General features: G+C 60.9%; 99 protein-coding genes, 1 tRNA gene, 1 other RNA gene and 1 pseudogene (2 of these 102 cut by a window edge). 61 read left to right on the top strand and 41 right to left on the bottom strand.

The features are described 5' to 3' along the window. Positions 1-905: the final stretch of a Ti-type conjugative transfer relaxase TraA gene (traA, locus tag ACQKP1_RS12510; RefSeq protein ID WP_427275473.1), read on the top strand. It extends 2548 nt beyond the left edge of the window; only the last 905 of its 3453 coding nucleotides appear in the window; the start codon falls outside the window, past its left edge; it ends in the stop codon at positions 903-905. Positions 906-1059: 154 nt separating this feature from the next. Here traA and ACQKP1_RS12505 read toward each other — a convergent pair whose 3' ends face one another. The 5 genes from ACQKP1_RS12505 to ACQKP1_RS12485 are packed head-to-tail and all read right to left on the bottom strand — an operon-like array spanning position 1060 to position 7057. Next, positions 1060-1896: a sulfite exporter TauE/SafE family protein gene (locus tag ACQKP1_RS12505; RefSeq protein WP_427275472.1), complete on the bottom strand. Its 837-nt coding sequence runs from the start codon at positions 1894-1896 to the stop codon at positions 1060-1062. A gap of 10 nt (positions 1897-1906) precedes the next feature. Next, positions 1907-3517, bottom strand: coding sequence for an ABC transporter ATP-binding protein (locus tag ACQKP1_RS12500; RefSeq protein ID WP_427275471.1), 1611 nt, complete (start codon positions 3515-3517; stop codon positions 1907-1909). Positions 3518-3519: 2 nt separating this feature from the next. Then, positions 3520-5124, bottom strand: coding sequence for a gamma-glutamyltransferase (ggt, locus tag ACQKP1_RS12495; RefSeq protein WP_427275470.1), 1605 nt, complete (start codon positions 5122-5124; stop codon positions 3520-3522). Continuing rightward, the gene (locus tag ACQKP1_RS12490) at positions 5121-5879 is read right to left on the bottom strand and encodes a glucosamine-6-phosphate deaminase (protein WP_427275469.1); all 759 of its coding nucleotides are present in this window, start codon (positions 5877-5879) and stop codon (positions 5121-5123) included. Before ACQKP1_RS12490 ends, ggt begins: the two co-directional genes overlap by 4 nt. Next, positions 5879-7057: an ROK family transcriptional regulator gene (locus ACQKP1_RS12485; RefSeq protein ID WP_427275468.1), complete on the bottom strand. Its 1179-nt coding sequence runs from the start codon at positions 7055-7057 to the stop codon at positions 5879-5881. The genes ACQKP1_RS12490 and ACQKP1_RS12485 overlap by 1 nt, the downstream gene beginning before the upstream one ends. Before the next feature lie 185 nt (positions 7058-7242). Here ACQKP1_RS12485 and ACQKP1_RS12480 point away from each other — a divergent pair, with 185 nt between their 5' ends. Genes ACQKP1_RS12480 through ACQKP1_RS12470 form a run of 3 tightly spaced genes read left to right on the top strand, consistent with a single transcriptional unit; the run spans position 7243 to position 10618 of the window. Next, positions 7243-8748, top strand: coding sequence for an ABC transporter substrate-binding protein (locus ACQKP1_RS12480; RefSeq protein ID WP_427275467.1), 1506 nt, complete (start codon positions 7243-7245; stop codon positions 8746-8748). 56 nt (positions 8749-8804) lie between these two features. Next, complete coding sequence (locus ACQKP1_RS12475) at positions 8805-9752, top strand: ABC transporter permease (protein ID WP_427275466.1); 948 nt, start codon at positions 8805-8807, stop codon at positions 9750-9752. Further along, positions 9749-10618, top strand: a complete 870-nt coding sequence (locus tag ACQKP1_RS12470) for an ABC transporter permease (protein WP_427275465.1) — start codon at positions 9749-9751, stop codon at positions 10616-10618. The genes ACQKP1_RS12475 and ACQKP1_RS12470 overlap by 4 nt, the downstream gene beginning before the upstream one ends. 164 nt (positions 10619-10782) lie before the next feature. Here ACQKP1_RS12470 and ACQKP1_RS12465 read toward each other — a convergent pair whose 3' ends face one another. Further along, on the bottom strand, positions 10783-11529 hold the full coding sequence (locus tag ACQKP1_RS12465) for a hypothetical protein (protein WP_427275464.1): 747 nt from the start codon (positions 11527-11529) through the stop codon (positions 10783-10785). 492 nt (positions 11530-12021) lie between these two features. Between ACQKP1_RS12465 and ACQKP1_RS12460 the strand changes: the two genes are divergently transcribed. Further along, the gene (locus ACQKP1_RS12460) at positions 12022-12717 is read left to right on the top strand and encodes a hypothetical protein (RefSeq protein WP_427275463.1); all 696 of its coding nucleotides are present in this window, start codon (positions 12022-12024) and stop codon (positions 12715-12717) included. A 23-nt stretch (positions 12718-12740) separates the two neighbouring features. Here ACQKP1_RS12460 and ACQKP1_RS12455 read toward each other — a convergent pair whose 3' ends face one another. The 3 genes from ACQKP1_RS12455 to ACQKP1_RS12445 all read right to left on the bottom strand — a co-directional run bounded on the left by ACQKP1_RS12455 (position 12741) and on the right by ACQKP1_RS12445 (position 15505). After that, positions 12741-13709: a hypothetical protein gene (locus ACQKP1_RS12455; protein WP_427275462.1), complete on the bottom strand. Its 969-nt coding sequence runs from the start codon at positions 13707-13709 to the stop codon at positions 12741-12743. Positions 13710-13806: 97 nt separating this feature from the next. Next, positions 13807-14781, bottom strand: coding sequence for a hypothetical protein (locus ACQKP1_RS12450; RefSeq protein ID WP_427275461.1), 975 nt, complete (start codon positions 14779-14781; stop codon positions 13807-13809). Then, positions 14771-15505: a hypothetical protein gene (locus ACQKP1_RS12445; protein WP_427275460.1), complete on the bottom strand. Its 735-nt coding sequence runs from the start codon at positions 15503-15505 to the stop codon at positions 14771-14773. Before ACQKP1_RS12445 ends, ACQKP1_RS12450 begins: the two co-directional genes overlap by 11 nt. Positions 15506-15728: 223 nt before the next feature. Here ACQKP1_RS12445 and ACQKP1_RS12440 point away from each other — a divergent pair, with 223 nt between their 5' ends. From ACQKP1_RS12440 to ACQKP1_RS12430, 3 genes and pseudogenes are all read left to right on the top strand, one after another. Beyond that, complete coding sequence (locus ACQKP1_RS12440; RefSeq protein ID WP_427275459.1) at positions 15729-16106, top strand: hypothetical protein; 378 nt, start codon at positions 15729-15731, stop codon at positions 16104-16106. Positions 16107-16702: 596 nt separating this feature from the next. Next, on the top strand, positions 16703-16972 hold the full coding sequence (locus tag ACQKP1_RS12435; RefSeq protein WP_427275458.1) for a helix-turn-helix transcriptional regulator: 270 nt from the start codon (positions 16703-16705) through the stop codon (positions 16970-16972). Next, positions 16935-17915, top strand: a pseudogene (locus tag ACQKP1_RS12430) (site-specific integrase); the annotation flags it as partial. The gene ACQKP1_RS12435 and the pseudogene ACQKP1_RS12430, both read left to right, overlap by 38 nt. 200 nt (positions 17916-18115) lie before the next feature. Here the strand turns inward: ACQKP1_RS12430 and ACQKP1_RS12425 are convergent. Continuing rightward, positions 18116-18191 (bottom strand) — tRNA-Ile (locus ACQKP1_RS12425). Positions 18192-18382: 191 nt separating this feature from the next. Between ACQKP1_RS12425 and ACQKP1_RS12420 the strand changes: the two genes are divergently transcribed. Then, positions 18383-19126 carry an SIMPL domain-containing protein gene (locus ACQKP1_RS12420; RefSeq protein WP_427275457.1) on the top strand — a complete coding sequence of 248 codons (744 nt, stop codon included), beginning with the start codon at positions 18383-18385 and terminating at the stop codon, positions 19124-19126. A 74-nt stretch (positions 19127-19200) separates the two neighbouring features. On the opposite strand, the gene ACQKP1_RS12415 is transcribed toward ACQKP1_RS12420, so the two are convergent. Continuing rightward, complete coding sequence (locus ACQKP1_RS12415) at positions 19201-20457, bottom strand: AGE family epimerase/isomerase (protein WP_427275456.1); 1257 nt, start codon at positions 20455-20457, stop codon at positions 19201-19203. Between the two features lie 157 nt (positions 20458-20614). On the opposite strand from ACQKP1_RS12415, the gene metH reads away from it, so the two are divergent. Continuing rightward, positions 20615-24376 (top strand): methionine synthase, encoded by a 3762-nt coding sequence (gene metH, locus ACQKP1_RS12410; protein ID WP_427275455.1) that lies wholly within the window; start codon positions 20615-20617, stop codon positions 24374-24376. 225 nt (positions 24377-24601) lie between these two features. On the opposite strand, the gene ACQKP1_RS12405 is transcribed toward metH, so the two are convergent. From ACQKP1_RS12405 to ACQKP1_RS12370, 8 genes are all read right to left on the bottom strand, one after another. After that, positions 24602-25471 (bottom strand): hypothetical protein, encoded by an 870-nt coding sequence (locus ACQKP1_RS12405; RefSeq protein WP_427275454.1) that lies wholly within the window; start codon positions 25469-25471, stop codon positions 24602-24604. Positions 25472-25546: 75 nt separating this feature from the next. Next, complete coding sequence (locus ACQKP1_RS12400; RefSeq protein ID WP_427275453.1) at positions 25547-26704, bottom strand: ABC transporter substrate-binding protein; 1158 nt, start codon at positions 26702-26704, stop codon at positions 25547-25549. Between the two features lie 101 nt (positions 26705-26805). Then, positions 26806-27849 carry a zinc-dependent alcohol dehydrogenase family protein gene (locus ACQKP1_RS12395; protein ID WP_427275452.1) on the bottom strand — a complete coding sequence of 348 codons (1044 nt, stop codon included), beginning with the start codon at positions 27847-27849 and terminating at the stop codon, positions 26806-26808. Positions 27850-27923: 74 nt separating this feature from the next. Continuing rightward, positions 27924-28976 (bottom strand): ABC transporter ATP-binding protein, encoded by a 1053-nt coding sequence (locus tag ACQKP1_RS12390; protein WP_203016693.1) that lies wholly within the window; start codon positions 28974-28976, stop codon positions 27924-27926. A gap of 12 nt (positions 28977-28988) precedes the next feature. After that, the gene (locus ACQKP1_RS12385; RefSeq protein WP_427275451.1) at positions 28989-29771 is read right to left on the bottom strand and encodes an ABC transporter permease; all 783 of its coding nucleotides are present in this window, start codon (positions 29769-29771) and stop codon (positions 28989-28991) included. Continuing rightward, on the bottom strand, positions 29768-30658 hold the full coding sequence (locus ACQKP1_RS12380) for an ABC transporter permease (protein WP_427275450.1): 891 nt from the start codon (positions 30656-30658) through the stop codon (positions 29768-29770). Before ACQKP1_RS12380 ends, ACQKP1_RS12385 begins: the two co-directional genes overlap by 4 nt. A 98-nt stretch (positions 30659-30756) precedes the next feature. Further along, positions 30757-31815, bottom strand: a complete 1059-nt coding sequence (locus tag ACQKP1_RS12375) for an ABC transporter substrate-binding protein (protein WP_425959326.1) — start codon at positions 31813-31815, stop codon at positions 30757-30759. A 181-nt stretch (positions 31816-31996) separates the two neighbouring features. Continuing rightward, positions 31997-32872: a MurR/RpiR family transcriptional regulator gene (locus ACQKP1_RS12370; protein WP_427276448.1), complete on the bottom strand. Its 876-nt coding sequence runs from the start codon at positions 32870-32872 to the stop codon at positions 31997-31999. A gap of 184 nt (positions 32873-33056) precedes the next feature. Between ACQKP1_RS12370 and ACQKP1_RS12365 the strand changes: the two genes are divergently transcribed. The 8 genes from ACQKP1_RS12365 to ACQKP1_RS12330 all read left to right on the top strand — a co-directional run bounded on the left by ACQKP1_RS12365 (position 33057) and on the right by ACQKP1_RS12330 (position 42006). After that, positions 33057-33827, top strand: a complete 771-nt coding sequence (locus tag ACQKP1_RS12365; protein ID WP_427275449.1) for an N-formylglutamate amidohydrolase — start codon at positions 33057-33059, stop codon at positions 33825-33827. 105 nt (positions 33828-33932) lie between these two features. Further along, positions 33933-34442: a TRAP transporter small permease subunit gene (locus tag ACQKP1_RS12360; RefSeq protein ID WP_427275448.1), complete on the top strand. Its 510-nt coding sequence runs from the start codon at positions 33933-33935 to the stop codon at positions 34440-34442. Positions 34443-34450: 8 nt separating this feature from the next. After that, the gene (locus ACQKP1_RS12355) at positions 34451-35788 is read left to right on the top strand and encodes a TRAP transporter large permease (RefSeq protein WP_427276447.1); all 1338 of its coding nucleotides are present in this window, start codon (positions 34451-34453) and stop codon (positions 35786-35788) included. Between the two features lie 105 nt (positions 35789-35893). Then, a complete protein-coding gene (locus tag ACQKP1_RS12350) occupies positions 35894-36934 on the top strand; it encodes a TRAP transporter substrate-binding protein (protein WP_006728337.1) in 1041 nt (346 codons plus the stop codon). An 86-nt stretch (positions 36935-37020) separates the two neighbouring features. Next, the gene (locus ACQKP1_RS12345; protein WP_427275447.1) at positions 37021-38388 is read left to right on the top strand and encodes a glutamine synthetase family protein; all 1368 of its coding nucleotides are present in this window, start codon (positions 37021-37023) and stop codon (positions 38386-38388) included. A 104-nt stretch (positions 38389-38492) separates the two neighbouring features. After that, a complete protein-coding gene (locus ACQKP1_RS12340) occupies positions 38493-39878 on the top strand; it encodes an aldehyde dehydrogenase family protein (protein WP_427275446.1) in 1386 nt (461 codons plus the stop codon). Then, positions 39875-41020 carry an iron-containing alcohol dehydrogenase gene (locus tag ACQKP1_RS12335; RefSeq protein ID WP_427275445.1) on the top strand — a complete coding sequence of 382 codons (1146 nt, stop codon included), beginning with the start codon at positions 39875-39877 and terminating at the stop codon, positions 41018-41020. Before ACQKP1_RS12340 ends, ACQKP1_RS12335 begins: the two co-directional genes overlap by 4 nt. A gap of 266 nt (positions 41021-41286) precedes the next feature. After that, entirely contained in the window at positions 41287-42006 is a 720-nt protein-coding gene (locus ACQKP1_RS12330) for an AAA family ATPase (protein WP_427275444.1), read from the top strand. 113 nt (positions 42007-42119) lie between these two features. Here ACQKP1_RS12330 and ACQKP1_RS12325 read toward each other — a convergent pair whose 3' ends face one another. Next, the gene (locus ACQKP1_RS12325) at positions 42120-43445 is read right to left on the bottom strand and encodes a L,D-transpeptidase (protein ID WP_425959288.1); all 1326 of its coding nucleotides are present in this window, start codon (positions 43443-43445) and stop codon (positions 42120-42122) included. Positions 43446-43626: 181 nt separating this feature from the next. Between ACQKP1_RS12325 and ACQKP1_RS12320 the strand changes: the two genes are divergently transcribed. The 4 genes from ACQKP1_RS12320 (at position 43627) to ACQKP1_RS12305 (ending at position 45782) form a co-directional block, all read left to right on the top strand. Further along, positions 43627-44109: a MarR family winged helix-turn-helix transcriptional regulator gene (locus ACQKP1_RS12320; protein ID WP_427275443.1), complete on the top strand. Its 483-nt coding sequence runs from the start codon at positions 43627-43629 to the stop codon at positions 44107-44109. Beyond that, positions 44106-44933 carry a DUF4432 family protein gene (locus tag ACQKP1_RS12315; protein ID WP_427275442.1) on the top strand — a complete coding sequence of 276 codons (828 nt, stop codon included), beginning with the start codon at positions 44106-44108 and terminating at the stop codon, positions 44931-44933. Before ACQKP1_RS12320 ends, ACQKP1_RS12315 begins: the two co-directional genes overlap by 4 nt. Positions 44934-45019: 86 nt before the next feature. Then, on the top strand, positions 45020-45358 hold the full coding sequence (locus tag ACQKP1_RS12310) for a TIGR01244 family sulfur transferase (protein ID WP_203016670.1): 339 nt from the start codon (positions 45020-45022) through the stop codon (positions 45356-45358). A gap of 82 nt (positions 45359-45440) precedes the next feature. Next, entirely contained in the window at positions 45441-45782 is a 342-nt protein-coding gene (locus ACQKP1_RS12305) for a RidA family protein (protein ID WP_006728347.1), read from the top strand. An 81-nt stretch (positions 45783-45863) separates the two neighbouring features. Here ACQKP1_RS12305 and ACQKP1_RS12300 read toward each other — a convergent pair whose 3' ends face one another. Continuing rightward, entirely contained in the window at positions 45864-46808 is a 945-nt protein-coding gene (locus ACQKP1_RS12300) for a DMT family transporter (protein WP_427275441.1), read from the bottom strand. 115 nt (positions 46809-46923) lie between these two features. On the opposite strand from ACQKP1_RS12300, the gene ACQKP1_RS12295 reads away from it, so the two are divergent. Continuing rightward, positions 46924-47508: a bifunctional transcriptional activator/DNA repair enzyme AdaA gene (locus ACQKP1_RS12295; RefSeq protein WP_427275440.1), complete on the top strand. Its 585-nt coding sequence runs from the start codon at positions 46924-46926 to the stop codon at positions 47506-47508. Between the two features lie 85 nt (positions 47509-47593). On the opposite strand, the gene ACQKP1_RS12290 is transcribed toward ACQKP1_RS12295, so the two are convergent. The 3 genes from ACQKP1_RS12290 to ACQKP1_RS12280 form a co-directional block, all read right to left on the bottom strand. Further along, a complete protein-coding gene (locus ACQKP1_RS12290) occupies positions 47594-49246 on the bottom strand; it encodes a thiamine pyrophosphate-binding protein (protein WP_427275439.1) in 1653 nt (550 codons plus the stop codon). Beyond that, the gene (locus ACQKP1_RS12285) at positions 49243-50442 is read right to left on the bottom strand and encodes a CaiB/BaiF CoA transferase family protein (protein WP_427275438.1); all 1200 of its coding nucleotides are present in this window, start codon (positions 50440-50442) and stop codon (positions 49243-49245) included. Before ACQKP1_RS12285 ends, ACQKP1_RS12290 begins: the two co-directional genes overlap by 4 nt. Positions 50443-50602: 160 nt before the next feature. Beyond that, positions 50603-51529, bottom strand: a complete 927-nt coding sequence (locus tag ACQKP1_RS12280) for a lysophospholipase (protein WP_427275437.1) — start codon at positions 51527-51529, stop codon at positions 50603-50605. A 248-nt stretch (positions 51530-51777) separates the two neighbouring features. Between ACQKP1_RS12280 and ettA the strand changes: the two genes are divergently transcribed. From ettA to metF, 4 genes are all read left to right on the top strand, one after another. Next, positions 51778-53427, top strand: coding sequence for an energy-dependent translational throttle protein EttA (ettA, locus tag ACQKP1_RS12275; protein WP_203016662.1), 1650 nt, complete (start codon positions 51778-51780; stop codon positions 53425-53427). A 290-nt stretch (positions 53428-53717) separates the two neighbouring features. Beyond that, positions 53718-55955 carry a methyl-accepting chemotaxis protein gene (locus ACQKP1_RS12270; protein WP_427276446.1) on the top strand — a complete coding sequence of 746 codons (2238 nt, stop codon included), beginning with the start codon at positions 53718-53720 and terminating at the stop codon, positions 55953-55955. Positions 55956-56123: 168 nt separating this feature from the next. Further along, positions 56124-57131, top strand: coding sequence for an ArsR/SmtB family transcription factor (locus tag ACQKP1_RS12265; protein WP_203016660.1), 1008 nt, complete (start codon positions 56124-56126; stop codon positions 57129-57131). After that, complete coding sequence (gene metF, locus ACQKP1_RS12260; RefSeq protein WP_203016658.1) at positions 57132-58040, top strand: methylenetetrahydrofolate reductase [NAD(P)H]; 909 nt, start codon at positions 57132-57134, stop codon at positions 58038-58040. It abuts the gene before it with no gap. Between the two features lie 508 nt (positions 58041-58548). Here the strand turns inward: metF and ACQKP1_RS12255 are convergent. From ACQKP1_RS12255 to ACQKP1_RS12240, 4 genes are all read right to left on the bottom strand, one after another. Continuing rightward, positions 58549-59736, bottom strand: a complete 1188-nt coding sequence (locus tag ACQKP1_RS12255; RefSeq protein WP_427275436.1) for a lytic murein transglycosylase — start codon at positions 59734-59736, stop codon at positions 58549-58551. A 98-nt stretch (positions 59737-59834) separates the two neighbouring features. Continuing rightward, entirely contained in the window at positions 59835-60614 is a 780-nt protein-coding gene (locus tag ACQKP1_RS12250; protein ID WP_427275435.1) for a glycoside hydrolase family 25 protein, read from the bottom strand. A 130-nt stretch (positions 60615-60744) separates the two neighbouring features. Further along, positions 60745-61413 (bottom strand): class I SAM-dependent methyltransferase, encoded by a 669-nt coding sequence (locus ACQKP1_RS12245; protein WP_427275434.1) that lies wholly within the window; start codon positions 61411-61413, stop codon positions 60745-60747. Further along, the gene (locus tag ACQKP1_RS12240; protein WP_427275433.1) at positions 61410-62660 is read right to left on the bottom strand and encodes a DUF3419 family protein; all 1251 of its coding nucleotides are present in this window, start codon (positions 62658-62660) and stop codon (positions 61410-61412) included. The genes ACQKP1_RS12245 and ACQKP1_RS12240 overlap by 4 nt, the downstream gene beginning before the upstream one ends. A gap of 140 nt (positions 62661-62800) precedes the next feature. Here ACQKP1_RS12240 and ACQKP1_RS12235 point away from each other — a divergent pair, with 140 nt between their 5' ends. After that, positions 62801-64369 (top strand): putative bifunctional diguanylate cyclase/phosphodiesterase, encoded by a 1569-nt coding sequence (locus ACQKP1_RS12235; RefSeq protein ID WP_427275432.1) that lies wholly within the window; start codon positions 62801-62803, stop codon positions 64367-64369. Between the two features lie 90 nt (positions 64370-64459). Continuing rightward, positions 64460-65827 (top strand): serine hydrolase domain-containing protein, encoded by a 1368-nt coding sequence (locus ACQKP1_RS12230; protein ID WP_427275431.1) that lies wholly within the window; start codon positions 64460-64462, stop codon positions 65825-65827. Positions 65828-65836: 9 nt separating this feature from the next. Here ACQKP1_RS12230 and ACQKP1_RS12225 read toward each other — a convergent pair whose 3' ends face one another. The 3 genes from ACQKP1_RS12225 to ACQKP1_RS12215 all read right to left on the bottom strand — a co-directional run bounded on the left by ACQKP1_RS12225 (position 65837) and on the right by ACQKP1_RS12215 (position 68831). Continuing rightward, positions 65837-66802: a lytic transglycosylase domain-containing protein gene (locus ACQKP1_RS12225; RefSeq protein ID WP_427275430.1), complete on the bottom strand. Its 966-nt coding sequence runs from the start codon at positions 66800-66802 to the stop codon at positions 65837-65839. 133 nt (positions 66803-66935) lie between these two features. Beyond that, positions 66936-67571, bottom strand: coding sequence for a LysE family translocator (locus ACQKP1_RS12220; RefSeq protein WP_427275429.1), 636 nt, complete (start codon positions 67569-67571; stop codon positions 66936-66938). Positions 67572-67616: 45 nt separating this feature from the next. Next, entirely contained in the window at positions 67617-68831 is a 1215-nt protein-coding gene (locus ACQKP1_RS12215) for a pyrophosphate--fructose-6-phosphate 1-phosphotransferase (protein WP_427275428.1), read from the bottom strand. A 319-nt stretch (positions 68832-69150) separates the two neighbouring features. Here ACQKP1_RS12215 and ACQKP1_RS12210 point away from each other — a divergent pair, with 319 nt between their 5' ends. The 28 genes from ACQKP1_RS12210 to ligA all read left to right on the top strand — a co-directional run bounded on the left by ACQKP1_RS12210 (position 69151) and on the right by ligA (position 102110). Further along, positions 69151-69888, top strand: a complete 738-nt coding sequence (locus ACQKP1_RS12210) for a J domain-containing protein (protein WP_203016642.1) — start codon at positions 69151-69153, stop codon at positions 69886-69888. Further along, positions 69885-70646, top strand: a complete 762-nt coding sequence (locus tag ACQKP1_RS12205) for an N-acetylmuramoyl-L-alanine amidase (protein WP_427275427.1) — start codon at positions 69885-69887, stop codon at positions 70644-70646. The genes ACQKP1_RS12210 and ACQKP1_RS12205 overlap by 4 nt, the downstream gene beginning before the upstream one ends. A 257-nt stretch (positions 70647-70903) precedes the next feature. Beyond that, positions 70904-71428, top strand: a complete 525-nt coding sequence (locus ACQKP1_RS12200) for a lytic transglycosylase domain-containing protein (protein ID WP_427275426.1) — start codon at positions 70904-70906, stop codon at positions 71426-71428. 85 nt (positions 71429-71513) lie between these two features. Next, positions 71514-72704, top strand: coding sequence for an NAD(P)/FAD-dependent oxidoreductase (locus ACQKP1_RS12195; protein WP_427275425.1), 1191 nt, complete (start codon positions 71514-71516; stop codon positions 72702-72704). Positions 72705-72783: 79 nt separating this feature from the next. After that, an RNA gene (gene rnpB / locus ACQKP1_RS12190) (RNase P RNA component class A) lies at positions 72784-73182 on the top strand. 382 nt (positions 73183-73564) lie between these two features. Continuing rightward, the gene (gene mraZ, locus ACQKP1_RS12185; RefSeq protein WP_006725930.1) at positions 73565-74002 is read left to right on the top strand and encodes a division/cell wall cluster transcriptional repressor MraZ; all 438 of its coding nucleotides are present in this window, start codon (positions 73565-73567) and stop codon (positions 74000-74002) included. Between the two features lie 17 nt (positions 74003-74019). Beyond that, positions 74020-75045 (top strand): 16S rRNA (cytosine(1402)-N(4))-methyltransferase RsmH, encoded by a 1026-nt coding sequence (rsmH, locus tag ACQKP1_RS12180; protein ID WP_427275424.1) that lies wholly within the window; start codon positions 74020-74022, stop codon positions 75043-75045. Between the two features lie 2 nt (positions 75046-75047). Continuing rightward, complete coding sequence (gene ftsL, locus ACQKP1_RS12175) at positions 75048-75434, top strand: cell division protein FtsL (RefSeq protein WP_006725932.1); 387 nt, start codon at positions 75048-75050, stop codon at positions 75432-75434. Further along, positions 75434-77179 (top strand): peptidoglycan D,D-transpeptidase FtsI family protein, encoded by a 1746-nt coding sequence (locus tag ACQKP1_RS12170; RefSeq protein ID WP_427275423.1) that lies wholly within the window; start codon positions 75434-75436, stop codon positions 77177-77179. Before ftsL ends, ACQKP1_RS12170 begins: the two co-directional genes overlap by 1 nt. A 59-nt stretch (positions 77180-77238) precedes the next feature. Continuing rightward, positions 77239-78693 (top strand): UDP-N-acetylmuramoyl-L-alanyl-D-glutamate--2,6-diaminopimelate ligase, encoded by a 1455-nt coding sequence (locus ACQKP1_RS12165; RefSeq protein WP_427275422.1) that lies wholly within the window; start codon positions 77239-77241, stop codon positions 78691-78693. After that, positions 78690-80123 (top strand): UDP-N-acetylmuramoylalanyl-D-glutamyl-2,6-diaminopimelate--D-alanyl-D-alanine ligase, encoded by a 1434-nt coding sequence (locus ACQKP1_RS12160; protein WP_427275421.1) that lies wholly within the window; start codon positions 78690-78692, stop codon positions 80121-80123. Before ACQKP1_RS12165 ends, ACQKP1_RS12160 begins: the two co-directional genes overlap by 4 nt. 24 nt (positions 80124-80147) lie before the next feature. Continuing rightward, positions 80148-81248, top strand: coding sequence for a phospho-N-acetylmuramoyl-pentapeptide-transferase (gene mraY / locus ACQKP1_RS12155; protein WP_427275420.1), 1101 nt, complete (start codon positions 80148-80150; stop codon positions 81246-81248). 7 nt (positions 81249-81255) lie between these two features. Further along, the gene (gene murD / locus ACQKP1_RS12150) at positions 81256-82665 is read left to right on the top strand and encodes a UDP-N-acetylmuramoyl-L-alanine--D-glutamate ligase (protein ID WP_427275419.1); all 1410 of its coding nucleotides are present in this window, start codon (positions 81256-81258) and stop codon (positions 82663-82665) included. A 1-nt stretch (position 82666) separates the two neighbouring features. Beyond that, on the top strand, positions 82667-83821 hold the full coding sequence (ftsW, locus tag ACQKP1_RS12145) for a putative lipid II flippase FtsW (protein ID WP_203016628.1): 1155 nt from the start codon (positions 82667-82669) through the stop codon (positions 83819-83821). A 6-nt stretch (positions 83822-83827) separates the two neighbouring features. After that, on the top strand, positions 83828-84949 hold the full coding sequence (gene murG, locus ACQKP1_RS12140; RefSeq protein WP_427275418.1) for an undecaprenyldiphospho-muramoylpentapeptide beta-N-acetylglucosaminyltransferase: 1122 nt from the start codon (positions 83828-83830) through the stop codon (positions 84947-84949). Further along, positions 84946-86358, top strand: coding sequence for a UDP-N-acetylmuramate--L-alanine ligase (murC, locus tag ACQKP1_RS12135; protein WP_427275417.1), 1413 nt, complete (start codon positions 84946-84948; stop codon positions 86356-86358). The genes murG and murC overlap by 4 nt, the downstream gene beginning before the upstream one ends. After that, entirely contained in the window at positions 86359-87333 is a 975-nt protein-coding gene (gene murB, locus ACQKP1_RS12130; RefSeq protein ID WP_427275416.1) for a UDP-N-acetylmuramate dehydrogenase, read from the top strand. A 158-nt stretch (positions 87334-87491) separates the two neighbouring features. Continuing rightward, positions 87492-88256: a GGDEF domain-containing protein gene (locus tag ACQKP1_RS12125; RefSeq protein WP_427275415.1), complete on the top strand. Its 765-nt coding sequence runs from the start codon at positions 87492-87494 to the stop codon at positions 88254-88256. 205 nt (positions 88257-88461) lie between these two features. Continuing rightward, positions 88462-89388: a D-alanine--D-alanine ligase gene (locus ACQKP1_RS12120; protein WP_427275414.1), complete on the top strand. Its 927-nt coding sequence runs from the start codon at positions 88462-88464 to the stop codon at positions 89386-89388. Beyond that, positions 89376-90308, top strand: coding sequence for a cell division protein FtsQ/DivIB (locus ACQKP1_RS12115; protein WP_427275413.1), 933 nt, complete (start codon positions 89376-89378; stop codon positions 90306-90308). The genes ACQKP1_RS12120 and ACQKP1_RS12115 overlap by 13 nt, the downstream gene beginning before the upstream one ends. After that, positions 90305-91636: a cell division protein FtsA gene (gene ftsA, locus ACQKP1_RS12110; RefSeq protein ID WP_054151683.1), complete on the top strand. Its 1332-nt coding sequence runs from the start codon at positions 90305-90307 to the stop codon at positions 91634-91636. Before ACQKP1_RS12115 ends, ftsA begins: the two co-directional genes overlap by 4 nt. 96 nt (positions 91637-91732) lie before the next feature. Then, positions 91733-93484 (top strand): cell division protein FtsZ, encoded by a 1752-nt coding sequence (gene ftsZ / locus ACQKP1_RS12105; RefSeq protein ID WP_203016614.1) that lies wholly within the window; start codon positions 91733-91735, stop codon positions 93482-93484. Between the two features lie 260 nt (positions 93485-93744). Beyond that, entirely contained in the window at positions 93745-94701 is a 957-nt protein-coding gene (gene lpxC / locus ACQKP1_RS12100; RefSeq protein WP_203016612.1) for a UDP-3-O-acyl-N-acetylglucosamine deacetylase, read from the top strand. A gap of 279 nt (positions 94702-94980) precedes the next feature. After that, the gene (locus ACQKP1_RS12095) at positions 94981-95787 is read left to right on the top strand and encodes an outer membrane protein assembly factor BamD (RefSeq protein ID WP_425959331.1); all 807 of its coding nucleotides are present in this window, start codon (positions 94981-94983) and stop codon (positions 95785-95787) included. Between the two features lie 33 nt (positions 95788-95820). Beyond that, positions 95821-97494: a DNA repair protein RecN gene (gene recN / locus ACQKP1_RS12090; RefSeq protein ID WP_427275412.1), complete on the top strand. Its 1674-nt coding sequence runs from the start codon at positions 95821-95823 to the stop codon at positions 97492-97494. Between the two features lie 58 nt (positions 97495-97552). Continuing rightward, positions 97553-99001 (top strand): cardiolipin synthase, encoded by a 1449-nt coding sequence (gene cls, locus ACQKP1_RS12085; RefSeq protein ID WP_427275411.1) that lies wholly within the window; start codon positions 97553-97555, stop codon positions 98999-99001. 76 nt (positions 99002-99077) lie between these two features. Next, positions 99078-99890: an endonuclease/exonuclease/phosphatase family protein gene (locus ACQKP1_RS12080; RefSeq protein ID WP_427275410.1), complete on the top strand. Its 813-nt coding sequence runs from the start codon at positions 99078-99080 to the stop codon at positions 99888-99890. Between the two features lie 63 nt (positions 99891-99953). Beyond that, the gene (gene ligA / locus ACQKP1_RS12075; RefSeq protein ID WP_427275409.1) at positions 99954-102110 is read left to right on the top strand and encodes an NAD-dependent DNA ligase LigA; all 2157 of its coding nucleotides are present in this window, start codon (positions 99954-99956) and stop codon (positions 102108-102110) included. A 2-nt stretch (positions 102111-102112) separates the two neighbouring features. On the opposite strand, the gene ACQKP1_RS12070 is transcribed toward ligA, so the two are convergent. The 5 genes from ACQKP1_RS12070 to ACQKP1_RS12050 all read right to left on the bottom strand — a co-directional run bounded on the left by ACQKP1_RS12070 (position 102113) and on the right by ACQKP1_RS12050 (position 107452). Continuing rightward, positions 102113-102961, bottom strand: a complete 849-nt coding sequence (locus ACQKP1_RS12070) for a GGDEF domain-containing protein (RefSeq protein ID WP_427275408.1) — start codon at positions 102959-102961, stop codon at positions 102113-102115. A 249-nt stretch (positions 102962-103210) separates the two neighbouring features. Next, positions 103211-103621 (bottom strand): hypothetical protein, encoded by a 411-nt coding sequence (locus tag ACQKP1_RS12065; protein ID WP_427275407.1) that lies wholly within the window; start codon positions 103619-103621, stop codon positions 103211-103213. Between the two features lie 11 nt (positions 103622-103632). Beyond that, the gene (locus ACQKP1_RS12060; protein WP_427275406.1) at positions 103633-104496 is read right to left on the bottom strand and encodes a TIGR02587 family membrane protein; all 864 of its coding nucleotides are present in this window, start codon (positions 104494-104496) and stop codon (positions 103633-103635) included. 141 nt (positions 104497-104637) lie between these two features. Then, positions 104638-106749: a DEAD/DEAH box helicase gene (locus ACQKP1_RS12055; protein ID WP_427275405.1), complete on the bottom strand. Its 2112-nt coding sequence runs from the start codon at positions 106747-106749 to the stop codon at positions 104638-104640. A gap of 166 nt (positions 106750-106915) precedes the next feature. Beyond that, positions 106916-107452, bottom strand: a complete 537-nt coding sequence (locus tag ACQKP1_RS12050; protein ID WP_427275404.1) for a GNAT family N-acetyltransferase — start codon at positions 107450-107452, stop codon at positions 106916-106918. Positions 107453-107699: 247 nt separating this feature from the next. Between ACQKP1_RS12050 and ACQKP1_RS12045 the strand changes: the two genes are divergently transcribed. Together ACQKP1_RS12045 and ACQKP1_RS12040 are read left to right on the top strand one after the other, a co-directional pair. After that, entirely contained in the window at positions 107700-108341 is a 642-nt protein-coding gene (locus ACQKP1_RS12045) for a 3'-5' exonuclease (RefSeq protein ID WP_427275403.1), read from the top strand. A gap of 43 nt (positions 108342-108384) precedes the next feature. Then, complete coding sequence (locus tag ACQKP1_RS12040) at positions 108385-108873, top strand: CreA family protein (RefSeq protein WP_427275402.1); 489 nt, start codon at positions 108385-108387, stop codon at positions 108871-108873. 208 nt (positions 108874-109081) lie between these two features. On the opposite strand, the gene ACQKP1_RS12035 is transcribed toward ACQKP1_RS12040, so the two are convergent. The 4 genes from ACQKP1_RS12035 to ACQKP1_RS12020 all read right to left on the bottom strand — a co-directional run bounded on the left by ACQKP1_RS12035 (position 109082) and on the right by ACQKP1_RS12020 (position 113100). Next, positions 109082-109444, bottom strand: a complete 363-nt coding sequence (locus tag ACQKP1_RS12035; RefSeq protein ID WP_203016597.1) for a hypothetical protein — start codon at positions 109442-109444, stop codon at positions 109082-109084. Positions 109445-109682: 238 nt separating this feature from the next. Further along, positions 109683-110147 (bottom strand): chemotaxis protein CheW, encoded by a 465-nt coding sequence (locus ACQKP1_RS12030; protein ID WP_203016596.1) that lies wholly within the window; start codon positions 110145-110147, stop codon positions 109683-109685. 2 nt (positions 110148-110149) lie between these two features. Beyond that, a complete protein-coding gene (locus ACQKP1_RS12025) occupies positions 110150-112117 on the bottom strand; it encodes a methyl-accepting chemotaxis protein (RefSeq protein WP_427275401.1) in 1968 nt (655 codons plus the stop codon). Between the two features lie 194 nt (positions 112118-112311). Beyond that, the gene (locus ACQKP1_RS12020) at positions 112312-113100 is read right to left on the bottom strand and encodes a DUF2189 domain-containing protein (protein WP_427275400.1); all 789 of its coding nucleotides are present in this window, start codon (positions 113098-113100) and stop codon (positions 112312-112314) included. Positions 113101-113513: 413 nt separating this feature from the next. Here ACQKP1_RS12020 and ACQKP1_RS12015 point away from each other — a divergent pair, with 413 nt between their 5' ends. Together ACQKP1_RS12015 and ACQKP1_RS12010 are read left to right on the top strand one after the other, a co-directional pair. Then, entirely contained in the window at positions 113514-114113 is a 600-nt protein-coding gene (locus ACQKP1_RS12015; RefSeq protein ID WP_427275399.1) for an SCO family protein, read from the top strand. Positions 114114-114201: 88 nt separating this feature from the next. Continuing rightward, the gene (locus ACQKP1_RS12010; protein WP_427275398.1) at positions 114202-115086 is read left to right on the top strand and encodes a 50S ribosomal protein L11 methyltransferase; all 885 of its coding nucleotides are present in this window, start codon (positions 114202-114204) and stop codon (positions 115084-115086) included. A 150-nt stretch (positions 115087-115236) separates the two neighbouring features. Here ACQKP1_RS12010 and ACQKP1_RS12005 read toward each other — a convergent pair whose 3' ends face one another. After that, positions 115237-115343 carry the 3' portion of a hypothetical protein gene (locus ACQKP1_RS12005; RefSeq protein WP_006725966.1) on the bottom strand. 67 nt of this gene lie beyond the right edge of the window, so 107 of the gene's 174 nt are visible here — the last part of the coding sequence; its start codon lies off the right edge, out of view — the gene reads right to left on this strand; it ends in the stop codon at positions 115237-115239.

Raw genomic sequence — 115343 nt, 5'->3', positions numbered from 1 at the left:
CCGATCGCCCGGCGGCTCACTACGGCGCTTCGGGTGAGCGCGTTCGCTCCCCGTCCGATCGGCAGCCCTTGGAGGAGACTGCTCGGGCAGAGATTGGGCGTGGGCAGGGGACTGAGAATGGTCCAGCAGCCGAGGCGCAAGGCGTCAAGGTCCCGCCGCTGGTGCCGGTGATCACCCGCTACGCGCATACGGTCGAGGAAGTGGCGCTGGCAGAGGCGTCGCGGCATCTCGGCCAGGCGCTCGATGGGGTGCGTTCCGTTGGGCCCCGGGTGTTCGTTGATTCCCAACCATTTGCAGCGCTGGTCGCAAAGATGATCATTGAGCGCAAGGGTGATGTCGCTGCATTGGCGAAGGCCGTGGCCGAGCGCCCGGAGGCATTCGGTGAACTCCGTGGTCGGGCTGGGCTCCTAGGCGAGAACCGGGATCGCAAGCACGCTCGACGTGTGGCAGACGCGCTCAGTGCTCACGTTGAATATGCGGCGCAACACTGGACGAAGCGATATGAGCAGACGGTGAAATCGGAAGAATGGAGGCGCAAGAAGGAGGATGTGATCGAGGTGCCAGGGTTAAGTCCGCAGACGGAAACAATACTCAGGCAGTTGGACGGCCTGGAGCGTGAGGAGAGGGATGCGTTTCTGGAGAAGCTCCTCGGGACGCTTGAGGGTAAGCGGGCGCTTGAAGAGGCGGAGGCAGTCACCCATGCGATGAGGCAGCGGTTTGGGACTGATGATCTACGCAACAAGAACCTGGCGGCATTGACGAGGGAGCTTGCGGACAGAGTGGATTTAGAGCGATTGGCCGAGGTTGCGCGGATCACTTATCGCGCGAAGACGGCGGAGATGTTCAGGCAGGAGGAACTGGTAAGGAAGGAGAGGCAGAGGCTTGGGTTGGGGTTGCGTCTTTAGACGCTGACAATGGGTGGCTTTGTGTGGAGCATTTGTCTTGGCGGGAAGCTCGCACAGTCAAGCGAGCTTTCAGTGGCACTGTGGAGGCGAATAGATACGCATGACTGACGCAGCCGGTGCACGCACGAGTGTCCGTGGATCAGGCCGTTCACTTTTAGGGTAGGTATTGGTAGAGGTCGACAAGCATGCGTGCCGATGTCAGCGCCAGAAAGGCTGCAAACGAGTAGCTCAGCACTGGTTTGGGAATGATGTGAGCCACCTTTGCGCCCAGCGGCGCGATGCCCATGGTCAAAGGGATGAGGGCCAGAAGCGCGATAAGGTTGACGAAACCTAATGAGCCCGTCGGCAAACCGTCGACATCCCAGCCCGCAATTGCATAGCCTATCATGCCGGGGATCGCGATGACGAAACCTACGGCGGCAGCTGTCCCCACTGCCCTTCGAATATCGTAACCGAACGCCGTCTGGATAGGCACGCTCAACGTTCCACCTCCGATACCCATCATTGCGGAGATGAGACCGACGGTGAAGCCCGAGGCTGCCTTCACACCGGCGTTGGGAAATCCATCTCTGATTGGTTCGCTTTTCGCCCTGAGTGTCATATTGATTGCGACCAGAAATGCCACCACAGCAAACACTGCGGTCAGCACGATGCCTGACACATATGCTGCCAGAGCGGTTCCTGCCACGACGCCAAGGAATACAGGCACGGCCCAGCTTTTAAGCAGGCCGAAGTCAATGGACCCCTTGCGATAATGTGCGCCCGCTGACGAGAGCGATGTGAACAGTATTGTTGAAAGTGACGTCGCCACCGCGATTTTCATGCGGATGCTATCATCTACGCCCAATCCGCCCAACACGAAGTACAGCACCGGCACAATCACGATGCCGCCACCGACGCCCAGTAGTCCGGCGATAAAACCGCCCATTGCACCAGCAAAGATCATGGCGCCAGCAAACAGCGCGTAATCCGTCATCAGATCCGAAGGCATGGTAGATTTCCTAATGCGAGAGACGTGATCCCGGTATGGCCGAAAGCAGGGCCCGGGTATATTCGTGCTCGGGATTGGAGAAGAGCTCGGCCGTCGGCCCTATCTCGACAATCTGTCCCCGCAGCATGACCGCGAGCCGGTCGCAGACCTGAGCCGCAACGTGCAGGTCGTGCGTTATGAACAGCATGGCGAGATTGAGTTCTGTTTTGAGCTCAGAAAGCTTTTGCAGCACCTGTGCCTGCACGGTCACGTCGAGCGCTGAAACAGCTTCGTCCGCAATAAGCACATCCGGGTCAAGTGCAAGGGCGCGGGCAATCCCGATCCGCTGTCTTTGTCCGCCCGAAAATTCGTGCGGCATACGGTCGACGGCATCGGGAGAAAGCCCCACCATCTCCATGAGGTCTCGCGCTCGGCTTAGGGCTGCAGAGCGGGAAACGCCCCGTGCGATCGGGCCGTCGGCAATCGAAAGTCCGACGGATCGTCGTGGATTGAGCGATGCGAACGGATCCTGGAATACCATCTGGATGCGGCTTCGGCTTTCCCTCAGGGCTTCTCCCTTTTTCTCGAGCAAGTCCTCGCCATCTAGCAGGATGGTGCCACTGTCGGGCTCACTGATCCGCGTAACCAGTTTGGCTATGCTCGACTTGCCCGAGCCTGATTCACCGACCAGACCGAGGGTCTCCCCGCGCTCTATGGAAAAGCTCACTCCATTGACGGCCGCCACTTCCCGGATCGGGCCAAGCATGCCGGAGCGCGTGCGGTATGTCTTCCGCAGATCGTTGACTTCCAGGACTGCCGGACGGCTGCGAGCAGCATCGGCCACCATCGGTGTGCCATGCGGAACCGCAGCCAGGAGTGCTTTGGTGTACTCATGTTGAGGTGCCTGCAGGACAGCATCCACGGTCCCTTGTTCAACAACCACTCCCCGCTTCAAGACCAACACACGATCAGCGATTTCGGCAACGACACCGAAATCGTGGGTGATGAACATGACAGCGGTGCCTCGGCGCTGCTGAATCTCTCTTATCAGCTTGAGAACCTGGGCCTGGGTCGTGACATCAAGCGCCGTGGTCGGTTCGTCGGCGATGATAAGGTCCGGCTCGAGCGCGAGCGCCATAGCGATCATGGCCCTCTGCCGCTGTCCCCCGGAAAGTTCATGAGGATAGGCGCGAAGGAGTTTCTCTGGGTCGGGGAGCCTGACCTCCCGGGCGAGTTCAAGCACGCGAGATTGTCGCTCGGTCGCGGTATAGAGGTTATGCGCTTCGAAGACTTCAGCAATCTGCTCGCCGACACGCATCGATGGGTTCAGCGCTGTCATCGGCTCCTGAAAGATCATCGATATACGGGCACCGCGAATGCTTCTCAGCTCGGCCTGACTAGCTGCCAGAAGATCGACAGTTCCGAAGGTGGCCCTGCCGCTCTCGATATGTATCTCCTTCGACAGGAGGCCCATCAGCGCTTGGGCACAGAGCGACTTGCCGGATCCTGATTCCCCGACGACACAGACGATCTCATTTGCACGCAGGTCGAGGTTCATGTCCTTCAAAGCGTATTCACGGTCCGCGCCAGGCGGCAGGCGAAGGCTCAAGCCTTCGATCGAAACAACAACATGCTTGTCCATGGTCAAAAGCCCAGTGCCACACCGTCTTTGCGATGATCAGATGCTCCCCAGAGCACCCCGCGTTCGTCATCAATCCAGATCGCCTGGCAACCACCGAGGGGTTCGTCGGCCCAGCGCGTCCGGTGACCGCGTCGCTCGAGCTCGGCCTTCACCTCTATGGCAATCGTGGGCTCTAGCGAGATTGCACCGTCAGTAAAGAAGGATCGCGGTTGATCGCTTGCCATCTGTACGTCGAGCCCTTGGTCGACGATCTTTGAGAGGATATGGACATGTCCGAGTGCCTGATACTGGCCGCCCATTACGCCAAACGACATGACTGCTCGTCCATCCTTGAAGACCATGGCAGGGATGATCGTGTGGAAGGGAAGCTTGCCGGGGCCGATGGCATTGGGATGTCCTTCGGTCAGCGAGAAACCCGCCCCACGATTTTGCAGAAGTACACCCGCGCCGGGGGCATAGATGCCGCTTCCGAAGGCGAAGAAGATCGAGTTGATCAGAGAGATTGCATTGCCATCCGTATCCACGACCGTCACATAGACCGTGTCGCGGTGCACCGGCATTTCAAAATCTTCGATCGCGCCGGCCTTCTGCATGTCGATACTCGCCCTCAAAGCTGCGATGAACTCGTCGGACAAAAGATCTTCCACTGAATGCTTCATGTGCTCAGGATCGGCGATGTAAAGATCGCGCTGAAGATAGGCCGCCTTTGTCACTTCCGCGAAAAGATGGATGCGATCCGCCTCGCTTAATTCGGTGGAAGTGAGGTCGAACCCGTCTAGAAGGCGTGCCATGATCAGCGCGGCCAGACCCTGCCCATTCGGCGGGCATTCCACCAGTTCGTACCCTCGATAGCGCGCCGAAATCGGATCGGTCTCGAATGCGCGATGGTTGGCAAAATCCTCGAGCGTGTGCACGCCACCCAGTTCCCGCAAGGTAGAAACCATGTCTTCGGCGACATCGCCCTCATAAAATGCGGATCGTCCTTCCTCTGCGATACGCTGCAGTGTCTTTCCAAGCGCTGGATTGGCAATGCGATCGCCGATACCGGGTGCCTTGCCGTTGGGCAGAAACTGCTCGACCGCCGCCGGGTAGGGGCGTAAGCGATCGGCGTAGCGAGCCCAATCGAGTGCCACGCGTGGGGTAATGACGAATCCTTCGTTGGTGGCATCGATTGCCGGCTTCAGAACGGCACCAAGCGGAGTTCTGCCGTAGCGTTCGCTCAGAAGACACCATGCGTCCACGGCGCCAGGAATGGTGACGGCATGAACAGAATTGTCCGGGATCTTATCCAGGCCAAGCGCGGTAATATGCCCAAGAGTTGCCGCTTTCGGCGCTCGGCCAGACCCGTTGATCGCGACAGGCTTCTTGCCGCTTTCCGCGTAGAGTGCGAAGCAATCGCCGCCGATTCCCGTCATGTGCGGATCGATAACGGACTGGAGAGCAACGGCAGCGAGGGCCGCGTCCACTGCATTGCCGCCGGCTTCCAGGACCTTCAGGCCTGCCATCGTAGCCTGAGGATGCGAGGTTGCGATCATTGCTTTACCGGCAAGCGCCACGGATTTGCCTGGCCGCATGAAGTCTCGTTCGTTGATTGTTTGACTGATCATGTTTCATCTCCCAGAAATTGTGCGGCGTCGCGGTCACAGATGACGGTGACGTCATCATGCAGTTGCAGATATGAAGCTGGGCACTGCGGGTCGACGGGGCCGCGCAAGGCCCGCCAGACGGCCCCGGCCTTGCCGGAACCTGTCGCCAGAAGCACCATCCGCCGACCATCAAGGATGGTGGCGACGCCCATGGTCACAGCCTTTACCGGAATTGTCTGTCCCGCAGGGAAGTCGGCCGCATTCGCTTCGCGCGTCGCCTCTGCAAGTGTTACGATCCGTGTGCGATCTTCGCGTCGCGCACCCGGCTCGTTGAAGCCAATGTGCCCATTTCCGCCAATTCCAAGGAGTTGCAGATCGATGCCGCCTTCTGCCGCGATCTCCAAATCGAATTGCTCCGGCGCGTCCTCAGCGGGAAAGTGGATGTTTTCCTCGGCCATATCGACATGGTCGAACAGATGACTGCGCATGTAGTGTGCAAAGCTTGCCGGCTCATCCGGCGAGACGCCACAATATTCGTCGAGGTTGAAACTTCTGGCGTTGGAGAAGGATAGCGCCCCTTCGCTGTGCCATTGGCGCAACTTGGCGTAGACATTCACCATAGTTCGCCCGGTGGCGAGGCCCAGAACCTGCTTTGCATTCGTTTGCAGATGATCGCGGATCATCCCTGCTGCTTCCTGTTCTGCCTCTGCAATCGTGTCGCAGATCACGACTCTGGCTGGGCCGTGCTGTCGGCGAACCCGTTCGTGCATCGTCATCAACGTCCCACCTTCGCAAGATCTCCGGTCTGCAGGATGTTGAGAAGGAGGTCGCGGCTCTGGCTAATCGTGCCGAGCAGCCCAGCTCGCCGCCCAAGCGTGCTGACGACGCATTCAGGTGGAGTTGGGGTGCAGAGCGGAATGAACTGCCTAATCCGATCGACCAGCTCTTCGCGCGCGCCGATACTCCCGCCCATGACAATCCGCTGAGGATCGAGGACCGCACAAATTGCAACGATGCCGACAGCCAGCTGACGCGCCACCTCTGTCAATGTGGCGCTGGCAATTGCGTCGCCTCGGTCGATCGCGTCGAAGATGTCGCGGACAGTGAGCCCCTGGACGCCACCGGCCCCTTCGTAGCGTTCACGAATTGCGATGCTTCCAACACTGCGCTCCAGGGAACCTGCATGGAAGTTGCGCGCATCGAACGGGTCTCCGCCGATCGGCAGCGTGGAAATCTCTCCTGCCGCCCCGCGCGATCCGGACAGGACTCTGCCCTCGTTGATGATGCCCATCCCGACGCCCGTGCCGAGCGCGATGAACGCGAAACAGGGAATATTCTGACCCTCGCCGCGCCACATCTCGCCCTTGGCGGCCATGTTGACATCGTTTTCGACCCTAACCGGAAAGCCCAGGCGCTTGGTCAGATCGTCCTCGATCGGATAATCGTTCAAGCCGGCGATGTTTGGAACCATGAACAGCTTGCGGCGCACAGGGTCGAAGGCTCCCGGAATACCCACAGTCCCGGCAACAATGCGCTCAATGGGCTCTCCCGCCTCTTCCGCCAGTGTGCGGCAACATGCCAGGATCTGCTCGCAAAAGGCCACTCCACCGTCTTGCGTTGTCGGCTCTTCTCGCTCGGCCAATACGTTACCATGCACATCGGTGATGGCCGCATGCACTTTCGTGCCTCCGACATCCGCTCCGAACAGAAGCGCCCGCTTGGGCGCGAGTTTGTAGACGGCCGCAGCGCGACCGACAGTGCCGGTCGTCCGGCCTACCACTTCAAGCCAGCCATCCTCTTCGAGATCCCGGAAAACGTCGGACATCGTTTGCTTGGAGAGCCCCGAGACGCGTGCCAGCTCGGCACGTGACACTTGGTCATTGCCGAAGGCTTCGAGAATGACAGCGCGCTGGATCTGCTGTCGTGACGAGAAAGACTGCGCAAGAAAGTTCATGACGACCCGTAATTAGTTTGATTAGTGGACAAATTATCCGATTGAAGCGGTGCGTCAACCTGTTTCGGCGGCATTTTTGCCGATAGAGACGCGTTATGTGAAAAAATTAGTCCACCATGTTTACAAATCATTTTTGCTGTGGTTCGCTGCCTGGAGTTGCTTCAAAGACAAAAAAGGGGAATGCCATGAGAATTGCGCGCAAGCTTTCCGTTACCGGTGCGGCCTTAATGGTTGCGATGTCGTCGGCCAGTGCCGCCAGCCTGAGCGTTGGCTTGCAGGACGACCCGGATGCCTTGGATCCGGCGCAGGGCGGCACCTATGCCGGACGCATCGTGTTTGAAGCCATGTGCGACAAGCTCGTTGACCTCAACAAGGATCTTCAAATCGTTCCCAAGTTGGCGACCGAATGGTCCTGGAACGAAGACAGCACCCAATTGACGTTCAAGCTTCGCGAAGGCGTCGTCTACCATGATGGCAGCAAGTTCGACGCGGCTTCAGTCAAGGCCAACATCGAGCGAATGCAGTCACTGGAGGACTCGAAGCGGAAGGGCGAGCTTTCCCCGATCAAGGAGGTCGAGGTCGTAGATTCCCAGACCGTCGTCTTCAAGCTTGAAGCCCCTTTCGCTCCGCTGCTCTCCGTCTTGACTGACCGCGCTGGCATGATGGTCTCGACCTCTGCTGCCGAAGCTGCAGGCGATGGCTTTGCGGCTTCGCCGGTTTGCTCGGGCCCGTTCAAGTTCGTCGAACGAATTGCCCGCGATTCCATCAAGCTTGAAAAATTTGCCGATTACTGGAACGCGGATGCCATTGGCTACGACAGCATTCAATATTTGATCCTCCCGGATTCGACTGTCCGTTTGTCACGCCTTCAGGCCGGCGATCTCGATATTGCTGAGCGTATTGCGCCCACTGACCTGCAGACGCTCAAAGACGACGACCGGTTGGCTCTGCATGAATCGCCCGGCCTTGGCGTTTCTCATCTCTTCATCAACGTGCGAGAAGACTCCGGGAGCGCTCTGGCAACACAGCCGCAGCTGCGCAAGGCGCTGGAGCTATCGCTTGATCGAAATGCCATCAATCAAGTTGCGTTCAATGGCGCGTTCACAGCTGACAATCAGATGCTGACGCCGCTCAGTCCTTTCCATAGCAAGGATATGGCGATGCCTGTGCGCGACGTCGAACAGGCGAAGGAGCTGATTGTGCAGTCAGGCGTCGAGGCGCCGACCATCGAAATCACTTACGAGAACTCCCTCACCGACGGCCGAGTGGCTCAGATGATCCAAGCGATGGCCGGCGAGGCCGGGTTCAAGGTCGAGCTTCTCCCGCTCGAGACGTCTTCCGCAATCGAGCGTTATCTGGCGGGCAACTTCCAACTTTACATCGGTAACTGGAGCGGTCGTGCGGATCCTGACCCAACGCTCAATACATTCTTCGGATCCAAGGGCAGCCAAAACCTCAACGGATACAGCAATCCGGAATTGGACAAGCTGCTAGCGGATGCGCGTACCGAAGTGAGGCAGGAGGAGCGTGTCGCGCTTTACAGCAAGATCAACGAGATCCTGCTGGGCGACTTGCCGACGATTCCGCTTTACCATCCTTCGTGGATCTACGGTGCCCGAGCCAATGTGGACGGCATTGAGATCTATCCAGACGGATTGCTTCGCGTAACTGGGCTCAAGCCTTCAAACTGATACTGTGATGACCGGGCGGACTGCTGTCCGCCCGGCATCCGTGAAGGGCCTTCAACATGGCATTGCTCAACTTCATCCTTCGGCGGGCGCTTTCAGCAATCCCGACGCTTTTGATCCTCTCCATCTTCGTCTTCCTGCTGCTCAAACTTCTGCCTGGGGACCCCGCTATCGCTCTCGCTGGAGAGGATCCGAGCCCGGCGGCCATTGAAAGCATCAGGGTCAAGTATGGCCTGGATCAGCCTTTGCCGGTCCAGTATGTCAAATGGCTCGGTGGCGTGCTGCAGGGCGATTTCGGGGTGTCGATCCGCACCAAGTTGCCAATTGGTGAAATGCTGGCGCAACGCCTCCCTGTAACGCTGCAGCTTTCCCTGCAGGCTATGCTCATTGCAATCATCATCGGCGTGCCCGCCGGGATCCTGGCTGCTATCCGGCGCGGGAGCTATATTGATGTCACCGTGACCACGCTCGGACTTGCGGGCCTGTCGGTACCAAGTTTCTGGTTCGGCATCATCTTGATCATGATCTTTGCCGTGACCCTCGGATGGCTACCCAGTGGTGGCTTCGTTAATTTCACCGTGTCTCCTTTAGAGAACCTGCGCTACACATTTTTGCCAAGTCTGGTCCTCGGCACGGCTGCTGCGGCAATTATCATGCGCCATACCCGCAATTCGATGCTGACCGTTCTGAAGCAAGATTACGTCCGGACCGCGCGCGCCAAGGGTCTGAACGAGCGCATTGTCATTGTTAGACACGCGTTGCGTAACGGTCTTATTCCTATCGTCACAACCGGAACCCTGCACCTTGGCGAGTTGCTTTCGGGTGCCGTGCTCACCGAACAAGTCTTCGGGATCCCCGGCTTTGGGAAAATGATCGTCGATGGCGTGTTCAGCCGGGACTACGCGGTCGTCCAGGCTGTGATCCTGGCGTCCGCTGCGATCTTTCTTCTGCTGAGCCTTATCGCAGATATCCTTTACGTAAAACTGAGCCCGAGGTTGCAAGCATGAGCACGGTTATGACAGTTCCGGCAGCGACCGGCGCGCAGAAGCGGAGTTTCGTCTCGCGTGTTCTTGCTCAGCGCAGCGCAGTGATCGGATTGGCGATCGTCCTGCTCTTCGTCGTGCTGGCGGTCTTTGCTCCGTGGATCGCCCCTTATGATCCAGTCGCCTCGGACTGGCTGAATGTGCGCAAGGCGCCATCAGCCATGCACTGGATGGGCACCGATGATCTTGGACGCGATGTGCTCTCACGCGTGGTGTATGGTGCGCAGGCCTCACTTCTCGCAGGGTTGATCGCAGTCAGTATCGCTATTTTGGCAGGTCTGCCGCTTGGGCTCATCGCTGGCTACTTCGGCGGCTGGCTAGACAGCGTTATCTCCCGTTGTACCGATGCGCTGCTAGCATGCCCGTTTCTGGTCCTGGCGATCGCGCTCGCCGCTTTTCTCGGTGCAAGTCTGCAAAATGCGATGATCGCCATCGGTATTTCTGCAATGCCAATCTTCATCAGGCTGGTGCGCGGCCAGGTGCTGTCGATCAAGAACGAAGACTTCGTGACCGCAGCACGCGGGCAGGGCATGCGAGATGGTTCGATCATCATCTCGCATATTTTGCCCAATGTCGTGACCCCCGTGGTGGTCCAGGCAACAATCACCATGGCGGTTGCGATCCTCGCAGAGGCAAGCCTCGCCTTCTTGGGGCTTGGCCAGCGCCCCCCAGCGGCTTCGTGGGGCAGCATGCTCGACGTCGCCCGTCAGTTCATGATCGACGCGCCGTGGATGTCGATCTGGCCAGGCTTGGCCATCGTCGTGATCGTGCTCGGCTTCAATTTGCTTGGTGACGGGCTGAATGACGCGCTCAACCAGTCCCGGGATTAGCGTTACGCTCATCCGGGGGCGTGCTCATTCGGCCAGTTCTCAGTCAGCCGAGGAGGACGCGTTTAGGCGGTCAGTGGCTGCCGATGAAGCGCAAGCAATATTTGACTCTTGATGTGTGATGCAGGTTTGTAATCCAAAGTGTTGGGCAAATCGCCTGCTCTGGACTAATCCCCCAAGCTGACGAATTTCAGGGTGGCGTTGCCATTGTTCTTGTAGCCGATTATCTTGCAGCCGTTCTTCTCGCGAACGGGGGCGGGACCTTTTAGTATCAGCGTATGCCAACCTTCGTGGCGCCCTGAAACGCGATAAGGGGCAGGTTCGCATCCCTTCTTGAACACATAGGCTGTGCCTTCCACCACCGACTGTTCGTCGTAAACGTCCCAGGGGCGGTCTGCCTTGAACAGCAGGGTTCGTGGTTTGACGGTGCCCGATATGGCCGGCTTTGGTGCCCTGTAAAGGATTGTGCCGGCCTCAGGATCGACGTCCATCTCTGAGCCGTTGTGGTCAAAGACAGATCGATACTCGATCAGATGCTGCACGTCGGATGTGTAGTGCTGGTCAAGCGGCTGAGGGCCGCAGATTTGTATCATGGTGCCAGACGAATAAAGGCGTCCGTCGTCAAGGACAGCCAGGTAGAAGCCGTAGTTACCATAGGGGTCCATGGCGACCGGTCCGCCCAAACTCTTGTCGTAGACCGCATCAACGGACCAACTGCAATTCTGTCCGTTGCCCTCGATCGAAAACTTGATCTCGACTGTCTTACGCGACTTCATGTCGTCGATATCCAATCGGCAGGTTTGACCCTCGCCGCACGGTCGCGACCATCCGCCTCTGAATTCCTCTCGTGTCGCGGCATTTGCGGCCGGGATAAGCAGAGAAAAAGCGATCAGGGAAGAGTATGCGAGCTTCATGAAATCAGGTTCTCTATGGTGCGGTGACGTAAAGACTGGATCTCGTGCCGAGCCAGCAGTCTATGGCCTCGGCGCGTTGAGTATTCTTGATGATGCAACCTCGTTGTTTCGTTTCGTTTAAGTTGCTCGCTAAAAAACCGTGGGTTCAGCTGAAGGCCCCGCCATGGTCAGGTTCTCCGCTGCGCTTGATGACCAACGACTGCGAGTTGGCAGGAAGGAGTTGAGCGAATTTCCGATGCGCCAGCATATGTCGATCAGCTGCCCGCCAGTAGCGGTACGCTGTCAGCTGGAGCAGCTTGGGCTTCTGATCTGAAGTGAGAGTGTTCGGGTGAATTGACCTGACGCGGCCTTGGGGAAATCTGCGGTAGATCTGATCTCAGAGCGCGCGTGATGTCCGGGCGATGGTGGGTGTGGACGAGTAAATCGCGCCGGGACTTAACCCTAGGTTATCAAACGCTTGATAATGCTGTGACGTAATCTAGGAGCTCGCTTATGACGTTTTTCTCCAAGTTGTTCGCCTCTGCAGCACTCTGCTCTTTGTCGATTTCCAGCCCGGTCTTTGCGGATGCGACTGTCCGCTATGGTGAACTCCAGGCAGTCATTGATGCTATCAACGATCCCGATCCGGTGATGAGGTTGGCCCAGCTGGATGAGATCCTCAAAAAGGGCGACGCCACCGAGGTTCAGCTTGCAATCCGCACTGCATTTTCAGTCGAAGATCCGAATGTTCGCTCGCTGGCGCTTCGTGCGCATTTTGCTGGTTTCAAGACATTTGTCATCACCGCACAACTGCCGGAGGATTGGCAGAAAGCTACTGAAAGTACAGATAAGGATATGGTCGAGAGGGTAAGCAACAATTATCTTATGAGGCTTTTCCGTGATCTTGGATATCAGTTCAGTTTTGAGGCGGAATATCCGAGTAGTGAAAATCTCGAATTTCGTGTCAAAATGCTAAACAATCCACGAGTTTCGGACGAGTATATCGGATCGGGAAATATTCGTGGAGGCATGATAACCGTTGCTACGCCGTTTTATTTCAGTTCCGGCGATAAAGCATGTAGCTTCGAATTCACACGGTATGAAGGTTTCGCGTTAAAGGGCTTTGGCAGCTGCAATGTGGATGGGGGATTTTTGTTCCCTGCAACGCTGCAGCTCTTTGATGACGAGAAACCTGCAGGGAAAAACTAGCACGTGGACTAGATATCTTGCGGTTATAGTTCGTCCGCAAAGGGCTCAATGCTATTAATCACATAATCTGTTGTTTGTGGGCCGGTGAGAGTCAGGCGAAGACGTGACACGCGTCTGGGGGACATGTTGCATGTGGTTTCGTTCGAAAGCTCGCAGCGTGCTCCCGGAACGAACCCTTGTCCGTCTGTATCAGTCTCGATGACCAGCGCGCCTTGCCCTGACAACCCGCTCCCGTTCAAGCGAATGCCGCTGATGTTGGAAAGCTGCTCCATTTCGACGACAAGCGTCACGCGATCTCCTGACGGCGACAGATAAAGAGGAGAAGTCTCGGCGAGGAACGCGCCGATGCTGCTATCGCGTTTCGATATGCGTCCCTTGGCAAGCATAAGGCTTTGAAAAGGCAGGTTATGCTGTATCTGGGGCTTCGATACGCCCGAAACTTTTTGCAGTTCGACGGCAATCTGGTCGTAACGCAAGGCGACACCGATGCCTTCGTCCGGATCGACCTCGTACAACATGGCGATCGGTCTGCCGTTGTACATGATCGTGCCGCCGCTCATCCCCTTTTGCAGCGAGGCCCTAGCATCGGTCGCTGACAGTGCTATGATCTTGCCGCCTTCGCTGTCTCGTGACAAAGCGCGAAAGGCAACGGTGATCGATTGCCGCTCTGTCGGGGTTGTGATTTCCAGTGTTGCTTGCTTGATGCGATCGATGATTGGCTGAAGCGGCGTCGCCTGGACCCGGTCTCTGCTGCACGGCTCCTGCGTGATCGGGCCGCCGACCGTCAGAAACGCCAGGTCTAGATCTGCATCTGCAGCAGGCACAGGATTTGCCGTTGGATGAAGACGGCCGAAACTGTCGAGCAAGTCCGGGGTCGTCAGCGTTCCATCCGCCGCTTCAATCACATGCCTGGGGGTTGCTATGCGGCACTTTCCCGAGCCATCCAGGAATAGCCATCCTTGGCCGAAAGTGTCATCTCCTCGGGACAGCATTACCGTTTCCGCAGTCGCTGGAACTTGCGATAGGCAGAGTGCCAAGCCTACCAAGGCGGTGGTGCAGAATTGGCGGGAGTTGGTTGTCATTTTGCTTTCAGCCTTCGCCGATGGGTTGCTCGGCGGTTCCCTTGCTCTCAACGTGGGGCTTGCTGAGCGCCGTTGTTGCTGACCTAATTAGCTCAATAGCGAACGGCCAAAGAGCGAACATGAAGATGAAGAACAGCTGGATTTTCAGGAAGCCGGGGTCGTTCAGCGCCTGCACGAATAAGCCGAGGTCAATTCTGCTGCTGTCAGCGCGTGCGCCGGGCGGTGTCAGGCGTAGTTCTCTTGACTCAGTGGACACAGATACGGAAAACCCCGGATCAGTGTCACTGACTTCTATGAAGCCGAACATTGCGGCTTCGGCACCGTCATTCCCTGGGGCGCCTTCTCTGACGTTTGTTTCAATCAAACTGCCTGGCGGTACAGCCATCCCCTCGATGGCCGCATAAAGAGAGCCGCCATCGCCAAGCAGGGGGAGGTTCAGGGTGCGACCAAAAACGTCGAGCGATCCGGAAACAAGTATTGGTCCTGGTCCGTCGCCACGCATCGAGAAGGGCGATCCAATCCGACCTGGCCCCCATACGGGAAAGCGCTCCGCCTGCAGTGTGCCACACTCGTCGTTGTCTCGAAAAAGCAGCAACTCGCCTTCAAACGGTACAACGCTGCCCTGTGGGCTGCGAAGCTCGCCCTTGCCCTCAATAATGATTTGTAGGGGGCCGTCTTCGGTGCGCAGATATGTGACCTGCGCACCGACGCCAGGTAGAAACGCGCCTTCGAAGCACCGATTTTCCCGGTTCTCATCACCAGACCAGGTGCTGACCTTAAGACCTTTCGCGTAAATGATCGCCAGTTCTGGGTTGAATACGCTGAATGAGACGATTTCAGAGTTGGCCTTGATCGATGTCAGCGTTGTCGAGTTGGCCGAGAACCAGAACAATGCGGAGGTGGCCGCCGTTGCGAGCAATGCCGCCACGCCGAACGATGCAGCAATCGGATTGCCGCCGATGCTCTTGAGCCTAGTCAACATGAATTGCGTAGCGTTGCTCGGTTGCCTGTCCGGTTAGTCCCCTCACGCCGATGACGAGATCGACTTGCTTGCCTCTGACCGCGGCTGGAATCGCAACCTGGCAGATGTGCGAGTAGGTTACACGCGGACCGCCGGAAGGCTTCTTGCAGCTTCCAGATTGCAGGATGCTGTGGTCCTCGGCCTCAAGCCTCGCTAGCACCTTGCTCTGGCTGACATTGACATGCGCCAGGAGCAACTGCTCCTCGTCGCTTTCACCGATAATTCCCGGAACATAGATCTTCTCGGCCGTCTCCCCGCAGTCGGTTGCAACGGTTGCCAGCATCAGCAGACTGTTTGCGCCATACAGATCCAGCTGTTCTTGATATTTGGTTGGGATTGGCACCCTTGGCGGCACGTTGAACAATCCTGTCGCACGATACACGTTGGCCGCCCAGTATCGCCCGTCGTCAGACGTCAAACGGACGCAAAGTGTTTGTGGTGCCGCGTCATCTCTTCGAACAAATGCGAGCTTGAGATCCTTGAAAGCCCCGCTTGGTCGGCCACTGACATAAGACAGCCCAGAGAGAAACTGGCCGTTAACTTGTGTGTTGCCGGCATAGCGCTCTGTGAAGCCGGGCGCATTGGCCAACTCCAGGACTGGCGTGGGTTCGCTTGCATGGGAGATCCCGGTACAGGCGAGAAGCGCTGAGACGAGAACTGAAGGAAGGCTGGGCGATAAGTGCATCTGAAACTCCGGCGAGGAGTGCAGCCTCACTTATCAGGCGCTAATTTTCGCTTAAGGACCCTTATCGGTTGTGATCTATTCGCAAACATTTCAGGGTCTTGGCGATTTCGTCCGTTTGTAGGCGTGAGATTATGCCGTCGCCGCCCGCAGGTCAGGAAGACCAAGTTAAGGAACTGGGTGGTATCCGTCCTGCCGATCGAAGCTTTGTCGAGGAGCGCGCTTTTTGAACGCCGCAGAAGAAGAGGCCAAACGGCTTCGTGCTATGAATATCAGTGTGCCTGACATTTCGCGTCAGACGGGGCTTTCCGTTTTCAAGGTCTATGAAGTGACGGAGAGCCGCGACGTAGCAGTGAGGAAAATGGCTCGCCTCCATTTCCTGCGTGGGACTGGATGGCCTTGGGATCAGAATGCATGTGATCCGAACATCCAAGCCGCTCCCTCGGGCGACAAACCGCTGGATGCTGCGCGAGCGATAGTCGATCTCTTTCGCGGTACATCCCTCGACAATCCCATGCGCATTGCATTGGATCAACTCGGCGAGGATGATCGCACGCAATTGCTGGAGATCATGCGCTATCTCATTGCGGAAGCTGTGAGTTAGTTGAGCGCCCACTTAGAGGACCTGTTGGGTCTAAACAGCCTGTTCCCACCGGTGGTACGGCGCCTGTGGCGCGCCTTCAACCGCAGCAGTGGATAGGTGCAACCTCGTCTTTCAGCCTAACTTCCGAACTGCCCCGCCTTAGAAGAACTGACGTCGCTTGGCGTCTGCTCAGGCAAATATTCAAACCCACGCGCCAAATGCTGCTTCGATCACGCCGCAAATTTGTCTGGCTCGCAGGAAGTGTGATTGGACGCGCCACCTTTCATGGTTGTCAGCCGTACAGATTGGCAAACTTGCCTTGGATTCCAATGGGTCATCAGACTGTCACCTAGGCAATCGGCGACGCTCCAATCCATAGGAGAAGCGAATCCGCGTGCCGAAATTGACCGGTTGACCAAGCAATGCCGACCAGTCAAGCGCTATCCGGATTTCAATCACTACAAATCTGTCGGTTTACGAGCCGAGCAATAACGCTGATTATTGCCGTTTGGGACCGCTCAAAAGCGCTCTCGCCAATTATTGGCGCCTCCAACATGAGTGGCGGGTGCTTTCGATCTAGTTGCCGTGTTCGAATCGAACAAAGCTGGGGACTTAGTATGAAGCCGGATGTTTCTCGTAGCGTGGAGCCGCCTCTGGTTCGTTTCGCAGTTGGTCGTCTCGAGGCGGCGAGACTTCTTGATGTTTCGCCGAGTACCTTCGACACTTGGGTCAGGCAGGGATTGATGCCCAAAGGGATCAAGATCGGAAATTTGCGCCGCTGGGATGCTGGTCAGCTTCGGGCGTGCTGGTACGATCTCGTTGAGGCGAACCAGGAAGGAGATGTAGACGATGACATCGAAAACCCCTTCGACAAGACGGTTGGGTAGAGCCAGCACGCCGTTTCGCTATTGCAGTCGCGATGTCGACCGGTTTGGCAACGCGCGTTATTACATCCGTATTCCTGGCTTGCCGAAATATCGGATGACGTCGCCATATGTCGACGATCAAGGCAATATCACCGCAGCCTTTGCTGAAGAGTATCATCGCGTCATTGCCGGGGATCGTGGCAGCAAGCCATTGCCGCCGTTGCGTGTCCAAGAGGGGACAGTCCGGTGGCTTGTGGAGACCTACTACCGGTCAAAGCTTTTCCAGACCTATTCGGCGGCGACGAAGAACGACAAGAAGAGTGTCCTCAATCGCTATTGCGAGCTTGTTGGCAACCTGCCGTTCAAGAAAATGCGGAAGTCGGACGTTGAGGCAAGCCAGATGAAGCGCAGTCACACGCCTGGAGCCGCCGACAAACTCGTCAAGTATCTGAAGGCTCTATTCAATTGGGCGATCAGGGAAGGCATTGCAACCTTCAACCCTGCAGAGGGCGTGACAAAAATTCACAAGTCAGACGGCTTTCATTCTTGGAGCGAGATCGAGCTAGATCGGTTTCGAACTGTCTATCCGCTCGGAACGATGGCGAGACTGGCATTCGAGCTGATGTTGAACCTCGGTGTGAGGCGATCGGACTTGGTCAAGCTCGGCTGGCGCAACCTGATCGGCGAGCGCATCGAGTTCGTGCCGCAAAAGGGCGCGGGCAAATATGCGCAGTTCTTGAGCTTGCCGGTCACCGCAGAGCTCAACGACGCTTTGAACGCCATCACTCATGACAAACCGACCTTCCTGGTGACGGAATACGGCAAGCCGTTCATGTCCAACGGTTTCGGCAACAAGATGCGGCAATGGTGTGATGAAGCCGGGCTACCGGAATGTTCGTCACACGGACTTCGAAAGGCCTCCGCCACGATCCTTGCAGAAGCGGGCGCCACAGAACATCAGCTCATGGCCATTTTCGGCTGGTCCGATTCGAAGATGGCTCAGCACTATACGAAAACGGCCCAATCGAAGCGCGTTATCGATGCCGGTTTTGAGCGGCGTAGAAGCTACGTGGCCCGGCGAAATGTCCCACTTTCGGCGGGTCGGGAATTCAGTGAGACAATAAACGGAGAAAACGATGCAAAAACAATGGTGGAAAGCAGAAGTGGTGGGCCCGGAGGGACTCGAACCCCCAACCAAGCGGTTATGAGCCGCCGGCTCTAACCATTGAGCTACAGGCCCAGCCCGGCGTGATGCCGTCGGGCGGGTTATGGTCACCCCGCACCGGTCACGGGCTCTAACGCAATTTCCGGTATGCGACAAGCCTCTGCCGCATTGGCTTCACAATCACGCGTCATCACAGGTGCCGGAAGGGCATTGTGCCGGGTGAGACGAAGAGGTCCGCCGGCATTGCGGGACAAAGGACATATTCCATGCTGAAATTTACACGCGCGCTCGTCATGGCCACGGCTTTGTCGGGTTCGGTTCTCTCGACCGGTTTTGTTGCGCAAGCCGTGGCGGCTGAAGGCCAGCTTCGCGAAGCGACGATCATGGTCTCGGGCGAGGGGGAGGCGGCGATCGCGCCCGATATGGCGGTCATTTCGCTCTCCGTCGTTCGCGATGCAGAGACTGCTGGCGAGGCGCTGTCGGCCAACAGTGCCGCCATGCGTGAAGTGCTTGCCGCCCTCAAGGAGCAGGGCATCGCCGAGAAGGACGTGCAGACCACGGATTTTTCGATCCAGCCGAAATACAAGCAGGAAAACAGAACCGATGGCACCTATGAGGCGCCTGTGATCGTCGGCTACACGGTCAGCAACGGCTTGACCGTTCGGGTTCGCGACCTTGCCAAGCTGGGTGAGATCATCGATCGGTCGGTGACGCTCGGCGTCAACCAGGGCGGTGGCATCACGTTCACCAATGACGATCCGGATACGGCTATCGAAGCTGCGCGCAAGCAGGCGGTCGAGAAGGCTGCCGCCAAGGCAAAGACGCTGACGGAGGCCGCCGGCGTGAGGATCGGTCGTATCGTCGAGATCTCGGAAAACTTCGCCCGGCCGATGCCGCAAATGTATGCCGCAGCGCCGATGGCAAAGATGGCGGACGAGTCGGTGCCGATCGCATCCGGCGAAAACCGCTATTCGGTGACCGTCAACATCACCTACGCCATCGAACAGTAAGCGCGCCCACCGTTGCGAGTATGAGAAAGGGCCGGTTTTCCGGCCCTTTTTGTGTTCAGTTATCTCGACGACGTTCAAACGTCGAGCGGATGCTCGGCGATCATCTTCGTCAGGCTTCCGTCTGCCGGGAAGAGCGGGATCAGGCAGGCCTGAAGCGCGTGGTAGATGTCGCCCTTGCCGGGGAAGAGGATGTTGGACGGGATGCCGTCTTCGGTCAGTTCCTCGTGCCAGCCGCCGAACTCGCGGTCGAGATTGTTGTTCGCGATGTAGTTCCAGATCTTGCGGTAGCTCTCTTCGTGGAAGTCGCTTTCCTGGTGCTGGCTGAGAAAATGCGCGGCAGCGGCACCCTCGCAAAGCGGCCACCAGAGTTTGGCGCGCTTGTCGGGGGCGTTTTCCCAGTCGAGCGTGTAGAAGAAGCCGCCCTTCTCTTTGTCCCAGCCGAGCGCCATGGACTGGAAGAAGAGGCCGCGTGCCGCCTCCGGCATCCAGGCCTGGCGCTTGCCGCCGAGCACCCAGAGCTGCAAGAGAAGCCTTGCCCATTCCAGCCAGTGGCCCGGTGTGGTGCCGGCCGGGCGGAACATTTCGTTCGGGTGATAGTATTTGCGGTCGACCACCCAGTTTTCATCGAAATGCTCGGCGACGCGGAAGGCTTCCTCGCGGGCGCGGCGGTTGATGATCAGGTCGGCGATGCGCTCGGCCTTTGTGAGATAGTGCCGTTCGCCGGTCGCCTCATAAGCGGCCATCAGGCTTTCGGTCAGGTGCATGTTGGAATTCTGGCCGCGATAGCCTGGGACCGGCTGCCAGTCGGCGGAGAATTCCTCGGCGATTGCGCCGTGCTCTTCCTCCCAGAATTTCTGCTCGATCACCTCGGTGATATCGGCGAGCATGGCGTCGGCGAGCGGGTGGCCGGCGCATTTGGCCGAGGAGGCCGCGAGCAGGACGAAGGCGTGGCCGTAGCCCTGTTTCGAGTCGTCGGCAGGACCTGTGTTATCAGCCTGCCAGAAATAACCGCCGTTCTTCTCATCGCGGTGGCGATCCCAGAGATAACGCATGCCGTGATCGACGATGTCGGCAGAACCTGGCCGGCCGAGCAGGTGGCCGATGGCGTAGCAATGCACCATGCGGGCGCTGGCATGGATGCCACGCGCGGGGTTGTCGGTCGACAGCGGCTTGCCATCGCGCGACAGGTCGTAGAAGCCGCCCTTCGGGTTGATGGCCGGGCCGGAGAAGAAATCGAAGAGTTCGTCGGCGCGTGCCAGCAGCCATTTGCGATGATAGGGGCGGGCGCTCCAGGGGGGGGATGGCAGCAGCTGTGATTGATTTTCCGACATTTCTTCCTCCCTGGACGCATCGTAGCCGTTTCTATAGCCGATCGCCGACGTCGCTTCCACCGCCTGACCTTTGTCACGCACAGATGGATCAAATGTTGACATAAAGATATCTTTATGTGATTTGGGCGTGTCGCATACGCAATAGGAGAGTTCGCAGATGCTCGATCAACTGTTCGGCCGCGAGGGCGCAAACCGTGACGGGGCGGAGATCCTGAAGGCGCTGCAAGAGGCGGCGCGCGAACGCATCCTGATCCTCGATGGCGCCATGGGTACGGAAATCCAAGGCCTCGGCCTGACGGAAGACGATTTTCGCGGCGAACGTTTCCTTGGCTGCGCCTGTCACCAGCAGGGCAATAACGACCTGCTGATCCTGACGCAGCCTGATGCCATCGAGGACATCCATTTCCGCTATGCGATGGCGGGGGCCGACATTCTCGAGACCAACACCTTTTCGTCGACACGCATTGCGCAAGCCGATTACGAGATGGAAGGGGCGGTCTATGACCTCAATCGCCATGGCGCCGAACTCGTGCGCCGGGCGGCCTTCCGGGCCGAACGCGAGGACGGCAAGCGACGTTTCGTCGCCGGAGCCATCGGGCCGACAAACCGCACGGCGTCGATTTCGCCTGACGTCAACAATCCGGGGTACCGCGCTGTTTCCTTCGATGACTTGCGCGCCGCCTATGGCGAGCAGATCGACGGGTTGATCGACGGCGGTGCCGATCTCATCCTGATCGAGACGATCTTCGATACGCTGAATGCCAAGGCGGCGATCTTTGCCTGTGAGGAGCGTTTCCTTGCCAAGGGCATTCGCCTGCCGGTGATGATTTCGGGAACGATCACAGACCTTTCGGGCCGCACGCTGTCCGGCCAGACGCCGACGGCCTTCTGGAATTCGATCCGCCATGCCAAGCCGTTTGCCGTCGGTTTGAACTGCGCGCTCGGGGCAGACGCCATGCGCCCGCATTTGCAGGAGCTGTCGGGTGTCGCCGACACATTCATTTCCGCTTATCCGAATGCCGGGTTGCCGAATGAATTCGGCCAGTATGACCAGAGCCCGGAGGAGATGGCGGAGCTCGTTGCCGGTTTTGCCGAAGAGGGTATCGTCAATGTCGTTGGCGGTTGCTGCGGCTCGACGCCCGCGCATATCGCGGCCATTGCCGAGGCCGTGAAGGGCAGGGCGCCGCGGCTGCCCGCCGAACACCGCCCGTTCATGTCCCTCTCCGGCCTCGAGCCCTTTGAGCTCACCAAGGACATTCCCTTCGTCAATGTTGGCGAGCGCACCAATGTCACGGGCTCGGCCAAGTTCCGCAAGCTGATCACCGCTGGCGACTATTCCGCAGCGCTTGTCGTTGCGCGCGACCAGGTGGAGAACGGCGCGCAGATCATCGACATCAACATGGACGAGGGCCTCATCGATTCCGAGAAGGCCATGGTCGAATTCCTGAACCTGATCGCCGCCGAGCCCGACATCGCCCGCGTGCCCGTGATGATCGACTCGTCGAAGTTCCCGATCATCGAAGCGGGCCTCAAATGCTTGCAGGGCAAAGCGGTGGTGAATTCCATCTCGCTCAAGGAGGGCGAGGAGAATTTCGTCGCCCAGGCGAAGCTCATCCGCAATTATGGTGCTGCCGTCGTCGTCATGGCCTTCGACGAGAAGGGCCAGGCCGATACCTATGAGCGAAAGGTCGAGATCTGCCGCCGCGCTTATCGCATCCTGACGGAAGAGGCGGGCTTTGCGCCCGAAGACATCATCTTCGATCCGAACGTCTTTGCGGTCGCGACCGGCATCGAGGAGCACGACAATTACGGTGTCGACTTCATCGAGGCGACGCGGACGATCCGGCAGGAAATGCCGCTGGTGCATATCTCGGGCGGTGTTTCGAACCTCTCATTCTCCTTCCGTGGCAATGAGCCGGTGCGGGAGGCCATGCATGCGGTTTTCCTTTATCACGCCATCCAGGCGGGCATGGATATGGGCATCGTCAATGCCGGCCAGCTGGCGGTCTATGAAAGCATCGATCCTGACCTGCGCGAGGCCTGCGAAGACGTCGTGCTGAACCGGCGCCGCGACGGCACCGAGCTGCTGCTGGAGATTGCTGAGCGCTATCGTGGCACTGGCGAGGCGAAGACCCGCACGCAGGACATGACGTGGCGCGAATGGCCGGTCGAAAAGCGGCTGGAGCATGCGCTGGTCAACGGCATCACCGAGTTCATCGATATCGATACGGAAGAGGCGCGCCAAAAGGCCGACCGTCCGCTTCACGTCATCGAGGGGCCGCTGATGGCGGGCATGAATGTCGTCGGCGACCTCTTCGGCGCCGGCAAGATGTTCCTGCCGCAGGTGGTGAAATCGGCCCGCGTGATGAAGCAGGCGGTGGCCGTGCTTCTTCCTTACATGGAAGAAGAGAAGCGGCTGAATGGCGGTACCGGCGATCGCCAGGCGGCCGGCAAGGTACTGATGGCGACGGTGAAGGGCGATGTGCACGACATCGGCAAGAACATCGTCGGTGTCGTGCTTGCCTGCAACAATTACGAGATCATCGATCTCGGCGTCATGGTGCCGGCCACCAAGATCCTCGAAGTGGCGAAAGCAGAGAATGTCGATGTCATCGGGCTCTCCGGCCTGATCACGCCGTCGCTGGACGAGATGGTGCATGTGGCCTCCGAAATGCAGCGACAGGGCTTTAGCATACCACTCCTGATCGGCGGGGCGACAACGAGCCGGGTACACACGGCCGTCAAGATCCATCCGCAATACAAGGCGGGGCAGGCGATCTATGTGACCGATGCCAGCCGTGCCGTCGGCGTCGTTTCCGCATTGCTGGCCGAAGATGGCAACGAGACCTATGTCGAGGGCATCAAGGGCGAATATGCCAAGGTGGCAGAGGCCCATGCGCGGGCGGAAGCCGAAAAGCAGCGCCAGCCGCTGGCATCCGCCCGGGAGAATGCGGTCAAGCTCGACTGGAGCACCTACAAGCCGACCAAGCCGAGCTTTACCGGCACGAAGGTGTTCGAGACCTATGATCTTGCCGAGCTTGCCCGCTATATCGACTGGACGCCCTTCTTCCAGACCTGGGAGCTGAAGGGTCGCTATCCGGCGATCCTGGAAGACGAGAAGCAGGGCGAGGCGGCGCGACAGCTGTTTGCCGATGCGCAGGCGATGCTCAAGAAGATCATCGAGGAGAACTGGTTCCGGCCGCGTGCGGTCATCGGCTTCTGGCCGGCCAATGCTGTGGGTGATGACATCCGGCTGTTCAAGGATGACAGCCGGAAGGAGGAACTCGCAACCTTCTTCACGCTGCGTCAGCAGATCGCCAAGCGCGAGGGACGGGCGAATGTCGCCTTGTCGGATTTCGTAGCACCTCTGGAGACGGGCCTTCCGGATTATGTCGGCGGATTCGTTGTCACGGCCGGTATCGAGGAGGTGGCGATCGCCGAACGCTTCGAGCGGGCGAATGACGATTACTCTTCGATCCTGGTGAAGGCTTTGGCTGACCGTTTCGCCGAGGCCTTTGCCGAGCGCATGCATGAACAGGTACGCAAGGAGTTCTGGGGCTATGCTTCGGATGAGGCCCTAACGCCCGAGGAGCTGATCTCGGAAACCTATGCCGGCATCCGGCCGGCGCCTGGCTATCCGGCGCAGCCCGACCATACGGAAAAGGTGACGCTGTTCTCGCTGCTCGACGCGACCAAGGCGACCGGTGTGACGCTGACGGAGAGCTATGCCATGTGGCCGGGCTCGTCCGTCTCCGGTCTCTATATCGGCCATCCCGACAGCTATTACTTCGGCGTCGCCAAGGTCGAGCGTGACCAGGTCGAGGACTATGCGGCGCGCAAGGGTATGGATGTGCGCGAAGTGGAACGTTGGCTTGGGCCGGTGTTGAATTATGTGCCGAAGGCGGTGGCCGCGGAGTAATCGGCTGGCGGGCAATTGCCCCTCATCCCCCTGCCGGGACCTTCTCCCCGTGAACGGGGAGAAGGCGGCAAAACGCCAGCCACACGGCCTTCTCCCCGCTTGCGGGGAGAAGGTGCCCGAAGGGCGGATGAGGGGCCCAACTGGGCGTTCCACCTTTCCATTAGGCCGCTCACAAATCGATTCCGAATTCGCTAGTAAGCTATTGAGGCAGATTCCTAATTGCCTTCACGCCTCCAGCCTCAGCAGGATCGCCGTCGTGTCGTCGCTCTGCTTGTAGCGCGGATATTTCAAGCCATCCGGATCGACCTCCCGCTCCATGTGGCGAAGCTCTGAGACCAGTGACTTCAGCCCCGTCGTCGCAGCGCGCTGGATCAGCGTGGCGGGGGTGTAGAGCTTGTAGAGCGCGACCAGATCGGCGAGGCCGTCGGAGCAGAGGAGGGCTGTGGCGCCGCCGCCGTAGACGGGGACGTCCACCATGGCGAGGTGATCGGCGGCTTCGGGGACCACGCCGAAGGTCCAGGTCGAGCCACCTGATGTGTTCTGCAAGGCGCGGCCACGACGTAGGTCTTCCAGCGTCTGCGGATCGTCATTGGCGACGCCTGCCGCGCCGATGCCGCCAACGCGAACGATATGCTCTGCCGCCCGATGCTGCTCCCATTCATAGGCACCGGGGATCGGGATGACGAAGTCGGACTGGCCGTCGTCATGCAGGATATACATGCAGCTGTCGCCAAGGCCGAACCAGCGGAAACCGGTGCTGGTCGCCTGCAGGGCGGTCAGGCTGCAGAGCGGCCAGGTGTAGCGCGGCTGTTCGCCCGCCGTCGCGAGGAAGGCGTCGCGCGCTTCTTCGGACACGGCTCTCAGTACCGCTTTCGGATCTGCGCTCCGGTCGAGGTGCTCGGCGAAACGCAGCGCTGCGAATTCCGCGATCCATGCGGCGTCCGAGCCGAAGCCATCCATGAACTGGCGGTCGCCAAGGCCGGTTGCGCCGTCGATGACGAAAGCGGCGTGGCTGTTGTAGCCGAGGCGATCCTCGTTTGGTCTCGTGTCTTTGCCGGGGTCTGAAATGGTGTCGATGATGGAAATCTGCGGCATGGCAATCCCGTGCTTGATCGATCGTGCCGGAGCCTCCCGTGCACGTGCCTTGCCTATCACGCGGGAAGAGCGACGTCAGCCGCGGGCGGCGCGAAAGCGGTTCATGATCTCGGCGCGGGTCGGGTCCGTCATTGCGACGGCCAATCCGAACTCCAGCGGTGTCAGCTTTGCTTCGTCGGGATAAATGATTTCGTCCGCGAGGATCTCTTCGGGCAGAAGCGCGCGGACGCGGCTGTCGGTGACCGTGCCGCCATGGACGATGTGCTCGCGGGCGGCGATCTCGGGTTCGAGCAGGTGGTTGATCAGGGCATGGGCGCCCGGTTTGTTATGGGCCTTGGCAGGGATCGCGTAATAATCCGTCCAGATCTCTCCGCCATCGGTCGCAATGGCATAGGCGATCTCGGGCACGTCGCGGTGCATTTGCGAGGCGTCATTGCTCCAGCACATGGTCATCCAGGCTTCCCCGGTGCGCATTGCAGGCTGGTAGTCGCTGTCGACGGCCAAGAGGTGCGGCCTGACCCGCATGAGCAGGTCTTCGGCGTGTTGCAGTTCCGTCGGGTCCAGGGAGTTGAAGTCGTGGCCAAGCGCCACCAGAGCGCCGCCGATGGCGGTCAGCTGGTAGTCATGCACGATGGTCCGGCCCGTCGCCTTCGTCATGGCGACATCGAAGAAGTCGCGCCAGGTCTCGACTGGCTTCAGTTGGCGGCTGTTGTATGCGATGCCGGTCGTGCCGGCGTTTTTCGGCACGGCAAAGATCGCGCCTGCCCGGACGCCGGGCTTCAGGAAGCGGTCGGCATGGGCGGCAAGATCGAAATTCGGCAGGCGTCGGAGTTCGAGGGGCTCGAGCATGTCGCGCTTCACATAGGGCGCGATCGCATACTGGGTGGGGATGATGATGTCCCAGACCCTGCCTCGTTCAAGGGCGAGCAAAGTGCCCTCGTTGGAACCGATGATCGAGACGTCGACCTCTACGCCATAGCGGGCGGTGAAGTCCTCGAAGGTCTTGGGATCATGATAGTTCGGCCAGGTTGCGAGCGAGACCTTCTTGCCGAGCGGCGAACCTTCCGAAGTCGCCACGCTTGTCCTGCTGCTTCCTCCGATGACGAGGGCTGCCATTCCGAGCCCGGTGACAGAGAGAAAATGACGACGCGTGACGGAGCCGCGTTTCAGCCGCATGAATTCGGCCATGAAACCCTTGGCGTCAATCTCCGTCGATGTCTTCTTCCTGACCATGGCTGCTCTCGATCCGTTGCCGGTTTCGTGCAGCCGAAGTTCACCACAAACGGGTTAACGCTATCACACCATAGGGCGAAACGTGATTGCGCGGGCAGTCCTCAAACCATCCGGTCGATGATGCTGATGCCGTTTTCGCGGAAGCTGTCCATGGTAGCGAGCGCCGGTGCTGCCTCGGTCAGGGTGATGCGGCGGCCGATCAAGCGGTCCGGTGAGAGCTTGCCCGACAGGATCATGCGGAGCATGGAATCGTAACGCCAGGACTGCATGCCGTGGCTGCCATAGATCTCGAGTTCGTGGGCAATGACCCGCGCCATCGGGATCGCCGGCGTCGCGTGATCGGCAAGCATCAGGCCGACCTGCACATGGCGGCCGCGCCGGCGAAGGTTGAGGATCGAGTTGCAGCAGGTCTGGGGATGGCCGAGCGCATCGACCGAGACATGCGCACCGCCACCGGTCACGTCACGCACTGCTTCGGAGACATCGGCGACCGAACGGCTGTCGATGGCAACGGATGCGCCCAGCGCCTTGGCCAGCGCCAGCTTGTCCTCGGCTATGTCGATCGCCACCACATTAGCGCCGAGCGCAGCACCGATCATGATCGCCGAGAGGCCCACACCGCCGCAACCATGGACTGCCAGCCATTCACCGCCCTGCAGACGTCCCTGGTCGACCACCGCCCGGAAGGAGGTGGCAAAGCGGCAGCCAAGGCTGGCCGCCGTCTCGTAGCTGATCTCAGTCGGCAGATGCACGAGGTTCTGGTCGGCATAGTCGATGGCCACATATTCGGCGAACGAGCCCCAATGGGTAAAGCCGGGCTGGAATTGCTCTTCGCAAACCTGCTGGTTGCCGGAGCGGCATTCCATGCAGTGGCCGCAGCCTGAGACGAAGGGCACCGTTACACGATCGCCGACCTTGAAGCGGCGCACGTCACGGCCGACAGCCGCGATCGTGCCGGCCAGTTCATGGCCGGGGACGTGGGGAAGTCGGATATCGGGATCGTGGCCCATCCAGCCGTGCCAGTCGCTGCGGCAGAGGCCCGTTGCCTTCACGGAGATGACGACGCCGGCATTGGTCGGCGTCGGATCGGGTAGCGTGCGGATCTCCGGTGTTGCACCGAATGCTTCAAAATACATCGCCCGCATGGGATATCCTCCAGATGCGAATGCCGCCCTTGCGGACGGCATTCCGACACGTTTGCCTTTGGACGTGGTTTGCCTCAGTCGGCGAGCACGATCAAGGCGGAGGGGTCGATTTTCACGCCGACGGTATCGCCGACAACAGGCGGTTTAATGCCGGGGTCGTTGAAGGTGTCGAAGGAGAGCGTCTTTCCGGCGACATCGATGCGTGTGCGGATGACGGAGCCGAGGAACTGGCTCGATGTCACCTGCCCATGCACCGTGGCTTCATCCGCGCCTGAGAGCGTGCCGGCTTCCGGTCGCATGGCGAGCTGGATTGTCTGGCCGTTCGCGGACGAAATCGCCTCCTTGATGGTGAGCATCTTGTCGCCGATCTTGACCAAGCCGGCGCCCTGATCTGCAACGACGGCGTCGAGCACGTTGAGCGTGCCGACGAAGGAGGCGACGAAGCGGGTCGTGGGACGGTTGTAGATCTCGAAGGGCGTGCCGATCTGGTCGGCCTTGCCTGCATTCATGACGACGATCCGGTCAGAGATCGACAGCGCCTCTTCCTGGTCATGGGTAACGAAGACGGTGGTGATGCCGAGCTTCTGCTGGATCTGGCGGATCTCTTCGCGCAGTGAAACACGGATCTTGGCGTCGAGCGCCGAAAGCGGTTCGTCGAGGAGCAGGACCTGGGGTTTGGGGGCAAGCGCGCGGGCGAGTGCGACGCGCTGCTGCTGTCCGCCCGACAGCTGGTAGGGATAGCGCTCAGCGAGATGTTCGAGGTGAATGAGGGAGAGCATCTCCTTCACGCGTGTTTCGATATCGGCTTTCGACATGCCGGCAATCTTCAGGCCAAAGGCGACGTTGTCGAAGACATTCATGTTGGGAAACAGCGCATAGGCCTGAAAGACCATGCCAATATTGCGCTGGTTCGGCTTCAAGTTGGTCTGGTCCTTGCCATCAACGACGATGGAGCCGGCCGACGGGGTCTCGAAACCGGCCACCATGCGCAGCACGGTGGTCTTGCCGCAGCCGGAGGGCCCAAGGAAGGAGATGAACTCGCCCTTGTCGATCGCCATGTTGAAGTCGTGCACGACCTGGGTTGCGCCGAAGGATTTCTTGAGGTGGTTCAGGGTTAGAAAGCTCATGAATTGATGTCCTCAAGCCTGGCGGGGGGCTGTTTTCTGGAGGCGGGAGACGAGCTGCATCAGGCCGAGGCATGCCCAGGTGATGCCGAAGGCGATCACGGCGAGGGCGGCCGGCTCATAGGCGCGGTTGGCGCCGAGCAGCTGCATGTAGGGTCCGAAGGCCGGCTTGTTCAGAAGGGCGGCCATCGTGAATTCGCCCATGACGATGGCGAAGGTGACGAAGGCGCCCGACATGACGGCGACCGAGACATTCGGCAGGATGATACGGCCGATGATCGTGGCCCAGCCCGCGCCGAGGCTTTGGGCTGCCTCCGTCAGGGTGGCGACGTCGATGGTTCTCAAGCCCGTATCAACTGCCCGGTACATGTAGGGCAGACCGAGCGTGGCATAACCGAACATCAGCAGCATGTTCGTGCCCATCGAGGAGCCGGTCAGCGGTAGCCAGCTTGAGGTGTTGTAGAGCCTGATATAGCCGAAGACGACGACGATCGCCGGGATGACGAGCGGCAGCAACGTGACGAATTCGATATAGGGGCGGAGGCCCGGCATCTTGAGGCGCACCCAATAGGCTGACGGTACGATCAGGAATACCCCGAAGATGATGGTCGTCAGTGCCATCGTCACGGAATAGCTGAAGGTTTCCTGGAAACGCGGATCGGCCAGAACCTTGGCATAGGCATCGAAGGAATACTCGCCGCGGCGCATCTTCAGCGAGAAGTTGGTCATGCCGATCAGCGGCAGGATGAAATAGAGAAGGCCGAAGATCAGTGCGGCCCAAGCCCAGAGACGTTTCATTTCATCCACCTTTCGCTGCGGGCGCGCAGCCAGATGTAGAGGCCATTGGCAATTCCGGTGACGACGATCATGCCAAAGGCGAGCGCGTAGCCGAGATGGGGGTCGCCCAGCACGTCGCCGCGGATCTGGGCGAAGAGCAGGATCGGCACGATATTCAGCGAAGAGCCGGTCAGTGCGATCGCGGTTGCGACGGCGCCGAACGCATTTGCGAAAAGCAGGGCCATAGTGCCAAGGATCGAGGGCAAAAGGATCGGGAAGGCCACGAGCCGCCAGTATTGCGCATTCGTCGCGCCGAGGATTGAGGCTGCTTCACGCCATTCGCGCTTCAGGCCGTCGAGTGCGGGTGTGATGATCAGGATCATGAGGGGAATCTGGAAGAAGAGATAGGTGATCGTCAGTCCCCAGAAGGACAGAAGATTGAAGCCGAGAAGGCGCAGATCGATGCCGAGTTGGGTCTTGAGGAAGACGGTCAACATGCCGACGGGGCCAAGCGTCGCGAGGAAGGCGAAGGCGAGCGGCACGCCGGCGAAGTTCGAGGCAACACCGGAAAATGTCAGTAGCGGGCTGCGGATCCAGGCAGGCAGTCCGCCGAGAATAACCGCGGCGGCCACGCCGAAGCCGATCAGGCAGCCGAGAATGGCCGAGGCTAGACTGATCTTGATGGAGATCCAGTAGGCGGCCATGATCGACGGGGTGAATAGGCCAAGCACGTTGTCGAAGGTGAACGAGCCGTCCGGACGCTGAAAGGCGCCGATGACGATCTTCATCGTCGGCATGATCAGGAAGAGAATCACGAAGGCTGCAAAGGGCAAGACCCCGAGCCAGTGAAGTGGAAGTTTCGTTCGTGGCCGTGCCTGATGGCCCGGGCTCACCGCCTCTGTCGACATTCGATCTGCCCCTCTGTCCGCGTTTCGACGGATCTTCTTAAAATGCGAGCGCCGCCCCGACCTTAGAAAAGATCGGGGCGGCACATCAAGGTCTCAACTTACTGAACGTTGGCGCCGACGACGCTGTCCCAGCCAGCCGTGACGGCAGCCTTGTTTGCGTCGACTTCTTCGAGCGTCGGGAAGTAGGCCTTTTCGTAGGATTCAGCCGGCGGCAGGGCGTCGAGCAGGTCCTGCGGAACCTTGCCGGCCTTGACCATGGCGTTGAAGCGGGCCGGGTGGCAGTAACCCTTCAGCCAGCCGAGCTGACCTTCGTCGGAGTACAGGTGCTCCATCCAGAGCTTCGCTGCATTTGGATGCGGTGCATAGGCCGAGATGCCCTGAACGTAGACGCCAGCGAGAACGCCCTTGTCCGGAACGACGACTTCGACCGGCGGGTTGCCGGCGAGCGTGTCACGAGCGGCGAGCGCGTTGTAGTCCCACATGACGACGATCGGGGTCGCGCCCTGAGCGAGCGTGCCGGACTTGCCGATAACAGGCACGAAGTTGCCGGCCTTGTTCATTTCGGCGAAGTAGTTGAGGCCAGCTTCTCCGGCGTCCTTGCCAGCAGCTGCGCCCGTTGCCATGCCGGCCGCGAGAACGCCGAGGATGGCCTGGTTGGAGGCGCGCGGGTCACCGGCGAGAGCGACCTGACCGGCATATTCCGGCTTCAGGAGGTCAGCCCAGTCCTTCGGGGTGTTTTCGACGAGGTCCTTGTTCACCAGGAAGGACATGACGCCGTAGTAGTCGCCGTACCAGTAGCCTTCGGCGTCCTTGATGTTGTCCGGGATTTCGTCCCAGGTGGAGACCTTGTAGGGCTGCAGAAGGCCTTCAGCCTTCATCTGCGGGCCGAAGGCGAGACCGACGTCGACGACGTCAGGAGCCTGCGGGCCCTTGTTGTCCTTGTTGGCCTTGATGGCTTCAACTTCGTCGGCTGAGCCGGCATCCGGGTTCAATTCGTTGACGGTGATTTCCGGATACTTCGCCTTGAAGGCGGCGATGACTTCGCCGTAGCCGCACCAGTCGTGGGGCAGGGCGATGGTGGTCAGCATGCCTTCCTTCTTGGCGGCTTCGATCAGCTCGGCGCTCGGCTCGGCATAGGCAACGGCCGAGCTTGTCATGACCAGCGCGGTCGTGAGCGACAGGAATTTGCGAAGATTGGTGGTCACTGTAGTTCTCCTCTTGTGTTGGAAGCGATGCGGTTCACTTATGTGGCCTTTGTTATGGTTATGTGACGGATATCGGCCTTGCGCGGTCTATCGATGATGGCCTGTATCCTGAATGATCCTCCGGTTTCTTCTCTCACCCATGTCGGGGCTTTCGGAACAGGCGTGCCTGTTCAAAAAGTCCTTCGAGTGTGTTCATGCGCTCGCGCGTCTCGTCCCAGGACGAGCTCTGCACGGCCTCGATCAGGGCTTCGACGACGAACAGCGTCACGACGGAGCTGTCCCATGCCGACGGTGCCTCGATATGGAGCTTGAAACAGTGGCGCGCATGCTGTGCCACCGGCGACATCCACTGGTCCGTAAAGACAATAATCTGTACGCCGTTGGCGCGCGCGACCTCCGCGAGCGTCGTCAGATCCGCCTCGTAGCGCCTGATGTCGAAGATCACGAGCACGTCGCCATCCTGCATATTGAGGACGTGCTGCGGCCATGAACTGGCATTCGAGGACATCAAGGTCGTCCGGGGACGGATGACCTGCATATGGGTGAAGAAGTATTCGGCAAGCGCACCCGTGATGCGTCCGCCGACGAAATAAATGCTGCGATGGCGGTCCCCGATCAGACGAGCGGCTTCATCGAAGGTCGCCGTGCGCAGTTCTCCCAGCGAGTTGCGCAGATTGGCCATGACGGCTTCAGCAAACCGGTTGAGGATGTGCCGGTTGGGAGCGTTGGCGGCCCATCGGTCGTGCTTGGCGATCGGGTTTGAGATCGTCGCCTCAAGTTCCTGGTGGAGATGCGCCTGGAACTCGGGATAGCCCTTGTAGCCGAGCTTCTGCACCATGCGGGCGACTGTCGGTGTCGACACCCGGGCATTTTCGGCAACGGTGGTGATGCTGCCCAGTCCTGAGACGGGGTAGTTCTGCAGCAGGCTTTCTGCCAGCTGCCGTTCGGCACGCGTCAGCCCATCAAAATGGGCATGGATCACGTCCGACACCGTGGTCGACGCATTCATCAAGAACCGATTGACTCCCCTCAAGCCAGTCTGTCGCCGGCTTTTTCAGGATTAAGCCTCGCTGTCACAATTGAGTCAACTGCCCTTTGAAGAGAATTTTTCAGTAGCGGATTGACAGACGCTTAACCGTGAAGAATTCTCTTCGAAAATAAATTGGGCCAACGAGCCCAGGGGAACAATCAGCATGCTCTTGAGGTCGGGGATCCTGACAGCGTTGGACGGTGAGGTGGTTGCAGTCGACAATGCGGCAGCGGCGAGCGGTCTCGTCTTCGTCTGCGAGCACGCATCTGCCGTGTTGCCGCCATCGGCAGGTGACCTGGGTCTTTCGCCGGATGCTCTATCCAGCCATATCGCCTGGGATCCGGGTGCTCTTGAGATCGCCCGCCGCCTTTCAACTGCACTCGACGGACTGCTCGTCCATCAGCGTTTTTCAAGACTGGTCTATGACTGCAATCGTCCGCCGGAGTCGCCGGCCGCCATGCCGGAAAAGAGCGAGATCTACACGATCCCGGGCAATTTGAACCTCAGTCCGGCTGAGCGTTATGCGCGGACTGCGGCACTTTACGTTCCCTTCCACGACCGGATTGCTGCCGAGATTGCGCGGATCGCCGGGGACGGCGGCAAGCCCGTCATCGTCACTGTGCATACCTTTACGCCGGTCTATTTTGGCAAGGCGCGCGAGGTCGAGATCGGAATTCTGCACGATACGGACAGTCGTCTGGCGGATGCCATGCTTGAGGCCGCAGCCGGTGGTCCTTACCGTGTTGAGCGCAACTCGCCGTATGGGCCAGAAGACGGCGTCACCCATACGCTGCGTCTGCATGCGCTGCCGCAAGGCTTCGCCAATGTCATGATCGAGGTGCGCAACGACCTGGTTCGCGACGAGGCAGGCCTTAAGGCTATCTCCGCCTATCTCGCGGACTTGATTTCAGGAGCGCTCGAAAGGGTCGCATAACTATCCGAAACGCTGGGCAAACCACATATCAAAGAGGGAACGGATGCCGGCATACGAGATGATGAGACGAGGACCGCTCAAGCGTTCCGGGCTGGCGGTAAACTGATGCCGCAAGCCCTGCAAACCTATGTGCGTATCGTGGATGCTTTCAATCGCCGCGTTGGCCGGATCGTCATGTATGGCGTCTTCGTCATGATGGGCATCCTGCTGTATTCGTCCATCTCGAAAGGCCTGTTCCTGCCGGCGCACTGGACGCTTGAAATGGCGCAGTTCGTCATGGCCGGCTACTATCTGCTCGGCGGCGCCTACTCGCTCCAGCTCGACAGTCACGTGCGCATGGATCTGCTCTATGGTCGCTGGTCGCCGAAGACCAAGGCCGTCGTCGATGTGATCACGATCATGATGCTCTTCGTTTACCTGTTCTTCCTGATGTGGGGCGGGGTGTCGAGCACCTCCTATGCGCTGCAATATGGTGAAACCAGCTACTCTTCCTGGTCGCCCTACATGGCCCCCGTGAAGATCGTCATGGTCATCGGTATCTTCCTGACCTTCCTGCAGGCGACGTCGATCTTCATCAAGGACCTCGCGGTCGCCATGGGGAGGCCGATCGCATGAGCGATTTCTTGAGCTATGAAATGATAGCGCTCCTGATGTTCTCGTCGATGATGATGTCGATGCTCACAGGGCAGCGCGTGTTTGCGACCATCGGCTTCGTCGGCGTCGTGGCGGCGGCCGTGCTCTGGGGCAATGGTGGCTTCGAGATGGGCTTTTCGGCCGGCATGAAGCTGATGAAGTGGTATCCGCTGCTGACGCTGCCGCTCTTCATCTACATGGGCTACATGCTGTCGGAATCCGGCATCGCAGAGGACCTCTACAAGGCCTTCCATGTCTGGTTCGGTGGCATGCCGGGCGGTCTGGCGGTCGGCACGATCGGGTTGATGGTCGTGATTTCCGCGATGAATGGTCTGTCGGTCGCCGGCATGGCCATCGGGGCGTCGATTGCGCTGCCGGAACTTTTGCGCCGTGGCTACGACAAGATCATGGTCTCCGGCGTCATCCAGGCCGGCAGTTCGCTCGGGATCCTGATCCCGCCGAGCGTCGTGCTGGTGCTCTATGGCATGATCGCGCGCCAGCCGGTGAGCCAGCTTTGGCTTGCGGGCGTCTTCCCTGGGCTGATGCTTGCGACGATGTTCTGCCTCTACATCATCATCCGCTGCCGTCTCAATCCAGCTCTCGGTCCGGCCCTTCCCAAAGAAGAGCGCGACATGCCGATGATCGAGAAGCTCAAACTCTTGCAGGCGGGCATCCTGCCGTTCCTCATCTTCTTCCTGATGATGGGCCTGTTCCTGATGGGCATCACCAGCCTCGTGGAAAGCTCGGCGGTCGGTGCTCTCGGCGCCCTGTTTGCTGCGTGGTACAAGGGACGCCTTTCCAAGGCAGTCTGGAACCGGGTGCTCGAGCAGACGCTCGGCATCTCCTGCATGTTCATGTGGATCATCCTGGCCGCACTCTGCTTCGGCGCCGTCTTCGATGGGCTGGGAGCCGTCAGGGCCATCGAGACTTTGCTGGTGCGTGATATCGGTCTCACGCCTTGGGAGATCCTGATCATCATGCAGCTGTCGTTCCTGGTGATGGGGGCATTTCTCGACGATACGGCGATGCTGGTCATCGTCGCGCCGCTCTACATTCCGCTCGTCGGCAAGCTCGATCTCGGCGTCGATAACGCGCTCATCTGGTACGGCGTACTCTACACGATCACCTGCCAGATCGCCTACATGACACCGCCCTTCGGCTACAATCTCTTCCTGATGAAGGCGATGGCGCCACCCGACATCCGGCTGATCGATATCTATCGGTCGGTGATCCCGTTCGTCCTGATCATGATGCTCGGCATGGTAATCATCATGATCTTTCCGCAGATCGCGACTTGGCTGCCCAGCCAGATCTATCTCAGAGGTTAGCGTTCGAATGACAAGAGGCTCGGCAAACGGGCCCGGCACCAGGACTACCCGCCGGACCTTAGGTCCTGCGGGCTTCAAAAGAAACGAAGAACAGAGGGAAACAACATGACCAACAGCAGACGTTCATTCCTGAAGACGGCCGCCATGGCCACCCCTGCCGTTCTGGCAGCCCCTTACGTCAAGGCCCAGAACGCGAAGATCACCTGGCGCCTGCAGACCTATGCCGGTGCAGCACTCGCCGAATTTGTCATCCGTCCGGCCGTCGACGCCTTCAACAAGGCGGCCAACGGTGAGATGGAGATCCAGCTCTTCACTGCAGACCAGCTCGTGCCCACAGGCGAACTGTTCCGCGCGATGCAGGCCGGCACGATCGACGCCGTCCAGTCGGACGACGACTCGATGAACTCGCCTGTTGATATCAAGGTCTTCGGCGGCTACTTCCCGTTCGCCTCGCGCTACAGCCTCGATGTGCCGACGCTGTTTTACGAATACGGCCTCGCCGAAATCTGGGATCAGGCCTATTCGGAAGTGGGCGTGAAGTGGCTCTCCGCCGGCGCCTGGGACCCGTGCAACTTCGCCACCAACAAGCCGATCACCAAACTCGATGACCTGAAGGGCCTGCGCGTCTTCACTTTCCCGACGGCCGGTCAGTTCCTGTCGCAATTCGGCGTCGTGCCGGTCACCATTCCGTTCGAAGACGTGCCGGTTGCCATGCAGACGGGTGAAATCGACGCGATCGCCTGGTCCGGCATCACCGAAGTCTTCACCTCGGGCTGGGTCGACGTGACCAAGTACTTCCTGACCAACAATGTGTCGGGCGGCTGGTGCGGTTCGTTCTTCGCAAATGCCGATCGCTGGAACGAGGTCCCGCCACACCTGCAGACCCTGTGGCAGATGTGCATGGATTCCTCCCACTACAAGCGTCTGCACTGGTACTGGGGTGGCGAAGCCCGGCTCCGCGCCGAGGGTGGCCGCCTGGAACTCACCAGCATCCCGGATGCCGAATGGAAGTCGGTCGAAGATGCGGCCCTCGTCTTCTGGGACGAAGTCGCCAAGCAGACCGAGCGCACCGGCAAGGTCGTCGAGATCCTCAAGAAGTACAATTCCGACATGGAAAAGGCCGGCAAGCCCTATCGTTACGGCTGATCACACGCAATGGCGATCCGGCTTCTGCCGGGTCGCCTTCACAAAACAAGACGGCATGAGCCAATCGCTGCCCTGGGAACACCGAGATGACCACGTACACATTCGAAGAGTTGAAAAAAGACGTCGCAGAAGGGCGCATCGACACGGTTCTGGCGTGTCAGGTGGACATGCAGGGCCGATTGATGGGCAAGCGGTTCCAGGCGGAGTTCTTCGTCGAGAGCGCTTACAAGGAAACCCATAGCTGCAACTACCTGCTCGCCACCGACATGGAGATGGAAACTGTCTCCGGCTACAAGGCGACCAGCTGGGAAAAGGGTTACGGCGACTACACGATGAAGCCGGATCTTTCGACCCTTCGCCGCATTCCCTGGCTCGAAGGCACAGCGCTGGTTCTCTGCGACATGCTCGACCACGCCACCCATGCGGAAGTGCCGCATTCGCCGCGCGCGATCCTGAAGAGGCAGGTCGCCCGGCTTGAGGCCATGGGCATGAAGGCCTTCATGGCGACCGAACTCGAATTCTTCCTCTTCGATCAGACCTATGACGAGGCGCGGCTCTCCGGCTATCGCGACCTGAAAACGGTCTCGGGCTACAACGAGGACTACCACATCTTCCAGACGACCAAGGAAGAGGACGTGATGCGGGCGATCCGAAAGGGCCTGCAGGGGGCGGGTATCCCGGTTGAGAATTCCAAGGGCGAGGCGTCTGCCGGTCAGGAAGAGATCAATGTCCGCTATGCCGACGTGCTGACCATGGCGGACCGGCACGTGATCATCAAGAATGGCTGCAAGGAGATTGCCTGGTCGAAGGGCAAGGCCATCACCTTCCTCGCCAAGTGGCATTACAATGCTGCCGGGTCTTCCTCGCATATCCACCAGTCTCTCTGGTCTGCCGATGGCAAGACGCCGCTGTTCTTCGATAAGAATGGCGAATACGGCATGTCCGAGACCATGAAGCACTACATGGCCGGGTTGCTTGCCCATGCCAGCGATTTCACCTATTTCCTGGCTCCTTACATCAACTCCTACAAGCGCTTCGTCGCCGGCACGTTTGCGCCGACCAAGGCGATCTGGTCGAAGGACAATCGCACCGCCGGCTACCGCTTGTGCGGCGAGCAGAGCAAGGGCATCCGCGTCGAATGCCGCGTGGGTGGTTCCGATCTCAACCCGTATCTCGCCATGGCAGCACTGCTCGCCGCCGGGATCGACGGCATCGAGAAAAAGATGGCGCTCGAGCCGGAATTCTCGGGCGATGCCTATGGCGCAAAGGAGGCTCGCGAGATTCCTCGTACTTTGCGGGCGGCTGCGGAAACGCTTCGCGGGTCGCAGATGCTGCGGGCTGCTTTCGGCGACGACGTCGTGGATCACTACGTTCGCGCCGCAGAGTGGGAGCAGGAAGAATATGATCGCCGGATCACGGACTGGGAGGTGGCGCGCGGCTTCGAGCGCGCGTGACCAAAGGCGGCCTTGAGCCCGCCACGATCCCCGGCGTAAGGGTGGAAACAAGGACAGCGGCTGCGGCCGCTGTCATCTCGTTCTAGAACAACAGGAAGACGATCATGACCATGATCCAATGCATTTCGCCGATCGATGGATCGGTTTACGCGGAGCGACCGGCGATGTCGCTGGAAGCGGCAAGCGAGGCCGTGGCTCGTGCGCGCAAGGCGCAGAAGGCCTGGGCGCGCCGGCCGCTTGAGGACCGCGTTCAGCTGGTGCTGAAGGGCGTTGCCCGCCTCAACGAGATGGCGGACGAAGTGGTGCCGGAACTGGCCCATATGATGGGCCGTCCGGTGCGCTACGGCGGCGAATACAAGGGCTTCAACGAGCGCTCCAACTATGTCGCGGCGATTGCTGCCGACTCGCTTGCGCCACTGGTCGTGGAAGCAAGTGACACGTTCGAGCGTCGCATCGAGCGCGAGCCGCATGGCGTCGTCTTCGTCATCGCGCCGTGGAACTATCCTTACATGACCGCGATCAACACGATCGCGCCGGCGCTGATGGCGGGCAACACCGTCGTCCTCAAGCATGCGACCCAGACGCTTCTCGTCGGCGAGCGCATGGTGCGGGCTTTCGTTGAGGCGGGTGTTCCGGATGATGTCTTCATCAACCTCTTCCTCGACCATGCCACGACGTCCGCCCTGATCGCAGCGGGCAATTTCAACTTCATCAATTTCACCGGTTCGGTCGAAGGCGGGCGTTCCATCGAACGGGCCGCTGCCGGTACCTTTGCCGGTCTCGGCCTGGAGCTCGGCGGCAAGGACCCCGGTTACGTCATGGAAGACGCGGATCTCGATGCTGCCGTCGATACGTTGATGGATGGCGCAACCTATAATTCCGGCCAGTGCTGCTGCGGCATCGAGCGCATCTATGTGCATGAGAGCCTCTACGACGCCTTCGTCGAGAAGTCGGTCGCCTGGGTGTCGAACTACAAGCTCGGCAATCCGCTGGATGCCGAAACGACGCTCGGGCCGATGGCCAACAAGCGTTTCGCCAAGGTGGTGCGCGAGCAGATCGCCGATGCCGTGTCGAAGGGTGCGAAGGCGCTGGTCGATCCGAAGCTTTTCCCGGCCGATGACGGCGGCGCCTATATCATGCCGCAGGTCCTGGTGAACGTAGATCATTCCATGGCCTTTATGAAGGACGAGACCTTTGGTCCGGCCGTCGGTATCATGAAGGTGAAGAGCGACGACGAGGCGCTCGGTCTGATGAACGACAGCCCCTATGGCCTCACTGCCTCGCTCTGGACGCAAGACCCCGAACGCGCTGCCCGCATCGGCCGCGATATCGAGACCGGCACCGTGTTCATGAACCGCGCCGATTACCTCGACCCGGCGCTTTGCTGGACCGGCGTCAAGGAAACCGGCAAGGGCGGCTCGCTGTCAGTCCTCGGCTTCCAGAATCTTACCCGTCCCAAATCCTATCACCTGAAGAAAGTCACCAAATGAACATCGTCGCCAATTGGAGCTATCCCACCGCCATCAAGATGGGACGTGGCCGCATCAAGGAACTGGCGGACGCTTGCAAGTCGCTCGGCATGAAGAAGCCGCTCCTGATCACCGACCGGGGGCTTGCCCCGATGGCGATCACCCAGACGGCGCTCGATGTGCTGGAAGAGGCAGGCCTTGGTCGAGCGCTCTTTGCCGATGTCGATCCGAACCCGAATGAGAAGAACCTCGAAGCCGGTATCAAGGCCTACAAGGATGGTGGCCATGATGGCGTGGTTGCCTTCGGCGGCGGCTCGGGCCTCGACCTTGGCAAGTGCGTGGCGTTCATGGCCGGCCAGACCCGGCCGGTCTGGGACTTCGAGGATATCGGCGACTGGTGGACGCGGGCCAATTCCGATGCGATCGCGCCGATAGTTGCCGTGCCGACCACCGCGGGTACCGGATCGGAAGTCGGTCGCGCTTCGGTCATCACCAATTCCGAAACCCATGTGAAGAAGATCATCTTCCATCCAAAGTTCCTGCCCGGCGTCGTCATTTGCGACCCTGAACTGACCGTCGGCATGCCGAAGATGATCACCGCCGGAACGGGCATGGATGCCTTCGCGCACTGCCTCGAAGCCTATTCCTCGCCTTTCTATCACCCGATGAGCCAAGGCATCGCGCTCGAAGGCATGCGGCTGGTCAAGGAATTCCTGCCGCGCGCCTACAAGGACGGCACCGACATCGAAGCCCGCACCAACATGATGTCGGCGGCTGCCATGGGCGCTGTTGCCTTCCAGAAGGGGCTCGGTGCCATCCACGCGCTGTCGCATCCGATCGGCGCCGTCTACAATACCCATCACGGCATGACGAACGCGGTTGTGATGCCTCCGGTGCTGAAGTTCAACCGTCACGTCATCGAGGATCGCATCGAGCGGGCTGCCGCCTATCTCGGCATCGCGGGTGGCTTCGACGGCTTCTATGACTACGTGCTTTCACTCCGTGCGGAGCTGCATGTGCCGGAAAACCTCACGGCCATGGGCATCGCCAATGACCGGATCGACGAACTCTCCGCCATGGCGATCGAGGATCCCAGCGCCGGCGGCAATCCGGTGAAGATGACTCTCGAAAACACCAAGCAGCTCTTTGCCGACTGCTTCTGATCTCAAGCGTCGCTCGCTGAAAGGCCCCGGCATGTCGTGCCGGGGCCTTTCGAGTCATTCTGTCGGGCCGAGCTTCTGCCTGCCCATTCCTATCTGCGAATATACTAGGGTTTTCCGTCGCTTCTCCCCATTAAGGGGGAGGGGGAGCTGGTGCTCGTTTCCAGTTTGTTAACCATGTTTGGGCCATGATGACTGCATGTGGCGCCGATGACGCAGGTTGCCAAAGAGCGATGAGCCGCTCGGATCCGACCTCCCAAGGAAACAGCATGCCAGTCATTTCTTTTGCCAATGCCAAGGGTGGTGCCGGCAAGACCACCGCAGCCCTTCTACTCGCCACCGAGCTGGCCCATCAAGGATATCGCGTCGCCATCCTTGATGCCGATCCGCAGCGCTGGATCACCCAGTGGCACGAGATCTCGGGTCCGCAGCGCAACATCCAGGTGGTCTCCGAGGTTACGGTCGCTTCCGTCCAGGGCCATATCCGCGAGCTTTCGCGCAGCAACGACTACATCATCATGGATCTGGCCGGTGCGCGTGATGCCATGGTAACAACCGCGATCGGTCTCTCCGATCACGTGATGATCCCGGTCCAGGGCTGCGCCATGGATGCCAAGGGTGGCGCCCAGATCCTCGACCTGATCAAGCTGATGGAAGATGCGGGCAACCTCGTCATTCCGCATTCGGTCGTTCTCACACGCGTCACCTCCATGGTGACGACGCGCGCGCTTCTGACCATCAAGGGGCTGCTGGCTGCCCGCGGCGTCAATGTCATCAACACGCCGATTGCCGAGCGCAGCGCCTATCGCGAGATCTTCGACTGTGGTGGCACGCTGTATTCGATGGATATGGCGAAAATCAGCAATCTCGACAAGGCTCAGGACAATGCCAAGGCCTTTGCCACCGAGGTCATGCGCCTGCTGCCGGTCAAGGTGATCCGCTCCAACGAGCCGCGCCGCCTGTTCCGTCTGGTTCGATCAGCCGCCTGAGCCGCTCGCGTCCAAAATTCCAAAAACGAAGAGACCGCCGGTGCTGCCGGCGGTCTCTTCGTATTCAGATCTGAGTCTGTTATTGCGCAAGCGCGTCTCGAAGGCTTTGCGTCTTACTCGACAAATTCCACCGTTACGCCCGGCTTCACCATCTTGGCCAGTTCCGTGGCGTCCCAGTTGGTCAGGCGAATACAGCCATGGCTCTGGGTGCGGCCGATCTTGGAAGGCTCGGGGGTGCCGTGGATGCCGTAGGTGGGCTTGGACAGCGCCAGCCAGACCGTTCCGACAGGGCCGTTCGGGCCAGGCGGGATCTGCAGGATCTGGGTGTTGTTGCCCTGCTGGAAATTGATCTTCGGATTGTAGGTGTAGCCTGGATTGAGAGCGATGCGTTCGATCGTGACCGTGCCGGACGGGGAAGGGGTGTCTGCGGAGCCGATGCTGGCCGGATAGGCGGCAATGAGGCCGCCATCTTCGCCATAGGCGAAGACCTGCTTCAGACCCTTGTTGGCGACGATGCGTGTCACGTTGCCTTTCTTGTACGGGCCGGGCTCGACCACCTTGATCGTCGTGCCCGGGATCGAAAAATCGACGCCGGGGTTGAGTTCGCGCAGATAGCCCTCGTCCATGTGGAAGCGCTCGGCGAGCATCTCGGCCGTCGAGGTGTAGGACATGGCCGGAAGCTGTGCCTTGTGAGCGTAGTCGTCGGGGATCGACGCAACGAACGGGCCGGCCGCATCGCCGGCAGTGATCGTATAGCTCTTGATCGCCAGGCCGCCGGAGAGGCGCAGGCGTTCCAGGATGTCATCGGCATTGTTCGGGTCGAGTGTCTCGCCGGTCATCTGCTCCCAGGCGACGATCGCCTTGTTGACGTTCTGGCCCATCTTGCCGTCGATGACGCCGGGCGAAATGCCTTCGCGGTCGAGGAACACCTGCAGGGCGGTGATCTCCAGGCGGGACAGATTGCTCTTGACCGGGATTTCCGGCGTCACCGTGCGTGCCGGGGCTGTGTCGGCGGGTGCGGGAAGGTCCGGGCCGCCATACGGCATGTCCTGGGGCATGCCCTCGAGTGGCAGACTGTCACGCGGGTCGATGTCGGGAATGGAGGCGGTCGTGACGTCGTCGTCCCAGCCTCGCGGCGCCGGCTCGGCATAGGGATCGTAGACGCCGGGCAGGCCACGGTTTCCACCCCGCTGGCGGGGAGGATAATAGCTTTCAGCCGGGATCTCAGTCGCGACGAGATTGCCTCTGCGGTCAATCAGCACAGTGCGGCCCATCCGGTCGCGGCTGATCATGACTTCGCCGACCTCCGGGACATAGTCGAGGATATCGCCTTCCGGCGAGACGAGCAGCATCTGGGAGTGGCGATCGTCATACACCGATTGTGCCGATGCAGTGCTCACCGAGGTGAGGGAGGCGGCGGCCAAAACCGCAAGTATCAAGCTAGATTTCCTGAAGTCGAACACGATTCGGTTTCCTCGTCTGAGCCGGCGACAAACGCGATAAATTTGACACTAATGTGGAAAAGGTGAATTCATAATGAATTGAGAGTTAACTCGCTGTGGGGGCGGAAGAGATAACCGGGCTGGATGCAGGGTCGCAGTGCCGGGTTGAGGGGGGACAATGCAGGATAGACTGAGGATGGAGGCATTCATGCCCTTCCGGCTTTTGCGCGTGGCCGAAAGCGTTGACCACGGCTTCACGCAATTCTGCGGCCCGGAAGACGAGCTGTCCTGGTCCGAATGGCAGGTTCTCTGGTCGCTGGGTGAACACACGCCGACGACGGCGAAGGCCATCTCCTCCCATTCGGGTCTGTCCAAGACCAAAATCAGCCGTGCTGTGAAAGTGCTGGAGGACAAGGGTTATCTCATTCGCAAGAAGGATCGATCGGACCGGCGCTTTGAACTTCTGTCTCTAACGCAGAAGGGGCAGCACAGGTTCGAGCGCCTTGCCGACGAAGCGGGTGCCTTCCAGCGGTGGCTTGAGCGCAGCGTCAACATCGCCTATCTCTCCTCGCTCGACAGCGGGCTCGTCGGCTTGGAGGATCTCATTTCCACCGGTCACCTCAGGGCTCCGCATCGGCAGGCCGAGGAACCTCTTGCATGATCACTTTTTCCGGTCCCAAGGGACCGCGTCTGGCGCTCGACGAGAGCTCGGTATTCGATATCGGCTCCTGCGTCGTCGAGGGCGTCGATCTGTCACCCGGCCGGGCGATCCCCGATGACGGCGATCCGCGAATCGATCATTCCCTGGAAGGGTTCCTGTTCACCTGCGGTCCCGACCATATCCGTCATCGAGAGCCGATCGCGGGCACGGACCGGCACTTTCCTCTGCACGGCTCATTCTCCGCCAGCCAGGCGCATTCGATCGAGATGACGGTCGAGGGGGAGGATCTCGTTGCGCGGGCCGTGGTCGATGTGACGCTTGCGGCTGGCGGCCATGCGCATTTGCGGCGGCAATGGCGGCTGAAAGCGGAGAGCGGCGAGGTGCAGCTTTCCGATACAGTCGTGAATGTCGGCGAAACCGCCTTTCCGACCTTTCTGATGTATCACATAAACCTGGGCGCCAAGCACTTCGACGACGAAACGCAGCTCGAAGGGGCGATGCTTGACGGCGGCGGCTTTCCTTGGACCTTCGGCGAAGCGGAGGGTGGCATCTTCTGCGTGCCCGCGGGCCATGGCGGCTGGGCGGAACTGCGTCTGGGACCGATCGCCGCGATTGGCGGCAAGCGGCTGAATGTCCGCTTTCGAACCGATACGCTGCCGCATCTGCAGGTGTGGCGAAACCAGAAGGCGCCTGCGCATGTGCTCGGCATCGAGCCCGTGTCGCATCGCTGGGTCGGGCGTGCCGAGCTCGAGGCCGCCGGCGAATTCAACATCCTGCAGCCGGGCGAAAGCCGCGACTATGGGTTTGCATTTTCCTTCGTCTGAATACCGATCGGTTATCCCCCCGCGATTGACGCTCAGGAACGCCCGTCGTAGATGTTTGGCCCCAAGGAAACTGACGAGGAGCCCCGATGAACATCCGTGAGATCAACGAGGAATATTCGGTCAGCGGCCAGATCACGGTCGACGAGGTCGACGAGATCAAGGCGCTCGGCTTCAAGTCCATCGTCTGCCATCGCCCCGATGGCGAGGAGTTCGGCCAGCCGGAATTCGCAGCGGTTGCCAAACGCGCCGAAGAACTGGGCCTCAAGATCAAGCATGTGCCGGTCGGACCGATGGGCGTCACACCTGACGCGGTCGCCGACATGGTCGATGCGCTGGAAGAATTCGAGCGCCCGATGCTCGGCTACTGCCGTTCCGGCGCCCGCTCGACGGCGACCTACGAACACGCACAGCGCCAGCGCGGCTGATTTCCCATTTCCGATTTTGCGGCCGGACCATCTCGTTCCGGCCGTCTGTCTTCGTTCACCAGTCTCAAGCAGGAGTATCCCCATGAGCATCAAGCGTATCGAGCCCGGCAAGCGCATGAGCGGCGCCGTCGTCCACGGCAACACCGTCTACCTCGCAGGCCAGGTTGGCGAAGGCTCGACCGTGACCGAGCAGTCGAAGTCGGCACTCGCCGAAGTCGACCGCCTGCTGGCTGCCGCCGGTTCGGACAAGTCGAAGATCCTGCAGACGATCATCTACCTCTCGGACATGTCGACCTTCGGCGAAATGAACGCCGTCTGGGAAGCCTGGATCGACCCGGCCAACCCGCCGGCCCGCGCAACAAGCGGCGCGCCGCTTGCGACCCCTGACTATCTGGTCGAATTCATTGTCACGGCTGCTGTCTGATCTTTCAGGGCAATGTCTGAAATGCAAAAGGCCGGGAGCGATCCCGGCTTTTTGTTGTTTTTACAAATGCTTGCTCAGGGTTCACAGTTTCGCGGTCGCACCGGACTTGCGTCGCTGGCCAAGAAGCCAGCGATACAGGCGTCCGTCTATGGAGAGTAGTCCAAGCGCTATCAGGCTCATGCCAACGAAATGGTTGGATGCCAATCGTTCGCCGAGGAACAGATAGCCAAGTAGGATGGCGCTGACGGGGATCAGCAGGGTTACGAGAGAACTGTTGATCGCGCCGCCGACCGCCAGGATGTGGAAGAAGATGATATAGGCGAGTGCCGTGGACAGCAGACCGAGGCCGATAAGCGCGGCGATTGTCGTCACTCCCGGCATCGGCAGATGCCAGGGCGTGTCGACCAGCGTAACCATGGGTATCATCAGCAGCGTTGTCGCCGACACCTGTCCGAATGCACTGGTGGCCGGCGAGATGCCCATGCGCCGGAAGCGCCTGCCGAAGACACTGGCAAAGCCATAGGACAGGGCTGCACCGAGGCAGGCAAGAATCGGCAGGAGCGGCAGGCCCTCGGTCTTTACGCCGTTTCCGGCCATCAGTACCGCCACACCCGAAAATTCAAGCGCGATGCCCACGAGCTTGTTGCGAGTCATGCCTTCGTCTGCTGTCAGAAAATGCGCGACGAGGATGGAGAAGATCGGCGTGGTCGCGTTGAGGATCGAGGCCAGACCGCTGGCAATCTGGGTCTGCCCCCAGGATAGAAGCGTGAAGGGAATGAGGTTGTTGAGGAGCCCCATGCCGAAGAAGGCGGTCCAGGTGGTCGCATCTTTAGGAATTGGCTGGCGGCGGATGCGCAAATAGCTAAGCAGAGCCAATGCTGCGATCGCCACACGGGCCAGAACCACCGTGAGCGGCGGCAACTCTGAAAGGGCGACTTTGGAAAAGAAGAAGGAGCCGCCCCACAGAACGGACAGTGCCAAGAGTAGAGCCCAGCCGGTAAGGCTCATGGATTGGTTCTGCTGCATCCGAAAGGTTCCGTCGTGGATCGGTTGGCCATGTGTGGCCCGCCGGGCCAAGGTTTGCTCGCCGGATTCGGACTCTGTCCTTTTGACGCTCCGAACGCTGGTGTAATCTCGCATCATGAGCTTGGATATCCACCAATGTGAGCAGGCATGGCTTGCGCGTGATCCGCAGTTTGACGGCCGATTCTTCATTGGCGTTCGAACAACCGCGATCTATTGCCGCTGCGTCTGTCCGGTGCGCCAGCCCTTTCGCTGCAATATCGAGTTCCTCCCGAGTGCGGCAGCGGCCGAACTTGCCGGCTATCGGCCTTGTCTGCGCTGCCGTCCGGAAACGGCGCCTTTCAGTTCAGCATGGAAGGGCAGTGCGGCAATCGTGGAAAGGGCAGCAAGACTGATCCGCGACGAAGGCGCACTCGATGCGCCGGATGCGACCGTGGAGGCGCTTGCGGCCCGCGTCGGGGTCGGCGGGCGGCATCTCTCGCGGCTGTTTCAGAAGCATCTCGGCGCAAGCCCGCTCCAGGTGGCGAAAACGGCGCGGGTGCAACGCGCCAAGCGCTTGCTGACCGGCACGGATATGCCGATCACCGAGATTGCGCTGCAGGCGGGTTTTGGAAGCGTCAGGCGGTTCAATGCCGTTTTTCAGGAGGTTTACAAACGACCACCGACGGTGATCAAACGGAGTTCGTCGCCGCGCCCATCGTGATTGCCCCTTGTTGCGCGGAGACCTCTGCGCAACCAAGAGAATGGCCGGGGATGAGCCGGCCATTCTGTTTTGATTCAACGGCCTGTCAGGCCTTGTTGCGAATTTGAGTCAGCGTCCTTGTCGGCGTGATCGCCTCCGGGTCGAGCTTGATCTCGATGACCGCGGGCTTGCCGGAAGCGCGGGCGCGCAGGAAGGCGGGGGCGAAGTCTTCGGTCTTTTCCACCGTTTCGCCGTGGCCGCCATAGGCTTTGGCGAGAGCCGCGAAGTCGGGGTTGGTCAGATCTGTGGCGCTGACGCGGCCCGGATATTCGCGCTCCTGATGCATGCGGATCGTGCCGTACATGCCGTTGTTGATCACAAGCGTGATGATCGGCAGGTTGTAGCGGATGGCGGTCGCGAATTCCTGACCATGCATCATGAAACAGCCGTCTCCGGCAAAGCAGATGACCTCACGCTCCGGGAAGAGTTGCTTGGCAGCGACGGCTGCCGGAAGGCCATAGCCCATGGAGCCGGAGGTCGGGGCGGCCTGGGTGTCGAAGGCCTGGAAGCGGTGGAAGCGATGCAGCCAGGTGGCATAGTTGCCGGCGCCATTGGTAAAGATTGCGTCCTTCGGGGTGTTTGCTTCGATCCATTCCATGATCGGCCCCATCTGCACGGCGCCGGGGCCGGCCTTGGGCGGCGTCGACCAGGCGAGATAGGCGGCGTGCATCGTCTGCGTGCGCTCGGCCCATACAGGGGCGGCTGGTGCCTCTAGCGAAACAAGCGCGTAGATGAATTCCTCAGGTGCGGCACAGATGGCGAGGTCGGCGCGGTAGACGCGGCCGAGTTCGGACGGGTCCGGGTGGATGTGGACCAGTTTTTGCGCCGGGTAGGGGATGTCCATCAGCGTGTAGGAGGAGGAGGGCATTTCCGAGAAGCGGCCGCCGAGCAGGATCAGGAGATCGGCCTCCTTCACTTCCTTCGCCAGCGCTGGGTTGATGCCAATGCCGACGTCGCCGGCATAAGACGGGTGCAGGTGATCGAAGAGCATCTGGCGGCGGAAGGAGCAGCCGACCGGCAGCTTGAACCTTTCCGCAAAAGTCTGGATGCCTGCGACCGAGGTTTCGCTCCAGCGGGTGCCGCCGAGAACAACCATCGGGCGCTTGGCAGTCTTCAACATTTCGCCGAGGGCGGCGATCTGGCTTGGGCCGGGATGGGCCTCGACGGGCGTGTAGGGCTTCGCTTCCGGCGCGTCGACTTCGTCAAGCAGCATGTCTTCCGGCAGCGTCAGCACGACCGGGCCGGGGCGACCAGAAGTTGCGACGGCAAAGGCGCGTGTAACGAATTCCGGGATGCGGCGGGCGTCGTCGATCTCGCCGACCCATTTGGCGAATTCGGTGAAGGCGCGGCGGTATTCGACCTCCTGGAAGGCTTCGCGCTCCTTCATGTCACGGCCGATCTGGCCGATGAACAGGATCATCGGGATCGAATCCTGCTTTGCGACATGCAGGCCGGCAGAGGCATTGGTGGCGCCCGGACCACGGGTCACCATGCAGATGCCGGGCTTGCCGGTGAGGCGGCCCCAGGTGTCGGCCATCATCGCAGCGCCGCCTTCCTGGCGGCAGACCAGCGTCTCGATGCCGCTGTCCTTCAGCGCGTCGAGCACGGCCAGATAGCTTTCGCCGGGAACGCAGGACACGCGCTCGACGCCGTTGGCCTTCAAGGCTTCGACGATCAGGGCTCCGCCGGTTCTCTTCATTTCGTCTTCCTTTCCAGCTCGGCCAGTTCGGCCAGAATTTCGTTTCCGTGCTCGCCGATGCGCGGGCTCGGGCGCTCGTAACGCAGGGGTGTCTCGGAGAGCACGATCGGCGTGCGCACGCTCGGGATCACGGTGCCCTTGCCGTCGGTGAGGTCGATCTTCAACCCGCGCGCCTGGACCTGCGGGTCGGCGAACATTTCCTCGATCGAGTTGATCGGCCCGGCCGGCACGGCATTGGCCTCGCAGGCGGACAGCAGGTCGCGCTTCTGCCACTTCATGGTCTCTGCCGTGACGATGCGGCGAACCTCGACCTTGTTGGCGACGCGGGCCTTGTTGGTGGCGAAGCGTTCGTCATCGGCGATGGCAGGAATGCCGAGGATGGTGCAGAGGCGCTTGAATTGGCCGTCATTGCCGACGGCGAGGATCAGATGGCCGTCTGCTGTCGGCACGACTTCATAGGGGCTGATGTTCGGATGGGCATTGCCGAGCCGGGTTGGGGGCTTTCCGGAGATCAGGTAGTTCATGTTCTGGTTGGCGAGCACCGCCGACATGACGTCGAGCAGGGCCATGTCGACGAACTGGCCCTTGCCGGTTTTCATGACGTGGATCAGGGCGGCCTGGATCGCGGTCACGGCATAGATGCCGGTGAAGATGTCCGCGATGGCAACGCCTGCCTTCATCGGCTCGCCGTCCTTTTCGCCCGTGATCGACATGAAGCCGGACATGCCCTGGACGATGTAGTCATAGCCGGCGAAATCTGCATAGGGGCCGTTCTGGCCGAAGCCGGTGATCGAGCAGTAGACGAGCTTGGGGTTGATCGCTTTCAGGCTCGCGTAGTCGAGGCCGTATTTCTCAAGGCCACCGCGCTTGAAGTTTTCGATGACCACATCGGCAGAAGCGCAGAGGCGGCGGACAATTTCCTGACCTTCGGGTGTCTTCAGATCGACCGCGATCGAGCGCTTGTTGCGGTTGGTCGAATGGTAATAGGCGGCCGAGAGGTTCTCGCCATCGGCGCCTTCGACGAAGGGAGGCCCCCAGGCGCGGGTATCGTCGCCACCTTCGGGGTTTTCGACTTTAATCACGTCGGCGCCGAGATCGGCGAGCATCTGGCCTGCCCAGGGGCCTGCGAGTACACGGGCGAGTTCGATCACACGGATGCCGTTGAGCGGGGCAGGGGCGGAGGGCTTGGGCGTCATTGCGCGATCCTGTGCGGCGTCGTCAGATCAGGCGATCCGACAAAATTGGATCTCCTGCCATGACAAGAACTGCTATCGACAGAGCTATATCGCCCCATTTTGCCATTCGCACCTGATATTCTCTCATGGCATCATTCCGTTTCGGCAAGATCTGGCCAGATCAGGGGCCGAGATTGGCGAGCCAAGCGAGAAAATCGGCAATCGGTTTTTCGCGACCGATCTCGTTCAGCGTCTCATGGCGCATGCCGTCATAGACAGTGGTTTCGACATCCGTCATGCCGACATCGAGCATGCGTTGGCCGAGCCAGCGGATCTCGCGGCCCATGTTGGTCGCGGGGTCCTCAGCGCCGCCGACCAGATAGACGGGGAGGCGTGGCGGCAGGCGCTCGAGACGTTCGGGGGCGGCGCCTGCGAAAGTCAGGCGAAAGATATCGCGCCACATCGAGACGCTGGCATCGAAGCCGCAGAGCGGATCGGCGATATAGGCGTCGACCTCGCGGGCGTCATGCGACAGCCAGTCGAAGGGGGTGCGATGGCCCTTGATGGCGCGGCCCCAGGCGGCAAAGGTGGCCTTCGGCAGGATGAGGGAGGGGACGTCCGAGCCCTTCAACATCTGTTCGAGAGAAAGCACGCCCTGCGCAACCCGTCCGGCAAGGCCGGGATTGAAGTTGGAATTCCAGATCGTCAGGGCATGAAAGGCTTGTGGGTGCTCCGTCGCGACGTTGAGCGCGATCAGGCCGCCCATGGAGTGACCGAAGAGGATGACCGGGAGCCCGGGATGGGTTTCGACGGCAAGCTCGCGCATGGCCATGACGTCGGCGATGACCTTTGCGACGCCGTCGCGGCGCGCGAACAATCCGAGTTGAGCGTCCGGTGCCGTCGTCTCGCCGTGTCCCCGGTGATCATGGGCAAAGACGTGGTAGCCTTGGGCGGCGAGAGCCGAGGCGAATTCCTCGTAGCGCCGCGAATGTTCCGCCAGGCCGTGGCAGATAACGACGATACCGCGAGGCACGGTCGTCGATGGCTGGTGGTGATAGGCCAGTCGCGCGCCTGATGGTGATTGGTGTAAGGCAAGATCTGAAAACATTTGGTTCCCCCGATAGCGCGATAGGAGGTCATTTCTCTGCCATGCGCAATAGCGTCAATGGCTTGACCCCGGATGCGCGAACAAGCCGGCGAAGAACGAACCCGGCCGACGAGGCGGGGAGTGCGCAATGATCTGAAGCTTGCGAGAACTGCTGTATTTCTCGGCAGTTTTTTGTGCGCCGCATTGCCCCAAGGACGCAATTCGCCTACATAGCGGGCCAATTCCCATTCCCGCCGGAGCAAGACCCCATGGCACGCCAGTTCATCTATCACATGTCGGGACTTAGCAAGTCCTACGGCGCAAAGAAGATTCTCGAGAACATCCATCTCTCGTTCTATCCCGATGCCAAGATCGGTATCCTCGGCCCGAACGGTGCGGGTAAGTCGACCGTGCTGCGCATCATCGCCGGTCAGGACAAGGAGTACACGGGTGAAGCCTGGCTCGCCGAAGGTGCGACCGTGGGTTATCTCGAGCAGGAACCGCATCTCGATCCCGCGAAGAACGCCTTCGAGAACGTCATGGAAGGCGTGGCCGACAAGCAGGCCGTGCTCGATCGCTACAACGAGCTGATGATGAACTATTCCGACGAGACGGCGGAAGAGGGCTCCAAGCTTCAGGACATCATCGACAGCCAGAACCTCTGGGACCTCGAACAGCAGGTCGAAATGGCGATGGAAGCGCTGCGCTGCCCGCCGAAGGACGCAGACGTCACGCTTCTTTCGGGTGGTGAGCGCCGTCGTATCGCGCTTTGCCGTCTGCTGCTCTCACAGCCTGACCTGCTCTTGCTCGACGAACCGACCAACCACTTGGACGCCGAGACGATCGCCTGGCTTGAAAAGCACCTGCGCGACTATCCGGGCGCCGTGATGATGATCACCCACGATCGCTACTTCCTCGACAACGTCACCGGCTGGATCCTCGAACTCGACCGCGGCCGTGGCATTCCCTACGAAGGCAACTATTCGGCTTACCTGCAGGCGAAGGCCAAGCGCATGCTTCAGGAAAACCGCGAAGAGGCCGGTCGCCAGAAGGCGATTTCGCGCGAACAGGAATGGATCGCATCCAGCCCGAAGGCGCGTCAGGCCAAGTCCAAGGCCCGTATCAAGGCCTATGAGCAGTTGGTGGATGCCGCCGAAGGCATTCGTCCCGGCGATGCGCAGATCATCATTCCGGTCTCCGAGCGTCTCGGCAATGTCGTCATCGAGCTCGACGGTATCACCAAGGGCTTCGAGGGGCGTACGCTGATCAACGATCTGTCGATCAAGCTGCCGCCTGGTGGCATCGTCGGCATTATCGGTCCGAACGGCGCCGGCAAGTCGACGCTGTTCAAGATGATCACCGGTCAGGAAAAGCCGGATGCGGGTTCGATCCGTATCGGTGACACCGTGCATCTCGGTTATGTCGACCAGAGCCGCGACTCGCTCGATCCCAACAAGACGGTATGGGAAGAGATCTCCGGCGGCGCCGAAGTCATCAAGCTCGGCAAGTTCGACATGAACTCCCGCGCCTATTGCGGCGCCTTCAACTTCAAGGGCGGCGACCAGCAGCAGAAGGTCGGCAATCTTTCCGGCGGTCAGCGCAACCGCGTTCACCTGGCCAAGATGCTGAAGGCCGGCGGCAACGTTCTTCTGCTCGACGAACCGACCAACGACCTTGATACGGAAACGCTCGGTGCTCTTGAAACTGCGCTCGAAAACTTCGCCGGTTGCGCGATCATCATCTCTCACGATCGCATGTTCCTCGACCGTCTGGCGACCCATATCCTCGCCTTTGAAGGCGACGGGCATGTCGAATGGTTCGAAGGCAACTTCGAAGACTACGAACAGGACAAGATCCGTCGTCTCGGCCCCGATGCGCTGAACCCGGGCAGCCAGGCCTACAAGCGCCTGACGCGCTAAACCCGAACGGGTTATCTGGTTAACTTCGAAGCATGATCAATGTGGCTCGCAATGTTTGCGAGCCACATTGCGTTTGGGATACTCGAAACGACTTGCGTCAATATATCTGCTTATTGCTATAAACTGACTGTAAACAGTTTGCGTGTCATACCAATTGCGAGGGGCTGCGCATCAGGCGCAGTGGGAATTGGCAGGAGACGACATCAGGTCCGCCTTCTCTGTCTGGAGGGAACTGACAGGTGTCTATCCTGGGAAGAATTTCATTTCAAAAAGCACTGACCCTGATTGCGTTGGTGCCGTTGCTTGCCGTCACCGGTCTCGGTGGCGCGGCGGGCTATAACAGCTATCTGGAGTATCAGAAGCTCACGCGCGCCGCAGCGCTCGCGGAGCTCGCCTATCAGGGCGGCGAGCTGATGATGATCATGCCGTTGGAGACGGCGCCCAACCGCATGGAGATCCGCAAACAATCGGATGCGATCTACCAGGCGATGATCAACCAGATGACTGAGCTCGATCGCATGGGATATGGCGATCCGATCACCGTGCAGCTTCGGAGCAATCTGGAGAAGATGTATGCCCGGATGCCGGAGTATCGCCAGAAAATCGATGCCGGCGACAAGGACCCGATCCTGCCGCTGCGCTACGCCCAGCCGGTCGCTGCAGCCGGCCTTGACCTGACGCTCAGAACGGCAAGCCTCACCGAGGACCTGACGCTCTCGTCCGACATCCGTGCCCATCATGCGCTGATGAAGGTGAACGAAGCCTATCTCGGTCTCAATCGCATGGGCCAGTTCTACATCGAGAACGGCGCTTTCGGCAAAGCCGAGCTTGTCCGGTTCAGCGCTCTGCAGAGCCAGTTGCGGACTTTTGATGGTCCCTTCCGTGAGCTTGCACGGCCGGATGTGATCAGCCGTTTCTATTCCTTCTTCGATACGGCAGAGGGCAAGCAGATCAGCGAGACGCTCCAGGCGATGGAGAGCCTTGAGGACTACACGGGGCCGCGAGATGCAAAGCCCTTCACCGACAGCATGGCGAAGCGCCGTGACTTTGCGGCGGCGATCATCCGTGACAACGCGACGGCGTTCCTGGATTCGATCAATGAGCGTCTGGCAGATGCGCGCTTCGGCATGATTTCGGCGATCGTCGCTCTTTCCGGCTTTATCCTGCTGGTCGTGGCCTTCAGCGTCTCCGTCACCCGCACGCTATCCCGCTCCATTGGGCGGGTCAGCGGCTCGATGATCGGACTGGCCAATGGCGATACGCGGCAGTCCATCCCGTTCACCGAGCGCACCGATGAGATCGGGGCGATGGCCCGGTCCGTCGAGGTTTTCCGCGAGGCTGCCATTCGCAACGCCGAACTGGAAGCCGAGGCGTCGGAAAGCCGAATTCGCACCGAGCGCGAGCGTGCCGAGATGCAGGCGCGGGCGGAAGCGGATGCCGAAGAACGCCTGACCAAGGCAACGGGCACGCTGGCTGCAGGGCTCAAGCGGCTGGCATCAGGCGATCTGCTTTGCGAGATCGAGGAAGAATTCGCTCCGCAGTTCGAAGCTCTGCGTCACGACTTCAACACCTCGGTGCAACAGCTGCGCGGCGTGCTGGTGTCCGTCGGCCGCTCGGCTCATGCCGTCAGCGGCGGCTCGGGCGAAATCTCGCATGCCTCCGACGATCTGGCCAAGCGCACCGAACAGCAGGCGGCCTCGCTCGAGGAGACCGCAGCGGCGCTCGAAGAGATCACCTCCAACGTGACGGCCACGTCGCGCCGCACCGGCGAGGCACGCGACATCGTGCGCAATACCCGCAGCCGTGCGGAACAGTCCGGTGTGGTGGTCGGCAATGCCGTGACCGCCATGGAGCGGATCGAACACGCTTCCAAGCAGATCAGCCAGATCATCGGCGTGATTGACGAGATCGCCTTCCAGACCAACCTCCTGGCGCTCAATGCCGGCGTCGAGGCCGCGCGTGCGGGTGAAGCGGGCAAGGGCTTTGCGGTTGTTGCGCAGGAGGTTCGCGAGCTCGCACAACGCTCGGCGAATGCGGCGAAGGAAATCAAGGCGCTGATTGGCAATTCCGAAGTCGCTGTCAGCGAAGGCGTGAAACTGGTCAACGAGACCGGTGACGGCCTGACGGCGATCGCGGGTCTGGTGCAGGCGATCAACGAGCATATGGACGCCATCGCCTCTGCTGCGCAGGAACAGTCGGTCGGTCTCGGCGAGGTCAACCAGGCCGTCAACCACATGGACCAGGCGACCCAGAAGAATGCGGCCATGGTGGAAGAGATGAACGCGGCATCCGCGGGTCTTGCACAGGAGGCCGCGAGCCTTGCGGAACTGTTGCAGCGTTTCCGGACGGGACAGGGCAGCACCACCTCGGCTGGCCAGGCTTCGCGTCAGACCCGTTCGGCGGCTCCTGCATCGCCGCCGCCAGCACGCGTTGCTGTACCGGCAACACAGCAGGCTGCTCCGCGTCGTTTGACGTCGGCTGTGTCTGGTAACACCGCTCTCGCAGCTGAGAGCTGGGAAGAGTTCTGAGGCTTCAGCCCATCGCTGAACGACTGTCTCACTGAGACCCTGACGGCCGCCTGAAGAGGCGGCCGTTCTTCATTTCGACCTCAAGCCGGCATTGGTCGCGGATTAAGGCTTGCATCGCGTCAAAAACGGACATAAAGATATCTTTATGTCGTTATTGCGGTGGTGTGAATGAGACTCGGCGTCGATACTCTTGTGGAATTGCTGAAGGCGGCGGGCGAGCCAACCCGCCTGCGTCTTCTGACGCTTCTGTCGGCGGGCGATCTCACGGTCACCGACCTTACAGAAATTCTCGGCCAGTCGCAGCCGCGAATCTCGCGTCATCTCAAACTGCTCGCGGAAGCCGACCTGATTGACCGCTATCAGGAGGGCGCCTGGGCCTATTTTCGATTGAAACAGGATGGCTCCGGCGCGGCACTGGTCCGGCTGCTGCTGGATGCGGCCGAGGACAGTGATCCGGTGCTTCAGCGTGACCGGGATCGCTTGGCTGGCGTGAAGCGGGCGAGGGCGGAGAAGGCCCAGGCCTATTTCAGCCGCAACGCATCCGAATGGGACGAGCTTCGCCGCCTGCATGTCAACGATGCCGATGTGGAAGCGGCACTGCTGCGGATCGTCGGAACCGACGCGGTCGAATCCATGCTCGACCTCGGCACAGGCACCGGCCGCATCCTGCAACTGCTTTCGCCGCGTTACCGTCGGGCAATCGGCATCGATGCCAGCCGGGACATGCTGGCGGTCGCTCGCTCGAACCTCGACAAGGAAGGTATCCTGTCGGCGAGCGTGCGTCACGGCGACATCCTGAACCTGCCGCTCGATGCCGGCGACTACGATCTCGTGACGATCCATCAGGTCTTGCACTTCCTGGAAGAGCCGGAGCTGGCGCTCGCCGAAGCCGCACGCATGCTGAAGCCGGGCGGTCGGCTCGCCATCATCGATCTGGCACCTCATGCCCACGAGTATCTCCGAGACGAGCACGCCCATGTACGGCTCGGCTTCTCCCATGCTGTCATGGCCGAATGGCTGGACCGCCAGGGATTGGCCGTCGAGGACGTCATCGACCTGCCGCCGGAAACTGCCGCGGGGCGCGGGCTCACCGTGACCATCTGGCTTGCCCGGCGCGGACGTGCTGTGGCGCATGCCGCTTCTGAACAACCCCTTGCCTTGACCGGGAGCAGATAAATGACGAAGCCCGAACGGCCGATCGCCAAGACCCCCGATGTACGGATCTCCTTCGAGTTCTTCCCACCCAAGTCGCCCGACATGGAGGATCAGCTCTGGCAGACGGTGCAGGCCTTGCAGCCTTACCAGCCCGATTTCGTTTCGGTGACCTATGGTGCCGGTGGGACGACACGCGAGCCGACCCTTGCGACAGTCAAGCGGTTGATTGCCGACACCCCACTCGCCACCGCGTCCCATCTCACCTGTGTGGGGGCAACGCGTGACGAGGTGCGTGCGGTGGTCGAAGAGTTCCAAGCAGCCGGCGTTCGTCACTTCGTGGCGCTGCGTGGCGATCCACAAGGCGGCATGGGCAGCCGTTATGCGCCGCATCCGGGCGGCTTCGTCAACGCTGCCGACCTCGTTTCCGGTCTGCGTGACCTGGGCGATTTCGAGATTTCCGTCTCAGCCTATCCCGAACGCCACCCGGAAAGCGAAAACGACGATGTCGATCTGGATATGCTCAAGCAGAAGGTCGATGCCGGGGCAACGCGCGCTCTGACGCAATTCTTCTTCGACAACGATATCTTCGAGCGTTACCTGGAACGGGTGCGGGCGGCGGGGATCAGCATCCCGATCGTGCCGGGCATCATGCCGATCCAGAACCTGACGCAGCTAAAGCGCTTCGCCTCGATGTGCGGCGCCAGCACCCCGTCATTCCTCGACGAGCGTTTCGAGGGGACGGAAGGCGATGCTCAAGCGCGTGCCGCGGTTGCGGCCGACATTGCGGCAGAGCAGATCGCCGATCTCTCGCGGCGCGGCATCGAGGAGTTTCACATCTACACGATGAACCGGGCGCCACTGACCATCGCAACGCTGGAGCGCCTCGGCATCGCCGCTAAGGTCGACAAGGTCTCCAACGCGGCCGCCTGATCTCTTTCGTTACGGCATAAAAAGAGGCGCAGGACTTAAGTGTCCTGCGCCTCTTACTTGTTTTGAAATGGTATCTGCTGGAGAGAGGCCTAACCTGGCCAACTCATGGGTTTCAGTTGTTTAGACCCGTGTCAGATAAACAGCATCGTTGCGATGAAAACAAACGCTGCACCGACGATCAGGACATTAATTGAATTGGTCAGTCCCATGTGTGCCTCCTTGCGTTGACCGTTAGATATTATGTCTGATTTGTGTCGGCGCAAGGGCCAATCTGTGCTGCGCTGCGTCAATAAGCAGTGAAAAAGGTATCCATAACATGCGATAAGCTATTTCAATCAATGGGTTGCTTCCGCTCTCGCGCTGTTAATGAAGTTTAATTTCCGTGAGCGTTTACCCATCGATTTCGAGGGCTGAATTGCTCACTGCTCCTCCGGCCGACAATCGCGCAAACAAAAAAGCCGGGGCGTGGAGGCGCCCCGGCTCGATCATGCGGTCTCAGATGCTGATATCAGAGCGCGGCCAGCAGTGCCGGTGTCGGCCAGCCATCGGCGGGTAGGCCCACTCGCTGCTGCTCCTTCTGCACCGCGACGCGTGTGCCGGCACCGAGGATGCCGTCGATCTTGCCGACGTCATGGCCAAGGCCCTGCAGCTTGGTCTGCAGCGCCATCATCTGGTCGGTGTCGAGGCCCGGTTCCGGATTGCCCTTCTGGTAGGCAGGCGCCCCGCCAAAGCGCGTGGCGAAGTAGGCTGCCGAGGTCGTGTAGATGAAGGATTGATTCCATTCGAGATAGATGTTGAAGTTCGGATAGGTGATGAAGGCCGGTCCCTTGCGACCCTGCGGCAGAATCAGCGAGGCGGGCAGGGCGGAGAAAGCCGTCTCGCCGTCGCGGGGCTGAACGCCGAGCGCAAACCACTCTCCTGCCGTCATCGTGCCTCCAAGGCCGGACTTCTCGAAGGGCAGGTTTTCCGGAATGCTGACTTCCTGGATCCAGGGTTCTCCGCGCTTGAAGCCGAGGTGCTGAATGAAGCGTGCAGCCGTGAGAAGGGCGTCAGGGCTGCTCTGCTTGACGTTCACATGGTTGTCGCCATCGCCATCCACGCCGAAGGCGATGATGTCTTGGGGGAGCATCTGCACCTGGCCAATTTCGCCGGCCCAGGCTCCGGTGTTGGTCGCAGGGTCGAGATCGCCATGCTCGACCATCTTGATGAGCGCCAGTAGCTGCGGGCGGAAAAGTTCTGGACGGCGGCAGTCATGGGCGAGCGTGACCAAGGCATTGCGGGTGTTGAAGTCGCCCTGCACGGCACCAAAATCTGTCTCCTTGGCCCAGAAGGCGGTGATGACGCCGGCCGGTACGCCATATTCCTGTTCGGCGCGCGCGAATACATTGGAATATTCCCTGATTTTTTGCAGGCCGGTGTCGAGGCGCGCCTGACTGCCGGTGCGGCTCGAGAATTCCAGGAAGGTCTGGCGGAAGACGCCCTGCGAGCGGTCGCGGGACAGAACCTTCTGGTCGATGGCGGCACCCGCAAGCGCCTTGTCGGCGATTTCGGCCGGTGTGCCTGCTGCAATGGCTTCCGCCTTAACGCCTTCGAGGAAGGTCGCGAGATCGCCGCCGCATTGCTGTTGCGCCTGGGCGAAACCGGCAGAGGCAAGAATGAGGGCAACAGGGAGCGCATGACGCAGGGCTTTGTTCATCGATCAGTCCTTCGGGTTGCGTGCCGGTGTAGGCCACTCTTGAGGCGGCCTGCACCGGCATGAGTTTGTTTCTCAGAGCCTCTAGGCCGTGTTTGCGATCATTTCGAGACGGTGGCGACCCAGTTCTGCCAGTTCTTCTGGGTGCCGGCGAAAACATTGATGTCGGTTTCGCCGCGGATACCGGGAATGACCCCTGTCGACGTGTATTGCCAGAAGGACCAGCGTCGTTCCGGATAGATCACGCTTGGATGCTGCGCCACGGCTCTGACCCAGAAGTGATGGTCCTTGAACGCGCCTTCGAGATTGTCACGATGAAAGTCGACGGAGGTGTAGATGATCGGACGCTTGCCGAAATGGGCCTCGATGCGCTGCATGAAGCGCTGCATCTCCCTGCGTACCGTCGCGGGGTCAGGACGCAGGCGGCAGGTCGGAGATGTGGGGTTCCATTCGACGTCGAGAACCGGCGGCAGGAGATTGGCATCACGCGGCACATTCTTGATGAACCAGTCAGCCTGCTCGTCGGCCGTCGAGCAGAAATAGTAGAAGTGGTAGGCGGCGTGCGGGATCCCGGCATCGCTCGCGCCCTTCCAGTATTCGTGGAAGCGGGGGTCGAGCATGTCCTTGCCTTCCGTCGCCTTGATGAAGACGAAGGACACGCCCGACTTCTTCACCTGGCGCCAATCGACATCGCCGTTCCACTTGGAGACGTCGATGCCGTGCACTTCGTGACGATGCGGCGTCTTGCCGTCGAAATGCTGGGGGTCGTTGTCCTGGAAGCGCGGCGAGAGAGAGGCTGTCTCCAGGAGGTCATAGGAGCCCGAGGTACAGCCCGTGACTGCAAGGCAAAGGGGGAGAAGGAATGGGGGAAGCCACCGCATCGAGGGTCCGTGATCTCATCATTAGGGGAAGATGCCCCACAAGGTGCAACAACGACACGTTTGGAAGACGACCATCGTCGCCCATCATCGTCAATTCCGGATTAGATGCAATCTTGCTTGCGCGAGGCCGTCAGCGGGTGAGGACGGCGTGCCAGGCATAGCCACGCCAGAGGGGCTCGAACGTCAACTGCAAGCCCTTTGCCGCCGCCCGCTCTTGGAGAACGCTTTTCAAGTCCGGGCGCGGGGTGACGTGGAAGCGGGCGAGCCAGGCCTGCAAACCCTTTTGAAACCACTGGGGCAGGCGCTCCTGCTGGCCGAAATCGACGATGTGCAGGGATCCCTCGGGATCAAGCGCCTCAATGCCCCGGTCGATCGCCGCCTGCCAGTCAGGAATCATCGACAGGGCATAGGAGATCATCACCCGGTCAAAATGCGGCTGTCCAAAATCGGCGGCGCGAAATGTCGTGGCATCGGCGACCTCTAGCCTTGGGCGTGATGCCTTGCCCTCGAACTTTGCATGGGCTGTTGCGAGCATTTCGGCCGAGATGTCGAGGCCGAAGAGGTTTGCATGCGGAAAGTGCCGCCGGGCAAGGACGAGGTTGCGCCCCGTGCCGCAGCCGATTTCCAGGAGTGAGCCGCCATTTTGCAGATCAAGGCCTGCGATCATGCGGTCTCGACCGAGCAGGTAGTATTTCCGCGTCAGATCGTAGATATGCCGCTGATGGCGATACATCCGGTCCATGCGGTCCGCGTGGTCCTGGCTTTCGGTCGCAGCGAGGGCGGCAGGGCTCTCGCTCATGCGGGCCGCTTCTCATAGATGTGGAAGCCACCATAGATGGCGGAGCGGTCCTGCGTGTTGAGGGTATGCGAGCGTTCGGCCTGATAATGCCATTGGTCGAGAAGGTCGGGTGCGAGCTTTCCGTTCAGGATGCTGTCTTCCGCGGCGGTGCGGAAGATGACGCGGGCGCCTTCCGAGGCGGTGCGGGTGATCTCGGTCCACAGGTCGTTCAGCTGTCGCTCGTTCATCCAGTCCTGTGCATCGAGAAGCACGTAGCGATCGACGCTGCCGGCGGGCTTCTTCGCCAGGAGTTCGGTGAAGTTGGCGTGGTGAACGGTCACGCGATCCGTCGTCTCCCTGATGGCATGATAGTGCTGTTCCTGCAGATAGGTCGGCAGGACACCTTCTTCCGCCTTCGGATAGCGGCGGAGGAAGGCCTGCCAGGCGAAGTAGTTGTCGCGCAGCAGGAAATGGCAGCAGAGCTTTTCCAGGCGATGGCGCAGGACGGGGGCGATCGTCCCGTCACTGGCCAGCGATGCGAGCTCGTCATATTGCTGCGGCGGGATGCCGAGGCCGAAGAGCGAACTCTTGCGGCGGGTCAGCCAGCGAATGAGCGGCTTGTCGAACAAGGGTGCAATGCGGCTGTCGAAGAACATGCGCTGTTCGCGCAAGGAGCGGGTTTCGGCGATCTCCTCCAGGCGAACGCCATGGCTGCGGGCGATCAGGTGGCCGATGGTGATGAACCGCCCGAGAAGGCCTGTGCGGTAGATGTTGCCATTGAAGACGGAGATGCGGCGACGCCCCGTCACGCCGCGAGCCTCCCAGTGGCGCCGTGTCGCCGTGTCCAGATTGGGCGCGATGTGGCGTTCATACATCCGGACATTCGTGCTGACGCCCTGTTCGCCGAGCAGGCGACGGACCGAGGCATGGTCTGGCAGGTGGCGGAAGGCGGCAAGCTTCAGGCGATTGAGCGCGATATGGTTCGGGTTCAGGTCGACCACATCGATCGAGGCCGGGCGGCGGCTGAGATAGGCGAGCATGTTGCAGCCGCCGGAACCGATGGTGACGATGCGATGGCCTTCGGCAAGTTCCATGGCCTGCATGTCGACCTCCGGGTCTTCCCAGATCTGCGCATAGACGAGGCCGGAGAACAGCAGGCCGAACAGTCTTTCAGACAGGCCCGCAGGTGAAAGAGCGGCATGCTGCAGCAATGCACCCTTCAGCTTCTCGTTTCCACGAAATCCGGCATCGGGTGCAAGCTCAGTCATGTCGATCCGCCGTCCTGTTGGGTTTCACGGCGTGTAGCGTTCGGGTGCTACAGTTTGATGACGTGGTTGACGGAAGGGCGGTAACCGAATTTCAATGCATTTTATACAAATTGTCCTCAGTTATTTTAGGGGTGTTTAACATGATGTTAAGTGAAATCCCGTTTGGGAGGCGACTGCGTTACGGACTTGCCGGATTTGTGGGTGGTGCTGCAGCGCCGGCCGCCATGGCTCTGCCCGTTGTGGCGCAGTCCGGATTTAATGCTCTTTCCACAGCTTTCCTCAGTGAATGGACCTCGCTTGCAGCCATCAGTCTGCCGCTTGTCGGTACCGCGGTCGGATGGCGAATCGCGTCCTGGGAGGCGATGTTGCATGAGCGTATCCGCCACCTCGAAGGCGGTGCGACGGCGCTCGAAGCGGCCTCGCGTTTCGACGGCCTGACCGGCCTCGGCAACCGTCAGGCGCTGAATGAAGCGCTCGAAGCCGTGATGGTGGCACGAGGTCCTTCGCGCGGGACGCTTCTGCTCATCGATCTCGACCGGTTCAAATATGTCAACGATACGCTCGGACATGCGGCTGGCGATGCACTGCTGATCGGCGTGGCCGATCGTTTGCGTCAGGCTTCGGGCGAGGGCGCGCAGCTCTTTCGTCTCGGGGCCGACGAGTTCGCCGTCATCCTGCCGCAAGCGCTACGCCGCCCCGTGGCGGAGTTCGTCTGCCTGGCGATCGAAGCCGCGCTCGCCGAACCGTTCATACTGGAGCAGGGCCGCGTGATGGCCGGTGTCAGTATCGGTGCAACCCACATGTCGGCCGAGGACAGGGAGGTCGCAGCCGTCTTGCAGCGGGCTGATCTTGCCCTCTACCGCGCCAAGGAGGTCTTTGGGCCTGCCCATGCCTTCTACGATGAAGGTCTCGCCCGCGAAGTGAAGGAAGGGCTTGAACTCGAACGCGACCTTTCGCGCGGCTTTGTCGACGGGGAGTTCTATCTCGAATACCAGCCGATCGTCGCTGTGGAGAATGGCGATGTGCGTTCGCTGGAGGCGCTGCTGCGCTGGCGCCATCCGAAGAGGGGACTGATCACACCCGACATCTTTATCCCGCTCGCAGAAAAGACCGGCATCATCCAGGTGATCGGCAAATGGGTCGTGCAGCAGGCATGCGCTGCAGCTGCAACCTGGCCGGCACCGACTGGGGTCAGCGTCAACGTGTCGGGCGATCAGTTCAAGGATCCGAACTTCGTCACGCATATCCTTGATTGTCTGGTGGAAACAGGGCTCTCGCCCGAGCGGCTGACGATCGAAGTGACCGAAGCGGTGTTTTCCGTCGACATTGATCTTGTTTGCCGCAGTCTCGCCGAGCTCAGGTCGAGCGGCGTGCGCATCGCGCTTGACGATTTCGGCACCGGCTTTTCGTCGATCAACAATCTCCGGCTCTTCCCGCTCGATGAACTGAAGATCGACCGCTCCTTTGCGAACCAGATGCTCGAGACCAGCCAGGGAGCGAAACTCGTCGACCTCATGCACAAGCTGTCGGAAACCTTCCAGATCCGGACCACCATCGAAGGGATCGAGACCAAGAACCAGTTGGACTTCATCAAGCGTCTCGGTATCGGCGAGGCTCAAGGGTTCCTGTTTTCGCGCCCCTTCGCTGCGGCGGAGGCCTTGAGCTATCTGCAGGCGCGCCTGGCGCAGCGTGCAGCGCCTGTCGGTTGAAAGTCGCGGGATAACTTAAGGCATCCGACATCCTCATCTTTCGCCTGTCATCCATTCCTGCTTCGATAGTGGCAACAGGAGGAGTGGTTGATGCGGAAACTGATGACGTGGGGCGTTCGGGTGGCGGTGGCTCTGGTCGGCATCATTGCGGTGGCCGCAGCCTGGGTCGTTGTGTATCCGCCCGAACTGCTCAGGGTCGGCACCGGCTATGCCGCGAAGATCGTCTGCTCGAATGTCTTCATCGCCGGTCGCGACGCCGACGAGGTGCTGCGCGATGATGTGCAGGCCCCCGGACACCCGCTGCTGAAACTCGTGCGCGCGGAGGTCGATCTCGAACAGGGCCTCGTGAAAACTGCCCTGCTGGGCTTCGTCGCACCATCGACCGCGCTGCATCGAACCGGCATCGGCTGCGCGACCTTGAGCGATTCTGCGATCGAGGCGGCGAGGGGTCTGTCTGCTCCGCCGGCCGAAGCCGCCTCGGTGGACACGGCTGCGGCCTGGCCGGAGGGTGACGCAGTGCCGGAGAACGATCCGCGGCTGCATGCCATACTCTCCGATGCCGACCTTCTCGGACCGAGTGCCCGAGCAGTCGTCGTCGTCAAGGACGGCCGGATCGTCGGTGAGGCCTATGGCCCGGGTTTCAATGCGGACACACCGCTTCTGGGTTGGTCGATGACAAAGACGGTGACGGCCGCGCTCATCGGCATCCTGAAGGAGGAGGGCCGGATCGACGAGAGTGCGACGAGCCTCTTTGGCGAATGGAACGGTGACAGTCGCGGCGAGATTTCGCTTTCGGATTTGCTCGCCATGGAAAGCGGCCTCGGCTTCAACGAGAGTTATGGCGATGTGACCGACGTGACGCGCATGCTCTATCTCGAAGGGGATATGGGCGCCTATGCGGCGTCGCTGCCTCCCGCGGCGGAGCCGGGAACGCGGTTCAACTACTCTTCCGGCGAAACGGTGCTGATCTCGCGCTACTGGATGGCGCGCTTCTCGGACCGGGAGACAGCGCTCGCCTATCCGCGTGAGGCCCTGTTCGACGTGATCGGCATGGGCAGCGCCGTGCTCGAGGCGGATCCAAACGGCACCTTTGTCGGCAGTTCCTATCTCTACGCAACGGCCCGCGACTGGGCACGCTTCGGTCTTCTGATTGCGGAGAACGGACGCTGGTCCGGCCGACAGCTTATCGATCCGTCGATCATGGCACGCATCTTCGAACCGGCTGCCGTTTCCAATGGCGCCTATACGAGAGGGCAGGCCTGGCAGAATGGTCCGGGAGACAAGGACAGCAGCTTTTCGCTGCCCGAAGAGACCCTCTGGATGCTCGGCCATGACGGCCAGTCGATTGCCGTCATTCCGTCGGAGAGGTTGGTGGTCGTGAGGCTTGGTCTGACGCCGCGTAGGCTCGACTACAGGCCGCAGAGACTGTTGCAGGCGGTACGAGACGCACTGCGCTGATCCCGGAGGTCAACGCGTCAGGTGCAGCAGGCCCTTGCGCTTGGCATCGTAGTAATAGCCACGGGAATACAGGCGGACAGCCTGATCGTGATCATTGTCCGCGACCACCCAGGCACCCTTCAGATACTTGACCGCGTATTTGATGTTGGTTTCGGCGTCGAAGAGGCCATCGGCGGGGCCGTTGTAACCCATGGCCTTCGCCGTGTTGTAGCGGATCTGCATCAGGCCGTAATTGCCCTTGCTGTAGGCGGCCGGATTGTAGCGGCTCTCGCGATGAACGACACGATGGACGAGATCGGTCGGGATCTCGTAGAGCTTGGAATATTTCTCGATGAGCGCATTAAGCCGCGTCGGGCCAACCGTGTCCGGCTTGCGTCCCGCGTTGGGTGCCGGCGGTTCGCCCGGGGGCGAGACGTCGAAGGGATCGCCGAAACTTGTCAGTGCCGTTGCGCGCAGCGGGGCAGCGTAAGCAAGAACGACCGGCGGCTTCGCCGCTGCAGGCTCCGTAGTAGCCGTCGGGGCGGATGCGGGAGCCGCACTTGCTGCGGGTGGGCTGAGTGTTGCCTCGGTGGATGCCGCTGCCACGGCCATCTGCTGGCTCTCTGTGGTCGCCGGCGTCGTCACCATGGCCAGAGCATCGGTGGCTGCCGTCTGCGGCGTGGTGGGGGAAAGGGCAGAGGCCTTGAGGGCCGGGATCGGCGCTGCAGTTTCCGTACCGGGAATGATCGGCGCGGGACCGGGGTTTGCGGCTGCAAGCTCGGCCTGTGTCGCCGCTGCCGAATCGGGCGCAGCTGTGCCATTCGTTGCGGCTTCGGCCGCCATGGCAGCCTGCATTTCCGGAGACTTCGGATTGGCAATCGGCGCGGCGGCAAGATCTGCCTTCACGCTCTCATCGATCGCGGTGCATCCACCCAGTCCAGCCAACAGTGAAGCAGCCATGCAGAGAGCGATGCCGCGATCAGTTCTGACGTTCATGCCACTATCCGTTACGAGATACACGCGAGGTCACCGGCAAATCAGCCGACTGTTCGTTTCCGTTTCTTAATCTATGCCCAGCATTGCGGCAAGCTTGCGACCTCGGGGGCATTTCGCAGATGCGTCCAGCGGCTCAGGCCGCGATCTTCCGATAGCCGGCCGTAACCGCCTTTGCAGCGATCAGGACGGTGCCGCCGGACCGGTTGGCGGTGCGGCGAACTGCATGTTTTCTGACGATTTTCCGGATGCGCTCGGGGAAGAGTGCATAGACGAGGCAGGACACGGCGGAGAGGGCGACGAAGGTCGCGCCAAGCGCGGTCGCTTGCGGCAGAAAAGGAGCCGCCGGCGTCAGGAATTGCGGCAGAAGTGCGGCAACGAGCAGGGCGCTGCGCGGATCACGGGATTCGCTTTCGAAGCAGTGCGCGATCACGCGCAGCGGCTTCTCCTCCGGCAGATTGTCGTTGTCGGCCACCGGTTCGATGCCGGCAGGCGCACGCGCGAGGCCCAGCCCGAAGAGCATCAGCCAGAACAGGCCAATCCATTGGAAGATCGAGAATGTCAGCGCCGACAGCGATATCAGCAGCCAGGAGACAGCGAGCGTCGCTGCAACAGAAACTGCGGTGCCGAATGCAACGCCCGTTCCTGTGGCGAAGACGCTTTTGCGGCCATGGGCCAGCGCATAGGACAAAACCATGCGCTTGGACCGGCCGGGCACGACCAGAAGGGCCGCGGCGACGACTGCGAACAGGATCCAGGTAGAATGGGGCATGACACTCACTCCTCCAGAAGAGCAAGCCAGCTTTCGGCGGTCAGGTCAATGGATGGGGCGGTACTTCTGCCCGAGATAGTCCATCACTTCTTTGAACCACGGCGTGCCGAGGTCGAACGGCTTGCCGCCCTTGATCCGCGGGAACTCGATGGTCCGCAGGCGTCCGCCCTGGTCCTCGTCATGACCGGTGACTCCGGAGACTTTGTTCAGCCCGCTTTCGACGGCGAGATCGACCATGCTCTGGATGAGGCGGAGGTCTTCGTAATTGGCGGGGGCAGAGCGAGCATAGTAGCCTGATTTCTGCACCATCGAGCGATCGGCATCGAGGAGTTTGGCAAAGTGCTTCTGGAACCAGTTGCCGACATTGATCGTGTCGAGCTTCACATGGCCGAAGGCGTCACGCTTGATTTCCTCGCCGGCGGCCTCCCGGTCGGCGACGATCTCGTCCATGCAGGCGCCTTCCGACACGAAGAGCGTGACGAAGCCGGTCCGGTCGATGATGTCCTTCAGGCGGGCGGCCTCGCCCTCCATGTCGAAATGGGTCTCCGGCAGATAAAGGCCGTCGATGTTCTTCAGCTCCTGGTTCATCATGAAGCCTTCGATGTATTCATTGTGCTGCGTGCGCTGCATGTAGGCGCGGGCGGTGGCGGCGGTCAGCCAGCCGCAATGGCGGCCCATCACCTCGTGAATGACCAGTGTGCGCGGCGAGGCGCTCTGTTCGTTGGAGACATGGTCGAAGAATCGGGCGCCGACTTCGGCGGCCGTCCAGGCGCCGAGCGTCTGCTTGATCGGGTAGACGTCGTTGTCGACGGTCTTGGGCATGCCGACGACGGTCAGGTCGTAGCCGTTGGCGCCGAGATAGGCGGCGAGGTCGGCGGCGGTGGTGTTGGTGTCGTCACCGCCGATGGTGTGAAGGATGGTGATGCCATCTGCCGCCAGCCGTTCGGCGGCGACCCGCAGCGGGTTTTCGTTTTCCTTGACCAGGCCGCGCTTCACGCAATCGGCAACATTGGTAAGCTTCACGCGGCTGTTGCCGATCGGCGAGCCGCCATAGCGATGCAGAACATGCGCCTTCTCGCGCATCTCCTTGGTGATCTCGATCTTGTAGTCCATCAGCAGTCCCCGAAAACCGGACTTGTAGGCGATGAGCTCGATTTCGGGTGCGATGTCGGAGTAGCGCTCGATCAATCCGCCCACGGCAGACGAGAGACAGGGCGCAAGGCCCCCGGCGGTCAACATCGCGACTTTCTGCTTGGCCATCGATCCTCCTCGGACGCTTCATCGCCCGTGCAACTTGGGTGTTCAGGTGGCAAATGGATGCGATAGGCGCGGCTGGGTGTAAAGCGAAAAAATCAAGGAAATCGGGCATTTCGCAGCCATGCGAGCTTCAAATCCGAATATAATCGTTTCAATCGCGGCCGGGTGACGGGATGGCTTCTGTGGATAAGCGATTGGAGCCCGTGCCGGGCGTCGGGGCAGTGCGAGTTCAGCGAAACCGATTCAAGATGAAGAAACTTTAATCCTCGCTTTCGGGCCCGACTCCTTGCTTTTTCTGGGTATATTTGGTCAAGCTTTCAACATGATCTTCGATTTCGCTTGTGAACAAATATCGTCATTCTGGGACCGTTTGCTCGGCGCAGTCGGTGATGCGGCCGGCAACGTCATCGGCAGCATTGTCGAGGCCGTGCGGACGATGTTCGAAGGCGACCCGGAAACACGCCGGCGCGTTTCCTTCTCCGTGGCGATCATCGCTCTTTCGGCGAAGATGGCGAAAGCCGATGGCGTCGTGTCGAATGCCGAAGTCGAGGCCTTCCGGAAGATTTTCGAATTCCCGCCAGAAGAGGCCCGCAACGTGGCCCGGCTTTACAATCTCGCCCGCCAGGACGTCGCCGGTTTTGAGACCTATGCGAAAAACCTCGCTGGCATGTGCCGGACTTGCGATGATTTCTGCCCGGTGCTCGAGGATATCATCGATGCCCTGTTCCATATCGCCAAGGCTGACGGCCTTGTGCATGAGAAGGAGCTCGACTTCCTCGCTCGTATCGCGGAGATCTTTGGCCTCTCGGAAGAGCGGTTCGAGGCGATCACCGAGCGGCACATCCATCAGGACGGCGATCCCTATGGCGTGCTTGGCGTAAAGCCATCGGATGATTTCGCGACGATCCGGAAGCGCTACCGTGCTCTGGCTGCCGAAAATCATCCGGACCGGCTGCATGCCCGTGGCGTGCCCACCGAGTTTCATGCCGTTGCCCATCACCGCATGGCGAAGTTCAACGCCGCCTATTCGGCGATCGAAAAGGCGCGCCGCGCCGCATGACGTCCTTCCAGGCCGATTATCGCGGTGCGGAAGTCTCACCGTCGCCCAACCACAATGAACGGGTGGGCATCGACCGTCCGGATATCCTGCTTCTCCACTACACAGGCATGCCGTCGGCCGAGGGTGCTCAGGCCTGGCTCTGCAATCCCGAAAGCCAGGTGTCGAGCCATTACATCGTGCATGAGGACGGTCGTGTCGTGCAGATGGTGCCGGAAGATCGACGGGCCTGGCACGCCGGCAAGAGTGTCTGGGGCGGAGAGACCGACATCAACTCCCGGTCGATCGGGATCGAGATCGCCAATGCCGGCCATCCCGCCGGGCTTCCGGATTACCCGGATCGGCAGATCGAAACCGTCATCGAATTGTGTCTCGAATGCGTCAAACGGCACGATATTGCCCCCGAAAGGGTGCTTGCCCACTCCGATGTAGCCCCCATTCGCAAGGTCGATCCCGGTGAAAATTTCCCCTGGGATCGGCTGCATCGGGCAGGGGTCGGGCACTGGGTCGAACCGGCTCCGATCGGCGGCGGACGCTTCTTCCAGCGCGGCGACCGCGGGCAGCCCGTCGAGGCCCTGCAATCGATGCTGTCGCTCTACGGGTACGGTCTTGAGATTTCTGGTGAATTCAGCCCCCAGACCGAAGGTGTTGTCGCCGCGTTTCAACGGCATTTCCGGCAAGCCAAGGTTGACGGTGTTGCCGATAGCTCGACCATCGAGACCCTACACAAGCTCCTGACCACCCTGCCGCGTTTCGCCTGATTAAGCCACATCCTGCGCTGTTTTTGGACCAACGAAATCAACGCGCCGGAGAGCGATTTGTTGCGGTGCCACAGGAATTCCTCATTGGGCCGCTCTAAGGGACGGGCTGAACGGCGCTTGAGGTTCGCAGACGGACCTGGCGCAAACATCAACTTGAGAGACCCGGACTGGCGGCCTGACGAGGGCTCGCGGCGTTGAACTGCGCCCGCTTTGACGCGCGTGGATTCCGGTGGCTCGATTGGAGACTGAACCTTCTCATGACACGACGACTTGTTGCTGCCGCGGCATGCATTGCCCTTCTGTTGACTCACGCCCAGTCCGCGCTTGCCGGTAGCGAGGAGCGCCGCTTCAAAAAGCCCCTCAAGACGATTACCCGCGATGCCGGTTATCCGGCCGCACCCTCCTTCTCGAAAAGCCCCTACAGCGCGATCATCACGAAATATGCGAAGAGCTACGGGGTCCCGGTCGATCTGGCCCATGCCGTCGTTCGCGTCGAGAGCAATTTCAATCCCAAGGCGCGCGGCAGTGCCGGCGAAGTGGGTCTGATGCAGATCAAGCCGGCGACAGCGCGGGCCATGGGCTATCGCGGCAAGACCAAGGGTCTCTACGATCCCGAGACCAATATCCGCTACGGCATGAAGTATCTCTCGATGGCCCATGAGCTGGGTGGCGGCGAGACCTGCGGCACCATCCTGCGCTACAATGCCGGCCATGGCGCCAAGCGCATGAACCCCATCTCCAAGCGCTATTGCGGCAAGGTTATCGCCTTGATTGGAAACTGAGAAAGAGCTGTGCCCTTGCCGTTCCTGTGACTGGACACGAGGGCTCGTCATGCTATCACCGGACGCAACGTAAGGATGGTGACGCATGATTGAGCGGTTCAAGTCGATAGTCGTTGGTCGAGGCATGATGGGGGCTGCTGCTGCCCGATATCTTGCGCTTCAGGGCGATGGTGTCGCCGTCATCGGACCCGACGAGCCGAAGGACTGGGCGAACCATCACGGCGTCTTTGCCAGCCATTACGACGAGGCGCGGATCACCAGGACGATCGATGCGAACCCCGTCTGGGCAAGGCTCGCCAACCGGTCCATTGCGCGCTACGGCGAGATCGCTGCTGAAAGCGGGATCGACTTCTACGAGGAGGTCGGCTGCCTGATCGTCGGACCGGCGCGCGGTGGGGCGGATCCCTATGTCGCTCAGGTCGAGGATGCGGCAAGACAGCTCGGTGTGTCCATCGAGATGCTGTCGGATGCGGCACTCAAGGCCCGGTTCCGCTATTTCGATTTCGGTGCGCAGTGCGAAGGTGTCTACGAGCAAAGCAATGCCGGCTACGTCAATCCGCGCCGGCTGGTCGAGGCTCAGAGCCTGCTTGCCGAAAAGGCCGGCGCCAGGGTTATCCGCCGAACGGCGGTCTCCGTCAGGGAAGAGGACGGTTTCGCGATTGTCACCACAGATGATGGCGCTGTCTATTCGGCCGAACGCGTGCTGGTAGCCGCAGGCGGCTTCTCGATAAATGAGAACCTCCTCCCGCGACCGCTCGATCTCAAGGTCTTCGGGCGGACTGTGGCCTTCTTCGAAATCCCGGATGATGAGCTGGAAGCCTATCGCGGCATGCCGTCGCTCATCCATCAGCCGGAAAATCCCGTCGATCACATCTATCTTCTGCCGCCGGTGCGCTATCCCGATGGCAAGACCTATCTGAAGATCGGCGGCGATCCGGATGATTTGCAGTTGGAGGCCGAACCGGAAATCCGCGCCTGGTTCCGGCGTGGTGGTCGTCTCACGACGCGCGATCACCTGCATCGGATCATCACGCGTCTCGTGCCGTCGCTTGCAGATGCGCCGCTTTCCATGGCGGCCTGCGTCACGTCGTTCACGCCGGAAAATTATCCGGCCATTGGCTTTGCGAGCGAGCGCATCGCGGTTCTGACCGGCGGCTGCGGTGCAGCGGCCAAGAGTTCCGACGAGATTGGACGGCTCGGTGCCGAGCTTATTCAACACGGCCGAATCGTCGACGATGTCTATGGCGCCGTCTTCCGGCCAGTGTTCAGAGACTGATTCACCAAAAGCGGCCAAGTGGCCATCCGCGCACGGTTTTCGTTGGCATTCGGGGCAAGGGTCGGTTAAGGACCCCTTGCCAGTTGGCCGGGCAGCCGCGCTTTACCAATGCCGAAAGGCGGTAGGGTGAGGAAAGTCCGGGCTCCACGGAAACACGGTGCCGGATAACGTCCGGCGAGGGCGACCTCAGGGAAAGTGCCACAGAAAGCAAACCGCCTCGCTTGCGAGGTCAGGGTGAAAGGGTGGGGTAAGAGCCCACCGCGTCGCTGGCAACAGGGACGGCACGGCAAACCCCACCGGGAGCAAGACCGAATAGGGATGACACGGGTGGTGCGTAAGTACTGCTACAGCCTGTTTCCGGGCCAGTCATCCGGGTGGGTTGCGCGAGGCAGCGTGTAAACGCTGTCCCAGATGAATGGCTGCCACGTTCCGGGAAACCGGGGCCATACAGAACCCGGCTTACAGGCCAACTGGTAAATTTCCCCTTTTTCGACTTTTCGGCGAACCACCTGAAATTTCAGGTGGTTCGCTATTCTGCGTCGTGGATCACGTTCACGGCAGCCGGCTGCGAAAAGGCGTCGGAAAACAGCGGTTTCTAACCATTCGTTAAGCTTAACCGCCTATCAATGTTTGAATCGCGGAAGAGGTTCATCCCGGCCGTTCCCATTGACGCCCATATTGTCCCATGGTATCCCAATCGCATGCCGTTGCGGGGGTCGTTTCATCCCCGAAATCTCGTGAAGCAGGTGCTTCCTCTCGCCTTTCGGGCGGGTGTGTTGCGGGTTCGACGGTTGGCGTAATCAGGTGTGTTCCAGGGTCTCTGATCGGCCCTGCATCCAAGGGGGGGCTGGTTGTCAGTGATGAGCCGCTTCCTGTCCAACGCGACAAACAGGATCGATGCGAAGGGGCGGGTTTCCGTCCCTGCGGCGTTTCGTGCCGTGCTGGTGCAGCGCGGAATTCAGGAGCTTTATTGTCTCCAGGATTTCGTCTATCCGGCGGTCAACATCGGTGGTCCGGATCTGCTCGAGCGGTACGAGCGGAAGATGGCAGCCGAGGATCCCTTCGCGTTGGAGGCGAACGAGATGTCGCTGTTGCTTCATGGTGGCGGCGTCTTTGCGCGACTCGATGCCGAAGGGCGATTGGCGGTGACGGATTTTATCCGGGATTTCACGGGGATTTCCTCGGAGGTCTGTTTCGTCGGTCGTTCGGATCATTTTCAGGTGTGGCAACCGCAGGCGTTTCACGAGGCGCAGGCGCGAGCCAGAGAGGTGGTCAGGCAACGAGGCCTGCGCACATAGAAAGACGGGGAAACGGAATGGCGGCGAACTTTGGCGAAGGTTTTTCCGATGCCGATGGCGGACCGGTTCGTCACATTCCGGTTCTTCTTTCGGAGGTCCTGCAGTCGCTTGACCCCGAGCCCGGCAAAGTCATTCTCGACGGTACCTTCGGCGCGGGTGGTTACACCTCGGCCATCCTCGGCAAAGGTGCCGATGTCATTGCGCTCGACCGCGATCCCAACGCCATTGCCGGCGGCAAGGATCTGGTCGAATCGAGCGGTGGTCGGCTCGTCCTCCATCACACGGAATTCTCCAATCTCGCCGAGTTCGCGCCGGAAGGCGGTCTCGACGGCGTCGTGCTCGATATCGGCGTGTCCTCGATGCAGATCGACGAGGCCGAGCGCGGCTTCTCGTTCCAGCGCAACGGCCCGCTCGACATGCGCATGGCCGTCTCCGGCGTTTCGGCAGCCGATGTCGTCAATCGTGCCAAGGTCTCCGATCTGATCCGGATCTTCGGCTTCCTCGGCGAAGAGAAACACGCAGGGCGTATTGCCCGCGCCATCGAGAAGCGCCGCGCTGTCGAGCCTTTCCAGACAACCCGCGAACTTGCCAACCTCATCGAGACCGTCAATCCGCGAAAGGCGAAGGACAAGATCCATCCGGCAACGCGCGTCTTCCAGGCGCTTCGCATCTACGTCAACGACGAGCTCGGGGAACTGGCGCAGGCGCTGTTTGCGGCGGAGCGGTCGCTCAAGCCAGGCGGTCGCCTTGTTATCGTGACCTTCCACTCGCTGGAGGATCGCATCGTCAAAAAATTCTTCTCCGAACGGTCCGGCAAGGCGTCAGGCTCGCGCCATCTTCCCATGGTCGAAGCGCGACCGGCAACCTTCGAACCGGTCGGCAAGGGCATGGTGGCAGCCAGCGAAGAAGAGGCGGAGATGAACCCCCGCGCCCGTTCCGCGAAGCTGCGCGCCGGCATCCGCACCTCGGCACCCGCCGAGCGGGCCGACATGTCGATCTTCGATCTGCCTGACCTTGCCACTCTCGAAAAGATCGGAGGCTGACAGTGCTGAGAACCTTCGACTTCCTGATGATCGGAGCCATGCTGGCCGCAGCCACCGTGACCTACCAGATCAAACACAACACGGATAACAAGGCGGCCGAAGTCCGTCGCCTCGAGGCCGAAATCAAGCTGGAGAAGGATACGATCGACCTCCTCAAGGCCGACAAGGCGCTGCTCACCCAGCCGAACAGGCTCGAGCGCCTGGTTCAGGCCTACGCCGCCGAGCTGCAGCTTGTGCCGACGGAGCCCAGCCAGTTGGCGCGGCCGATGGAGCTTCCCATGCTCAAGGATCAGTTGCCTGTGCCGGAAGGCGAAGAGGGGCCGGTGAGCGCGGAGGCGCCCTCTGATCCCATCAAGGACCTCATCACGACAGGATCGGTGGACCGCTGATGACTTTTCTTTCGCGAATCATGTTGTTGAAGAGCCAGGCGCATTTTTCGACCGATGTGCAGCGCGGCGGTGCCGTCGTGAACGGCGCGACCTTCAAGGGTACCGGCAAGCGCAAGTCAGAAATGGCCAAGACCCGCGTCGGGCTGATGATCGCGACCTTCTGCGTCGCCTATGCCGTCATCGGCGGACGTCTCGTGCAATATGGTCATGCGCAGCCGGAAACCGTGTCCAGCATCCTGCCGGCCGACCGCCTGATGGCCTCGCGCCCTGATATCCTCGACCGCAATGGCGAAGTGCTCGCGACCGACATTCGCACCGTTTCGCTGTTTGCCGAACCGCACAAGATCGTCGATGCGGACGAGGCGGTCGAACGTCTGGCGACCGTTTTGAAGGATCTCGATGTCCGGGACACGTATCGCAAGCTCTCGTCGAATTCGCGTTTCCAGTGGTTGCGCCGTCAGCTGACCCCGAAGCAGCAGAGCCAGATCCTTGCGCTCGGTATCCCCGGCATTGGCTTCCGTCCGGAGAAGCGGCGCTTTTATCCGGGCGGTGCGACCGCCTCGCATATCGTCGGCTACGTCAATATCGACAATCGCGGCATGGCCGGAATGGAGCGTTATATCGACAACCAGGGCATGGCGGATCTGCGGGCGCTCGGCATGACCAGCGACACGCCTTTGGAACCCGTTCAGCTGTCGGTCGACATCCGGGTTCAGAATATCCTGCGTGATGCGCTGGTCACGGCGGTCACCAAGTATGAGGCGATTGCGGCCGGGGCCGTGGTGCTCGACGTGCATACCGGTGAAGTCGTGGCGATGTCTTCGATCCCCGATTTCGACCCGAATCGGCCTCAGGAGGGCGCGCAGGAGGGCTGGATGAACCGGATGACGAACGGTACGTTCGAAATGGGTTCTACCTTCAAGACCTTCACGACGGCCATGGCGCTCGATTCGGGCAAGGTGTCGATGAAGGACAGCTTTGACGCGCGCTATCCGATCCGAATCGGCCGGTTCACGATCAAGGATTTCCACGGCAAGCACCGCGTCCTGACCGTTCCGGAAATCTTCCAGTATTCGTCCAATATCGGCACGGCCCGCATGGCCGAAGTGGTCGGCACGACGGCGCATCAGGAATTCCTGACGCGGATCGGGTTGTTGACCAAGTTGGAAACCGAGCTGCCGGAGGTGAAGACGCCGTCGCAGCCGCGTGAATGGAAGCAGATCAATTCGATCACCATCTCGTTCGGCCACGGGGTCTCGACCACGCCCTTGCAGACGGCCGTCTCCGCCGCTGCCCTGGTCAACGGCGGCAAGCTTATCTCTCCGACCTTCCTGACCCGCACGCGCGAACAGGCTGAAGATATTGCGCAGGTCGTGATCAAGAAGCAGACGAGCGACGATATCCGCCATCTGTTCTGGCTGAACGGCAAGAGCGGCTCGGGCCGGCATGCGCTCGTCGAGGGCTTCGATGTCGGCGGCAAGACCGGGACGGCGGAAAAGGTGGTCAACGGACGCTATTCGAGCGACCAGAACTTCAACTCCTATGTCGCCGCCTTCCCGATCGAAAACCCGCAATATCTCGTGCTGAGCTTCATCGACGCACCGAAGACGGGCGAGGGCGGTGGCCGGACCGCCGGTCTGACCGCAGCGCCGATCGTTGGCGAGATCATCCGCAGAAGCGCCGCAATTCTTGGTGTAGAACCCAAATACGGGGAAGACGGCTCAGCGTTGCTCGTCTCTTATTGATCAGATCGACTACAGGCGGGGCGATTCGCGCAACTTGCCCCTCAAGGATGGACTGCAAAATGCTTTTGGGTGGACTGGCTGGCGAGGAGTTTGGGGAACAGGTGGCAGCCAGTGGCGCTGCAGACGTCGAGGTTCGCGGACTTTCCGCCGATAGCCGCAAGGTCGAGCCGGGCACCGTGTTCTTCGCCCTTTCCGGTTCCAAGGCCGATGGTTCGGCCTATGTCGCCCAGGCGGTCGAGAAGGGCGCTGTTGCTGTGGTGGCATCGCATGCGCTCGATGCGACTGTACCGGTCGTCATCGTCGACCATCCGCGTCGCTTCCTCGCGCTTGCCGCAGCCCGCCTCGTCGGGCGCCAGCCGAAGACCATGGTCGCTGTGACCGGCACCGCAGGAAAGACTTCCGTTGCCTCCTTTACGCGCCAGATCTGGGCCGAAGCCGGCCATGCCGCCGCCCAGATCGGAACGACGGGCGTGATATCGCCGAAGCGCAACGATTACGGTTCGCTGACCACGCCCGATCCGCTGGCCCTTCACACGCTTCTTGGCGAACTTGCCGATGAGGGCGTGACCCATGCTGCGATGGAAGCCTCCAGCCATGGCCTTGACCAGAGCCGACTCGACGGCGTCGCCCTGTCGGCTGCCGGCTTTACCAATCTCGGCCGCGACCACATGGACTATCATCCGACCATGGAAGATTACATGGCGGCGAAGATGCGGCTCTTCGATACGCTGCTGCCGAAGGGCGCGCCTGCGGTGATCTTTGCAGACGACGCCTGGTCGGACGAAGCGATCCGGGCCGCCAAGGCCTGCGGCCACGAAGTGCGAACCGTCGGCCGCAAGGGTGATTTCCTCAGTCTCAAGCGGGTCGAGCATTTCCGCCACAAGCAGGTCGCCGAAGTGCATCATGGCGGTGACATCTATGAGGTTCACATTCCACTCGCCGGCGATTTCCAGATCGCCAATGCGCTTGTGTCCGCCGGCCTTGCAATCTCCACCGGCGTTTCACCGGCCGTGGCGTTGAAGGCGCTGGAACATCTGAAGGGTGCCTCCGGCCGCCTCGAGCTGGTCGGCCAGACCAAGGCCGGTGCGCTCGCCTATGTCGACTACGCGCACAAGCCGGAAGCCCTTGAAAATGTGCTGACTTCGGTTCGCCCTTTCACGACTGGTCGTGTGATCGTCGTGTTCGGCTGTGGCGGAGACCGCGACAAGGGCAAGCGACCGATCATGGGCGAGATCGCCTCGCGGCTCGCAGACATCACCATCGTCACAGACGACAATCCGCGCTCCGAAGTGCCGGCGACCATCCGTTCCGAGATCATGGCGGCAACGCCCAAGGGTATCGAGATCGGGGACCGTGCCCAGGCCATCCGGGCGGGTGTCGCGATGATGTCGACCGGGGACACGCTGATCGTTGCGGGCAAGGGGCATGAGGAAGGACAGACGGTCGGAGCCGAGACGCATCCGTTTTCGGACCGTCAGGAAGTCCGCAAAGCCTTGGAGGAGTTTGACCGTTGACCCTGCTCTGGACCGCGCGTGAAATGGTCGTCGCCATGGGCGGCAGACCCTTTGGCAATCTGCCGGAAGGTGTCACCGGCATTTCGATCGACAGTCGGACGATTACCCCCGGCGAAGCTTTCTTCGCCATCAAGGGCGACCGCGTCGATGGTCACAACTATGCCAGCATTGCCATCGCCAACGGGGCTGCCCTGCTCGTTGTCAGCGAGGCCAAATTGCCGGCGCTCGGTCGGCTGACAATCCCGATGATCGTCGTCGAAGACGTTCTCGTCGGCCTGCAGAAGCTCGGCATGGCCGCCCGCGACCGCACGCCTGCGACGGTCATTGCGGTCACCGGCTCCGTCGGCAAGACGACCACCAAGGAGATGCTGCGCGCAACACTTGCGCCGTCCGGCAAGGTGCATGCGTCCGTCGCCTCCTTCAACAACCATTGGGGCGTGCCGCTGACGCTCGCCCGCATGCCTATCGACACCCGTTACGGCGTGTTCGAGCTTGGGATGAATCATTCCGGCGAGCTCGGGCCGTTGTCGCGCATGGTGCGGCCTGATGTGGCGGTCATCACGACGATCGCGCCGGCGCATCTCGGTAATTTCGCCAGCGTCGACGAGATCGCCGACGCCAAGGCCGAGATCTTCGAGGGTGTCGTCAATGGTGGCGACGCGATCCTCAACCGCGACAATCCCTATTATGAGCGCCTCGAACAGGCGGCACTCGCCCAGGGTATCGAAAACATCCATAGTTTCGGTCAGCATGCCAAGGCGGAGTTCCGGCTCGCGGAATTCGATGGCGCTGCTGAACTTTCCACCGTTTGGGTCTCCTTCGGGGGCGAGACGCGCGAAGTGACGATCGGTGCGCCGGGGCGGCATCTGGCTGAAAATGCCATGGCCGTTCTTGCGGCGGTTTCGCTGGTCGGTGCCGACATCGACGCTGCGATCGAAGCCCTTGCAAACCTTGCTCCGGTCAAGGGGCGTGGTGAACGGCACAGGCTGCAGATGCCCGATGGCGTCCTGACGCTGATCGACGAAAGCTATAATGCCAATCCCGCCTCGATGCGCGCGGCGATCGCCGTGCTTGCATCGGCCCAGCCGTCGGGCGAGGGGCGGCGGATCGCCGTGCTCGGCGACATGTTGGAGATGGGCGAATTTGCTTCCAGTGTTCATGCCGAGCTTGCTGGTCCTCTCTTGGCCGCCGGTATCGAACATGTCTGGCTCGCGGGCCCGGAAATGGTGGCGCTGCGCGACGCCTTGCCGGAAACGGTTCACGTCGTCTATCTCGAGACCACGGAGGAGCTCGTGAATTTCGTTACCGCCGAGGTCCGCGCGGGCGATGTCGTGATGGTCAAATCTTCTCTCGGCATCGGTTTCGGCAAGATCGTATCGGCTCTGCTTGACAAGTATCCGGCATTCACCGACACGGAGCGCCACTTTTAATCCGGGCTTTTGGAAAGGGCTCCAATGCTGATCTGGCTTGTGGAACTGGCGGATAACCTTCAGTTTTTCAATCTCTTCCGTTACATCACCTTCCGCACCGGGGCTGCTCTCTTCACCTCGGCACTGGTGGTTTTCCTGTTCGGCCCGGCCATCATCTCGTCCTTGCGCGTGCGCCAGGGCAAGGGGCAGCCGATCCGCGCCGACGGACCGCAAACCCATTTCAAGAAGGCGGGAACGCCGACCATGGGCGGTTTGATGATCCTCGCCGGGATCGTCGTGTCATCGCTGCTCTGGGCGGATCTTTCGAACGTCTATGTCGTCGCGACACTGCTGGTCACACTCGGTTTCGGCGCGATCGGCTTTTATGACGACTATCTCAAGGTGACGAAGCAGACGGAAAAGGGCTTTTCCGGCAAGGCGCGTCTGGGTATCGAGTTTTTGATCGCGGGCATTGCGGTCTATTTCATGATGTCGACGGCGCTCAGCTCCGGCCCGCAGGGCTCGACTTTCGGTTCCTCGATCGCCTTCCCGTTCTTCAAGGACTTCCTGATCGATCTCGGAATCTTTTTCGTGCTGTTCGGCGGCTTCGTCATTGTCGGTGCTGGCAATGCGGTCAACCTGACTGATGGTCTCGACGGTCTTGCCATCGTGCCCGTGATGATCGCGGCTGCCTCCTTCGGCGTCATCGCCTATCTCGCCGGAAATGCGGTGTTTTCCAACTACCTGCAGATCAATTTCACGCCGGGGACGGGTGAACTTGCCGTGGTGCTGGGCGCCGTGATCGGTGCCGGCCTCGGCTTCCTGTGGTTCAACGCACCGCCGGCTGCTATTTTCATGGGTGATACGGGGTCGCTCGCGCTCGGCGGTCTGATCGGCTCGGTGGCTGTTGCCACCAAGCATGAGATCGTCATGGCAATCATCGGCGGCCTCTTCGTCATGGAGACGCTGTCGGTCATCATCCAGGTCGGCTATTTCAAGCTGACCGGCAGGCGAGTCTTCCTGATGGCGCCGATCCACCACCATTTCGAGAAGCTCGGCTGGACCGAGAGCCAGGTCGTCATCCGCTTCTGGATCATCGCGGTCGGCTTGGCCATGCTCGGCCTCTCGACCCTGAAGCTGCGGTGAGGCGGCGATGATCGCGGCCACGACGTTCAAGGGCAAGACCGTCGCGCTGTTCGGGCTCGGCGGGTCCGGGCTTGCGACCGCAAAGGCGCTTCAGGCCGGTGGCGCCAATGTCATTGCCTGGGACGACAATCCCGACAGCGTGGCGCGGGCAGAAGCCGAAGGCGTACCGGCCCGGGACTTGCGCGAGATCGACTGGTCGTCGGTCGCGTCCTTTGTGCTGTCACCTGGCGTTCCGCTTACGCATCCGAAACCGCACTGGACGGTCGGCTTTGCCCGAAATGCTGGCGTGGAGATCATCGGCGATGTCGAGATCTTCGTGCGCGAGCGGCGGGCGCATGCGCCCGATTGCCCGTTTATCGCGATCACTGGCACGAACGGCAAGTCGACGACCACCGCTCTCATCGCCCATATTCTCCAGGCAAGCGGTCGCGACACGCAGCTTGGCGGCAATATCGGCCGTGCCGTGCTGACGCTCGATTCGCCCCGGGATGGCCGCTTCTTCGTCGTCGAGTGCTCGTCCTATCAGATTGATCTTGCCCCGACGCTCAATCCCACCGCCGGCATCCTGCTCAACCTGACGCCCGATCATCTCGATCGTCACGGTACGATGCAGCACTATGCCGATGTGAAGGAACGCCTGGTCGCCGGTGCCAAGACCGCGATCATCGGCACCGATGACAGTCATTGCGAGCTGATCGGTGACCGGGTCGAGCGGGCAGGGACCAAGGTCATCCGGATCTCGAAGCGGCAGCCGCTCGCTGATGGCCTCTATGCCGAGGGCTCGCGTATCATGCGGGCCGAGAACGGAGCGTCGGCGCCACTGGTCGATCTCGACGGGATCCAGACGCTGCGCGGCAGCCATAATTCCCAGAACGCCTGTGCCGCGATTGCGGCTTGCCTTGCGGTCGGCGTCTCCGAAGACGAGATCCGCAAGGGACTGCAGAGCTTTCCCGGCCTTAAGCATCGCATGCAGCCTGTGGCGCGTCGCGGCGAGGTGGTCTTCGTCAACGACAGCAAGGCAACCAATGCGGACGCGGCGGCACCGGCCCTTTCCAGCTACGAGCGGATCTACTGGATTGCCGGTGGCCTGCCCAAGGAAGGTGGCATCGCAAGCCTCGCACCACTCTTCCCGCGCATCGTGAAAGCCTACCTGATCGGTGAGGCTGCGTCGGCCTTTGCGGCTCAACTCGGCGACCGCGTGGCTTATGAGATCTCGGACCGCCTGGAGCGCGCCGTGGCGCATGCCGCTCATGATGCCGATCGGGATGGCGAAGCTTCGGCCGTGATGCTTTCACCGGCTTGCGCAAGCTTCGACCAGTACAAGAATTTCGAGGTCCGCGGCGACGCCTTTGTTGCGCATGTCGCAGATCTGGACGGAGTGACGATGCTGATCGACCTGCCGACAGGAGGCAATTGAGATGGTAAGCCGCGTAGAGAGAGGGCCGGTCGCAGACTGGTTCTGGACGATCGACCGTCTGTTCCTGATCACCTTCGTTCTCCTGATGGGGATCGGGCTGATGCTCTCTTTTGCGGCCTCACCGGCGGTTGCAGAACGCCTTAATCTCGACAGCTTCCACTTCGTCAAGCGCCACGCCTTTTTCATGCTGCCGGCACTCGGGGTGATGATCGGCCTGTCCTTTCTGTCGCCGCGTCAGGTCCGTCGCATGGCCATGCTGATTCTGGCAGCCTCGCTGATCATGATGGTGCTGGTGCTTTTCATCGGTCTCGAGGTCAAGGGCGGACGGCGCTGGCTGTCTTTGGGCTCCATGTCGATCCAGCCTTCGGAATTCATGAAGCCGGCCTTCGTCGTGATCTGCGCCTGGTTGTTCGCCGAACATGCCCGCCAGCCTGAAATTCCAGGCAATCTCTTTGCCATCCTGCTGTTTGGCATCGCGGCCGCCCTCCTGATTGCCCAGCCTGACCTCGGTCAGACCATCCTGATCGGCAGCGTCTGGGGCGCGATGTTCTTCATGGCCGGCATGCCCTGGCTGTGGATCGTGGTCCTCGGCGCGCTCGGCGGTGCTGGCTTCTTCGGGGCCTATATGACCCTGCCGCACGTTGCCGGCCGAATCGACCGGTTCCTGACCGGCGAGGGGGACACCTTCCAGGTCGATACCGCCCGCGAGGCCATCATTCGCGGCGACTGGTTCGGCCAGGGGCCGGGCGAGGGTATCGTCAAGCGCATCATTCCCGACAGCCATACCGACTTCATTTTCTCGGTCGCGGCCGAAGAATTCGGCATCGTCTTCTGCATGGTGCTCGTCGCGATCTTCGCCTTCCTTGTCCTGCGCGGCCTCAGCCATGCCTACAAGGAGCGCAACGACTTCAACCGTCTCGCCGTGTCCGGTCTCGTGCTGCTGCTCGGCGTTCAGTCGATGATCAATATCGGTGTCAATCTCGAACTTCTGCCGGCCAAGGGCATGACGCTGCCGCTCATCTCCTATGGCGGATCGTCGATGACGGCGATCTGTGTCACGGCCGGCTTCATCCTGGCGCTGACCCGCCGCCGTCCGGAAAAACGCGCCCAGGAGCGCAGCCTGTTCCGTTCGGTCGCGGGCGTGCCTGCGGAGTAAAGCGTCATGACCAAGGGTATCGTCTTGCTCGCCGCCGGGGGAACCGGCGGCCATCTCTTTCCGGCCGAAGCTTTGGCGCATGAATTGAAGGCGCGTGGCTTTAGCGTTCATCTGGTGACCGACCGGCGTGCCGAACGTTACGCGGCAAGCTTCCCGGCCGATGAGATTCACACCGTTTCGTCAGCGACGATCGGCTCGAAGACCCCGGTCGCCGTGGTCAAGGCGTTCCTCTCGCTGTGGCGTGGTTATCGCGAGGCGCGGGCACTTGTTTCCCGTTTGATGCCGAAGGCCGTCATCGGTTTTGGTGGCTACCCGACCGTTCCGCCGCTTTTCGCGGCCGCTGGTCTCGGCGTGCCGACAGCGGTGCATGAGCAGAATGCCGTGATGGGACGGGCAAACAAGCTGCTCGCCTCACGGGTGCGGGCAATCGCGGGTGGTTTTCTGTCGCCCGACGGCGAACACAAGGCCAAGATGGTGCTGACCGGCAATCCGGTACGGCCTGCCGTCATCGCGGCTTCCGCCCAGCCCTATGTGGCGTCCGGCGCCGGCGAAGCCTTCAATCTCGTGGTCTTTGGCGGAAGCCAGGGCGCTCAGTTCTTCTCCGACGCCATTCCCGGCGCCATCCGGCTTTTGCCCGATGCGCTGCGTCAGCGTCTGGTCGTGACGCAGCAGGCGCGGCCGGAAGATCGCCAGAAGGTGATCGACAGCTATGCGACGCTCGGCATTGGCGCCGATGTGGCACCATTCTTTACCGACATGGCGGAGCGGCTGGCAGCCGCCCATCTCGTGATCTGCCGCTCCGGGGCTTCGACGGTCTCCGAACTCGCGGTGATCGGTCGCCCGAGCCTGCTCGTGCCCTATCCGCATGCGCTCGACCACGACCAGGCCGCGAATGCAGCGGCGCTCGCGGCACAAGGCGGGGCGCAGGTGATTGCCCAGGCGGATCTCTCCGCCGAGCGCATTGCCGACCTTCTGACGACAGCGATGGAAGAGCCGGAGCGGCTCGGAACCATGGCGGCCGCTGCGAAAAGCACGGGCAAGCCCGATGCTGCCGGCTTGCTCGCAGACCTCGTAGAGGCTATTGCCGCCGGCAAGGGCATTGCCCAGTCGAAGGGAGCCACACAATGAAAATGCCGAAAACCATCGGCCTCGTCCATTTCATCGGGATCGGCGGCATCGGGATGAGCGGGATCGCCGAGGTGCTGCACAATCTAGGACACAAGGTGCAAGGGTCGGATCAGTCCGAGAGCGCCAATGTCCAGAGGTTGCGCGCCAAGGGCATCGAAGTCTTTGTCGGTCACAAGGCCGAGAACCTCGGTGACGCTGAAGTCGTTGTTGTCTCGACCGCGATCAAGAAGAACAACCCGGAACTGATTGCCGCGCGTGAGAAGCTCCTGCCGATCGTCCGGCGCGCCGAGATGCTCGCCGAGCTCATGCGCTTCCGCAATGCGATCGCGATCGGCGGCACGCATGGCAAGACGACGACCACCTCGATGGTTGCCGCTCTCCTGGAAGCCGGCAATCTCGACCCGACCGTCATCAATGGCGGCATCATCAATGCCTATGGCACCAATGCCCGCATGGGTGAAGGTGAGTGGATGGTGGTCGAGGCGGACGAATCCGACGGCACCTTCCTGAAACTGCCGGCCGACGTCGCTGTCGTCACCAATATCGACCCTGAACATCTCGACCATTACGGCACCTTCGACAATGCGCGGGCGGCTTTCCGGCAGTTTGTCGAGAACGTGCCGTTCTACGGTTTTGGCGTGATGTGCCTCGACCATCCGGAAGTGCAGGCGCTGGTCAGCAAGATCGAGGACCGCAAGGTCATCACCTATGGCGAGAACCCGCAGGCCGACGTGCGCTTCTCCAATGTGCGCCTCGATGGCACGCGCTCGATCTTCGACGTTGAGATCCGCCGTCGCCGAACGGGGCGCGTCTTCACCTTCAAGGATCTCGTGCTGCCGATGCCGGGTCGACACAACATCTCGAATGCCTGTGCAGCGATCGCGGTTGCCAATCGCCTCGACATTTCGGAAGAGGGTATCCGCAAGGGGCTTGCCGGCTTCGGTGGCGTCAAGCGGCGCTTCACCCTGACGGGCACATCGAATGGCGTGCAGGTGTTCGACGATTACGGGCACCACCCGGTGGAGATCAAGGCTGTGCTCAGAGCGGCGCGCGAAGCCTGTCAGGGGCGAATCATCGCGGTGCATCAGCCACATCGCTTTTCGCGCCTCGCCAGCCTCTTTGATGATTTTGCCAACTGCTTCAACGATGCCGACACGATCTTCCTCTCGCCGGTTTACGCTGCGGGCGAAGATCCGATCGAGGGCATCGATTCGGAGGTGCTGGTATCGCGCATCAAGTCTGGTGGTCATCGCGATGCGCGCTACTTGGCCGCGCCGGATCAGCTCGCCTCTCTCGTCGCGGGCATTGCGCAACCGGGTGATTTCGTGGTCCTGTTGGGGGCCGGCAACATTACCCAGTGGGCTGCTGCCTTACCGACGGAATTAGATGCAATTGCGGGAAAGTCTTGAATGAAACAGGTGGATGGGGAAAAGCTTCTGGCGTCGCTCGGCCCTGAAGTTAATGATCTCAAGGGGCGGCTGACGCCTGATGCGCCGATGGACCGGGTCACCTGGTTCCAGGCCGGCGGGCTCGCGGAGCTGATGTTCCAGCCGCATGACGTTGACGACCTCACCAGTTTCCTGAAGCTTCTGCCGGAAGAAGTGCCGCTGACGGTCGTCGGCGTTGGATCGAACCTGCTGGTGCGCGACGGTGGCATTCCCGGCGTCGTGATCCGTCTGTCTGCCAAGGGGTTCGGCCAGGTCGAACTTGCGGGCGAGAACCGCATCCGAGCTGGCGCGATCTGCCCGGACAAGCATATCGCTGCCATGGCGATGGACAACAATATCGGCGGATTCCACTTCTACTACGGCATTCCCGGTTCGATCGGTGGTGCGATCCGCATGAACGCTGGCGCCAATGGCGGCGATACGGCCGGCAGGTTGATCGAGGTCGAAGCCGTCGATCGCAAGGGCAATGTCCACGTCCTGTCGAATGCCGACATGGGCTACAGCTATCGCCATTCGTCAGCACCGGACGGCCTGATCTTCACCAGTGCGCTCTTCGAAGGTTATCCGGAAGAGAAGGCGAAGATCCGCGCCGACATGGATGCGGTCCGTCACCATCGTGAGACGGTGCAGCCGGTCAAGGAAAAGACCGGTGGCTCGACGTTCAAGAACCCGGAGGGGCATTCCGCCTGGGAGCTCATCGACGAGGCCGGCTGCCGCGGGCTGATGATCGGCGGTGCGCAGATGTCATCGCTCCATTGCAATTTCATGATCAATGTTGGCCACGCAACCGGTTACGATCTCGAATATCTTGGCGAGACCGTGCGTCAGCGGGTATTCGAGACCGCAGGCATCAAGCTCGAATGGGAAATCAAGCGCCTCGGCATCTTCATGCCCGGCCGCGAGGTGAAGCCGTTCATGGGGGTTGTCGAGGCCTGATACTGCGCCCTTTTCCTACGAAGTTTTAACTTCGCTCGATTAGGCTCCCCGGAGGTTCGGGGAGTTTCATGTTTGATCTGGTGCATGTCTGGGTAATCCGGCAGCTCACGCTTGGCGAGTTTTCCTCGCGGCAGGCGGTGCTGTGGAAGGCTATGGCCATGGCAGCCAAGATCGCCGTGTTCGCTTACGGCCTGAACGTTATCGCTCACTTCATTCTCGTCGGTCTTGGGCTCCTGCCGTATCCGCTCGGCCCGGCGCTCGTCGTTGCCACCATGCTGACGCCGCCGGTTTCCTTTATCGTTGCCGTCATTGCCTATTCGGTCGTCGGCCTTGCGATCTATGACCTTGGCGTGTCGCGCCAGCGTTTCGAGACGTTGAGCCGAACCGACATGTTGTCCGGTCTGATGAACCGCCGGGCATTCCTCGACACGTTCGAGGCCGCGCGTGGGCCGGTGGCTCTGATCCTGCTCGATATCGATCGTTTCAAGTCGGTCAATGACACTCTCGGTCACAAAGCGGGCGACGACGTTATCGTCCAAACGGCGAACTGCCTGACGACTGTGCTCGGCCCGGATGAGGCCATAGCCCGGATCGGCGGCGAGGAGTTTGCCGTGCTCTTGACCGCGCAGGGGACGGAGCAGGCGATGGAGATCGCTGAAGCGATCCGCGCATCTGTGGAAGGGATGCGTCTTGAAATTTCAGGGCGGCCCGTTTCGATATCCGTGTCTGCCGGGGTCGCCGAAGGCGTGGCCGAGCTCGGCTTCAGCGAGCTTTTTTCAGGGGCCGACCGCGCCCTTTATCTCGCGAAGGCCAGCGGTCGGAATCGAATCGTGCATGCAAAAGAGCTGCGGGGGATGCCTCTCAGCGCATCCATTCCTGACGACGGTCAAGTTGGCATCGAGCTCGGCCGATTGAGCGCATGATCCGGATCGTCCGTTAACTTCTACAGTATTTTCATCGGCTTCTTGCCATAACCTCAAGTCTTTGTTTGGCTTGCAGGGCAGGCGCTTTCGCGAGCAAGTTAACGAAAGTAAACGGTTCATTAACCTTAATGTTGTTCAACTGATCTGACAAAGCCGGAGCAGTCGGTGCGATTGCCGGTCGAATTTTAGATTTTGCGAGGCGTAGATGAGTGGCAAGCATGTCGCGGTTTTGATGGGTGGATTGTCCTCCGAGCGGCCTGTGAGCTTGTCCTCCGGCAACGCCTGCGCTTCGGCTCTCGAAGGTGAGGGCTTCAAGGTCACGCGCGTCGATGTCGGTCGCGATATCGGTCGTGTTCTCGAGGATCTGAAGCCGGATGTCGCCTTCAATGCGCTGCATGGTCCCTATGGCGAAGATGGCACCATTCAGGGCGTGCTTGAATATCTCGAAATCCCCTACACCCATTCCGGCGTGCTTGCTTCGGCGCTAGCCATGGACAAGAAGCAGGCGAAGATCGTGGCCGCCCAGGCCGGTATTCCTGTCGCCGAAGCCATGGTCATCAACCGCTTCGACGTCGGCAATGTGCATCCAATGGCGCCGCCCTATGTCGTCAAGCCGGTTCGTGAGGGTTCGAGCTTCGGCGTCGTTATCGTCCGTGAGGACATGGCGCACCCGCCGCAGATCCTGACTTCGAGCGAATGGCGTTACGGCGATCTCGTGATGGTCGAACGTTATGTCGCGGGTCGCGAACTGACATGTGGTGTGATGGATGGCAAGGTGCTCGGCGTGACCGAGATCGTGCCGCTGGGCAACAGCTTCTACGATTACGACTCCAAGTATGCGGCGGGTGGTTCGGAGCACGTGCTTCCTGCGCAAATTTCACCGAAAATTTACCAAAAAATACAATCATTGGCGCTGAAGGCACATCAGGCGCTCGGGTGTCGCGGAGTGAGTCGGTCCGACTTCCGCTACGACGATCGCTTCTCCGAGGATGGTGATCTGATTTGGCTGGAGCTCAATAACCAGCCGGGCATGACCCCTACCTCGTTGCTGCCGGAAATGGCTGCCCTTGCGGGCTACAGCTTTGGTGAATTCGTACGTTGGATGGTGGAGGACGCTTCTTGTTCTCGTTGAGCGGCAACAAATTGGTGGGTGGGTCCGGCGCGTATCCGGCTGCGCCGCTTGCCTCGGGTGAGGCAAAGGTGCTGCCGCGTCCGCTGCGTCGCCTGGTGCGCTTCGTGCTGGCCCTGTGCTCGGGTCGCATCGCTCTGCCCCGCCATCTTGGCAAGGTCAGCCTGGCGGCTTTCTATGGTCTTGTGGGCCTGCATGGCGTTGTGGTCGGCGGTCATGGTCCCGTTGTGATGCAGACGGTAACGGCATCGGCCGGGTTTGCTGTCGAAGATGTTCGCGTCTCCGGCAACCAGCATACGTCGGAGATCGATATTCTGCAGTTGCTCGGGCTTGATGGCTCGACCAGCCTCCTCGGTCTCGATATCGCGACTGCACGGCAAGCGCTCTCCGAGCTTCCCTGGGTCGAATCGGCCGAGGTGCGTAAGGTTTATCCGTCAACGGTCGAGGTTGTTCTGCGGGAGCGTCAAGCCTATGGCATCTGGCAGCACGGCACTGATCTTTCTCTTATCGAGCGCTCCGGTTCGGTGATTGCACCTCTGCGCGATAACAAGTTCGCCTCGCTTCCGCTCTTCGTCGGTCGCGATGCCGAAACGGCTGCTGCAGCCATCGATGAAGAATTCTCCAAGTGGCCGGCAATTGCCTCACGGGTGAAGGCTTTCGTGCGTGTCGGCGGCCGTCGCTGGGACGTTCATATGGAGAACGGCATTGTCGTTCGCCTGCCGGAGGAAAACGTCCCGGGGGCTCTCGCTCTGCTCAATCGCTTCGACGGAGAGCAGCAGGTTCTCTCGCGTGATGTTGCCGTCGTCGACCTGCGCCTGCCGGATCGGGTCGCGATTCGCCTGACCGAAGGTGCGCAGGAGCGCCGTACGGCTGCACTCGAAGAGCGTCGCAAGGCCCTCAAGAAAATGGAGCGGAAGATATGAGCATCTTCGGTGGCTCTTCCTTCGGTTTTCCGCGTACCAAGCCGCTCTCTTCGAAGCGCGCTCATGTCGTTTCGGTGCTCGATATCGGTTCGACCAAGGTGGTCTGCATCATCGCGCGCCTCACACCGCGCCGCGAGTCTGCTGTCCTGCCGGGTCGTACGCACAATGTCGAGGTCATCGGTCTCGGTCATCAGCGCTCGCATGGCATCAAGTCCGGCGTGATTGCCGATCTTGATGCCGTCGAAAATGTCGTCCGTTTGGCCGTCGACGCCGCCGAGCGTATGGCAGGCCTCACCGTCGAGAGCCTGATTGTCAACGTTTCGGCCGGTCGCATCGGTTCTGACGTCTACACCGCATCCATCGATCTCGGTGGCCAGGAAGTCGAATCCGGCGATCTGCGCAAGGTGCTGATTGCCGCCGGTCAGCAGTCCCAGGGCAATGACCGTGCCGTCCTGCATTCGCTGCCGACAGGCTTTTCTCTTGACGGCGAGCGGGGAATCCGTGATCCACTTGGCATGTATGGCGACGTTCTCGGCGTCGACATGCATGTGGTCACGGCCGAACGTGCAGCGCTTCGCAATCTGGAGCTCTGCATCAACAGGGCTCATCTGACCGTCGAGGGCGTGGTTGCCACGCCTTATGCCAGCGGCCTTGCAGCCCTGGTCGACGACGAGGTGGAGCTCGGTTGCGCGGCGATCGACATGGGCGGTGGCATGACCACCATCTCTGTCTTCGCCGAAGGCAAGCTGATCCATACGGACGCCATCGGGATTGGTGGTCACCATGTGACGACCGATCTGGCGCGCGGGCTTTCGACCCGTATCGAGGATGCAGAACGTCTGAAGGTCGTTCACGGTTCGGCTGTCGCCAACGGCGCTGACGATCGTGAGGTCGTGTCCGTTCCGCCGATCGGCGAAGACGATCGTGATCAGCCGACCCAGGTATCGAAGGCGCTTGTGACCCGGATCATCAGCGCGCGGATCGAGGAAACCCTCGAGATGCTGCGCGACCGGATTCAGAAGTCGGGCTTCTCGCCGGTGGTTGGCAAGCGCGTGGTTCTGACCGGTGGTGCCTGCCAGCTCACGGGTATGCCGGAAGCGGCCCGCCGCATTCTGGCCCGGAACGTGCGTATCGGTCGGCCGATGGGTGTCTCGGGTCTGCCGGCGGCAGCCAAGGGACCGGCCTTTTCGACGGCCGTCGGGCTGACGATCTATCCGCAGATGGCGGATCAGGAAACACATGCCGGGCAGGGCGGGTTGTTCTCGCCCTTCGGCAACGGAAACAGCCGCTTCGCCCGCATGGGCCAATGGCTGAAAGAGAGTTTTTGAGTTTACCCGGCCGGACACAAGGTTCGGCCAAGGGAAATCTGTTGAAATGACATGGCCGGCTTGGCGATGCGGCCGGAAAAAGAAGGAACGGGTACCATGACCATCAAGCTGCAGAAGCCAGATATTACTGAGCTGAAGCCCCGCATCACCGTCTTCGGTGTCGGTGGCGGTGGCGGCAATGCCGTCAACAACATGATCACCGCTGGTCTGCAGGGCGTCGATTTCGTCGTTGCCAACACGGATGCCCAGGCGCTGACCATGACCAAGGCCGAGCGCATCATCCAGCTCGGCGTCAATGTCACGGAAGGCCTCGGCGCAGGCTCCCAGCCGGAAGTCGGGCGCGCTGCCGCTGAAGAATGCATCGACGAAATCATCGACCATCTCAATGGTACTCACATGTGCTTCGTCACCGCCGGCATGGGCGGTGGTACCGGTACCGGTGCTGCTCCGGTCGTCGCTCAGGCTGCCCGCAACAAGGGCATCCTGACCGTTGGCGTCGTCACCAAGCCGTTCCATTTCGAAGGTGCGCGCCGTATGCGCCTCGCCGAGCAGGGCATCGAGGAGCTGCAGAAGTCGGTCGACACGCTGATCGTCATCCCGAACCAGAACCTCTTCCGCATCGCCAACGACCGCACGACCTTTGCCGACGCCTTCGCAATGGCCGACCAGGTTCTGTATTCCGGCGTCGCCTGCATCACCGACCTGATGGTCAAGGAAGGCCTGATCAACCTTGACTTCGCGGACGTTCGCTCCGTAATGCGCGAGATGGGCCGCGCGATGATGGGTACCGGCGAAGCTTCCGGCGAAGGCCGCGCAATGCAGGCTGCCGAAGCTGCCATCGCCAACCCGCTGCTCGACGAAACCTCGATGAAGGGCGCCCAGGGCCTCCTGATCTCCATTACTGGCGGTCGTGACCTGACCCTGTTCGAAGTCGACGAAGCCGCGACCCGCATCCGCGAAGAAGTCGATCCGGACGCCAACATCATCCTGGGTGCAACCTTCGACGAAGCACTCGAAGGCATCATCCGCGTGTCTGTCGTTGCCACCGGCATCGACCGTGCAGCACTTGCCTCCAAGGGCTTCGAAGCCGCTCCGCTCGCAAAGCCCGCTATGCGTCCCTCCGCGGCCGTTGCTCCGGCACCGGCCGCATATCAGCCTGCAATGACGCAGGCCCCCAAGCCGACCATGGATCCGGTCGCAGACACCATCCGTTCGGCTGAAGCCGCAATGGAACGCGAACTCGAAATCGCAACCGCCCGCCAGCCGGTGATGAGCCAGCCGCAGCCTGCTCCGCAGCAGGAATTCCGTCCGGCAAGCCGTCTGTTCGCTTCGCCGGCTCCGGAAGCTGCTCCGGCTCCGCAGATGATGCAGCCGGTCGCGCCTGCGCCAATCATGAGCCAGCCGGCTCCGGTGATGCAGCAGCCCGCACCTGTCATGCAGGCGCCGGTCGCTCCGGCACCTGTCATGGCAGAGCCGCGCATGGCAGCTGCTGAGCCCGTTCGTATGCCGAAGGTGGAAGACTTCCCGCCGGTGCTGCGTGCCGAGATCGATCATCGCGCCCAGCCGGCAGCACCCGCTGCCCAGGACGAGCGCGGACCGATGGGGCTCTTGAAGCGAATCACCAATTCGCTCGGTCGCCAGGCTGACGAAGAGCCTGTCATGGGTGACATGACCGGTTCGGCTCCGGCCGCTGCATCGCAGCAGCGTCGTCCGCTGTCGGCCGAAGCCAGCCTGTACGCTCCGCGTCGTGGCCAGCTCGACGATCACGGCCGTGCCACGCCGGCCCGTGCCACCAGCGAAGACGATCAGCTTGAAATTCCTGCTTTCCTGCGTCGCCAGACGAGCTAAGGGAAGCCGAGACTCAGCTTTGGAGACCCGGGTCGAGAGGCCCGGGTTTCTTGCGTTTCACGCTCCGTTACGAGACGTCGAATTCTTGATGATAATCAAGGGGTTGGCTTCGTTACAAAGCGAAAGAATCAGTGATTTGGCTCACGTCCCGGTCACACGTATGTATGTGATCAGAAACAGGGTCTTATGGCCCTTCGACAAGAGATTGCGACGGGAACACAAGATCCACCGCCTCGTCGCTTTATTTTAAGGCTATCGGAATGGCAATTGCTTTGCTCGGATTTCAAACCACGATCGCAGCGCCTCTCACGCTGACGGGTATCGGGGTTCATTCCGGCCGCGAGGTCTCCATCACTCTCCAGCCAGCGGAAGCAGGAACCGGTGTCGTCTTTGTGCGCCAGCATGACGACGGTTCGACTAGCGAATATCGCGCAGTGTCTGCACATGTCGGCAACACCGATCTCTGCACCGTGCTCGGCACCAATCCGGCGCGCTCCGTTGCAACGATCGAACATGTCATGGCGGCCTTTTATGCGCTCGGTCTGGACAATGTCGTCGTCGAAGTCGATGGCGCCGAAATGCCGATTATGGATGGCAGCTCGGAAGTCTTCATCGATGCCATCGAGCAGGTTGGCATCACCAATCTCGGCGTCAAGCGCCGCTATATTCGCGTCACGAAGCCGGTTCGCATCGAGGCCGGTGGTTCCTGGTCCGAGTTCCGCCCCTATGACGGCACGCGATTCGAGGTCGAAATCGATTTCGACAGCAAGCTGATCGGCCGGCAGAAGTGGGAAGGCGACCTGACGGCTGAAACCTTCAAGACCGAATTGTCGCGCGCACGCACCTTTGGCTTCATGCGCGATGTCGAGCGCCTCTGGGCTGCTGGCTTTGCTCTTGGCTCTTCGCTTGAAAATTCCGTCGTCATCTCGGACGACGATACCGTGATCAATGTCGAAGGCTTGCGTTACGAAAAGGACGAGTTCGTCCGTCACAAGACGCTCGACGCCGTCGGTGATCTGGCGCTCGCCGGTGCGCAGTTCATCGGCTGCTACCGCTCCTATCGCGGCGGTCACAAGATGAACGCGAATGCGCTGAAGGCGCTGCTCAGCGATCCGACGGCCTATGAAGTCGTCGAAGCACCGAGCCGCAGCCACCAGGTCCGCGCCCGGGAATTCGTTCCGGTTCAGGTTTCGGAATTTGCGCCCTGGTCGGCGTAAGTACAAGACAGATCAGGCAAAGTTCAGCGCCGGCCTCTTCAAGAAGGCCGGCGTTTTGCTGAGCAGAAAAGGATTGGGGCGGAATGGCACTTTCTGGGTGCCCTGCCACAAAAATGCGTTAAAGTCGCATCACTGCGTTGCCCTAGTGCCGCTTTTGTGGCTAGAAACGCCAGTTGAAGGCGACGGTTTTCAAGCGGCGCTGCAATCGGGATCTTTCGAATGAATCAAGTGGGATCGGTCGTTGTGAAGAATGCCGTGCGTATTGCGGGCCTGAGCGTCATGTTGTCTTTCGGTGCCGTGCTCGCGGGCTGCCAGAGCGACCCGGATATCGACATCAGCAAGCTCGCCGCCGAGACCGAGCCGCCGGAAGTGCTCTATAATCAGGGCCTTGCCAACATCAAGGCCGGCAATATGGCCGAGGCGTCCCGCAAGTTCGACGCGGTCGATGCGCAGAACCCGTTCTCGGAGTGGTCGCGCAAGGCGCTCGTGATGAGCACCTTCACGAAGTATCGCCTCGGCCGCTATGCCGACGCGATCGCGACCGGCAACCGCTATATGAACCTGTATCCGAAGTCCGAGGATGCCGCTTACGCGCAGTATCTCGTCGGTCTGGCATACTGGAAGCAGATTTCAAACGTCACGCAGGACCAGCGCAACTCGGTCAAGACGATCGAAGCGATGGAGCGCGTCGTCAACGACTTCCCCGATTCGGAGTATGTCGATGACGCACAGGCGAAGATCCGCTTCGCGCGTGACCAGCTCGCCGGCAAGGAAATGCAGGTCGGACGCTACTATCTGGAGCGTAAGGAGTACCTCGCAGCCGTCTCGCGCTTCCGCGTCGTTGTCGAGCAGTATCCGAACACCAACCAGATCGAAGAGGCTCTGGCGCGTCTGGTGGAGTCCTACTACGCGATGGGCGTCGTCTCGGAGGCCCAGGCTGCAGCGGCTGTGCTCGGTCACAACTATCCGGACAGCCAGTGGTATGCCGACAGCTATGCGCTGCTGCAGAGAGGCGGTCTTGAACCGCGTGAGAATTCCGGTTCGTGGATCACCCGCGCCGGTCGCAGGCTGCTGATCGGGACCTGACGGTCTTAAGTCACGAAGTGAGAAACAGAGCCTATGCTGGTCCAGCTGTCGATCCGCGATATCGTTCTGATCGAGCGGCTGGATCTTGCCTTCGAGACCGGCCTATCCGTGCTGACCGGCGAAACCGGGGCCGGCAAATCCATCCTTCTCGACAGCCTCTCGCTGGCCCTTGGTGGCCGGGGCGATGGCTCGCTGGTCCGCCATGGCGAGGACAAGGGGCAGGTCACGGCCGTGTTCGATGTCGGCGGCAGCCATCCGGCCCGTACGCTTTTGAAGGGCAATGGCGTTGACGATGACGGCGATCTGATCTTCCGTCGCGTGCAATCCGCCGATGGCCGCACCCGGGCCTATATCAATGATCAGCCCGTCAGCGTGCAGCTGATGCGCCAGGTTGGCCAGTTGCTGGTCGAGATCCATGGCCAGCACGACGATCGTGCGCTGATCGATACCAATGCCCACCGCATGCTGCTCGACGCCTTTGCCGGGCTGACCGACGAAGCGCTGGATCTCGGGGAAAGCTATCGCCGCTGGCGGGAGGCCGAGCGGGCCTACAAGACCCACAAGGCGAAGGTCGAGGCGGCTGCACGCGAAGCCGATTATCTGCGGGCCTCCGTCGAGGAGTTGGAGGGCCTTTCACCGCTTGATGGTGAGGAGGATGAGCTCGCCGAGCGACGTTCCGCCATGCAAAAATCCGAACGCATCGCCGGTGACATCGCTGAAGCTTCAGAATTCCTCAATGGCAATGCGTCGCCAGTGCCGCATATTGCATCCCTGATGCGCCGACTGGAACGCAAGAGCCATGAGGCTCCCGGACTGCTGGAAGAGACCGTACAGCTGCTTGGCACGGCTCTCGACACCCTGTCTGCCGCGCAGATGGAGGTGGAAGCTGCCTTGCGCCGCACGGAGTTCGATCCGCGCGAGCTGGAGCGGGTCGAGGAGCGACTGTTTGCGCTTCGTGCGGCGGGCCGGAAATACTCGGTCGCCGTCGCAGATCTCCCGGCGCTCGCCGAAAAGATGGTGGCCGATCTCGCCGATCTCGATGCCGGTGAAGAGCGGCTTGGCCAGCTGGAGGCTGCCGTCCTGGAGACCCGGGCGCATTACGACCACCTAGCGCTGCAGCTGTCCGGCAAACGGCAGAACGCCGCCCAGGCGCTCGCCGATGCCGTCATGCAGGAACTGCCGGCCTTGAAGCTGGAGCGGGCGCGTTTCATGGTCGAGGTTTCAGCGGACGCCGAGAATGCGACCGTCGATGGCATCGACACGGTCGAGTTCCACGTTCAGACCAATCCCGGCACGCGACCCGGCCCGATCATGAAGGTGGCCTCGGGCGGTGAGCTGTCGCGCTTCCTGCTCGCGCTCAAGGTGGCGCTTGCGGATCGAGGGTCCGCGCCCACGCTTGTCTTCGACGAGATCGATACCGGGGTCGGCGGTGCTGTGGCCGATGCCATCGGCCAGCGGCTGAAGCGTCTCTCGGCCAAGGTGCAGGTTCTGTCTGTTACCCATGCGCCGCAGGTTGCGGCTCGCGCGTCGGCGCATTTCCTTATCTCCAAGGGACCGACCGGCGATGCGGGGGACAAGATCGCGACCCGGGTTGCCATCATGGAGCCGGAGCATCGGAAGGAAGAGATCGCGCGCATGCTTGCGGGCGCTTCCGTCACCGATGAGGCGCGTGCGGCAGCCGCCAAACTGCTTGCCGCCGGCGAGTGAGCCACATCCATCCGGCCGTGGTTGCCTTCCACCCTGAAACCTGTTTCGTTGCCGCATCATGATGGACCTGATCCAGACCTACTGGGCCGAGACCCTTGCCGTTCTGTCCGTCGTTTTCGGCACGGTGGCGGCCACCCATGCCGCGATGACGAAACGCGAGGTGCGCTCGGCGCTCGGCTGGGTCGGCATCATCATCCTGTCGCCGCTGGTGGGAGCCATGATCTACTCGGTCGCTGGGATCAACCGCATCCGCCGGGCGACTCTCATCTCCAGGCGCGCGCTTGAGCTCGATGAGATCTGGCGCAGTCTCTCGCTCTACAGCATCGACCGCGAAACCGTGGCCGCCCAGTTCGGCGACCGATTCGGACCGATGAAACTGCTCGGCGACAGAGTGACCCGGCATCCGCTGTCGTCAGGCAACCAAATCGAAATGCTCTCGTCCGGTGAGGAGACCTTCGATGCCATGTGTCAGGCGATCGATGCCGCGCAGCACAGCATCATCCTCGAAACCTATATCTTCGATCGCGATGTCGTCGGCCGGCGCGTGGCCGACTGCCTGATCGCCGCGCATCAGCGGGGTGTCGCCGTCCGGGTGATCGTCGACGCCGTCGGGGCCCGCTACAGCGTTCCCAGTATCATCGGCTATCTCGAAGAGGGCGGCGTTCGGGTCGCCGTCTTCAACGGGCAGGTCATCATGGGGCTCAGGCTTCCTTATGCCAATCTGCGTACGCACCGGAAAATTCTGGTCGCTGACGGGGCCACCGCCTTTGTCGGTGGCATGAATATCCGAGCGGGCTTCACCGGGCCGGATGGCGCGCGAGACACCCATTTTCGCGTCACCGGACCTGTTGTCGCCGATATCTTGGCGGTTGCCGCCGAGGACTGGCACTTCGAGACCGGCGAGGTGCTGCTCGGGCCGGAATGGGGCGTCCGGCTCGATGACGCCGTGGCTGGGGCAGGGACGGCTGTGCGTGCGGTGGTATCCGGGCCGGACACCCGTATCGAGACGAATCACCGGCTCTTGCTCGGCGCGTTTTCCGTGGCCGAACGGTCAATCCGCATCGTCTCACCCTACTTTCTGCCCGATACGACCTTCATTGCGGCGCTGAACACCGCTGCGCGTCGGGGCGTTCAGGTGGACGTGATCGTGCCGTCGCAGAACAATCTCGCCATCGTCGCCCGCGCGATGATGGGGCAGTTCGACCAGATCCTGCGGGAAGGCTGCCGCGTGCATCTGTCGACAGGTGCCTTCGATCATTCGAAGCTCATGGTCATCGACCGGCAATGGTGCTTCATCGGCTCGTCCAATCTCGATTCGCGCTCGCTTCGATTGAATTTCGAGATCGATCTCGAAGTCTATGATCGCGGTCTTGCCGCGCAGATCGAAGACCGGATCGACCGCCGTCTGTCCAGCGCCAGACAGGTCACGCTCGATACACTCAGGGCACGATCTCTGCCCAATCGGATGATTGATCGCTTGTTCTGGCTCGGATCGCCCTATCTTTGATCGAGGCGGGCGTTTTCAGCGCGGCCTCAACCGCAACCGGCCACCGGCCCAACCGACGACGGATGCTACAGGTGTGATGAAGAAGACCAAACCTAGCCTCGCCCGCACGATGGTGACCTCCATCCGAAATCGCAGATGGCGTCCGGCCGAGGGGATGGTCAAGACACAGGTCGACGGTGCGCTGACGGTCGCCTCCTACAATGTGCACAAATGCGTCGGCACGGACGGCAAGTTCGATCCCGAACGGATCATCGACGTTATCCGGGAAATCGGCCCCGACGTGATCGCCCTTCAGGAAGCGGACCAGCGTTTCGGCGAGCGTTCCGGGCTGCTTGATCTCAATCGGTTGAGGCTCGAGACCGGCCTTTTGCCGGTACCCGTGGAACACCGCCCGAAATCCCATGGATGGCGCGGCAATGTGCTCCTGTTTCGAGAAGGCATCGTGCGTGACGTGCATCAGGTGGCGCTGCCCGGGCTTGAGCCGCGTGGCGCTCTGGTGGCCGAGATCGATATTGAAGGCAGGGCCGGGCTGCGGGTGATTGCGGCGCATCTGGGATTGTTGCGCTGGGCTCGCCGCCAGCAGGCGGATGTCATTCTCGATCTCCTGCAGAACCGTGCCGAGCGGGCCACGCTTTTGATGGGGGATTTCAACGAGTGGCGCCTGGGGCCCGGCTCGGCGCTCACACGGCTGGAGCCGGTTTTCGGGCCTCTGCCGCCACCTGTCCCGAGTTTTCCGGCTCGTATGCCTGTTCTTTCTCTCGACCGGATCATGGCGAACCGGTCCGGTCTGATCGCCGATCTGACGGCGCATGATACACCGCTTGCACGCCTTGCTTCGGATCATCTGCCGCTGACGGCAAGGCTTGATCTCAGCAAGGTGGAGGAGTGAGCGCACGCTCTTTTCATTCGCCGATTTTCCGCTAAACCCGACTGACGAAATGCGGAGGTTGCCATGGCTGTTGAGACCATTCCTGTCGAGACTTTGACCGAGGAACAGGCGAAGGCCGAATTGCAGCGGCTGGCAAGCGAGATCGCCCATCACGATGCGCTCTATCACGGCAAGGACAAGCCGGAGATCTCGGACGCGGATTATGACGCGCTGAAGCTGCGCAATGATGCGATCGAAGCGCAGTTTCCGGAGCTGGTGCGCACCGACAGTCCCTCCCAGCGCGTCGGTGCGGCCCCTGCGGGCATCTTCGCGCAGGTGGTTCACGCCCGCCCGATGCTGTCGCTCGACAACACCTTTTCCGACGAGGACGTCCAGGACTTCGTATCCTCGGTCTATCGCTTCCTTGGCCAGCTGCCGGACGATTCCATCGCCTTCACGGCCGAGCCCAAGATCGACGGACTGTCGATGTCGCTGCGTTACGAAAACCGCAGGCTGGTCACGGCCGCGACCCGCGGCGACGGTACGACGGGTGAGAATGTCACGGCGAACATCCGCACGATCAAGGAAATCCCGACCGAGCTTCCGTCGGATGCCCCTGACGTGGTCGAGGTGCGCGGCGAAGTCTATATGGCGAAGTCCGACTTCCTGGCGCTCAACGCGCAGATGGAGGCTGAGGGCAAGCAGACCTACGTCAATCCGCGCAACACGGCTTCCGGCTCGCTGCGCCAGCTCGATCCGAAGGTGACGGCGAACCGCAAGCTGCGCTTTTTTGCCTATGCCTGGGGCGAGATGAGCCAGATGCCGGCGGAAACGCAATGGGAGATGGTGCAGGTTTTCGGCCGCTGGGGATTCCCGATCAACCCGCTCACCCAACGTCTGAGCTCGGTTTCGGCGATCCTCGACCATTACCATGAGATCGGGCTGCAGCGGCCTGATCTCGACTATGACATCGACGGCGTCGTCTACAAGGTCGACCGGCTCGATCTTCAGGCACGCCTCGGTTTCCGGTCCCGATCGCCGCGCTGGGCGACGGCGCACAAGTTCCCGGCCGAGCAGGCCTTCACCACGGTCGAGGCCATCGACATCCAGGTGGGCCGCACGGGGGCGCTGACGCCGGTTGCGCGTCTGACGCCGATCACCGTCGGCGGCGTGGTCGTCACCAATGCGACGCTGCACAACGAGGACTACATCAAGGGTATCGGCAATTCCGGCGACCGCATCCGGCCTGACGACCAAGATATCCGCATCGGTGACACGGTGATCGTCCAGCGCGCTGGCGACGTCATCCCGCAGGTGCTCGACGTGGTCCTGGAGAAGCGGCCAGAGGACTCGGCGCCGTATGTTTTCCCGAAGACCTGCCCGGTTTGTGGCAGCCATGCGGTGCGGGAGAAGAACGAAAAGACGGGCAAGCTCGATTCGGTCACGCGCTGCACCGGCGGTTTCGTCTGCCGGGCCCAGGCCGTGGAACACATCAAGCATTTTGTGTCACGCAATGCCTTCGACATCGAAGGGCTCGGGACCAAGCAGGTCGACTTCTTCTTCGAGAGCGACGATCCGGCGCTGATGATCCGCACCGCGCCCGACATCTTCACGCTGAAGGCGCGGCAGGACCAATCGCTGACCAAGCTCGAGAATATCGAAGGCTTTGGTCGTATCAGTGTGCGCAAGCTGTTCGAGGCGATCGATGCGCGGCGCGAGATCGCGCTCCACCGTTTGATCTTTGCGCTTGGCATCCGCCATGTCGGCGAGACGACGGCCAAGCTCCTGGCGCGGTCCTACGGCAGCTATGCGGCCTTTGCGGAAGCCATGCAGGCGGCAGCGCCAAAGTTCGGCGATGCGTGGAGCGAATTGAACAGCATTGAGGGGATCGGCGAGGTCGTCGCAGCCTCGATCGTCGAATTTTTCAAGGAGCCGCGCAATCTCGAAGTCGTCCAACGCCTGTTGAGCGAAGTGACGCCACTGGACGCAGAGGCGCCGGTCGCAAGCAACAGTCCTGTGGCCGGCAAGACCGTCGTCTTCACCGGATCGCTGGAGCGCTTCACGCGGGACGAGGCCAAGGCACGGGCCGAAGGGCTCGGGGCAAAGGTCGCGGGCTCCGTATCGAAAAAGACAGACTATGTGGTGGCGGGTCCGGGTGCCGGCTCCAAGCTCGACAAGGCACGTGAACTCGGCGTCCAGGTGATGACCGAAGACGAGTGGTTGACGCTGATCGGGGGCTGAGGTCAGGCTGCGGTAATTGCTGTTTCCGCAAGGTCGAGGCGAACGGGTTCCGGCTGATGGGGCGTGCGCGGCAGGTCGCGTTCGAGCACGATCCTGTTGCGGCCGGACGACTTCGCGAGATAAAGCGCCTGATCGGCTGCGGCGTAGACGGCGGTGAAATCGCGAAGCGGTGTGATGTCGGCCAAGCCGCCGGATATGGTGACGGCGATCGACTGGTGGACGGACTCGACCAGACGGTTGGCAATACTTCGCCGTAGCTTTTCCGCCATCGCGATGACATCGGCAAACTCGGCATCCCGAAAGAGGATGGCGAACTCTTCTCCGCCGATACGCGCGACGAGATGGGCGGGGCCGGTGATTTCGCAGAGCGTTTTTGCAACCGAGACAATCACGTCGTCGCCGGCCAGATGGCCATAGCGGTCGTTGATCTGCTTGAAACGGTCGATGTCCAGGATCAGCAGATGCCCGCGCTCAACCTGAGAGAGATCGTCGATGAAGGCGCGGCGATTGAGAAGGCCCGACAACATGTCCGTGCGGCTCAATTGGCGGAACTCCAGCCTGGTTCTGGCAAGGTGGACGACCGCATAACCCATGTAGAGAGAGCAGAGCATCGTCAGGACGAAGGATACGATCATGGCGATGCCGCAGCCGATTGCCAGATCGCGCAACAGTGGGTTGAGCAGGACGTCGAAGGCATGCGGGACAAGCAAGATGCCTGCGACCATAAAGCAGGCGATGATGGAGTTGCGGATCGACAGTCTGGTTGCAAAGCGGAGCACCGCATCCCAGTTATCGAATTCTGTCAGCCCAATATCGCGGATGACCCACGCTTCAATCCGTTGCTTCAACATAGTTTTTGACCACACAGAATGACTTGAAACGAAAATCGATCAGTCGACGCGAGAGCTTATCTGCGGCCGTCTGCTGTCATGAAATAGATTTGGTCGCGACCGTTGCGACCGCTTTACGTCAAGGTGCCGAATGCAACCCTGGCAGTAAAGAGCTCATTTTCATTTCTACTATTATTAATCCCCTAAAAATTAAGGTTCGATGAATTCGAAACCCTGGATTGCATCGGATCTCGTGTCGAACCGAGACGCTCACGGCTCTGTGAAACCGGATGGCACAATCTGCAACTGATGAAGAGACGGATTGTTGACGAAGACCAGACCGCCACGCGATGTCGAGCCGGCAGCGACATAGTCGAAGGTCATTCCTGCCTCCTCGATCGCCGTGGTCCCGTCGCGAAGGGATCCCTTTATCTCGACCGCTGCGGCGGCCTGATCGCCTGAATTGCGCACCTCGATCATCACGCGCCAGCCCGAGGGCAGGGGATCGATGGTGAGGATCTGGGCGGCGATCTCCGGTGGGCGGTCTGCGTTCGTCATTGCTTCGAATGCCATCCAGCCGATCATCGCCACGACGATTGTGGTTGATGCAAGTCCGGTGAGCCACTCGACCCAGTGTGGTCGGATCGGATCGGCAGATTTGCTGACATCATGACGGGTCATGGCGGGCCTCCTCAAAGGATAAGTCTGGCGGCAGCCGCGCCGATCGCTGCGGGGAAGCCGAGGACGACCAGCGTCAAAACGGCCTCGGTGGTGCCGAGGTCATCCAGTCGGCCGAAGGTCCAGAGGCTGTAGAGGCTGACGGCGAGGGCGACGACATAGCCGGGTATCGTGAAGCGCACAAAGGCGTGCCAGACCGGCGTGTCCTCCTGAAGACTATGGCTGCCCTTGAAGGCGAGCGCGTAGACGAAACCATGCATCAGCATCATCGACAGCGCCATAAGCGCAAGGGCGTGCCAGATGGTCATCTTGTAGGCGAGCAGGATCATTTCTTCCGTCGGGGCGAGATTGAGCGACAGGAAGAGCGCGCCGACGGCCATCATGAAAAGTTCGGTGAGATATCCCGTACTGGCTTGCTGGCTTGGATCGCTGTCGTCCTCATCGTCATCCTCGTCCTGCATGCTGAGCTGGCTTCGGCCGAGCAATGCGCCGATGCTCGCCGGCACCGCCTGCAGCGCCACCATGCCGACCCATTCGCGCGGCGCCATGCCGAACTTGATCACCCCGAGCAGCACGAGGATCAACGCACTGGCCACCACGCCCATGCCATAGGCGACGATCGCGTCTCGGGCCGACTCGCGCCAGGTGGCGGTCCGTTCGAAACCGATGCGGTGGGAGAGCCCGATGAGGAGAGGAAGATTGAGAACGAGCAGCAGCAGAAGCCGCTCTCGGTCCATGTAGAAGCCCAGGAACCACATCTCCATCGTCATCAGCATGGGGATGGAGAAGAGCAGGGCTCCGGCAAGCCCGCGTGCAAGGCCGACGAGAAACCGGCTTACCCGTGCCGATTCGTGAGTTTCATTCGCGACTTCTGCCATTGTTCCACCGTCCCTTGCCGCGCAGGGAATGCGCAAATGGGGGTGGTTGTTCCGTCTGGCAGGAGGTTGACCGGCTGCCGTAAGGCAACCGGCTCATGTCTTGAAGGAGGGCTACTGCGCCTCCCTGCGACCAGGGGCTGCTCAGCCCTTCGGCTTGAAGGTCTTCTTCTTTGGACCAGCCGATGGGCCACGGTCGTCGAACTTGCCCTTGGGCTTTCCAGCGCCGGCAAAGGCGGGCTTGTCGCCCTTCGGCTTGCCGGCCCAGTCGGGCTTGGCAGGCTTGTCCCAGGAATTCGAGGCACCCTTCGGCTTCTTCTTGAAACCCGGCTTGTCGTCGCTCCAGTCGGTGCGCTTCGGCTTGGGCGCGTCGCCCCAGACTTCCGAATCCGTCACCGCCATGGCGTCGCGCGGCGGCCGGGCAGGGCCGTCGTCCTTGCGGGCATAGGGTTTCTTGTCCCCGAACGGCTTCTTTTCACCATAGGGTGCCTTGTCGCCATAGGCTTTCTTTTCGCCGTAAGGCTTGTTGTCGGCATACGGCTTCTTGTCGCCAAAGGGCTTGCGATCGCCATCTTCGCGCGGCGGCCGGGCTGCGCGTTCCTTCGGCGCTGCATTGAAGTCCGGCATGCCGGGGAGCTGCGCCATGGTGATGCCGCGCTCGAGCGCCTTGTTCGGACCAAGTGCGCTGAGGAACGTGTCGAGCGCGCTTTCGGCGATCTCGACGAAGGTTTCCTCCGGCTGCATCTTGATTGCGCCGATCTCGTTCTTGGTGATGTTGCCGTTGCGGCAGAGCATCGGGATCAGCCAGCGCGGCTCGGCATGCTGGCGGCGGCCGACGGACACGGAGAACCAGACGCTGGCGCCAAAATCGCCACGCGGCTTGGTCGCCGAGTTCGCCGGGTTGGCATAGTCCGGCTCCTTGCGAGCCTTTCCGGCTTCGAGGCTGACCGGGATCAGATCTTCCGGTGCTGAACGCTTGCCGCGCTGCAGACGCAGGAAGGCCGCAGCCACCTGTTCGGCGCCGTGGGTCGCGATCAGCGATGCGATCATCGGCGCTTCGTCTTCGGTGATCACTTCCGTCAGCATGGGATCGCCCATGAGGCGTTCATCGTCACGGGCCTGAACTTCGTCGGCGGAGGGCGGGAGCGCCCAGGTCGGGCGAACATTGGCGCCGCCCAGCAGGCGCTCGGCCTTGCGACGGGCACTGTTCGGCACGATTAGTGCCGAGACGCCCTTGTTGCCGGCGCGGCCTGTGCGGCCGGAGCGATGCAGCAGGGTTTCGGAATTGGTCGGCAGGTCGGCATGAATGACGAGTTCCAGACCGGGGAGGTCGATGCCGCGGGCAGCGACGTCGGTCGCGATGCAGACGCGCGCACGGCCATCGCGCATGGCCTGCAGGGCGTGGGTGCGTTCGTTCTGCGAAAGCTCGCCGGACAGGGCCACGACCGAGAAGCCACGATTGTGCAGGCGTGCCGTCAGATGGTTCACGGCAGCGCGAGTGGAGCAGAAGACAATGGCGTTGCGGGCTTCATAGAAGCGCAGCACATTGATGATGGCATTCTCGCGATCGGGATTGGCGACCATCAGCGCGCGATATTCGATGTCGACGTGCTGCTTCTGTTCGGATACGGCCTCGATGCGGCGCGCATCCCGCTGGTAGCTCTTGGCGAGATCGGCGATCGACCGCGGCACGGTTGCCGAGAACATCAGGGTGCGGCGATCGTCCGGCGATTCTTCCAGGATGAATTCGAGGTCCTCGCGGAAGCCGAGATCGAGCATTTCGTCGGCTTCGTCGAGCACGACGACGCGCATCTGGGACAGATCGAGCGCGCGGCGGGTAATGTGGTCGCGCAGGCGTCCCGGTGTGCCGACGATGATATGGGCACCGCGCTCAAGCGCCCGGCGCTCGTTGCGGATGTCCATGCCGCCGACGCAGGATCCAATGATCGCGCCGGTCTCGGCATAGAGCCACTCCAGTTCGCGCTTGACCTGCATGGCCAGCTCACGGGTCGGCGCGATCGCAAGGGCGAGTGGCGCACCGGCGCGCTCGAAACGACCGCCTTCCGGCAGCAGCGTCGGGGCCATGGCGAGACCGAAGGCAACCGTCTTGCCAGAGCCCGTCTGCGCCGAAACGAGCGCATCGCGACCTTCCAGTTCGGGGTCGATCATGGCCTGCTGCACGGGTGTCAGGGTGTCGTAGCCGCGCTTGCGCAAGGCCTCAGCGATCGCCGGAACGATGGCGTCGAAATCAGTCATGGAGTGGTCTTTCGAAAGTGATGGATGATGCGGGCCAAAGCGCCGCGCCCGCCGATTGCGGGTATGTTGGCGCTGTTCCTACTCGTCTCGACCCGGAAAGTCGAGGGGCAGGGAACGAAAACGCTGCGCTATGGTGAACCATGGGGCCTCGCATCATCCAGAAAAGTCACGCGCTGAGCCGCGCCATGGCCAAAGCTTCGACATAGGTTCCGCCCCGAAAGGCATAGTCCGCCATCCGCCCCTCCACGGTGAAGCCGAAGCTTTCATAGAGGGCAATGGCTGCATGATTGTCCGCGTAAACGGTCAATTCAAGGCGTCGCAGGTTGAGCCAGTCATCCGCGATCCCGATCGCTTCGCCGAGGAGCGCGCGTCCGATCCCACGGCGGGTGTGGTCGTCATGGACGCCCATGCCGAGCGTGGCGACATGGGCACGCCTGCCTTTGGCGGGCAACAAGGCGATATCGCCGACCACCATTCCGTCGAGCACGGCCACGAGGCTTCGGACATCAGCGGGCTGCTGTTCTATCCCGCGCCTGATTTCCTCTACGCTGTGATAGGGGAGGCGCATGGTGCCCCAGCGGTAGCCAGGCAGGTTGTGCAGGTCTGCGATTGCTGCAGCGTCTGTCAGTGATCGCGCGCGGATCGTCAGGCCTTCGGGCCAGGCTCGATCGTGTCGCGAGGGGTGAGGGTGTGACTGCGTCATGCTTGCTCTCCATGTGATCGGCGGGAGAGCGAACCGGACGCCTGCTCAACCGCAGGGCGTTCGGGATAAATCGGTGCTACAGACGCGACATGACCCGGACACCCTTGCAAAGGGTGGTCACATAAAGGGTCATTGTTGTGGTCAAGTCAGCTGCAGCCATGTGCGCATGATGGATAGGGTGCAGGCGTCGGTCAAGTCCGACGCCTGCACCCTTGTCCGAATCCGCTGCAGCTTTTAAGGCTTTGACATGTCCATCTCTCAATTTTCCGGCAAGACGATTGCCATCGACTTCGAGACCGCGACTGAGGCGCGCGCGAGTGCCTGCTCCATCGGCCTCGCCTTCATCGAGAACGGCCGTGTCGTGCGTGTCGAGGAGCGCCTGATCCGGCCACCGGAGAACCGCTACTCGCCGTTCAACATCGCCATTCACGGCATCCGGCCCGAGCACACTGCCCATGCCCCGGAGTTTGCCGACGTCATGCTCGAATTCGCCGCCGATTTCGAGGGGGCGCGGATGATCGCGCACAATGCCTCTTTCGACTTTTCTGTGCTAAGGGCCAGCCTCGATTTTTCGGGGCTGGAGTATCCGGAACTGTCCTATCTGTGCAGCGTCAAGCTCGCCCAGCGCCACTGGCCCTCGCTCGGATCGCACCGGCTGAACGTGCTGGCCGCGCATCTCGGTTTCAGCTTTCAGCACCACAATGCCGCCGAAGATGCGCGCATCTGCGCGGAAGCCTGTCTCGCCATGGCTTTGGAGGCCGAGGTCGAAGACCTCTTCGATCTCGCTCTGAAGCTGGGGCTCAATCCGGGGCGTCTGCACCGGCAAGGCTATGATGCCTGCTCCTTTGCCCGCAAGCCGAAGAAGAAGGCGCTCGCCTTGCAAGCGTGACCGGGCATCCTATCTTCAGGTATATCACGAAGGAGTGAACTCGATGTCGATCCGCAAAGCCACTGTTGCTGCAGTCATTCTCGCCTCGACGGCGATCCCTGCATCGTCCGAAGTCGTCGGCAAGGTCGGCGTGGACTGGGTCGGCAATGACATCGTGATCGAAGCGATGACCGATCCGGAAGTGAAGGGGATTACCTGCCACGTCACCTATTTCGATCGCTCGATCATCGATCGCCTATCCAAAGGCAACTGGTTCGAGGATCCCTCCAACAACTCGATTGCCTGCCGTCAGACAGGGCCGATTGAAATCGGCGACATCGATCTATCGGACGATGGGGAAGAGGTCTTCCGGGAAGGGCTGTCGATCATCTGGAAGTCGCTCGTCGTCAATCGTATCTACGACAAGAAGAACGATACTCTGATCTATCTCGCCCATTCACGACAGGTTGTCGAAGGGTCGGCCAAGATGGCGATCTCGACGGTGCCGCTGTTCAACCAGACGGTCGTCTGGACTTCGGGCAAGCCGAACTGACAGACCAGTTTTGGGGGCAACTCGGATTGGTGTGCCGGGTGTGACATCTGTCACTTCAACGGGGCAATGCCCTGGTTCATGCATTTTGAACCGGCACCGCGTCACCCCCAATTTCGCAGCCGGGCGGAGAGCATCCTGTTCAACTCTCCACGCAAAGACGCCCTGGAGCCTTGCGGATCCAGGGCGTTTTCATGCGGTGACCGATGTCTTACTTGACGTAGACGATCTTGCCGCCGTTGGCCGCTTCCTCAACGTGGAAGACGTTGGTGGCCTGAACGCTCTCGGCCTCGAGAGCCTGGGCGACCGCCGGGTCAGACGAAATCAGCGCCTGCGCTTCAGTCATCGACTCCGAGCTGTTGGCCAGCTGCGAAAGACGGGTGTGTTCAGAACGGTTCTGGTCGTTGTCCAGGCTGTCGAGGCGAACGATGTTGACGCCCTCGGTTGCCATGGTCGTGGAATTGGTCATGGTCGTGGTGTCGACCATCGGTTCAGCGGTCTGGGCAAGGGCAACGCCCGAAACGGAGGCGATGGACATGGCACCGGCGAGCGCAAGCTTTACTGCAGAATTCATGGTCTTTCTCCTTGGTTTCTTTTCGAATTTTCTGCTTCTTGGGAAGCTGACAGGAAAACGCGGGACCACGGAGAGGGTTCCGGCAAGCGTTAAAATTAATTATATAAAATAACGGATATTCATCATAATTTCTTAAAACAAAAATACACGCCACCGGTGAGGCCGATCGCGTTCATAAAGAAGCTGGAGAAAAAATGCCCCGCGGATACGGAGCATTTTCCTGGGAAGGTAAGTCGGCTCAAGCTGCCTGAGCAAGCTCGTCGGCAATGACGGTGTCGAGGTTCAGGAAGCAGACCATCGACTTCTCGAGTGCGACGATGCCGCGGCAGAAGGCGCGCTGGGTTTCCGGGATGATCTCCGGTGCCGGCTGCAGGTCTTCACTCTTGATCGTCATCATGTCCGAGACCTGTTCGACCAGGAGACCGACCAGCTTGCCGGCGATGTCGGTGACGATGATCGCTGCGCGTTCCGACGGTTCGGTCATCTTCATGCCGAGACGGCAGGCCATGTCGATGACCGGGATTACGGCGCCGCGCAGGTTGATGAGGCCGAGAACGTAAGGGGGGGTATGCGGCATCGGGGTGACCGGTGCCCAGCCGCGGATTTCGCGGATGGCCATGATGTCGATGCAAAATTCCTGGTCGCCGAGATGGAAGGATACGATTTCCAGATAGGCGCCCGACTGTTTGATGGCATTACTCATGTTCAGAACTCTTCCCAGTGTTCCTGTGCTGCGGCAGCAGAGGCTGTTGCCGTGGCGGTACGGTTGAACGATCCCGCAACCTTGTTCATCAGCGCCCGTGCGGGAGACGGTCTCTGAGGGGAGGCAGCGCGCGCAGCCTCCTGATATTGGTCATGAGCAGCCTCGCCCAAGTTCACCTTGAACTGTCCAACAAGCCGCGAAAGGTTTTCCGCGTCACTTGCCAGCGTGTGGCTCGCCGCATTGGTCTGCTCCACCATCGCGGCATTCTGTTGCGTGACCTGGTCCATCTGGCTGACGGCCGAATTGATCTCGCTCAGTCCAACTGATTGTTCTCTCGCGCTGGTAACGATTGCCTTAACGTGCTCGTTAATTCGTAAAACATCTTCGCCAATCCGGTGGAGCGCCCGTCCGGTCGCGGTGACCAGCTCCACCCCGGAGCGCACTTCGTCGTTGGAACGGGTGACCAGGGTCTTGATGTCACGTGCTGCATCGGCCGCGCGTCCGGCGAGGGCGCGGACTTCCTGCGCCACAACGGCGAAGCCCTTGCCCGCTTCGCCGGCGCGGGCTGCCTCGACGCCGGCGTTCAGAGCGAGAAGGTTGGTCTGAAAAGCGATTTCATCGATGACGTTGATGATCTTGCCGATTTCGTCGGTGGCATCCTCGATGCGGTTCATCGCGGACATGGCGTCGTTGACCACCGCGCCGGATTTCTCGGCATAGTCCTTTGCGTTGTCGACCATATGGCTGGCTTCTTCTGCCCGGTCGGTTGCGCTCTTCACGGTCTCGGTGATCTCGGAAAGGGCGGCGGACGTTTCCTCGAGCGAGGCAGCCTGCTGCTCGGTGCGGCGTGCAAGATCGTCTGCGGCGCTCTTCATCTGCTGGCTGTTGGCGCGAATCGAGCTGCTGTTGGTCGCAATCTCGGTCATAACCCGCTTGAGGTTCGAGGCCACTTCGTTGAAATCGATCCGGAGCCGCTCGAGATCCTGCGGGAAGGGCACAACGATGGTTGCGCAGAGATCACCCTGAGACAGGCGGGTCAGTCCTTCGCCGAGCGCATCGACCGCGAGCTTGAGGGCGCGCGTGTCGGCCTCCATGGTTGCCGTGCGGCTCTCGCGCTCAGCCTCGTTCTGCCGGCGCTGGGCAAGGCTTGCTTCCTCCAGGTCATGCTTCTCGATAGCCGCCTTGCGGAAGATATCGGCCGAACGGGCCATGCCGCCGATTTCGTCATGCCGGTCAGTCCCGGCGACTTCCGTCTGGTAGTCGCCGTCCGTGATGCGCTGCATGCTCGTGCGAACGAGCCGGATGCCGTTGGCAATCGAGTTGCCGTGAATGAGCTGTAGTGCGATGACCGAGAAGAAGGCGATACTGCCCAGCCCAAGCTGGAAGGTCAGCGCCTGATTGCTTCGACGGGTCGCCTCGTTTGCGAAGTCTTCGACCAGATTGCCACCGAGTGCCGAGAGGTTGTTGAGTACGTCACCGAGGCGCTCCCCCGAACCGTCGATCGCATCGTCGATGGCTGCGTAATCTGCTTCCGGCGCGCCGGTCTCGACCATGCGCTTGAGATCCACCTGGATGGCTTGTGCCACGGCATTCAGGTCGGCTTCATAACTGCCGACTTCGCCCGGCGCACCCGCTTCAGCCGCAACTGATGCCAGCACGGACGCCCCATCCCGAAGAAGGGTCACCGCGGCATTGATGATCTCCATGCGCTCCGGCTGGATGCTTCCTTCGCCGCGGTCGATGATCGTATCCATAGCCGCCAGCACCATGTTGGCGTTGGCGAGGCGCATCTCGTTGATGCGCTCGACTTCGTTCTTGATCTCGATCGAGTCCTGAATTGCCGTCGATATGCGTGCGTTCTGGTACCAGCCGACGGCCAGCATCGAGCCGATGCCCAGCACTGCCGCGGCGCCCAGCGTCATCAGACGCTGTTTGACTGACAGGTCTTTACCCGTAATGAGATTGACCATGAAACTCCCCAGCCCTTGTCCCGGTTGCTCCTGCACGCCGGTGACGTGTCATGCGCAATCCGGAGAGGAGTATTCCGGCGGACGATCATGTCCGCTTGGCCCGCTTGAGCCAAAACGCCGATACAGAATCTCTAATATTAGTTAATCAAGAACTAATAGTGCGGCCATCGGTCGAATTCCTTGTCTCTCGCGAGTTAGGTGGCTGTGATTGCGCGACGATAAACGTGCCAAGTTGCGTGTCCTGCGACCGGCAAGACGACCAGCAGTCCCAGAAAAAGCGGCACCATGGCGAGGATAGCCAAGGCGGCGATGATCAGCCCGAAGACGAGCATGGGGGCTGCATTCTCGATCACCGTGCGCATGCTAGTCAGCATCGCGGTCACGAAGTCCACATCGTGATCGAGAAGCAGCGGCATCGAGATGACCGTTGCGCTAAAGAGGATTATTGCAAGGACTGCCCCAACAACTGTGCCCACAGCGAGGAACATCAGACCTTCCGGGGTGGTGAGCACGACATTGACGAATGCGTCGAGGGTTGCGGGAACGCGGAAGCCGAGGAACAGCGCCATCAACAGGCGTACCTGGTAGATCCAGATCCAGAAGATGAAGAGCACGACGAAGGCCATCCAGGACAGTTGCCGCTCGCGCTGGCGAAAGACTTCGGCAAGGATTGCCTTCCAGCTTATCGTTTCGCCAAGCGTGTGCCGGCGGCTGATCTCGTAGAGACCGACAGCAATAAACGGTCCGATAAGCGGGAAGCCGATCGCAACCGGAATGATCATCCATGGCAGGTGGTAATAAGCGAGCATAACCGCGATGAAGATGCCGCCTGCGGCATAGATTGCACCAAAAAACAGGCCGTAAGCGGGATAGCTGCGAAAGTCACGCCAGCCGTCGGAAAAGGCTGCACGGATATCGTTCATGCGCAGCCGGTTGATCTGCAGCTTCGGCAGAGAGCCCCGATCGAGTGCCTGCTGTTCCATGCGTCCCTCCCAAGACATGCGGTGCTGCGACAATCTGTCAGAAACTACCACGTGTGTTCCTTGATATCCGTCAAATCGCAAGGCCGGGAGTTCAAATTCTCGCGTTTCCTCCGGACCGAACTGCGCTATCATGGCGTCATGTCCGATTTCGCGCGCTCACAGAAATGGTTGCCTTTGACCGCCCTCATGCTTGCGGGGACGCTGTTCACCGTGGCTGTGTTTCTTGGCTGGTTGCATTACGGCTCGGACATCTTCCTAAGCCTGATCGAATCCGGTCTGGCCTATTGCTTCTAGTCTTCGTGCTCCGTGACAAATCAGCGCTCGTTGCAGCATTTACAGCGAGTTGAATTGCCTTCTTTCGTCGGGAGGCTTATCCGGCTGGGCGAGAAGTTCGATTTCAAGGGAATGCCATCATGAAAACGGTCAGGGTCATCTTGTGGGCGGCGGTCGTCGTCATGGCGGGTGTTCTCGGCTGGCTGACCTATTCGGTCACGCAGTCGGATCAGAAGATCGCGGAGGCGCCCTTCGGTGTGCCGTTTGAGCTCGTCGACCAGAATGGCCAGCCGATCACCGAACAGGCTTTCCGCGGCAAGCCGACGGCGCTGTTCTTCGGCTTCACCCATTGCCCGGAAGTCTGCCCGACTACGCTCTTCGAGCTGGATGGCTGGTTGAAGCAGGTCGATCCCGACGCCAAGGGTCTGCAGGCGTATTTCGTGACGGTTGATCCCGAGCGGGATACACCGGAGATCCTCGGCCGTTACGTCTCCAACGTTACCGATCGGGTGAAGGCGATTGCCGGGGAACCCGACAAGATCGCCGAGGTCGTCAGGGGGTTCCGGGTCTACGCGAAGAAGGTCCCGCTCGACGAGGCGCAGCCCGATGGTGACTACACGATGGATCATACCGCTTCGATTTTCCTGCTCGATGCCGAGGGACGCTTCAAGGGCACGATTGCTTATGGCGAGAACCCGGATACGGCCGTCAAGAAGCTCGAAAACCTGATGAAGGGCTGACGGTCCGTACCCTGGCGGAGGTTGCCATGACGGCGATTGCGTTGTACCGCAACGCCTGACCCCCGTGACCTCCGAGGAAGACCCGACCGTGAGCGAAATCCGCCTCTATGTGACCACCACCGAGAAGAACGCCAACCGGATCCTCGATCTGATGAGCTTCGCTTTCGGCGAGGAGGATTATGCGATCGCGACCACCGAGGTCGATGAGAAGGCGGATATCTGGGAGGCGTCCATCTATATGATGGCGGACCAGGAAGACGAGGTCAGGCCACGTGTCGAGGACCTGCTCGCCGAAGAATTCGCAGATGCGACGATTGTGCGGGAGGTCATCCCTGACATCGACTGGATCGCCAAATCACTCGAAGGCCTGAAGCCGGTGCGCGCCGGTCGCTTCCTGGTGCATGGTTCGCATGACCGCGACAAGGTGCAGGCGCACGACGTTGCCATCGAGATCGACGCTGGCCAGGCCTTCGGGACGGGTCATCACGGCACAACGGCAGGCTGCCTGGAAGTCATCGAGAAGGTGGTTCGCTCTCGCAAGGTCCGCAATGCGCTGGACCTGGGTACTGGCAGTGGTGTTCTGGCAATCGCCGTGCGCAAGCTGCTCCCGGTGCCGGTTCTCGCGACGGATATCGACCCGATCGCCGTCCGCGTCGCCAAGGATAATGCCCGTCGCAACCGGATCGTCGAGGGGATCGACTTCCGCACGGCGCCCGGGTTTCATTCGACGGCTTTTCGCGAGCATGGACCGTTTGATCTCGTCATTGCCAACATTCTCGCGAGGCCGCTGATCAAGATGGCACCGCAGCTGGTCGCGCATCTCGCGCCGGGTGGCTCCGTCATCCTCTCCGGTATCCTTGCCGAGCAGCGCTGGAAGGTGATTGCGGCCTATAGCGGCCAGGGCCTGTCGCATGTGAAGACGATCTGGCGCAACGGCTGGGTGACAATCCACTTCACGCAAGGGAAGGGCTGACACCTAACGTCAGCTACCGCAGAATAGAAAAAGGCGGCCCGCAAGGAGCCGCCTTTTTGGCACAGGCATCATGCCGCGCCGGGGTCCGCGAGCGTGGGAGGAGCGCTCAAGCGGATGCTAGACTGGACGGTCGTTCAGACCAAGGTTTGTTCAGATGATCGAGTGCTGATGCGGGCGACGGCGCAGTTCTTCGCGCTTCAGGCCCATGGCCTCCAGCGATGCGTCGTCGAGCGACAGCAGGGCACCCGTCGTATAGA

This window comes from Allorhizobium sp. NPDC080224 (assembly GCF_050281005.1).
In the GTDB taxonomy this organism is placed as follows: domain Bacteria; phylum Pseudomonadota; class Alphaproteobacteria; order Rhizobiales; family Rhizobiaceae; genus Allorhizobium.
Note: the sequence above shows the minus strand (reverse complement) of the source record. Positions and strands in the feature narration are given on the sequence as shown.

Excerpts from the sequence above, each read along its gene's own strand:
- ACQKP1_RS12505 (WP_427275472.1), bottom strand. The coding sequence starts at position 1,896 with ATGCCTTCGGATCTGATGACGGATTACGCGCTGTTTGCTGGCGCCATG.
- ACQKP1_RS12500 (WP_427275471.1), bottom strand. The coding sequence starts at position 3,517 with ATGGACAAGCATGTTGTTGTTTCGATCGAAGGCTTGAGCCTTCGCCTG.
- ggt (WP_427275470.1), bottom strand. The coding sequence starts at position 5,124 with ATGATCAGTCAAACAATCAACGAACGAGACTTCATGCGGCCAGGCAAA.
- ACQKP1_RS12490 (WP_427275469.1), bottom strand. The coding sequence starts at position 5,879 with ATGACGATGCACGAACGGGTTCGCCGACAGCACGGCCCAGCCAGAGTC.
- ACQKP1_RS12485 (WP_427275468.1), bottom strand. The coding sequence starts at position 7,057 with ATGAACTTTCTTGCGCAGTCTTTCTCGTCACGACAGCAGATCCAGCGC.
- ACQKP1_RS12480 (WP_427275467.1), top strand. The coding sequence starts at position 7,243 with ATGAGAATTGCGCGCAAGCTTTCCGTTACCGGTGCGGCCTTAATGGTT.
- ACQKP1_RS12475 (WP_427275466.1), top strand. The coding sequence starts at position 8,805 with ATGGCATTGCTCAACTTCATCCTTCGGCGGGCGCTTTCAGCAATCCCG.
- ACQKP1_RS12470 (WP_427275465.1), top strand. The coding sequence starts at position 9,749 with ATGAGCACGGTTATGACAGTTCCGGCAGCGACCGGCGCGCAGAAGCGG.
- ACQKP1_RS12465 (WP_427275464.1), bottom strand. The coding sequence starts at position 11,529 with ATGAAGCTCGCATACTCTTCCCTGATCGCTTTTTCTCTGCTTATCCCG.
- ACQKP1_RS12460 (WP_427275463.1), top strand. The coding sequence starts at position 12,022 with ATGACGTTTTTCTCCAAGTTGTTCGCCTCTGCAGCACTCTGCTCTTTG.
- ACQKP1_RS12455 (WP_427275462.1), bottom strand. The coding sequence starts at position 13,709 with ATGCTGTCCCGAGGAGATGACACTTTCGGCCAAGGATGGCTATTCCTG.
- ACQKP1_RS12450 (WP_427275461.1), bottom strand. The coding sequence starts at position 14,781 with ATGTTGACTAGGCTCAAGAGCATCGGCGGCAATCCGATTGCTGCATCG.
- ACQKP1_RS12445 (WP_427275460.1), bottom strand. The coding sequence starts at position 15,505 with ATGCACTTATCGCCCAGCCTTCCTTCAGTTCTCGTCTCAGCGCTTCTC.
- ACQKP1_RS12435 (WP_427275458.1), top strand. The coding sequence starts at position 16,703 with ATGAAGCCGGATGTTTCTCGTAGCGTGGAGCCGCCTCTGGTTCGTTTC.
- ACQKP1_RS12420 (WP_427275457.1), top strand. The coding sequence starts at position 18,383 with ATGCTGAAATTTACACGCGCGCTCGTCATGGCCACGGCTTTGTCGGGT.
- ACQKP1_RS12415 (WP_427275456.1), bottom strand. The coding sequence starts at position 20,457 with ATGTCGGAAAATCAATCACAGCTGCTGCCATCCCCCCCCTGGAGCGCC.
- metH (WP_427275455.1), top strand. The coding sequence starts at position 20,615 with ATGCTCGATCAACTGTTCGGCCGCGAGGGCGCAAACCGTGACGGGGCG.
- ACQKP1_RS12405 (WP_427275454.1), bottom strand. The coding sequence starts at position 25,471 with ATGCCGCAGATTTCCATCATCGACACCATTTCAGACCCCGGCAAAGAC.
- ACQKP1_RS12400 (WP_427275453.1), bottom strand. The coding sequence starts at position 26,704 with ATGGTCAGGAAGAAGACATCGACGGAGATTGACGCCAAGGGTTTCATG.
- ACQKP1_RS12395 (WP_427275452.1), bottom strand. The coding sequence starts at position 27,849 with ATGCGGGCGATGTATTTTGAAGCATTCGGTGCAACACCGGAGATCCGC.
- ACQKP1_RS12390 (WP_203016693.1), bottom strand. The coding sequence starts at position 28,976 with ATGAGCTTTCTAACCCTGAACCACCTCAAGAAATCCTTCGGCGCAACC.
- ACQKP1_RS12385 (WP_427275451.1), bottom strand. The coding sequence starts at position 29,771 with ATGAAACGTCTCTGGGCTTGGGCCGCACTGATCTTCGGCCTTCTCTAT.
- ACQKP1_RS12380 (WP_427275450.1), bottom strand. The coding sequence starts at position 30,658 with ATGTCGACAGAGGCGGTGAGCCCGGGCCATCAGGCACGGCCACGAACG.
- ACQKP1_RS12375 (WP_425959326.1), bottom strand. The coding sequence starts at position 31,815 with ATGACAAGCTCGGCCGTTGCCTATGCCGAGCCGAGCGCCGAGCTGATC.
- ACQKP1_RS12370 (WP_427276448.1), bottom strand. The coding sequence starts at position 32,872 with ATGAATGCGTCGACCACGGTGTCGGACGTGATCCATGCCCATTTTGAT.
- ACQKP1_RS12365 (WP_427275449.1), top strand. The coding sequence starts at position 33,057 with ATGCTCTTGAGGTCGGGGATCCTGACAGCGTTGGACGGTGAGGTGGTT.
- ACQKP1_RS12360 (WP_427275448.1), top strand. The coding sequence starts at position 33,933 with ATGCCGCAAGCCCTGCAAACCTATGTGCGTATCGTGGATGCTTTCAAT.
- ACQKP1_RS12350 (WP_006728337.1), top strand. The coding sequence starts at position 35,894 with ATGACCAACAGCAGACGTTCATTCCTGAAGACGGCCGCCATGGCCACC.
- ACQKP1_RS12345 (WP_427275447.1), top strand. The coding sequence starts at position 37,021 with ATGACCACGTACACATTCGAAGAGTTGAAAAAAGACGTCGCAGAAGGG.
- ACQKP1_RS12340 (WP_427275446.1), top strand. The coding sequence starts at position 38,493 with ATGACCATGATCCAATGCATTTCGCCGATCGATGGATCGGTTTACGCG.
- ACQKP1_RS12335 (WP_427275445.1), top strand. The coding sequence starts at position 39,875 with ATGAACATCGTCGCCAATTGGAGCTATCCCACCGCCATCAAGATGGGA.
- ACQKP1_RS12330 (WP_427275444.1), top strand. The coding sequence starts at position 41,287 with ATGCCAGTCATTTCTTTTGCCAATGCCAAGGGTGGTGCCGGCAAGACC.
- ACQKP1_RS12320 (WP_427275443.1), top strand. The coding sequence starts at position 43,627 with ATGCAGGATAGACTGAGGATGGAGGCATTCATGCCCTTCCGGCTTTTG.
- ACQKP1_RS12315 (WP_427275442.1), top strand. The coding sequence starts at position 44,106 with ATGATCACTTTTTCCGGTCCCAAGGGACCGCGTCTGGCGCTCGACGAG.
- ACQKP1_RS12310 (WP_203016670.1), top strand. The coding sequence starts at position 45,020 with ATGAACATCCGTGAGATCAACGAGGAATATTCGGTCAGCGGCCAGATC.
- ACQKP1_RS12305 (WP_006728347.1), top strand. The coding sequence starts at position 45,441 with ATGAGCATCAAGCGTATCGAGCCCGGCAAGCGCATGAGCGGCGCCGTC.
- ACQKP1_RS12300 (WP_427275441.1), bottom strand. The coding sequence starts at position 46,808 with ATGCAGCAGAACCAATCCATGAGCCTTACCGGCTGGGCTCTACTCTTG.
- ACQKP1_RS12295 (WP_427275440.1), top strand. The coding sequence starts at position 46,924 with ATGAGCTTGGATATCCACCAATGTGAGCAGGCATGGCTTGCGCGTGAT.
- ACQKP1_RS12290 (WP_427275439.1), bottom strand. The coding sequence starts at position 49,246 with ATGAAGAGAACCGGCGGAGCCCTGATCGTCGAAGCCTTGAAGGCCAAC.
- ACQKP1_RS12285 (WP_427275438.1), bottom strand. The coding sequence starts at position 50,442 with ATGACGCCCAAGCCCTCCGCCCCTGCCCCGCTCAACGGCATCCGTGTG.
- ACQKP1_RS12280 (WP_427275437.1), bottom strand. The coding sequence starts at position 51,529 with ATGTTTTCAGATCTTGCCTTACACCAATCACCATCAGGCGCGCGACTG.
- ettA (WP_203016662.1), top strand. The coding sequence starts at position 51,778 with ATGGCACGCCAGTTCATCTATCACATGTCGGGACTTAGCAAGTCCTAC.
- ACQKP1_RS12265 (WP_203016660.1), top strand. The coding sequence starts at position 56,124 with ATGAGACTCGGCGTCGATACTCTTGTGGAATTGCTGAAGGCGGCGGGC.
- metF (WP_203016658.1), top strand. The coding sequence starts at position 57,132 with ATGACGAAGCCCGAACGGCCGATCGCCAAGACCCCCGATGTACGGATC.
- ACQKP1_RS12255 (WP_427275436.1), bottom strand. The coding sequence starts at position 59,736 with ATGAACAAAGCCCTGCGTCATGCGCTCCCTGTTGCCCTCATTCTTGCC.
- ACQKP1_RS12250 (WP_427275435.1), bottom strand. The coding sequence starts at position 60,614 with ATGCGGTGGCTTCCCCCATTCCTTCTCCCCCTTTGCCTTGCAGTCACG.
- ACQKP1_RS12245 (WP_427275434.1), bottom strand. The coding sequence starts at position 61,413 with ATGAGCGAGAGCCCTGCCGCCCTCGCTGCGACCGAAAGCCAGGACCAC.
- ACQKP1_RS12240 (WP_427275433.1), bottom strand. The coding sequence starts at position 62,660 with ATGACTGAGCTTGCACCCGATGCCGGATTTCGTGGAAACGAGAAGCTG.
- ACQKP1_RS12235 (WP_427275432.1), top strand. The coding sequence starts at position 62,801 with ATGATGTTAAGTGAAATCCCGTTTGGGAGGCGACTGCGTTACGGACTT.
- ACQKP1_RS12230 (WP_427275431.1), top strand. The coding sequence starts at position 64,460 with ATGCGGAAACTGATGACGTGGGGCGTTCGGGTGGCGGTGGCTCTGGTC.
- ACQKP1_RS12225 (WP_427275430.1), bottom strand. The coding sequence starts at position 66,802 with ATGAACGTCAGAACTGATCGCGGCATCGCTCTCTGCATGGCTGCTTCA.
- ACQKP1_RS12220 (WP_427275429.1), bottom strand. The coding sequence starts at position 67,571 with ATGCCCCATTCTACCTGGATCCTGTTCGCAGTCGTCGCCGCGGCCCTT.
- ACQKP1_RS12215 (WP_427275428.1), bottom strand. The coding sequence starts at position 68,831 with ATGGCCAAGCAGAAAGTCGCGATGTTGACCGCCGGGGGCCTTGCGCCC.
- ACQKP1_RS12210 (WP_203016642.1), top strand. The coding sequence starts at position 69,151 with ATGATCTTCGATTTCGCTTGTGAACAAATATCGTCATTCTGGGACCGT.
- ACQKP1_RS12205 (WP_427275427.1), top strand. The coding sequence starts at position 69,885 with ATGACGTCCTTCCAGGCCGATTATCGCGGTGCGGAAGTCTCACCGTCG.
- ACQKP1_RS12200 (WP_427275426.1), top strand. The coding sequence starts at position 70,904 with ATGACACGACGACTTGTTGCTGCCGCGGCATGCATTGCCCTTCTGTTG.
- ACQKP1_RS12195 (WP_427275425.1), top strand. The coding sequence starts at position 71,514 with ATGATTGAGCGGTTCAAGTCGATAGTCGTTGGTCGAGGCATGATGGGG.
- mraZ (WP_006725930.1), top strand. The coding sequence starts at position 73,565 with ATGAGCCGCTTCCTGTCCAACGCGACAAACAGGATCGATGCGAAGGGG.
- rsmH (WP_427275424.1), top strand. The coding sequence starts at position 74,020 with ATGGCGGCGAACTTTGGCGAAGGTTTTTCCGATGCCGATGGCGGACCG.
- ACQKP1_RS12170 (WP_427275423.1), top strand. The coding sequence starts at position 75,434 with ATGACTTTTCTTTCGCGAATCATGTTGTTGAAGAGCCAGGCGCATTTT.
- ACQKP1_RS12165 (WP_427275422.1), top strand. The coding sequence starts at position 77,239 with ATGCTTTTGGGTGGACTGGCTGGCGAGGAGTTTGGGGAACAGGTGGCA.
- mraY (WP_427275420.1), top strand. The coding sequence starts at position 80,148 with ATGCTGATCTGGCTTGTGGAACTGGCGGATAACCTTCAGTTTTTCAAT.
- murD (WP_427275419.1), top strand. The coding sequence starts at position 81,256 with ATGATCGCGGCCACGACGTTCAAGGGCAAGACCGTCGCGCTGTTCGGG.
- ftsW (WP_203016628.1), top strand. The coding sequence starts at position 82,667 with ATGGTAAGCCGCGTAGAGAGAGGGCCGGTCGCAGACTGGTTCTGGACG.
- murG (WP_427275418.1), top strand. The coding sequence starts at position 83,828 with ATGACCAAGGGTATCGTCTTGCTCGCCGCCGGGGGAACCGGCGGCCAT.
- murC (WP_427275417.1), top strand. The coding sequence starts at position 84,946 with ATGAAAATGCCGAAAACCATCGGCCTCGTCCATTTCATCGGGATCGGC.
- murB (WP_427275416.1), top strand. The coding sequence starts at position 86,359 with ATGAAACAGGTGGATGGGGAAAAGCTTCTGGCGTCGCTCGGCCCTGAA.
- ACQKP1_RS12125 (WP_427275415.1), top strand. The coding sequence starts at position 87,492 with ATGGCAGCCAAGATCGCCGTGTTCGCTTACGGCCTGAACGTTATCGCT.
- ACQKP1_RS12120 (WP_427275414.1), top strand. The coding sequence starts at position 88,462 with ATGAGTGGCAAGCATGTCGCGGTTTTGATGGGTGGATTGTCCTCCGAG.
- ftsA (WP_054151683.1), top strand. The coding sequence starts at position 90,305 with ATGAGCATCTTCGGTGGCTCTTCCTTCGGTTTTCCGCGTACCAAGCCG.
- ftsZ (WP_203016614.1), top strand. The coding sequence starts at position 91,733 with ATGACCATCAAGCTGCAGAAGCCAGATATTACTGAGCTGAAGCCCCGC.
- lpxC (WP_203016612.1), top strand. The coding sequence starts at position 93,745 with ATGGCAATTGCTTTGCTCGGATTTCAAACCACGATCGCAGCGCCTCTC.
- ACQKP1_RS12095 (WP_425959331.1), top strand. The coding sequence starts at position 94,981 with ATGTTGTCTTTCGGTGCCGTGCTCGCGGGCTGCCAGAGCGACCCGGAT.
- recN (WP_427275412.1), top strand. The coding sequence starts at position 95,821 with ATGCTGGTCCAGCTGTCGATCCGCGATATCGTTCTGATCGAGCGGCTG.
- cls (WP_427275411.1), top strand. The coding sequence starts at position 97,553 with ATGATGGACCTGATCCAGACCTACTGGGCCGAGACCCTTGCCGTTCTG.
- ACQKP1_RS12080 (WP_427275410.1), top strand. The coding sequence starts at position 99,078 with ATGAAGAAGACCAAACCTAGCCTCGCCCGCACGATGGTGACCTCCATC.
- ligA (WP_427275409.1), top strand. The coding sequence starts at position 99,954 with ATGGCTGTTGAGACCATTCCTGTCGAGACTTTGACCGAGGAACAGGCG.
- ACQKP1_RS12070 (WP_427275408.1), bottom strand. The coding sequence starts at position 102,961 with ATGTTGAAGCAACGGATTGAAGCGTGGGTCATCCGCGATATTGGGCTG.
- ACQKP1_RS12065 (WP_427275407.1), bottom strand. The coding sequence starts at position 103,621 with ATGACCCGTCATGATGTCAGCAAATCTGCCGATCCGATCCGACCACAC.
- ACQKP1_RS12060 (WP_427275406.1), bottom strand. The coding sequence starts at position 104,496 with ATGGCAGAAGTCGCGAATGAAACTCACGAATCGGCACGGGTAAGCCGG.
- ACQKP1_RS12055 (WP_427275405.1), bottom strand. The coding sequence starts at position 106,749 with ATGACTGATTTCGACGCCATCGTTCCGGCGATCGCTGAGGCCTTGCGC.
- ACQKP1_RS12050 (WP_427275404.1), bottom strand. The coding sequence starts at position 107,452 with ATGACGCAGTCACACCCTCACCCCTCGCGACACGATCGAGCCTGGCCC.
- ACQKP1_RS12045 (WP_427275403.1), top strand. The coding sequence starts at position 107,700 with ATGTCCATCTCTCAATTTTCCGGCAAGACGATTGCCATCGACTTCGAG.
- ACQKP1_RS12040 (WP_427275402.1), top strand. The coding sequence starts at position 108,385 with ATGTCGATCCGCAAAGCCACTGTTGCTGCAGTCATTCTCGCCTCGACG.
- ACQKP1_RS12035 (WP_203016597.1), bottom strand. The coding sequence starts at position 109,444 with ATGAATTCTGCAGTAAAGCTTGCGCTCGCCGGTGCCATGTCCATCGCC.
- ACQKP1_RS12030 (WP_203016596.1), bottom strand. The coding sequence starts at position 110,147 with ATGAGTAATGCCATCAAACAGTCGGGCGCCTATCTGGAAATCGTATCC.
- ACQKP1_RS12025 (WP_427275401.1), bottom strand. The coding sequence starts at position 112,117 with ATGGTCAATCTCATTACGGGTAAAGACCTGTCAGTCAAACAGCGTCTG.
- ACQKP1_RS12020 (WP_427275400.1), bottom strand. The coding sequence starts at position 113,100 with ATGGAACAGCAGGCACTCGATCGGGGCTCTCTGCCGAAGCTGCAGATC.
- ACQKP1_RS12015 (WP_427275399.1), top strand. The coding sequence starts at position 113,514 with ATGAAAACGGTCAGGGTCATCTTGTGGGCGGCGGTCGTCGTCATGGCG.